Origin of the sequence: uncultured Parasphingorhabdus sp., from assembly GCF_963975555.1 — a bacterium.
Lineage (GTDB): Bacteria > Pseudomonadota > Alphaproteobacteria > Sphingomonadales > Sphingomonadaceae > Parasphingorhabdus.
Window position 1 is genome coordinate 457,867 of record NZ_CAXBHH010000002.1, and the last position, 88,445, is coordinate 546,311.

An 88,445-nucleotide genomic window follows, 5' to 3' on the forward strand; every position below is an offset into this window, starting at 1 on the left:
CATTGGATGGCAGGATATTATGGCGCTTGACGATCGCATGCGCCAGCCTGGTCACCGCATCCATCTGCTCTTCCGGGAACGGCACATAGCCCCATTCATGACCGGGATTGACGATTTCAATGCCGATACTGGCGCTGTTTACATCGGTGATACCGCGCCAGAAACCCCGCCCTGCGTGCCATGCCCGCTTTTCTTCATCGACCATCTGGACGATCTGCCCGTCCTCGGTCACGACATAATGGGCAGAGACTTTGGCCTCGGGATTGGCTAGCCTGCTGATCGCCGATGCAGCGTCCTTCATACCGGTATAATGCATGACGAGGATGCTGACCGGCAACTGCCGGTCGTCAAAATTGGGAGACGGCGTCCATATCAGTTCCATGAAAGACCTCCCCTTGTGACCTCAAGCGGTGACGATAGCACCCAAAAGCAATTCTGTCGCCGATGGTGGCGAAATCCTCAGATCCCCGCCATTTTTCATGGCAAGCTCGCGTGTCATCCAGGCAGCGGCGGTGCGGGCGCTGAGATCAATCGGGTCGATCGTGCCGTCGAGCGCGGTCCGGATACCGCTATCCAGCGCGATTTTAATCCCTTCTGCCCGCACGACAACTTCGATTCCCAGTTCGCCCTGTTCCGCGCCGACGTCGAGAGTACCGCCTCTGACCAGCGATTCCTTGGCAATGAGCGCCAGGTTGAGAAGAATCTTGATCGCCTTTTTCGGCAATGCCTCGCCTTGCAGCGCCCAACCGAGCGTGATCTTGCCCGAATCACCGATCAGCGATTCGATCAGGCCCCGCGCCTCTGCCGGGTCGACATTGTCGCCAAAGCCGCCGGCAGCACCAAATGCGAGCCGGAAATATTTCAATTTGTCCGCTGACACTCTGGCACTGTCCGCCAGCAGATCCATACAGCGGTCCCGCATGACCGGATCGGTTTCGTCTTCCAGCAACTCGAGCCCGTTGTTGATCGCTCCCACGGGACTTAACAGGTCATGACATATTTTCGAACAAAGCAGAGATGCCAGATCAACTTCACTATTCGACATATAAACGCGCCCTTAACTATGATTTCATTCCGCGGCTGTTTGGCCGTTTGCACCCGAGCAATCAAGCATGATCGCGTCAAAACGGCCATAAATTTCGCCATTATCCGCCGTGCGCCATGCTGCCGCATCGCGCCCGTTCAAAATCAGCCATAGCCGACCGTCCGGCGCGGCGCTTTCGGCATCTGTCCTGGAAGGTTCGACGGTTCCCGCGGGATGCGAATGATAATAGCCCAGAATCGGGTCACCACCGTCCCTGCTGGCTCGTTCCGCAGCAATCAAAGTTGCCGGATCAATTTCGAAATGGCGGACCGGATCGGCTGCGACATTGCGCGCGATACGATAGCTATTCACCCTGCCATCGCGCCCCAGAAGAATTCCGCAGATTTCTTGCGGTGCATTGTCAAGGACCAACTGTTGGATTTCTGCCAATATGGCGCTTGATATAAAGACCTGCATGGCCCACATCTACGCGATGAACGAGGGGCAATCCACAATATCCGGAACATTACCGGATTCTCCAAAAAAACAGCGTCTCGATGCGGCTTTGACAGAGGTCGTAGAGGGGCTTTCGCGCGAGCGGGTAAAATCGCTGATCTCGAGCGGACATCTTCTGCTTGACGGCGCGACCTTCACCGATCCTTCGGCCAAGAAAATCGGCAACAAGCCATTCGAGCTCACCATCCCCGAACCGATTGCCGGCCCGGCCCTGGCGCAGGACATTCCGCTCGATGTGATCTTCGAAGACACGCATCTGATCGTCATCAACAAACCGGCAGGACTGGTCGTCCATCCGGCAGCCGGCCATCCCGACGGGACTTTGGTCAACGCCCTTCTGCACCATTGTCGGGGGCAATTGGCGGGCATTGGCGGTGTCACCAGACCCGGGATTGTCCACCGGATCGACAAGGATACGTCGGGATTGATGGTAGCCGCCAAGACCGATGCCGCGCACAAGGGCCTGAGCGCCCTGTTCGCCGAACATGACATCGAACGGCGCTATATGGCGATCGTCAACGGCAGACCCAATCCGGCGTCGGCGACGGTCGAGGGCGCCATCGGCCGCAGCAATGTCAATCGCAAGAAAATGGCGGTTGTCGGCGATGACCGGGGCAAGTCGGCGATGACCCATTATACGGTCAAGGAAATGCTCGACGGAGCCGCTTTGGTGGAATGCACGCTGGAAACAGGCCGCACCCATCAGGTCCGGGTCCATATGACCCATATCGGCCACAGCCTGATCGGGGACCCGCTTTACGGCACTCGTCGAAAATCAATGCTTTCCCGTCGGAAAGATATTCAATTTGGACGCCAGGCCCTCCATGCTGCTAGTCTTGGATTTGTTCACCCCATAACGGAGGAGAAATTGATGTTTTCTATCGATTTTCCCGAAGATATGCAGGAACTATTCATGAAGTTGCGGATATAGGTAATACACCTTATATCACCATCTGACCAAAGGGTGCTTGATGAGGCCCGGCGGCACAACAGAAGAAGGAACGAAAATGGCTAATGGTAGCAATGTTCCGGCAAAAATCCCTGCCTTAGGGGGGGACGCGAGCCTGAACCGGTATCTCTCGGAAGTTCGGAAATTTCCGTTATTGACCCCAGAACAAGAATATATGCTGGCGAAACGCTATTCTGAACATAAGGATCAGGAAGCAGCAGCCCAGCTGGTTACGTCGCATCTGCGACTCGTCGCCAAGATCGCGATGGGCTTTCGCGGCTATGGCCTGCCTGTTTCGGATCTGATCTCCGAAGGCAATGTCGGCCTGATGCAAGGCGTGAAGAAATTTGAACCGGAACGCGGTTTCCGCCTCGCGACCTACGCGATGTGGTGGATTCGCGCATCTATCCAGGAATATGTACTGCGCAGCTGGAGCCTCGTTAAAATGGGGACGACCGCCGCACAGAAGAAGCTTTTCTTCAACCTGCGCCGGATGAAGAATAATCTCGACGCCTTCGAAGATGGCGATCTGTCACCCGAAGACGTGCAGAAAATCTCTACCGACCTCGGCGTTGCCGAGCATGAAGTGGTCAATATGAACCGCCGCATGTCGATGGGCGGAGACGCATCCCTGAACGTCTCGCTGTCTTCGGACGATGGCGATGGTGGCCAGTGGCAGGACATTTTGGAAGACGACGGCCCGTTGCACGATGAATCCATCGCTGCGGCTCAGGAAGCCGATGTCCGGCATGACATGCTGACAGAAGCAATGGGTTCGCTAAACGAGCGTGAGCAGCATATTCTCGCTGAACGCCGCCTGTCGGAAGATCCCAAGACGCTTGAGGACCTGAGCAAGGTCTATGAAGTCAGCCGCGAGCGCATAAGACAGATCGAAGTCCGCGCGTTCGAGAAACTGCAAAAAGCGATGCTTCGCATTGCCGGAGAAAAGCAGCTTCTTACAACGAGTTGATTTTCAAAGTTCATCGCAGAACGAAATAGTGAAGCGCCCCGAAACAGGATTTGTTTTCGGGGCGTTTTCCATTTAGATTGCCAAAATGCGGGCAATCAAATTTCTCTTCAAATTTTTCATCTATTTCATCCTGATCACGGTCGCGTGGGTCGGGCTTTATGCGATCGTGCCACCGCCGATCACCGCCACGATGATCATGGACGAAAATAGCGTCACCAAGGACTGGACGAGCTTCAGCGACATTTCCCCGAACATGGTGCGCGCGGTGATAGCTGCCGAGGATGGGAAATTTTGCAGCCATGACGGATTTGATACCGAAGCCATTCAACAGGCGATCAAACGCAATGCCCAGGGCGGTCGAATTCGCGGTGGCTCGACGATTTCCCAGCAAGTCGCGAAAAATGCGTTCCTCTGGCAGGGTGGCGGTTTTTTCCGCAAGGGGCTGGAAGCCTATTTCACCTTCCTGATCGAGACGATCTGGAGCAAACAGCGGATCATGGAAGTCTATCTCAATATCGCCGAGACCGGCATCGGAACCTATGGCGTGCAGGCCGGTGCGCAGCGCTATTTCAACAAGGATGCGAAAGACCTGACCAAGATCGAGGCGGCACGCATCGCGGCGGCCCTGCCCTTGCCCAAGAAGCGCGCAGTCAACGGTGCCAGCGGCTTTACCCGGCGCTATGGCAATACCATCGCCGCCCGGATCAATGTCGTCCGGAACGAGAAGCTGGACAGCTGTATCTACAAATGATTTTGCAGCCGCGTGTATGAGAATAGGGCAATGTCGCTCAGCAACGCCACTCCGCTCAAAAAGCAATGGCCGCATCGCAAGTGCGACACGGCCATAGCTCTATGAATAGAATGGTTCGAGCGTAACGGCGAAACGGCCTAAGCGGCGTCTTCCTTCTTCGCCTTGCTACTCTTGGCGATCACCTTCACCGGCTCTTTGGTGCCAGCGACGACATCCTTGTCGATCACGATTTCGTCCACGCCTTCAAAGTCAGGCAGGTCGAACATGGTATCGAGCAGAATATTCTCGACGATGGAACGCAGCCCGCGTGCACCGGTTTTCCGTTCGATCGCCTTGTTGGCGACCGCAACCAGCGCGTCATCTGTGAAGGTCAAACCGACATCTTCCAGTTCGAACAATTTGCGATATTGTTTCACCAGCGCGTTTTTCGGTTCCTGAAGAATCGTTACCAGAGCATCGACGTCGAGATCTTCGAGCGTCGCGATTACCGGCAAGCGGCCGACAAATTCAGGGATCAAGCCGAATTTCAACAAATCCTCGGGCTCGCCCTGGGCCAGAAGTTCACCAACCCGGCGTTCTTCCGGAGCCGCCACATGGGCGCCAAAACCGATTGACTTGCCTTCCAGACGGTCACCGATGATCTTTTCCAGACCAGCAAATGCACCGCCGCAGATGAACAGGATATTCGTGGTATCGACCTGCAGGAATTCCTGCTGAGGATGCTTGCGACCGCCCTGTGGTGGAACGCTGGCAGTCGTGCCTTCCATAAGCTTCAACAAAGCCTGCTGGACGCCTTCACCGGAAACATCGCGGGTGATCGACGGATTTTCCGCTTTGCGGCTGATCTTGTCGATTTCATCGATATAGACGATGCCGCGCTGGGCTTTCTCGACATTATAGTCGGACGCCTGGAGCAGCTTGAGAATGATATTCTCGACATCTTCACCGACATAGCCGGCTTCGGTCAGGGTTGTCGCATCGGCCATGGTGAAAGGCACATCAAATGTCTTCGCCAGCGTCTGCGCCAACAGAGTCTTGCCGCAACCGGTCGGACCGACCAGCAGTATGTTCGATTTTGCCAGTTCGATATCGCCGGATTTCGCAGCGTGATTAAGTCGTTTGTAGTGATTGTGAACTGCAACCGAAAGCACGCGTTTCGCGCGTTTCTGGCCGATGACATAGTCGTTCAGTACATCGCAGATTTCCTGCGGTGTCGGAACTTCGCCATCCTTGCGGCCGGTGACGGTGCCCTTGGTTTCCTCCCGGATGATGTCATTGCACAGCTCGACACATTCATCGCAGATGAAGACCGTAGGTCCCGCAATCAGCTTGCGGACTTCATGCTGGGATTTGCCGCAGAAGGAGCAATATAAAGTGCTCTTCGAATCAGATCCCGTCAATTTCGTCATAAAAAGTCCTCTAAAGCGGATAGTCTTGTAATCTAACCGTCAAATTCCAAAATGCCACCGCTTTTTTCACGGTTTTCCTAGCGCAAAGCCAAGTCTATCAAATAGTGCTTAAATTTCATTTAGGCGGTCGCTAACCGCTTATTTAGCATCTTCTGTAGGTACTGGACGCTTGTTGTAAACTTCGTCCACGATGCCGAATGCCTTGGCTTCGTCGGCTTCCAGGAAAGTATCGCGGTCCATCGCCTTTTCAATCTCTTCCACCGGTTTACCGGTATATTTGGCATAAAGATTGTTCATACTAGCACGGATACGCAGGATTTCCTTGGCCTGAATCTCGATATCGGACGCCATGCCCTGGGCGCCGCCGGATGGCTGATGCAACATGATCCGTGCGTTGGTTGTCGCCATCCGCATTCCCGGCTCACCGGCTGCAAGCAGGAAACTGCCCATCGAAGCCGCCTGCCCTACGCAAACCGTGCCGACCCGCGGACGGATATATTGCATGGTATCGTGGATCGCCATGCCAGCGGTGACTACGCCGCCCGGCGAGTTGATATAAAGATAGATATCCTTCTTTGGGTTTTCCGACTCCAGAAAGAGCAGCTGCGCCGTGATGATCGATGCCATCCCGTCCTCAACCGGACCGGTGACGAAAACGATGCGTTCACGCAGCAGCCGGGAAAAAATATCGAAACTGCGCTCGCCCCGGTTGGACTGTTCGACAACCATAGGGATTAGAGCGTCTGTAATCGGATCATGCATCTTGTAAATCGTCCTGTTTTTGGCTTCGGCACTACATCGGGATTATAGCGGAATTGTTCAAGGGGTTTAACGATGTTCGCTACTAATGATTGCAATCCGGAAAAAACACCCCCCCCGAGACGACGATCATTGCGCACCATGTACGCTATCCCTACATGTTCTCCAAGGCAACGCTGATCGTTCCGTGATCGGCGCTTCTCGAAATTAATTAGCGGAGTCCAGAATGATAACCAATAACAGCCCAATATTTCCCTCATTCAATGATGAGGACAATGACGACGAGAACAAGTCTGGCGGCCTGCCGGGCGCCATGATGACAAAATTTCTGGAAGCCCGTACCATCATGATTTTCGGCGGTATCGACCAGAAACTGGCTGAACGTGTAGCCACGCAGCTCCTGTATCTCGACCACGTCAATCACGACCCCATTCGTATTTTTCTGAATTCTCCAGGCGGCCATGTCGAATCGGGCGACACGATCCACGATCTTGTCCGCTATATCAGTTCACCAGTCGCCATGATCGGAACTGGCTGGGTAGCCAGCGCAGGCACCCACATCTTCCTCGGCGTCCCCAAGGAGCGGCGTTTCTGCCTGCCCAACACAAGATTTCTGATTCACCAACCATCCGGTGGCGCCGGTGGCAAGGCATCTGATATCGCGATTCAGGCGCAGGAAATCGTGAAGATGCGCGAACGACTGGCACTGATTATCGCGGAAGAAACCGGGCAGGATGTCGAGCGGGTCCGCAAGGATATCGACCGCGATTACTGGATGAGCACGGAAGAAGCCAAGAAATATGGCATTCTCGGTACGGTTATCAACAAGGCGAGCGAAGTCACGATCTGATGCCGGGTAAAGCCGCAACTCGCGGATTGAAACTGGCAAAGACCAGCGCATAAAAAAAGCCGGACAGGTTCGCCCTGCCCGGCTTTTTTTACATTCAAACCAAATCCATTATTTCTTGGCAGGTGCCTTTTTCGCAGCTGGCTTCTTAGCCGCTGGCTTTTTGGCAGGCGCCTTGTCGGCATCAGCTCTGGCCGGAGCCTTCTTTGCTGCGGCTTTCTTGGCCGGTGCTTTTTCTGCTTCTTCCTTGGCCGGAGCCTTTTCAGCGACAGGTTTCTTGTCAGCAGCAGGCTTTTTCGCAGCGGCTTTCTTGGCTGGCGCTTTTTTCTTGGCAGCTGGCTTGGTTTCAGCGTCGTCTTCTGCTTCGATCGCGGCTTCTAGTTCGTCGCGCGTGACCTTGCGGTCGGTTACTTCTGCCTTGTCAAACAGGAAGTCGACGACCTTGTCTTCGTACATTGGTGCGCGAAGCTGGGCTGCTGCCATCTGGTCCTGCTGGATATACTGGACGAACCGGTCACGGTCTTCCGGACGATATTGCTGGGCCGCCTGCTGGATCAGCATGCCCATTTCCTGCTGGCTGACTTCGACGCCATTGTTCTGGCCGATTTCCGACAGTAGCAATCCGAGACGGACGCGACGGACCGCGATTTCGCGATATTCGTCTTTCTCGTCTTCCATTTCCTTGCGGGCCGCTTCAGGATCTTCTTCCTGAGCCGCTTCCTGCTCGAGCTGTTGCCAGATCTGGCTGAACTCGGCTTCGACCATGCTCGGTGGCACTTCGAAATCATGGCTGGCGGCGAGCTGGTCGAGCAGCTTCCGCTTCATATGGGTACGGGTCAGGCCGTTGAGCTCCTGCTCGATCTGCCCCTTGAGCAGTTCGGTCAGCTGGTCAATGCCTTCGAGCCCCATGGACTTGGCCATTTCGTCGTCAGCCTTGGCGACCTTAGGCTTCTGCACTTCGCCGATGACAACATCGAACGTCGCGTCTTTGCCCTTCAGGTCTTCAACATTATAATCGGCCGGGAAGGTTACCTTGACGAGCACTTCGTCATTGGCCTTCTTGCCGATCAGCTGGTCTTCGAAGCCCGGGATCAAACGGCCGGAGCCCAGTTCGATCGCCATGCCTTCGCCCTTGCCGCCGTCAAACGGGACGCCGTCGACCTTGCCTTCAAAATCGATCAGACATTGATCGCCAACTTGGGCTTTGTAGGATTTCGCTGCGGTTTCGAACTGCTTCTGGCTCTCTGCAAATTTCTGCAGGGCTTCATCAACGGTTTTCTTGTCCGCTTCAACCTGGAGACGTTCGAGCTTCAGACCTTCGACATCCGGTGTCGGAACTTCAGGCAGAATTTCGAGATCGATTTTGACGTTCGCGTCCTTGCCGGGCTCATAGCCTTCTTCAAGATCGACGTTCGGCTGCATTGCCGGACGGAGCTTGTTGTCCGTCATCGTTTTCTCGATGCTTTCCTGGATCGAGCTGGTCAGCGCGTCCTGCATCAAGGCATCATTATGCATCTTGCGGACGAGATTCGCAGGAACCTTGCCTTTGCGGAAACCGGGCATATTCACCTGCGGCGCCATTTTCTGCACCTCGGCTACAACGCGCGATTCGATATCTTTCGCGGTAATCTTGATTTCATAGGCCCGTTTCAGACCTTCGTTCAGCGTTTCAACAATCTGCATGACTATCCTTTGGTGCCTTCATATTCGGTGTTATTCGAAAGACTTTGCAACTAACTTGGTGCGGGCGAAGGGACTCGAACCCCCACACCCTAAGATACCAGAACCTAAATCTGGCGCGTCTACCAATTCCGCCACGCCCGCCCAGTTACGTCGTCAAACTCTATCGAAGTACGATTGACCCGCGCGCCTAGCCCAAAGGCACGTTGAGGGCAAGTGTGGTTTACGAACGAATCAACCCAGTGCCTTCTTGAGAAGTTCATTCACCACCTGCGGATTGGCCTTGCCCTGCATTGCTTTCATCGTCTGGCCGACGAAGAAACCGAACAACTTGTCCTTGCCGTCGCGATATTGGGCGACCTTGTCTTCGTTGGCGGCCATCACGTCCGCGATAACTTTTTCGATCGCACCGGTATCGGATTCCTGCTTGAGGCCCTGTTCCTCGACGATTTTCGTGGCGCCCTCGCCGGTCTCGAGCATGATCTCGAACACCTGCTTGGCGATTTTGCCGGAAATCGTGTCGTCGGCAACCAGGCTGAGCAATTCAGCGGCCTGCGCGGGAGAGACGGGACTATTCTCGATATCGAGCCCCATGCGGTTGAGCGCACCGAATAGTTCCGATGTAACCCAATTAGCGGCGCTACTGGCAATTTCTTCCGGCTTGTCGGTAGTTTCGAGCAGTTCCTCGAACCACAAAGCCGTTTCATGCTCTGCCGTCAGGACCGCTGCATTATAGGCGCTCAGACCGAGCACACTCTTGTAGCGCGCGCGTTTCTCATCCGGCAATTCCGGCAGGCTTGCCTTGCAGTCGAAGATGAAATCATCTTCCAGTTCCAGCGGCAGCAGATCGGGATCGGGGAAATAGCGGTAATCATGCGCATCTTCTTTCGAGCGCATCGACCGGGTTTCGTTCTTGTCGGGATCAAACAGCCGAGTTTCCTGGACCACGGTGCCGCCGTCCTCGATCAGATCGACCTGACGCTGGGCTTCATATTCAATCACCGCCTGGATGAAGCGCATCGAGTTGACATTCTTGGTCTCGGTCCTTGTGCCGAGTTCGCCACCGGGCTTGCGCACGCTGACATTGACGTCGGCGCGCATCGAGCCCTGTTCCATATTGCCGTCGCATGACCCGACATAGCGCAGGATCGAGCGAAGCTTGCGGACATAGGCCGCGGCTTCCTTGGGCGATGTCATATCCGGCTTGGAAACGATTTCCATCAAGGCAACGCCGCAGCGGTTGAGATCGACATAGGACATGGTCGGATGCTGGTCGTGCATCAGCTTGCCTGCATCCTGTTCGATATGGATACGCTCGACACCGATCGCCTTGCCATGGGCATCGGGATCTTTTTCATCGAGCGAAATCTGGATCACGCCCTCACCCACGATCGGATGGTAAAGCTGGGAAATCTGGTATCCCTGCGGCAGATCGGCGTAGAAATAATTCTTGCGGTCGAAGCGCGAATATTTGTTGATCTGCGCATTGATCGCGAGACCGGTACGCACCGCCTGACGGACACATTCGCCATTCAGCGTCGGCAACATGCCGGGCATCGCCGCGTCGACCAGACTGACCTGCGTATTGGGTTCTGCGCCAAATTCGGTGGAAGCCCCGGAAAAGAGCTTCGATTTGGAGGTTATCTGGGCGTGGACCTCGAGGCCGATTACGACCTCCCATTCGCCGGTTCCGCCCTGGATACGATATGTTGATTCAGTCATTTCTACCACCACTGCTCCGGTTTCGCGACAAAGCCGGCGCGTTCTTCCAGCGCCAGACCCGCGTTAAACACGCTCTGTTCGTCCAATGCCTTGCCAATGATCTGCAGACCGAGGGGCAATCCCTTGCCATCGATCCCGGCGGGCACTGACATGGCGGGCAGACCGGCCAGCGAGCTGGGCACTGTGAACACGTCGTTCAGATACATCGCCAGCGGATCGTCGCTTTTCTCGCCCAGACCAAAGGCCGCGCTTGGTGCGGTCGGGGTCAGCAGCAGATCACAGCTGTTCCAGGCCTTGTCGAAATCCTGCGAGATCAGGGTCCGGACTTTCTGCGCCTGGGTATAATAAGCGTCATAATAGCCAGCGCTCAGCACGTAAGTCCCGATCATGATCCGGCGCTTCACTTCCGGGCCGAACCCGGCTTCGCGGGTCGCGGCATACATGTCCTGCAGCCCTGCCCCGTCCGGCAGATCGCGCAGACCGTAACGCACGCCATCATAGCGGGAGAGGTTGGACGATGCTTCGGCAGGAGCGATGATATAATAGGCGGGCAACGCATATTTGGTGTGCGGCAGCGAGACATCGACGATGGTCGCGCCGGCGTCCTTGAGCATTTCAATGCCCTTCTGCCAAAGTGCATCGATTTCGGCGGGCATGTTTTCAACGCGATATTCCTTGGGGATACCGATTTTCTTGCCCGCGAGATTGCTGCTGAGCGCCGCTTCCCAGTCGGGAACGGCCAGATCAAGCGAGGTCGAATCCTTGGCATCGAAGCCGGCCATCGATCCGAGCATGATCGCGCAATCACGGACATCATGGGCCATCGGGCCTGCCTGATCGAGCGAACTGGCAAAAGCTATCGTGCCCCAGCGCGAGCAGCGGCCGTAGGTCGGCTTGAAACCGGTAATTCCGGTGAAGGCCGCTGGCTGGCGAATCGATCCGCCGGTGTCGGTGCCGGTTGCTGCAGGCGCGATGCGTCCGGCAACCACGGTAGCGCTGCCGCCCGACGAGCCGCCGGGAGTCAGATCGCTATTGCCGCCGTCATTGCGCCGCCATGGCGAGATGACATTGCCGAATGCGCTGGTCTCGTTGGACGAGCCCATCGCGAACTGGTCCATGTTGAGCTTGCCGAGCATACCGGCGCCAGCCTTGAACAGATTGGCCGAAACGGTCGATTCATATTGCGGAACAAAACCTTCGAGAATGAGGCTGGCCGCAGTGGTCGCCACGCCTTCGGTGCAGAACAGGTCCTTCATGCCGATCGGCACACCGGCCATCTTGCCCAGTTCCTCGCCGGCCGCCTTGGCCTTGTCGGTTGCTTCTGCCGCCGCCAGTGCATGTTCCGGCGTTTCGACCAGAAATGCATTCAACGGCTTGGCTGCACTGACCCGCGCGATGAAAGTCTCTGCGACTTCCTTCGCGGTGAAATCGCCATCCGCAATGCCGCTGCGGATATCTGCGATACCCATTTCAAATATTGCGGTCATTATTCAATCACCTTGGGAACTGCAAAAAAGCCATGTTCGGCAATTGGCGCGTTGGCCAATATCTTGTCGCTGATCTTGCCGTCGGTGACGACATCCTCGCGCAGCCGCAACTTGTTCGGGATGACCGCCGTCATCGGCTCCACCTTCGAACAATCCACTTCGCCCAGTTGCTCGACCCAACCCAATATCTGGTTTAGCTCGGGCACGAAGGCATCCGCTTCGGCTTCGGTAATCGCGATCCTAGAGAGGCTGGCGATCTTTTTGACGGTTTCCTTATCGATTGACATGACTCATTCTTTTTCAGTTCATCTTTTTTCGGGTAATGCGGATATAAATTGTGTACCGAGCGCCGCTAGCACTGGCGCGAAGCCGCTTCAAGCGGATTGAAGCAGTCGCATATTGGTTGGAGTATCTTTTGGCCCGTAAATTTCTCTATTTTGTCGCAGGCATGGTCGTTCTCGTGCTCGCCGGCGCGTTTGTTTTTCAGGTCTATGGCGACGAGCTGATGGAAGTGGCCTTCGTGCCCGACACAGAATTCACGGCGCAGGAAGTGCTGGAAAATAATGTCTATGCCGATACCGGCATGTGGCTGGCGCGACCGGAACTGGTGAAGGGTAACCCTGCTCTCTGGTTGCCGGCAGGATATGAAGACACGGACGAACCCTTTCCGGAGGCGAAGAAAGCCGCCGTCTTTTTCATTCACCCCACCTCCTTTCTGAAGAAAGACCGCTGGAACGCGCCGCTGGATGACGTGGAATCGCAGGCGCGGGCTCGGATATTCCTGCGCGGACAGGCCAGCGCGTTCAACGCCATCGGCACTGTCTGGGCACCACGCTACCGGCAGGCGACTCTGGGCGCCTTTCTGACCGAGAAAAAGGAAGGCCAGCAGGCGCTGGATGCCGCCTATCAGGATGTGTTGGCCGCCTTTGACTATTTTGTCGCGGAGATCCCGAGTGATCAGCCGATCATATTGGCAGGCCACAGCCAGGGCAGCCTGCATCTGACCAATTTGCTCAAAGACCGGGTAGCGGGAACACCGCTCGCCAACCGGATTGTCGCCGCTTATGTTGTCGGCTGGCCGGTTTCTGCCGAGAATGACATCCCGGAAATGGGCCTCGATATTTGCGAAGCCCCCGACCAGACCCGCTGCATATTGAGCTGGCAAAGCTTTGCAGAACCCGCCGATTATGAGCGGATCATCAAGGTCTATGACACCACCATCGGTTTCAATGGCCATCCGCGCCAGGACACCGCTCTGCTCTGCACCAACCCGATCAACGGTGACATCAATAGCTCTGCGCCGGCGACAGCCAATCTCGGGACACTGGTTCCTAATGATGATCTCAGCGAAGCAAGCCTGACCATCGGGTCAGTACCGGCCAGATGTGATGACCGGGGCTTTCTGCTGATCGGTGATCCGCCGGAAATAGGCCCCTATGCCCTGCCCGGCAATAATTACCATGTCTACGATTATAGCCTGTTCTGGGCCAATGTTCGCGCCGATGCGCGCCGGAGGATAACAGCATTTCAGGCACGTTAATCTCCGATGATGTCGCGGCATTCAATGCGGCCCTGCCCGACTGCGGCAGGCTGCTCGGTCTCGATATCGGCACAAAGACCGTCGGCATGGCATTGTGCGATTCGCACTGGACCTTCGCAACGGCAGCGGAAACGATAGAGCGGCGCAAATTCTCCAAGGATCTTGAACGGATCAAGACGGTGATTGCCGAACAGAATATCGTCGGGCTTGTCGCTGGACTGCCGCTCAATCTTGATGGCAGCCAGAGCCAGCAAACCCAGGCAGCGCGATCTTTTGCGCAAAATCTCAAACCGCTAGGTCTGCCGATATTATTGTGGGACGAGCGATGGAGCACGCAGGCCGTCACCCGCGATCTTATTGCATCGGACGTCAGCCGGAAAAAACGGGCCAAGGTCGTCGACAAGATGGCCGCCGCCTATATTTTGCAAGGAGCCATCGACAGGCTTGCCGCGCTGTCATGATGACTCTATAGAACCCGCTTTAATGACATCGATAAAAACCGCATCGTCGCAATCCTTTCCAGCCGGATCGGATGCTTTCCCCCATCGTCATCTATTGGGCATCGCCGGGCTTCATCCCTGGGAGATATTATTTCTGCTCGAGGAGGCCAAACAATGGGTCGATCTCAACAAAAAATCCAGCAAGCATGCGAACAAGCTGGATGGCCTGACCGTCATCAATGCGTTTTTCGAAAATAGCACCAGAACCCTGCTTTCCTTTGAAATTGCCGGAAAACGGATGGGCGCGGATGTGGTCAATATGCACGCGGCGCAATCAAGCATCAAAAAGGGCGAAACGCTGATCGACACGGCGGTTACGCTCAATGCGATGAAGGCTGACGCAATCGTCATCCGCCACGGCAGTTCGGGCGCGGTGCAATTAATTGCCGACAAGGTCGACTGTCCGGTGCTCAACGCCGGTGACGGCAGCCACGAACATCCGACGCAGGCACTGCTCGACGCCCTCACTATCCAGCGGCGCAAGGGCGAGATCAGCGGGCTGACAGTTACCATTTGTGGCGACGTGATGCACAGCCGGGTGGCACGATCCAATATCTATTGTCTGACCACGCTTGGCGCAAAAGTAAGGGTTTGTGGGCCTCCTTCCCTGCTGCCCGCCGCGCTTGACCGGTTCAATGTCGAGGTATTCAGCAATTTTGACGAGGCTCTTAATGGCAGCGATGTCGTGATGATGCTCCGGCTGCAGAATGAACGCATGAATGGCGATTTCATCCCCAGCCCGCGCGAATATCATTATCTCTACGGGCTGACCCGGGAACGGCTGATGCTGGCCAACAAGGACGCGCTGGTGATGCACCCCGGACCGATGAACCGCGGCGTCGAGATTGACAGCGATGTTGCCGATGACCTGAGCCATTCCGCTATAACCGAACAAGTCGAAATGGGCGTTGCCGTGCGGATGGCCTGTCTGGACATACTCACCCGCAAATCCCGCGGCGTGGAGGGCTGGTCATGAACAAGATTTTTACCAACGCACGCCTGATGTTGCCGGGCGAAGAACAGCCTCAGCTAGGCCGATTGATCATCGACGGTGATCGCATCGCTTCAACCGATGACGGCACCGACAAGCAAACGGGCGAAGAAATAGACTGCAAGGGCCGATTATTGGCGCCGGGCATCGTCGATCTCGGTGTTTTCGCTATCGACAAGCCGGCTTTCCATTATGGCGGGATCACCCGGGCCGCCTTGATGCCCGATCAGTTTCCGGTTCTGGATCTGCCCGCGATCATCAAACATAATGCGGTTGAAGGCAAACCGGACCTGTGGTCGCACCCGATAGCCGCGGCGACCAAGGGACTGGCCGGAACACAGCTGGCCGAAATCGGCTTGATGAAACGGTCGGGCGCCAAAGCGGTTGCCACCGGCCGGCAATGGATCGCTGACAGCGGACTGATGCTCAAGCTGATGCAATATTGCCGGTCGCTGGATTTGCCGTTGATCGTGCACAGCGAGGATGCGGGGCTGACCGGTGGTGCGGTTGCTACCAATAGTGAAACCGCAACCCGGCTGGGACTATCCAGCGCCACCGCGGCGGCAGAGGCCATCTCCATCGCCCGGGATATCGCCTTGGTTCGCGAAACCGGAGCCCATGTCCATTTTCGACAAGTCACCACAGAAGACGGCTTGAACCTGATCCGCGCCGCCAAAGCCGAGAATCTTCCGGTAACCTGCGGCATCACGCCCGCACATCTGCTTTTGTCCGATATCGCGATCAATGATTTCCGGACATTTACCCGGCTATCGCCGCCGTTGAGGAGCGACGAGAATCGCCTCGCCTGTATCGCTGCAGTAAAGGACGGCACAATCGATGTCATCGCATCGGGTCACGATCCCCGCGGCGCCGCAGACAAAAGATTACCATATGCAGAAGCAGCACCGGGCATGGCGGGCGCAGAGACCCTGCTGGCACTTTCCTTGACGCTGGTGCGCGACGGGACAATTTCCATTGGCCGGCTGTTCGAGCTCCTGTCCACCAATCCGGCAAAAATTCTGGCGGTAGACGCGGGCATATTGCAGCCGGGATATCAGGCCGATTTCATCCTGATCGACGAAGACAGTCCTTGGCAGGTTGATACCAGGAAGATGGCAGCAGCAGCAGGCAATACGCCATTTGATGGCCTACCCGTTCAGGGCCGCGTAACCGCCATATATAAAGGCGGCAGAGCCTATTAGCTCCACCGCCTTCATGCGATTTTGATGATCGGTATAAACTAGCGTGAAGCTAGTTTTTTCGGTGCCTTGCTGGCCATACGGGTCGGGGCGGAGTGGCTGCCCGGTGCCTGACGCACGATGCAGTTGCTACCCTTGGCCTTGATACCGGCACACATGGCTTCCGCTGTTTGCGCATTACCAAAACCGACTGCCGCCAGGCGGTACAGGGTCTTGCCCTTCACATTGATCCGCGAACTTGCATATTCGAAAGATTTCAGCTCGCTGTTCCGGGCAGACATAATCCCCCAGGCGCGTTTGGCACCTTCAGCCGACGAGAAGGCGCCCAGCTGGACCATATGCGTTCCCGCTACCGAAGAGGCAGGCTTCGCGGCTGGCTGGTAGGCCACTTTTTGTACCGCAGGCTTGGCCACTGGCTTGGCCACTGCCGTGGTCACAGGAGCGATTGCCGTTGTTTTCGCTGCTGCCTGACTGGCCGGGACGGATACGGTCGCAACCTTGACGTTATTTTCCTTGGCCAGGAAATCCACATCATTGCCGGCCTTTGGAGCCGGGCCTACGGCCGCTAGCGGGCTGTTGCGGTCAAAGCTCGCCACTTCACGACCATAATCTTCATCGGAAGAGGCAGCAACACTGACCGGCACCTGCGTTGGCGAAAGCGCGAGTTGAACCGGTTGACCCGGATCGTTGGCGACCGGATTGACGTTCAGCACTGTCGCAACGCGTGTTTCATAGGCGCCGGGACGGGCCATTTGGGCCCACTGCATCACGCGTTCGTTGACCGAAGCCGGTGACACATCCTGAACAGCCATCAACTTGGCTTCTTTCCAGCGACCGTCCAGAGCATAAGCCAGACCCAGATTCTGGCGTGTGCGGCCAGTGACATTGGATTCGCGGATGGCTTGTTCCAGCACCTCGATCGCGGTCTTGCTGTCGCCGGTGAGCGCCAGAGCGAGCCCGTAGTCAGCGGCAGGAATATATTGACGATTGTTGACGACGAGCGCTTTTGCCTTGTCGACCTTGCCTTGACCCAATTGAGCAAGACTCAGGCTGAGGATAGTGCGCGCATCGTTTTTGCCCAATTCCATGGCATCCTGAAAGCTGCGTTCCGCGGAAGCCATCCGTCCGGCGGACAAATAGGCCTGAGCCAACAGCGCCCGCGTTTCAGGATCGCTGCCAACTCCGGCAACCGAGCGTTCGGCATAGACAATCGCCGCTTCGACATCGCCCTTCGCCAGCGCCTTTTCGGCCTTCTTGGCATATTTGGCACCATCCTTGACCGTTGCCGTACCCGACACGGATGCGACAGAGCCGCCACCAAAGGGACCACAACCGGTCAACACGGTGGCGAACACCATGGAGGAAGCAGCCATTTTCAAAATCACATCGCGTTTCATTTCTATGCCCTCGCAATAATAGTCAGTCTTATTAATTCAAAATTCGCTTCAAGCCCTGTTCAAGCAGCCCCACGCGACGGTATGCGCTCGGCCAATCCCTCCAACTCGGGGATAGACCTCAAATATTCGTCCACAGCTTTGGTTACCAATTGCTGCGCAGAGATGTTCTTTACCGCCGTCGCCAACCGCAGTTTCAAATGCCGGTCCGGGTCCATCCGGAGGGTGAACGCAGTCGTTGCCTTCCGCGTCCGGGATTTCGTGGCCGGACGAGGCTTTTTGATTTGGCGCTTCTGTTCTTTCGCCGTTTCCGACACCGTCGAACTTTCAACCAGTGGCTGAACTTCGCGGGTAATTGGCAGCGGCACCGGAGCAGCGACGGATTTTTCTTCGACCTTTGGCGCCTCGATTTTAATGGCGGGTTTCTTCGCCAGTTTGGCCGCAATTTCTTCCTGCTGATGCCTGACAACGGAGCCAGGATTTGGAATCGCGCCAGCCAGAGGATTATGGTGAATATGCTCTACCGGATGCGCGTCATGATCAGGGTCAACATCGTAACCCATGTCATTCCAGCCCAGATCTTCATGTGCATCACTATCGTGATCCAATGAATTGTCGGGAAAATGCGTAAAGCCCTGACGACGCATCGCCGGCTTCGCACCACCTTTTCGGGCCAATAGACTGGACGAAAGGGACGCCTGTGGTTTTGGTTCGCTCATTTTTTCAGCCCCTGCCATCAAGAACCAACGACCCGCCGGCCAAAATTGCCGCCCGGACGTTGAACGCCTTGATTGACATTCTGCGCCATTGCCGGCGCACTAAAGATTGTCCGGCGGAAGTTTTTCTCGAGCCGGTCAGAAATATAAGTCCAGAGATGCACGATTTCCTGAGCCGACCGCCCTTTTGGATCAACTTCCATGACGGTGCGGCCATCAATCATCGACCCGGCAAAATCCGTGCGATGATGGACGGTAATCGGGGCTACCGTGCCATGCTGGGAGAGGGCAACCGCCGCTTCGGAGGTAATCTTCGCTTTCGGCGTAGCGCCATTCACGACGAACAGCAGTGGTTTGCCGGCGCGTTCACAAAGGTCGACGGTCGCGCCAACAGCGCGGAGATCATGCGGGCTGGGTCGGGTCGGTATGACGATAAGTTCCGCGACGGATATAACGCTCTGGATCGCCATGGTGATCGCCGGCGGCGTATCGATGACGGCCAGTTTGAAACCCTGCTGACGCAAGATCGCTAGATCGGAAGCAAGCCGGGATACGGTGGTTTGCGCGAATGCCGGCAAATCCGCTTCCCGTTCGTTCCACCAGTCAGCAAGCGAACCCTGCGGATCGATGTCGATCAATACAACGGGGCCAGCCCCGGCCAGTTGTGCCTGTACAGCCAGATGGCCCGACAATGTAGTTTTGCCGGAACCGCCTTTTTGCGAAGCCATCGCTAGAACTCGCACGCTCTTCCCCTTATTCATCACAGGCAGAATTTGCCCGAAAATTTCTATTCGGGTGCTTTTGTGACAGAGCAGGGCTAAAATAGGGTTAACAAGTTCACGACGATTTTGAGTTTGTAAAAAAAAATTTACCTCTTTCCGTCAAGAAATGGATGAACGACGCCTCCAGTTTCTGCTAGACTTCAAGAGTTCCAGCGGTTTAGCACAGCGGAAACGGCAAGCATCACATCGTAATTGTTATTTGATCACCAAGGAATAAACCATGAAAACGGCCAACCGTCCCATCACTCATTTGCTTGGCATCATGCTCATTGCGGCTGCTGCTCCAGCCTTGGCGGATGTAAAAGCTGGCGTCGATGCATGGGGACGCGGTGATTTTGCAACGGCGATCAACGAGTGGCGCGGCCCTGCCGACAAAGGCGATGCCGATGCGCAGTTCAATCTCGGGCAAGCCTATAAACTGGGTCGCGGTGTGCCGCAGGATTTGCGGCAAGCGGAGCAATGGTACAAGAAAGCCGCAGACCAGGGCCATCTGCAAGCCAATGACAATTATGGCCTGATATTATTCCAGAACAACCGCCGGGAAGAAGCCCTGCCCTACTTGCAAGCATCCTCCGACCGGGGCGAACCGCGGGCTCAATATGTATTGGGCACCGGTCATTTTAACGGCGACTTTGTCGAAAAAGACTGGGTCAAGGCCTATGCGCTCATGACCCGGGCATCGGCGCAGGAACTGCCGCAGGCAACCTCCAACCTCGCCCAGATGGATCGCTTCATTCCGGTCGAGGACCGGCGCCGCGCGATCGAACTGGCTGGTCAGATGGAGCAAGACGAGAAGCGCGTGAGAACAGCGCAAATCGGCGGCTTTCGCCCGGTCCAGTCGACCGGAGCGGTGCAGACAGCACAATTACCGCCTTCGCAGCCCGCTCTGCCCGATCCGGTTCCGGCGCCCGGTCCGATCACTCCCGGCGTAACTTATGCTCCCAGTCCGAAACCTGCACCAGCAACGCCTGTCGCGACCTCCGCTCCGGTACGCACGGCTGCGGCTGGCGACTGGCGGGTACAACTCGGCGCGTTCAGCGACGAGAATAAAGCCAAAACCCTATGGACCAAGCTGGAAGGCAGCGTTTCCGCTCTCGCGGGAATGCAGCCTTATCTGGTCAGAGCCGGTGGAATCACCCGTTTGCAAGCTGGGCCATTTGCGACCCAGGCGCAGGCCGATTCAGTATGCGGCAGCGTGAAAGCCTCCGGCAATGATTGCATCACCAAACGGAACTAGGGCCAAACGGAACTAGGTTGGGGCTATCAGACTGCGATTATTGGCTGACCCACTGGTCCGCCGCTATGCCCTGAATATATAATAGCGCCGTCAGATCATTATATCTGATCGCTACATCCGCCGCTTGAGCGGCCTTTGGCTTCGCGTGATAGGCGACCCCTAGGCCGGCTCTTTGCAGCATCGGAATATCATTCGCGCCGTCACCCACCGCGATGGTTTGTTCCAATGGCAGGCCTGCCGCATCCGATGCCGTCTGAAGCACTTCAACTTTCCGGGTCGAATCGACGATCGGTCCGTCCAGCCCTCCGGTCAGCACACCGGCAGCTTCTCCCAGAACATTGGCGTGAAATGACTTGAAGCCAATGGCTTGCGCGACAGGTTTGGCAAATTTTGTAAAACCTCCCGATACGAGAATCGTTTCTGCTCCGCGCTGTGCCATCGTTCTGACCAGCATCTCGGCGCCCGGCATGATTTTTACCCGTTCATCCAGACATTGCTGGATCGCCGAAGTGTTCAATCCCTTCAGAAGCGCCACCCTGCCCCGTAGAGCTTCTTCGAAATCCAGTTCGCCCTGCATCGCCCGTTCGGTGATTTCCGCAATCTGTGCCTTGATACCGGCATAATCTGCCAGTTCATCGATACATTCGACCGTGATCATCGTGCTGTCCATGTCAGAGATCAGCAGCTTTTTGAGACGGTTTGCTTCGGGTTGCACCGCGATATCAACGCCATTGCCAATCATTTCCAGACGCGCGCGCGCTGCGACCGGGTCGCCATCGAAGAAAATATCGAGTACGCGCCCATCGATCAACTCCGACTGACGAATGATGGTGGCATCGGCTCTGCCCAGACTGATGTTTGCAGACTGAATATCTCTCTCATTCAGAGATTCTTTTGCTATGAGCGTGGCGATGAACATGATTTCTCCGAAACTGGACAAGAATGTCGCGCTGATCGTCGGACCGACGGCCAGCGGTAAATCCGCCTTGGCATTGGAGCTTGCCAAAAAGCAAGCCTCGGTGATCATCAATGCGGACAGCGCCCAGGTCTATCGCGACCTCAGGATCCTCAGTGCGCGCCCGAGCGAGGAAGAAATGGGCGGAATCGAGCATCAACTGTTCGGCTATATCGACGGCGACGAGGCCTGTTCAGCCGCGCGTTGGGCTCATGACGCCAAGACGGCAATCGCGGCAGCCCACGAACGCGATATCCTGCCGATACTGGTTGGTGGCACCGGCCTATATGTCCGGATACTCCTCGACGGCATTGCGCCAATTCCTGAAATCGCTCCGGAAATCCGGCAGGAAATCAGGGAAATGGAACTATTGGAAGCATATCACGCCCTGCAGATGCTCGATCCCGTTTCGGCGGACAGATTGAACCCGAGTGATATCACCCGCATCCAGCGGGCGCTGGAAGTGATCCGGTCGACCGGCAAGCCGCTGGACCATTGGCAAAAGCACAAGACGGGCGGCATTGGCGAGAATATCAAATTGCATTCGCTGGTTCTGCTACCGCCGCGCGAATGGCTCTATCAGCGCTGTGACTTGCGATTGCACCAGATGATGGCGGAAGGCGCCGCGGACGAAGTAGAAAATCTTCTGCAACGCGACTTGCCGCCAAATCTGCCGGTTATGCGGGCGATCGGGGTGGCTGACATCGCGGCCTGGATCGCTGGTGACATCAGCCGGGAAGCCGCGGTAGAGCAGGCACAGACGGCGACCCGGCAATATGCGAAGCGCCAATATACGTGGTTCCGCAACCAAAGCCCGTCCGAATGGCCAAGGCTTGAAGAACCATTAAATAACGATTTTGATGAGATAATTGAAACTATATTACGTGATTAACCCTTGACATAACATATTCAGATATGTAGCGACCCCCGAATTAACTAAGCCTTGCCTATTGTGTTGCGGTGCATCATGGCGGGGCAACAGCGCAAACAGACAGCTAATGGAGCATGATGTGGCCGAAAAAAGCGGCGCCGATATATTGGTCGAAACCCTGTTGGATCTGGGCGTGGATACCGTTTTCGGCTATCCGGGCGGCGCGGTGCTTCCCATTTATGACGCGCTCTACGAGCATCCGAAAATGAAGCATATTCTGGTGCGTCACGAGCAAGCCGCGACCCATGCGGCAGAAGGCTATGCCCGTTCGACCGGCAAACCCGGCGTCGTGCTAGTTACGTCCGGCCCGGGTGCGACCAATGCCGTTACCGGTATTACCGATGCTCTGATGGACAGCATTCCGATGGTCGTCATCACCGGTCAGGTCGCAACCAATCTGATCGGCACGGACGCCTTTCAGGAGGCCGATACGGTCGGTATCACGCGCCATTGCACCAAACATAATTATCTGGTGAAAAAGCCTTCCGATCTGGCGCAAGTCGTTCAGGAAGCCTTCCATATCGCCACCCAGGGCCGCCCCGGCCCAGTGGTCATCGATATTCCCAAGAATGTCCAGGTTGCAGCGGCAGAATATAGCAGCAATGCAACCCGGGCCAATACCCGCTATCAGCCCCAGACCGAGGGTGATTTCAAGGCGATCAATAGCTTCGCCGAAATGATCATGAACGCCAAAGCGCCGATCCTCTATACCGGTGGCGGCATCATCAACAGCGGTCCGAAGGCCAGTGAAACCCTGCGCGAACTGGCCGAATTGCTCGGATGCCCGGTAACCTCGACGCTTATGGGACTGGGCGCATTCCCGGCTTCGTCAGACAAATGGCTTGGCATGCTCGGCATGCATGGCACGTTTGAAGCCAATATGGCGATGAACAAGGCCGACCTTGTGATCTGCCTTGGCGCCCGTTTCGACGACCGGATTACCGGACGGCTTGACGCTTTCTCGCCCAACAGCAAGAAAATCCATGTCGATATCGACCGTTCGTCGATCAACAAGACCGTTCGGGTCGATTTGCCGGTTGTCGGCGATGTCGGCCGGGTGATGGAACAATTGATCGCGGTGCTCAAGGGCCGCCGCTTTACGACACCGGACCATGGTGAATGGTGGTCGCGGATCACCGGCTGGCGGGCAACCAATTGTCTCGATTATCCCGAGAGCAAGACGGAAATCATGCCGCAGGAAGCCATTCGCAAATTGTGGGAAGCCACTCACAAGCGCTCGCCGATCATCACAACCGAAGTCGGCCAGCACCAGATGTGGGCCGCGCAGCATTTCGATTTTGAAAGCCCTAACAAATGGCTGACCAGCGGTGGACTTGGCACCATGGGCTATGGCCTGCCTGCCGCGATTGGCGCGCAGCTCGGCAACCCCGATGCTCTGGTCATCGATATTGCCGGTGAAGCGTCGATCCAGATGAATATCCAGGAGCTCGGCACCGCCACACAATATCGGTTGCCGGTGAAGATTTTCATCCTCAACAATGAATATATGGGCATGGTCCGCCAATGGCAGGAACTGACCTATGAAAGCCGTTATTCAAATAGTTATAGCGATAGTCTACCAGATTTTGTGAAGCTCGCTGAAAGCTATGACTGGACCGGCATCCGGATTGAGGATCCCGCTGATCTTGAAGCTGGGATACAGAAAATGCTCGAAACCGACGGTCCCGTAATGGTTGATTGCCGCGTCGCTCAGCTGGCTAACTGTTTCCCGATGATCCCGTCCGGTGCAGCCCATACAGAGATGCTTCTGACCGAAGCCGACGTAAAGGGCACGATGGACGACCAAGCAAAGGCTCTTGTCTGATGCATATTTACGAAGAAGCCGTTGAACGTCACGTTCTTGCCGTTCTGGTCGATAATGAAGCCGGTATATTGGCGCGTATCGCGGGCATGTTCACCGCGCGCGGCTATAATATCGACAGCCTGACTGTCGCCGATATCAGCGAAGATCATGCCGTGAGCCGGATCACTATCGCCACTAATGGCCCGCCGCATGTGATCGAGCAGATCATTGCCCAGCTGGACAGGCTTGTTCCGGTGCACAGCGTGCGCGACCTGACCGAATCCGGACCGCATGTGCAGCGCGAGCTGGCGCTGGTAAAAGTCGCCGGCAAGGGCGAGCATCGTATAGAAGCCATGCGGCTGGCGGATATTTACCGCGCCCGGGTCGTCGACGCGACGACCGAAAGCTTTGTCTTCGAGATTACCGGAGCGCCGGAAAAAATCGAGACATTTGTCGGCTTGATGCGCGAAGTCGGCCTGGTCGAAGTTGGCCGGACCGGCGTCGTTGCCATTGGCCGGGGGCCAGATCCTGCATGAGCGAGATATTGCTCCTGCTGGCTGCGATACTGGGACTTGCGACGTTGTTTGTTCATTCCATTCTCGGAGAGAAATATCTTATCGGCCCGCTGGTAAATTCCGGCGAAGGAGTCATGCGGAAGGATCTTTCCCAACAGGTCGTCCGCTTTGCATGGCATTTGACCAGCCTTTTGGGATTGATCGCCATTTATATACTGGCAAAAGGCGCCTATGATTTTGCAGCCGCGGATATCGCTCTGCTGGCGGTCACGGGATCAGTATTTTTAGTCGCCGGCATTTACGATGCCATTGTTACCAAGGGCAAACATATCGGCTGGCCTATGCTAGCCGGAGTGGGCGCCCTTACTCTATTCGCCATCATCTGAAATTTAAGGAAGAAAAATGAAAGTCTATTATGACGCCGACGCTGACCTCGGCCTGATCACCGGTAAGAAAATCGCGATTGTCGGTTACGGCAGCCAGGGCCATGCCCATGCCCAGAACCTCCGCGACAGCGGCGTCAAGGAAGTCGCCATTGCGCTACGCGCCGGTTCAGCCACCGCGAAAAAGGCCGAAGGCGCCGGTTTCCAGGTCATGACCAACGCCGAAGCTGCGAAATGGGCGGATATCGTCATGGTCCTCGCGCCGGACGAGCATCAGGCTGCCATTTATGCCGATGACCTGCACGCGAACATGAAAGAGGGCGCTGCCCTTGCTTTCGCTCACGGTCTCAACGTCCATTTCGGCCTGATCGAGCCACGCGAAGATCTCGATGTAATCATGATCGCTCCAAAAGGCCCCGGCCATACGGTGCGTAGCGAATATCAGCGCGGCGGCGGCGTTCCCTGCCTGATCGCGATTGACCGCGACGCATCCGGCAATGCCCATGACGTGGCTCTTGCTTATGCATCCGGCGTCGGCGGCGGACGTTCGGGTATCATCGAAACCAATTTCCGCGAGGAATGCGAAACCGATCTGTTCGGTGAACAAGCCGTACTTTGCGGTGGTATCACCCATCTGATCCAGGCAGGTTTCGAAACCCTGACCGAAGCAGGCTATGCTCCGGAAATGGCCTATTTCGAATGTCTGCACGAAACCAAGCTTATCGTCGACCTGCTCTATGAAGGCGGGATTGCGAATATGCGCTATTCCATCTCCAATACTGCAGAATATGGCGATATCACCAGCGGCCCGCGGGTTATCACTTCGGAAACCAAAGCGGAGATGAAGCGGATTCTGGAAGATATCCAGTCAGGCCGTTTCGTGAAAAACTTCGTGCTCGACAACCGCGCCGGTCAACCGGAACTGAAGGCCGCTCGCAAGCAGGCTGCAGCGCATCCGATCGAGGAAACCGGTGCTCAGCTCCGCGCCATGATGCCATGGATCGGCGCCAACAAGCTGGTTGATAAAGAAAAGAACTAAAAGGCAGCGAGACCGGGTGACCGAATTTCAGGTCGCCCGGTCGCGAGCCGCAGCGAAGTTCAACAATTCCTCGGCCACATCACGATCGCAGGCTTTTACCAGTTCCCTGACCACATTGGTCAGGCTGCCACTTTGATCAACAGTTTTCGACGCCATGCTCCATCCGGGAAACTGTCTCCGGACGATCACACCGCTCTTCAACCGGAAAATTGCATGATGCCGTTTATCCAGGGATATTCGGGCAAATGTCTCCTCAACCCGGTCTTCATTCCCTTCGAGATACTGCAAAAAACGCTTGTGATCCTGAATCAATATACCGGTGATGCCATTGCGATTGTTGTTCCTAGTCGCCGCTGCCAGCATCGCATCCAGATCTTCCCTGGATAGCGGACGCTTGGGCGTGCTCATATAAACGAGTCGATACATTCCACAGCCCTCCCGTAGCCTCGAATTGGTATCGATAGTATATCTACCGTAAAGAATTACAACATATAGAGAAATATGGTTTCCCGCGGCGTTATGCCCGCGCCGTTTTTATCCAGTCCAGCGCTGTTATCGGTCGAACAATGCGATCCGCGGGAATGCGATCCGACCATCATCAGAAGCCCGCCCAAGGCGTGCCCGAGCCAATCAGAAAGTCGCGCCGGCTCAAAAAAATCGTCCTGCACGGTTGCTTTATCTGCCAGTCTGAATAGATAGAGCAGCATGACACGGTCAAAAGCTCTTCTGCTACTACGACTTATACGCCCTTAGGCGTACCAATGCTGCTGCCGGATTGGCGCAGCGTCCCGCCTAAGGGACGATTTTCCAGAAAATATAAGTAAACCCCGGATTTTGTGCCTTGCGCACATCTTTCAGCAGCATAAGAGTGAAGTCATGCATAAGAACCCGTCACAAAAATATCGCCCTTTTCCGCAGATAGACCTGCCCAACCGGCAATGGCCATCGCGCACCATAGACAAGGCACCACGCTGGCTGTCCACCGACCTGCGCGACGGCAACCAGGCTCTGATCGACCCGATGGATGCGCAGAAGAAACAGCGCTTTTTCGATCTGCTGGTCAAGATCGGGATCAAGGAGATTGAAGTCGGCTTCCCGTCCGCCGGTGCCACCGATTTCGATTTCATCAGCGGTCTCGTCAAATCCGGCAAGATTCCGGATGATGTCATGGTGCAGGTACTGACGCAGTCGCGCCGTGACCTGATTGAAACCAGCTTTGCCAGCCTCGAGGGTGCGCGGGCAGCTATTGTCCATCTTTACAATGCAGTATCCCCAGCCTGGCGCGATGTCGTGTTCCGGCTCGACAAGCAGGGCGTCAAGGATATCGCCCGCGAAGGCGCAACCATATTGCGTGAGCAAGCCGAGAAATATCCCGATACCGACTGGCATTTCGAATATTCGCCGGAGACTTTCTCGACAGCCGAACTGGATTTCAGCCTGGAAGTCGTGGAAGCGGTGATGGAAATCATCGAGCCAACCGCTGAGAAGCCTCTGATCCTCAACCTGCCCGCTACGATCGAAGCGGCGACCCCCAATATATACGCCGATCAGGTCGAGTGGATGTGCAACAATATCAGCAAGCGCGATCATGTCGTGATCAGCCTGCACACCCATAATGACCGTGGCTCGGGCATTGCCGCATCCGAACTGGGCCTGATGGCCGGTGCGGACCGGGTCGAAGGCTGCCTGTTCGGTAATGGCGAGCGCACCGGCAACGTTGATCTGGTGACATTGGGTCTGAATCTCTACACCCAAGGCGTTGATCCGGAATTGGATTTCTCCAATATGGATGAAATCGTCAAGACCGTGGAATATTGCAATCAGTTACCGGTTCCGGCGCGCCATCCTTATGCCGGCGAACTGGTCTTTACCGCTTTCTCCGGATCGCATCAGGATGCAATCAAGAAAGGCTTTACCGCCCAGGAACAGCGGAATGACGAACTGTGGAACGTGCCCTATCTGCCAATTGATCCCCGCGATCTTGGCCGTGACTATGAAGCCGTTATCCGGGTCAACAGCCAGTCCGGTAAAGGCGGGATTGCCTGGATATTGGAACAGGACCACGGACTCAAACTTCCCAAGCGGCTGCAGGCCAATTTCAGCCAGACGGTGCAGGAACTGGCCGATCAGACGAGCCGCGAATTGTCGTCGGATGATATCTGGGACGCATTCCGGAAACGCTATCACATTGACGGCAGCGGCAAATATAACCTGATCGACTATGACGAGCGGGCAACCGGTGGCGAGCGCATTTTTGTCGGCAAGGTCAGAGGGCCCGATGGCGAAATTTCGGTGAGCGGTCGCGGAAATGGTCTTATTTCCAGCGTAGTTGACGCCGTTTCCTCAGCTCTTGGTGTAAATCTCGAGATCGTTGACTATAGCGAACATGCGCTGGGTTCCGGCAAGGATGCGCAGGCAGCAGCCTATATTCAGTGCAAAACGGAGGACGGCAAAGAATTCTACGGGGTCGGTATCAACAGCGATGTTGCCACCGCGTCCGTCGAGGCATTGCTCAGCGCGGTGAACCGTATTTAAGCAGTCGGTTAAGAAAACAGTAGAATATGCCGCCGCATCGGGTAATGCGGTGGCATAATTTTTCAAATCGGGGTTTTCATGACTTTACCAGCTATTTTTGACAATCTTCGCCTGCCGCTCATCGGCTCACCCTTGTTCATCGTGTCGGGGCCGGAACTGGTCATCGCCCAGTGCAAGGCCGGTATCGTCGGCAGCTTCCCTGCCCTCAATGCCCGTCCGCAGTCGATGCTCGACGAATGGCTCCATCAGATTACCGAAGAACTGGCGGCGTGGAACCGGGATAATCCGGACAAGCCTGCGGCTCCTTTCGCCGTCAACCAGATCGTCCACAAGTCCAACGACCGGCTCGATCAGGACATGGCGACCTGCGCAAAATGGAAAGTACCGATCGTCATCACCTCGCTCGGAGCGATCGAAGATCTGAACACGGCCGTAAAAGGCTGGGGTGGCATCACCCTGCACGACATCATCAACAACCGCTTCGCCCATAAAGCGATCGAAAAGGGCGCGACCGGACTTATTCCGGTAGCGGCCGGCGCTGGCGGCCATGCCGGCACGCTGTCCCCGTTCGCCTTGATGCAGGAAATCCGCGAGTGGTTTGACGGCCCCGTCGCTCTGTCCGGTTCTATCGGCAACGGCGCATCGATACTGGCAGCGCAAGCGATGGGCGCGGATCTTGGCTATGCCGGTTCGGCTTTCATTGCGACCAAGGAAGCCAATGCCGATCAGGGCTATAAGGAAGGCATTGTCGAAGGCAAAGCATCCGACATCGTCTATTCCGACCTGTTCACCGGCGTGAAGGGCAATTATCTGCGCAAGTCGATCGAGCAGGCGGGTCTGGATCCCGACAACCTGCCTCAGGGCGACTATAAGACCATGGACTTCGGATCCGGTGGCAATACCGAGAAAAAGGCGTGGAAAGACATCTGGGGCTGCGGCCAGGGCATTGGCCTGATCAACGACGTGATGAGCGTCCAAGACATGGTCGACCAGTTCACCGCCGAATATCGCGCTGCCCGCGAAAGCCTGAAAGAGCGGTTTAACTACTGAACGCCGTCTGGCACCAAATGCGGTGACAATGGCTTCGGTCTGAAAGGATATCATTCCTGATGCAACAGCCATTGATCACCAACAGATTCGTCGAACGCTTCAATCTATCGACCCCGATTGCCCTGGCCCCGATGGCCTTGGCGACCGGAGGTAACCTGGCTGCCGCATGCGCGCGTGCCGGAGCGCTCAGCCTGGTCGGCGGTGGCTATGGCGATCTTGTCTGGACAAGGCGCGAATATCGCGATGCGATCAGCCTGCTTGACGGCAACCCGCAGGATCTCTCGCGACTGGGTTGCGGCTTTATCTCGTGGAAACTCGCGGAAGATCGAAGCGCCTTTGACTGGTTGCTGGACCAGCAGCATAAACCGGCAGCCGTCATGCTGTCATTTGGTGATCCGACGCCCTTTGCCAATATATTATCCGATCATAAAATCCCCGTCATTTGCCAAATCCAGACAATGGCGCAACTGCCGCAAGCGGTGGACGCCGGCGCAAATGTGATTGTCGCGCAAGGCACCGAGGCGGGCGGTCACGGCGTGAACGAACTCGACGGCCGCAGCACGTTCACCTTCGTCCCCGAAATCGCTGACTGGCTCGCGAAACATTCTCCACAGACAATATTGCTCGCCGCCGGCGGGATTGCCGATGGTCGCGGCCTCGCTGCAGCGATGATGCTAGGTGCTGACGGAGCGCTGATCGGATCAAGATTATGGGCAACCACGCAATCTCTGGCCGCAACAAGCGCAAAGAATGTGGCTCTTCAGGCCGGAGGAGATGACACCGCCAGAACCAGTATTTTCGACATTTTGAGAGGTAAAAACTGGCCGGAGCAATTCGACTTTCGGGCGATCAGAAATATATTGCACAGGAAATGGGAAGGCCGGATCGACGAACTGCGCTCCGACCCTGCGGCAGCAATCGAAGATTATACCAGCGGTGTCCGTCAGGAAGATTACGACAGAGCCCATATAACCGTTGGTCAGGATGTCGGCCTGATCAACGACATATCATCGGCGGAAGAGGTGCTTGACGATATCAACCAGCAGGCAGCACGCTTGTTGAACGGTGGAAACACCGAAAAATAGCCACGAGGATACTGGCCTGACGTCGACAGCGCGTTGCCTATCGAGATCCGGTTTCTGCAGCGGGTAACGATGCCGCAATGCTGAATATCGGATTGTCCGCACCGATGGCAAAACGCCCGCCAACCAGACCGACAAAGAGCAGCAATATCAGCAGCCAGATCAGGAATATGCCGCTGGTGATTCGCCAGTTTCTCGGTGGCAGTCCCTGCACCAGAAACGTCACAATCCCGGCCACGTTGATGCAGACAAGGTTGGTTGCCAGCAAGAACAGCGCCCTGAAACCGAGTATTTCCTGCCCGCTGCCAAAGAATAATCCGGCTGCGGCAATCGGCGGGACCAGCGCCACCGCTATCATGACGCCGACAAGCGAGAGCGAGGCTCCCTGACTGAATGCCAAGACCCCCGCGGCACCGCAGGCCAGAGCCAAAGCGATATCGGCGGGGTGAACAATCGTGCGGTTCCGCAGTTCCGGCACCAGCGGATCGACGTCGATGACCATGCCGAGCAGGAAGGTGAAGGCCAGAGCCGAAAATATCCCGACGACAAGCGTGCTCAACGCTCGCCGGCCAAGCGAACGATCCCCGAGAGTGGCTGCCATTGCCAGCGCCATGGTTGGACCGAGGAGCGGCGCGATGATCATCGCGCCGATGACCACGGCGGTCTGGCCACTGCGCATCCCCAAAGCCGCGATCAGCGCCGACAGGATCACCGTCAGCAGATAATTGGGGCGCAGTTCGAGACTGGCCTCGATATCGTCATAAAGCTCGTTGGTGCTGATCCGGTCGCGGGTGAAGAATATTTCCAGCTTGCTCGGCGGTTTGCTCTCGCCGGACGGGGACGGCGCTATTTCCTCCAGTTCCGGAATTTCGGGCAAGACCGCCTCGACCTGGAGGACAAGAACCGAAAATCCTGCAATATTTTTGAAATTCCGGTCAAGCTCGGCGATCAACGACTCGATCGACCGGCTGGCCACCACGCAGGAAAATTTTTCGAGGCCGTCGGGCACGGGTTCCTGCCAGAATCGGCTACAATGTCTGGCAATAATCTCTTTGGTCCGCGGCACTTCTGCGTCGGGTACGAGTATTTCAACCAGCCTTGCAGACATATCCGGTTCCTTCCGCTTACGAGACGAATTTCACGCCCGACCAGGTCAGTCCGGCCATCCGCAATTCACCATCGTTTCAGCGCCGAAATCCTACATTTCCCCGCGTTCGCGCCGTATCGCAAACCATTTTTCGACATTGGCATTATGCTCTTTCAGCGTGTCGGCAAAGATATGCCCGCCCTTGCCGTCCGCGACAAAATAGAGCGCGCTGGTCTTCGCCGGATTCAGAACCGCCTCGATCGACGCGCGCCCCGGGTTTGCAATGGGACCTTTCGGCAAGCCCACCATCGCATAAGTATTATAGTCATTAACCTGGGCGATTTCCGATTGCCTGATGCGCCGGCCCAGCGGTTTCCCCTTGGTGATCGGATAAATAATCGTCGGATCGGCCTGCAGCATCATATTTTTCAGGACACGGTTGCCATAAACACCCGCTACCGTTCGCCGTTCCCGGGCTAGCGCCGTCTCTTTCTCCACGATTGCGGCAAGGATGACCGCTTCTTCCGGAGTTTTTACGACGCTGGCTTTTGTCCGCTTCGGCCAGAGTTCGGCAAGCGTTTCCTTCATCGCATCTTGCATCCGCTGCAATACCGCAGAGCGTTGCTCACCCCGTTCAAAGCTGTAGCTGTCGGGCAGGATAGAGCCTTCTGCGGGAACCGGAATATCACCCTTGAGCAATTTTTCGGCCATCAATTTTTCGTAGACTATGATCGACGGCGTTCCTTCGGGAACCGTGATCAGCCGTTGCACCGATTTGCCGCCTTGCAGAATATCCAGCACCAGCGCGTTGCTCGCGCCCGCCGGGATTTCGAATTCTCCGGCCTTGATCGGCTCCGATCCACCAAGAATCTTTGCCCGGTTCAGGAATGTATCGGCGGACTTGATGACGCCTTCCGATTCCATGACTTTTGCGGCCATGGCCAGACTGGAACCCGACTGGATGACAATCGTGCGCTGCTCTTCCAGCGGACCGCTACTGTTCCAGCCATAGAGAAAATTGCCCGCCAGCAGGACTGCAATGATCGCCGCTGCCGCCAGTATCAGGCAACCGAGACGACGCATCTTACTAGATGGCCTTCATGATGATGCTGGCATTGGTTCCGCCAAAACCGAAGCTGTTGCTGAGCACAGCCTTCACTTTGCGCTTCTTGGCAAAATGCGGCACCAGATCCACGCCTTCACAACCTTCATCCGGATCGTCCAGATTCAGCGTGGGTGGCACAATCTGGTCGCGCAGAGCAAGAATGCTGAAGATACCTTCAACCGCACCGGCGCCGCCGAGAAGATGGCCAATCGCCGATTTGGTCGAGCTCATCGACATTGTTTTGAGGTCATCACCGAACAGGCGCTTGATCGCCGCCAGCTCGATCGTGTCGGCCATCGTCGATGTGCCATGTGCGTTGACATAGTCGATGTCAGCCGTGGTCAGGCCCGAGCGTTTAATCGCCATTTCCATCGAGCGGAAAGCTCCGGTGCCACCAGGATGCGGTGCGGTCACATGATATGCGTCGCCGGACATGCCATAGCCGACAACTTCGCAATAGATTTTCGCGCCACGGGCCTTGGCATGTTCATATTCTTCCAGAACGACGACACCTGCGCCCTCGCCCATCACGAAACCGTCGCGGTCCTTGTCATACGGACGCGATGCTGCCGTCGGGTCGTCATTGCGTTTGGTGGATAGCGCCTTTGCCTGGGCAAAGCCGGCGATACCAATCGGACAGATGGTCGCTTCCGCGCCACCGGCCAACATCACGTCGGCATCATCAAGTGCAATCATGCGAGCCGCGTCGCCAATGCTATGCGCGCCGGTCGAGCAAGCGGTCACAACCGCATGATTGGGTCCCATCAGGCCATATTTGATCGAAACCTGGCCAGAAATGAGATTGATAAGGCGTCCGTGGACAAAATGCGGGCTGACCCGGCTTGGTCCGCGTTCGTATAAAACGATCGATTCTTTTTCAATTCCCGGCAATCCGCCGATTCCGGAGCCGATCGAACAACCGGCGCGCAGCCGTTCTTCTTCGGGCATATCGGTAAGGCCGGCATCTTCGAGCGCCTGGCCGGCGGCATCGATACCGTAGATGATGAACGGGTCAACCTGACGCTGAACCTTGTGGTCGACGCGCAGGTTGGGATCGAAGCCATATTCATGGTCCGCGGGTTTTACTTCGCAGGCGATATGACATTTCTGGTCCGATGCATCGAAGCGGGTGATTTTTCCCGCGCCTGACTTGGAAGCCAATATATTGGCCCAGGTCGTTTCAACATCTCCGCCCAGCGGCGTTACCAGGCCCATTCCCGTTACAACTACACGGCGCATATCATGCCTCTCCTTGCGGGCTTTCCCTGCCCTAAATCAAAAACGGCCACCGGTTCAGGATATTCCTCCCGGGCCGGTGAGCCGCTTTGCTGTTTTTCAGCGATCATTGGCCCCGAGGCGCGCCAGTTTTCGTGGCAGCGCCTCAAAATCAATTAGCCTTTGTTTTTGTCGATAAAATCGATGGCGTCTTTGACGGTACCGATTTTTTCAGCCGCATCGTCTGGAATTTCGACGCTGAATTCTTCTTCAAAAGCCATGACCAGTTCAACAATGTCGAGGCTGTCAGCGCCCAGATCATCGATGAACGCCGCTTCTTCGGTTACTTTGTCAGCTTCAACACCCAGATGCTCAACAACAATCTTTTTAACCCGGTCTGCAGTCTCACTCATGAGAGTTCCTTCTTAGTTTTATTAATTTCGCGTTTGTCCTACTGGCATGCTGCGCCGCTTGCAAGAGGGCAACAGCAGCTTTGTGACACGAGTGAATTTATTGGCGCAATTCCCCGTTCCGAAAATCATCCTCGATGATCCGAAGCGCGCCCCGCCACTCAAAATAATTATAGACCCATTCGCGCATTTCCAAATGTTCTGGATAGCCTGCGGCGGTCAGATCCTTATCCATCTTTCCGGACTGAAAGACCTCTTCCAGCATTCGCCGTCCGGTCTCACTGACATTATCCACATAATATTGATCCAGAAACGGCTTGAAATCACCGAGATTCTGAATTCTGTCGATCAACCCTTCTTCGAGCGCGCCTCCGTCCATCACCGAAAGCCGGAAAGCGTTCCGCGCTTGAATGTCGGACCACCCGTGCTCGGCCTGACAGGCCTCAGCGAGAATCCGCTCGCTTTCAAAGGCGTCTGTCTCTTTGCCCGCACGAACCATTGCATAATGGCCCCGCGCCCGATCAGCCGGGATTTGGCTGCTTATGCAGTCCAATCCTTCAATCGTCAGCAGACCCTGAGTCGGCATCGCGGCTTGCGGGTTTGCAGCCGTCACCAAAAGCAGAATGGCGGATAACATCCCGATCTGGCCCTAGCCGAGCATAGCCATGCCGCCATTCACATGGATGGTCTGACCGGTGACATAAGAGGCTTCCTGACTGGCCAAATAGACCACCGCAGCGCTGATATCGTCGCCTTTACCCATTTTTCCTGCGGGAATCTTGCGGTTGATCTCGTCTTTCTGGGCATCGGTCAGCGCATCGGTCATTGGTGATTCAATGAATCCCGGCGCGACACAGTTGACCGTGATATTGCGGGAGGCCAGTTCCTGGGCCAAGGCCTTGGACATGCCGACGAGACCGGCTTTGGACGCAACATAATTGGCCTGTCCTGGATTGCCAGTCGCGCCGACGACCGAGCTGATCGAGATAATCCGGCCATGGCGCGCCTTCATCATCGGGCGAGCAGCGGCGCGGATCAGGCGAAAGGCCGACTCCAGATTGACGCGGATCACGTCGGAAAAATCTTCGTCCGACATGCGCATCACGAGTCCGTCGCGGGTGATTCCCGCATTGTTGACCAATATGTCGAGCTTGCCGAGCTTTGCCACCGTGTCCGGTACCAACGCATCGACTTCTTCCGCTTTCGAAAGATCGCAAGGCATGACGATATGGCCTTCACCGGCCATTTGCGGGATCATCTCCATCAGCACGTGCATGCGCGTTCCGGAAAGCGCGACTGTCGCGCCTTGTTCAGCCAAGGATTTGGCGATCGCAGAACCGATCCCTCCCGATGCTCCGGTCACCAGCGCGGTCATTCCGCTTAAATCAAACATTCCCAATTCCTTCAAAATTCCGGCCGTTCGAGACCGGACGATATTGCTGTTACAGACTTTTCAGAAACGCCTCGATATCATCCATTGATATAAGGCTGACGGTTTGCGCGTCGGGAGTAATGCGTCCGACCATCCCGGTCAGGACCTTGCCGCCAAATTCGACAAATTGCTCGACGCCGGCTTCTGCCATATTGCCAACCGATTCGCGCCAGCGCACGGTCCCGGTTACTTGCTGGACCAGCAGATCACGGATTTCGTCGACGTCGGAAACCGCGGCTGCAGTGACATTGGCAAAAACCGGAACTATCGGCGAGAATATGCTCGCTTCTGCGAGCGCCTCTTCCATCGCTTCGGCCGCAGGCTGCATCAGCGAACAGTGGAAAGGTGCCGACACCGGCAGCAATATGCCGCGCTTGATGCCATGGTCCTTTGCCGCCGCAATCGCCCGCTCGATCGCGCCAATCTGTCCCGAAATCACAACCTGGGTCGGGTCATTGTCGTTGGCAACCGTGCAAATTTCACCTTGTGAAGATGCGTTTGCCAATGCTGACGCCTTTTTGATATCGGCGCCGAGCAAGGCCGCCATGCCGCCCTCACCTACCGGCACAGCCTTCTGCATCGACTGGCCGCGCAATTTCAGCAGACCCGCTGTCGTCGTCAGGTCAAGAGATCCGGCAGCGCAAAGCGCGGTATATTCGCCAAGACTGTGACCGGCGACATAAGAGCATAGATCGCCGAGCGATTTGCCGCCGTCTTTCTCCATGACCCGCAACGTTGCGATGGCATTGGCCATAATCGCCGGCTGCGCATTTTCCGTCAACGTCAGCTCGTCCAAAGGCCCGTCACACATCAGCTTGAACAGACTTTGTTCCAGCGCATGATCGACTTCCTCGAACACTTCCCGGGCGGTACTACTCGCCTCGGCAAGCGCTTTGCCCATTCCTACGGCCTGGCTACCCTGACCCGGAAAAATAAATGCACGCATATCGACCCCTTGGTTCTCAAATATATTTGGAGGAATTAAGCATGATTGGCTGGTCATGCAAGCACCGCGCATGTCTGAAGCGCATCGGACGAAACCATTTGCGCAATTTTAATCGCCTGATTAAGCCGTCTCTATGACCGATGAACTATTTGAAGAAAAGCTGGAAGCTTATTGCAAAGCCACATTTGGTGCAGAGGGTGAATTCAGCGAATTGCGGCGACTTTCCGGCGGTGCGAGCATGGAAAGCTGGGCATTTGCATATGGTGGCGAAGAATTCGTCCTGCGTCGCCTGCCCACCGGCCTTTCCGCTGATGACGACGGATTACGCGGCGTACCGCTTTCCGCCCAGGCCGATATCATCGAACTGGCCTGTTCTGCCGGCGTGACGGCCCCGCAGGTTCGCGGCAGGCTAAAACCGGAGCACGGACTGGGAGAAGGCTTCATCATGGCCAAGGCGGAAGGAGAAACCCTGCCGCACAAAATATTGGGTAATCCCGAGTTTGCCGAAGCCGAAGCAAGTCTGACAGAACAATGCGCCAGAGAACTGGCAGCCATACACAAGGTTCCGCTGGCTTCCCTGCCCGCCTCACTGGAATATTTCTCGCCCGCCGAACTGATCCGCGTCCAGAAGGATAAATATGACGAGATTGGGGGCCAGATACCGATCTACGAATATGTTTTCCACTGGCTGGAACAAAATGCGCCGGACGCATCCGACAAATATCTGGTGCACGGTGATTTCCGGATGGGCAATTTGATGATCGCCCAAGAGGGTCTTTCTGCGGTGCTCGACTGGGAACTGGCCCGGATCGGCGATCCGGTGCAGGACCTTGCCTATCTTTGCACACCAAGCTGGCGATTCGGACATTATGAGAAGGCCGCGGGCGGATTCGACAGCGCGACATCCTTCTTGCGCGCCTATGCCGCCGCCAGCGGCGCAGAAGTGGACCCGGACCGTTTCCGTTTCTGGCTGATCTATTCCACGCTCTGGTGGGGCATCGCCTGCATGGTGATGGGCCAAATCTGGCGCAGTCATGGCGACCGCTCGCTTGAGCGCACGGTGATCGGCCGGCGCGTGTCCGAGGTAGAGATCGATCTTGCCTTGTTGTTCGAAGAAATTTTACCGGACAATATTTGCACCCCGCTCGACTGGTCAACGCCCGATCCGGAACCGGCTTCTGGTGAAACCGGCTATGACGAGCTTCTGACGGCTCTGGGCGAATGGAACATGGAGCAGGTCCAGCCCGGACTGCAGGGGCATGACAAATTCCAGTCCCGCGTCGCCGGCAATGCCCTCGGCATCGCGCAGCGGCAGACGGAATGGGGTCCCGGCTTCAGGGACGCCGCTAACGCGAGACTCGCCGCTATCGGTTATGATCATCGACAGCTTTGCAGCGGACTTTCAGAAGGTGAAATCGAAATTACCGGTTCGGGGGTCTGGGACCATCTGCGCCTGTCCGCCCTTGAACGACTGTCTATCGACCAACCCAAATATGCCGGCCTGAAGGTCGCGCTTAACAAATGGAGACCATCATGACCGCTTTCGAAATCCCGCAGGAAATTGAAGACTATCTCGGCGTGCTGGATGCTTTCATCGAGGCCGAAATCAAGCCGCTTGAACAGCGCGATGACAATATTCGCTTCTTCGACCACCGGCGCGAAGATGCGCGGACCAATTGGGAAAATCAGGGCCTGCCGACCGAGGACTGGGAAGCATTGCTGGTCGAGATGCGTAAGATCGCCGATGCGGCGGGCCATTATCGCTATGCCTTGCCGGAGGAATTTGGCGGCCAGAACGGCACTAATCTTGGCATGGCACGGATCCGGGAGCATCTGGCGCATAAAGGACTCGGCCTGCACAATGACTTGCAGAACGAGAATAGTATCGTCGGCAATCTCGTACAGCCGCTGATGCTCCGCGACTTTGGTACCGAGCAGCAAAAACGCGATTATATCCCGGAAATGCTGGCCGGCAAAATGGGCTGGTGCTTTGGTCTGACCGAAGAAGATCACGGCTCGGACGCGACATGGATGGACACGACCGCTGTCCGGGAAACCCGCGACGGAGTCGACGGCTGGCTGATCAACGGCAACAAGATGTGGACCACCGGCCTGCACAAGGCGTCCCACGTGATGACCTTCGCCCGGCACAGCGGCAAAGACGGTGACGCCAGAGGTATCGGCTGCTTCATCGTGCCCGTTGATGCCGAGGGCTTCAAGGTCGGCGAATATATGTGGACATTCAACATGCCCACCGATCATCCGAAATGCTCCTACACCAATGTCTGGATTCCCGCCGACGCGGTGCTCGGCGATCTCGATATGGGTCTCGCCTGCGCCCAGCATTTTGTCCACGAGAACAGGATTCGCCAGGCAGCCTCTTCGCTGGGTGCCGCCCAATATTGCATCGATGAATCGGTAAAATATGCCGGAGAACGCAAACCGTTCGGCAAGCCTTTGTCGGTCAATCAGGGCATCCAGTTCCCGCTGGTCGAATTGCATACCGAGGCAGCGATGCTGCGCCAGTTGATCTACGCGACAGCGGCGAAGATGGACACCATGCCAAAGACCGACGTCGCCAAATATCTCTCGGCCCAGGTCAGCATGTGCAACTATCGCGCAAACCGCCTGTGCTGCGACGCCGCCGACCGCGCGATGCAGGTCCACGGCGGCATGGGCTATTCCCGCCACAAACCGTTCGAGCATATCTACCGGCATCACCGCCGCTACCGGATCACCGAAGGCGCGGAAGAAATCCAGATGCGCAAGATCGGTGGTGACATGTTCGGCTTCCTGAACAGGAAGAAATAGCAATTCTGGGTTGCATCGCTACGCTGATCGTTCAATATTCAAGCGAAGAATATCGAAAAAACAGGTAGTTCGGACGATGCAGGAACAGTTGATTGATCGTATTTATGAATGTTCCGTGGTGCCGGAGCTCTGGCCTGATGTTCTGGATGAACTGGCGCAGATAACCGATTCGATCGGCGGCATGCTGTTTTCCGCCCGCAAAGCGGTAAACTGGACGGCTTCGGAAAGTGTGTTCGATGCGTTTGACACCTATGTCAAAGACGGCTGGTTCGAAAAATGTCCCCGGCGGACTTGCATGATAGGCAAATCCCAACCGACATTTTTTGTCGAGCAGGATTTCTGGAACGAGGAAGAACTGGCCAATAATCCCTTTTACCGGGATTTCTTTCACCCGCGCGGTCTCGGCTGGTCGGCGGGAACGCTTCTGCAAATGCCGACCGGAGACAATATTGTCTTCAGCATTGAACGTCAGCTCGACCAGGGACCGATCGAGCGCAATCACGTCGACCGGCTGAACGAACTGCGTCCGCATCTGTTGCGCAGCGCCTTTGTATCGACCAGACTCGGCCTGCAACGTGCGCAAGGCGCTAGCGAAACCCTTTCAAAATTCGGCCTGCCCGCTCTGGTTCTCGACGCCGAGGGCAAATTTGTCGAAGCCAATGACCGGGCCCAATCCGTTGCCGACTATGTGAAATTCAACGAACCGGGTCGCCGCGTGGCTTTTTCGGATCGGCATTCGGACGCCTTTTTAGCCAGCGCCTTGAAAACATTGAACGTCGTTGCCTCGACCGACAGCCTTTCCTTCCCTATCCGCAATCAGGATGGCAATGCGGTTTTCGTCGGCCATGTCATGCCCATTACGCTGGCGGCCCACGATATTTTTGCCAATAGCTACGCGCTCCTATTCTTCACACCGCTTGACCAGACGCGGGCGCCGTCGACCGATCTGATGCGAAGCTTGTTCGATATGACCGTGGCTGAAACCCGCATCGCCAAAGGTCTGGTTAAGGGCCGGACATTGGCGGAAATTGCGGAAGACGGCGGCGTGTCGATCACGACCGTACGATCGCAACTGAGCAGCATCCTCGAAAAGACCGGCTGTGGCCGTCAGGCCGAACTGGTCGGACTGCTTGCCAATATCGCACTCGGTCAAAGCGACGAGAAACCGGACAGCTAGGCGACCCGCGCAAGCGTGAACCGACGCGACCAACGCGGCTGCGGCTTTCTAAAGACCATGAATATTCCCGGCTATCATTCATTTGAATGATGAACCGTCTTTTATCCCCACGCATAAACAATCTCACGGCTCCTCGACGGGGGAGCCAAGTATTTCCGCTTGAAAAGCGGTTTATCTGCACAGGGAGCTAGAATATCATGACCAAGTCACAATTTATCTCGACATCAGCCATCGCCTTTGCCGCCATGATCGCTTTCGGCGCGTCGGCGCAGGCGGCAAAGCAAGCAGCGGTTGAGCTGACACATTGCGATGCAAGCTATGGCACGATTGCGGTGGTCGAGGGCGATACACAGGGCTGGAGCAAATTCGAACTGGGCAGCCCGCGCGAACTGGTGACAGCCATTGCGCAGCAATCCGGCTGTTTCGAGGTCCATAGCGCAGCAAGCGCGACGCCTGCAGACTTCCTCGTCAATGTCATCGCCGGTGACAAGGAAGAGGTCGATCAGGGCGTTCAGGCGGCAAAAGGCCTTGCGACAGATGCCTTCGTCCGCTCCGGCGCAGCTGGACAGATGCTGGGCAGTGTACCGGGAGCAGGCGCGCTTATGGGCATGTTTGGCGGATTGGGCGGCAAGAAAAAAGTCGTTGCCGCAGGCATTCGCGTTGTCAGCCCCGCCAACGGCCAGACGCTGGTTGCCGGAACCGGCGAGGTCAAAAAATCGACCCTGTCGTTTGCCAGCGGCACCCCTTGGGTGGCTGGCGCCAACACGGCGGGCTATGCGGACTCCAAAGATGGCAAAATGCTGACCGAGGCGTTCATCATCGCCTATAATAGCGTCGTGTCCCAGGCCGGCGCGCTATCGGCCGTCCAGACGGCGGCTCCTGTGGCCGAGCCAAGCGCTATATATACCGTTGCGATCGATACGAACCTGTACGCCAGCGCGAACAAAAGCGCCGACAAGGTCCGCGCATTACGCGCCGATACCGAATTGACACCGACCGGCAGCAAAGCCGGCCTGTTTGTCGAGGTCAGCGACAATTACGGTACGAAAGGATGGGTTTCGGTGGAAGACTTGCGATAATAGCGACCCGATCGCAAGACTAGCATCGTCTGGAAGGGCGCTTTCCGAACGGAGAGCGCCCTTTTTAATCTATATAATCAACCCTATCGTCGATTCTGGTAAAAGGCGGCATTTCCCGCTATGACGACCGGATGATTTCGTGCCAGTGACACCCCTTGCAATCCCCAATCAATTCCGCCATAGGCGCCGCTTCCGCGTGAACCGGCCTGTCCGACTCATCTGGGAAAAAGAAGAAAGCCGGAGGGGCGTTCGCATGGTGCGGCGTCAGCGATCGGCGGTAAATGAAGGAATGATTGCATGCCAATGTATGAGCATGTCTTCCTTGCGCGACAGGATCTGAGCCAGTCTCAGGTTGATGCTCTTGCGCAGGAAGCCACCAAAATTGTTGAATCCAACGAAGGCAAGGTCGTTTTGACCGAAACCTGGGGCCTGCGTACGCTCGCCTACAAGATCCAGAAGAACCGCAAGGCACATTATGTCATGCTGCGTCTCGACGCTCCCGGCAGCGTTGTCCTGGAACTCGAACGCCAGACCCGGATCAACGAAGATGTTATCCGTTTCCTGACCATCCGCGTCGACGAGCATGAAGAAGGCCCGTCCGTGATGATGCGTAAACCCGACCGCGATCGCAAGCCGCGTCGCGATTTCGACAACAATTAAGCCAGAGAAGGAGTTAAAACATGGGACGTCCATTTTTCCGTCGCCGCAAAAGCTGCCCCTTTTCCGGCAAAAACGCACAACCAATCGACTATAAAGACGTGAAGACGCTGCAGGGATTCATTTCCGAACGCGGCAAGATCGTACCAAGTCGTATCACCGCAGTTTCAGCCAAGAAGCAGCGCGAGCTTTCCAAAGCTATCAAACGCGCTCGCCACATTGGCCTCCTGCCTTACCTCGTGAAATAGGAGCGAAACAATGGATATTATTTTGCTTGAACGCGTAGAGAAACTCGGCAGCATTGGCGACATCGTCACCGTCAAAAACGGCTATGCCCGCAATTTTCTGCTGCCTAACAAGAAGGCCCTTCGCGCCAATGCGGCGAACAAAAAGGTCTTCGAAGCCAATCGCCAGCAGATCGAAGCCGACAATGAAACGAAGCGCAAGGAAGCCGAAGCGGCATCCGGTAGCATCGATGGCAAGCAGATCGTATTGATCCGTGCATCGTCCGCCAGCGGACAGCTATACGGCTCTGTGTCGGTTCGCGACATTATCGAAGCGCTGAATGCTGACGGCAAGGGCACCGTGGTAGAAAAGAGCATGGTCATTCTGGAAAAACCGATCAAGACCCTCGGTGTTTTCGATGTCCGCGTTCGCCTCCACCCGGAAGTCAATGTCAACATTCAGGCCAATGTCGCCCGTTCTAACGACGAAGCTGACATGCAAAAAGACGGCGTCGACGTGATCGCTCAAATGTTTGAAGATGATCAGGCCGAGCTGGCTGCTGCAGCGCTTTCACCCGAAAGCGAAGACGAGGGTGAAGAAGCCGTCGAAGCATCTGCCGAAGCTGAAGCGGCTCCCGAAGCCACGGAAGCTGAAGAACAGGACGATACCGCAACCAAGGAATAGTCCTTTCCAAACCAGTTATGGGAAGCCCGGGTCAGGAACGTCGCAAGACGGTTCACCAGACCCGGGCTTTTTCTTTGGCAGTTGCGTTGGCCTCGGGACTGGCAAATCAGCCTAAGCGTTACACCCGCCTAACAGGCATAGCTATGCCGCAGGACAGCCGAGCTGCCTGCAGACGATACAATCTAATCTGATACGACGACGAATGCGCTGAGCAGCGTTTCCGCTCAATAGCCCATCAGGCTCATGACTTCCTCGCGGCTGCGCGCATCTTCCAGGAAGCAACCCAGCAAACGACTGGTGGTCATCGATACACCTGGTGTGCGTACGCCGCGCGCGGTCATGCAGCTGTGACTGGCTTCGATCACGACCGCGACACCATCGGGTTTGAGATTTTCCCAGATACATTCGGCGACTTCCGCCGTCAGCCTTTCCTGCACTTGCAGGCGGCGCGCAAATCCATGAAGCACGCGAGCGAGCTTGGAGATGCCGACAACCTTGTCGGTCGGCATATAGGCGATACTCGCCTTGCCGATAATCGGCGCCATATGATGTTCGCAATGGGAGTGGAATGGTATGTCTTTTAGCAGCACGAGCTCGTCATAGCCGCCAACCTCTTCAAAGGTCCGCGCCAGGTGCATGGCGGGGTTTTCCGCATAGCCTTCGCAATATTCCTTCCAGGCCCGCGCCACGCGCTTTGGCGTGTCGATCAGCCCTTCACGCTCGGGATCTTCACCCGACCAGCGGAGCAGCGTCCGGACCGCTTCCTGCACCTCCTCCGGTACCGGCATTTTCTGAGCTTCGCGCTCTGCAAGAGCGTCTTCGATAGAAAGGGAATGGTTGGCCAAATCAGGTCCTTCGGTTCATCAGATGCAATGCCGACGAACTACGCCAGCAGCGACCCATGCGCAAGTGCACCTTGGGCCATGGTCTGACAAAAAAGGATGGTGGTGCGCCCAGAGAGATTCGAACTCCCGACCCCTTGATTCGTAGTCAAGTACTCTATCCAGCTGAGCTATGGGCGCTAACCAGACGGTGCAGATAGGGGGTGAATTCCCTGCTGGCAACCCATAATTTGCGTTGCCGGCCCTACAATCAAAACAATCTTGCCTCGTTCGCACTCGCCGCCGGATACGGAGGCCTGAATGAGGCAAAATTGTCGTGCCGCCTGCACTCCGCATCCCCGTGCGGAGTGCGTGATTCTATTTGTTCCGCAGCGCCGCCTGTGCCGCTGCCAGACGTGCAATCGGCACGCGATATGGCGATGCGCTGACATAATCGAGACCGGTTTTCTCGCAGAAGGCGATCGAAGCCGGATCACCGCCATGTTCGCCGCAGATGCCGAGTTTGATATTCGGACGGGCTGCCCTGCCCCGTTCAGCGGCGATTTCAATAAGTTGTCCGACGCCTTCGATATCGAGACTGACAAACGGATCGCGCGGAAAGATGCCCTTGTCGACATATTGGGTCAGGAAACGCCCAGCATCGTCGCGGGAGACGCCCAAAGTGGTCTGCGTCAGGTCGTTGGTGCCAAAGCTGAAAAATTCACCATGCTCGGCAATCGCGCCGGCCATCAAGGCAGCGCGCGGCAGTTCGATCATCGTGCCGACAAGATATTCGATCTCGCGGCCCTTTTCAGCGAAGACTTCCTTCGCCATGCGGTTGACCACATCCTTCATCAATTCCAGCTCGCGCGCGGTGGCGACGAGCGGGATCATGACTTCAGGAATGGGCGCTTCGCCGCTAGCTTCTGCGACTTCACAAGCGGCTTCGAAGATCGCCCGTGCCTGCATTTCGTAGATTTCGGGATAAGTGACGCCAAGACGGCAGCCACGGTGGCCCAGCATGGGGTTGAATTCATGCAGTTCATTGGCCCGCTGTTTCAGCGTTTCGACGCCGACATTGGCGGCTTTCGCGACTTCTTCAAACTCCGACTGGTGATGCGGCAGGAATTCGTGGAGCGGCGGATCAAGCAGGCGGATGGTTACCGGCAGGCCGACCATGACTTCGAAAATCTGGCGAAAATCATTGCGTTGTTCCGGCAGCAGTTTTGCCAGAGCAACCCGGCGACCCTCTTCGTCCGGCGCCAGGATCATCTGGCGAACCGAGGTAATACGGTTAGCGTCGAAGAACATATGCTCGGTCCGGCACAGGCCGATGCCCTCGGCACCGAAATCGCGCGCGACCTGGCAATCGAGCGGGGTTTCCGCATTGGTGCGGACGCCAAGGCGGCGGACCTTATCGGCCCAGACCATCAAGACGCCAAAATCACCGACCAGCTCGGGCTGGATCGTATCGACTCGGCCGGCCATGACCTGACCGTTGCTGCCGTCGATGGTCAGCATATCGCCTTCTTTAAGCTCGCGGTCGCCGACTTTCATGACCTTGGTTTCATTGTTGATCGAAACCGTGCCAGCGCCGGAAACACAAGGCCTTCCCATGCCTCTGGCAACAACAGCCGCATGTGACGTCATGCCGCCACGCGCCGTCAAGATACCCTTGGCGGCATGCATGCCGTGAATATCTTCGGGCGAGGTTTCGACCCGGACGAGGATGACGTCATCACCCATTTCGGTGCGCCGTTCGGCGGTGTCGCTGTCAAAAACGATGAAGCCGCTGGCAGCACCGGGAGACGCCGGCAGGCCGGTCGTCAGCACATCGCGCTCGGCTTCGGGATCGAGCGTCGGGTGAAGCAACTGGTCGAGCGCCATCGGATCGACGCGCAAGACCGCCTCTTCCTCGGTGATCAGGCCATCATGCGCCATATCCACGGCGATTTTCAGTGCCGCCTTGGCGGTACGCTTGCCCGAGCGGGTCTGCAGCATCCACAGTTTTCCGCGCTCTACGGTAAATTCGATATCCTGCATGTCGCGATAATGGCGTTCGAGCAGATCGAAGACGGTCGTCAGTTCTTTATAAGTCTCCGGCATCGCCTCTTCCATCGACAGCGGCTTGGCATTGGCCTGTTCGCGCGCGGCTTTGGAGAGATATTGCGGGGTGCGGATGCCGGCGACGACATCCTCGCCCTGTGCGTTGATCAGCCATTCGCCATAATAAGCGCTGTCGCCGGTCGACGGGTTACGGGTGAAGGCAACGCCGGTGGCGCTGGTCTCGCCCATATTGCCGAAGACCATCGCCTGGACGTTGACCGCGGTGCCCCATTCGGAGGGAATGTCGTTGAGACGGCGGTAGACTTTTGCCCGGTCCGCCTGCCAGCTGCCGAATACGGCGCTGACCGCGCCCCAGAGCTGATCATTGACGTCCTGCGGGAAAGGCTTGCCCCATTGTTTCTCGACCAGCGCTTTATATTCGCTGACCAGAGCCTTCCAATGTTTAGACTCCATCTCGGTATCGGTGAAAAAGCCATTGTCTTCTTTGGCAATTTCAAGAGCCTCTTCAAAGGATCCGTGGTCGAGTTCCAGAACCACATCGGAATACATCTGGATGAAACGACGGTAGCTGTCCCAGGCAAAACGCTCGTCACCGGAGGTCTTGGCCAGACCTTCTACGGTTTCGTCATTGAGGCCGAGGTTGAGGACCGTATCCATCATGCCGGGCATCGAGGCACGGGCGCCGGAACGCACCGAGACCAGCAGCGGATCGGCAGCGTTACCGAATTTCTTGCCGGTGACGGATTCGATATGGGTCACGCCCTGCGCGACTTCTACGCGGACGCTGTCCGGATATTGACCGCCCTCGGCATAATAACGCGTACACATTTCGGTGGAGATCGTGAAACCCGGGGGCACTGGCAGACCGATATTGGCCATTTCCGCTAGATTGGCACCCTTGCCGCCAAGCAGGTTGCGAGCTTCTGTGGAATCACCGGGTGCGCCATCTGCGTCCATGCCGCCACCGAAACGATATACATATTGGGTCATTCTTGCTTTCAACTCCATATGTTAGCCCCACCTCTTCGGAGGAAGGGTCGGGGTGATGCCGTGCCGTAAAATCCGGAAAGTGCCATCGAGCCCCTTTCCGCATATTTCACCCCTGGATCCCCTCGCTTGAAAGAGAGGGTTTTGTTGGTCAGGTTCCTTATCGAAAAAACCCGCCGTCAAACTTTACAAACTTTACACTGTTATGAATCAAATATCGTCTAGCCCTCGATCTTCGAAAAATCAGCAACCTGGTGGACGGCGTTACGAAAGCGCGCGAGCAGGGCAAGCCGGGCTTCGCGCTTCGTTTCGTCATCGTCGTTCACGGTCACATCCTCGAAAAACTGGTCAATCGGTCCGCGCAGTGCCGCCAGCGCGGTCATCGCTGTTTCAAACTGTTCTGCCTCGATCGCAGCGGTCACTTCCGGCTGCGCCGCATCGAGCGCATCGATCAGCGCCTTTTCCGCTTTTTCGGGCGTGTAGGAAAGGGATTCTGCATTTTGCTCGTCAGACGAACGATCACCGGCTTCCTTCTTCAAAATATTCGAAGCCCGTTTGTAACCGGCGAGCAGGTTCACGCCATCCGTAGTTTCCACAAATGCCTGCAGGGCCTTCACCCGGGCGAGCAAGCGCACCAGATCATCTTCACCGCCCAGCGCGAACACCGCGTCGATCAGGTCATGACGGACGCCAGCTTCGCGTTGCTGGACTTTCAGGCGGTCGATTACGAGCAAAACTGACTCAGTTGACGGGTCTCCTACAAAATCTTCTCGGATATCCAGACTGCGCATTGCCTCATGGATCATGCCAAAGGATGTATGAAACACCGTACGAAGACTCAACCGGATGTCGTTCTTCAAAATTAGTCGCAGAATACTGATTGCAGCTCGACGCAAGGCAAAAGGATCTTTCGATCCGGTAGGTGCGAGGCCATGGTATAGAAAGCCTGAGATCGTATCCAGCTTATCCGCCAGACTCACCCAAACCGTCACCGGATCGGTAGGCACATCGTCGCCCTGCCCGACCGGCTTGTAATGATCTCTGATTGCGTGTGAGACTTCTACCGGAAGTCCTTCTTTCTCTGCATAATAGCCGCCCATCAAGCCTTGCAGCTCGGGGAACTCGCCGACCATTTCGGTGACGAGATCAGCTTTGCAGAGACGTGCAGCCAGTTGAGTCTGTTCTGGGTTGGCACGGAGTAACCCAGTCCCTTCTAAAGACGCCAACCACTCAGCCAACTTGACTACACGCTCTACCTTGTCGGCAACCGTTCCCAATTTCTCGTGGAACACAATGTTGCTCAATTTCTTCGCATGATCCTCCAACTTGGTCTTCTGGTCAAGTTCCCAGAAGAATTTGGCGTCGGAGAGCCGCGCGGCGAGGACTTTTTCATTCCCCGCTGTAATTGCCTTGCCGCCATCGCTGGCGTCGATATTCGCCGTGCAGACAAAATTCGGGGCCAAGGCACCGTTTTTGTCGCGGCAGATGAAATATTTCTGGTTCACCCGGGCGGTCAACTGGATCACCTCTTCGGGGACATCGAGAAACGCGGGATCGAACGACCCGAGCAACGGCACCGGCCATTCGGTCAGGCCGGCATTCTCGATCACCAGGCCTTCGTCATCGACCAGATCCAGTCCGGCATTGGCTGCCGCCTTGGCAGCACCATCGCGGATGATGTTCTGGCGCTCTTCATGATCGACCAGAACATGGCAGGCGCGGAGCTTTTCAACATAGTCACCGGCGTTTCCGATGGTGATCATGCCCTTATGATGAAACCTGTGTCCGACAGTATCATAGCCTGACGTCATGCCGTCAATTTCGCACGCGACCAGATCATCGCCCAATATCGCGACGATACCGCTCAGCGGCCGTACCCAGCGCAGACTTTCGGTTGACGCACTGGCGTCACCCCAGCGCATCGCCTTCGGCCACGGAAAGGCTTTGATGATCGCGGGAATGGCTTCTGCCAGAACATCCTTGGTATCGCGGCCCGGCTTGTTGATCACTGCAAAATAGGTCGGGCGTCCCTTGACGTCACGCACTTCGAGCTGGTCGCGGGTGACGTCATTCTTGCGGCAGAAACCGTCTACAGCCTGATCGGGCGCCGCTTCGGGCGGGCCCTTGGCTTCCTCGCTGACCGCTTCGGTCTGCGCGGGCAGGTCCTTGGCGATGAGGGCAAGTCGTCTTGGCGTCGAATAGACCCTGATCACGCCGGCTTTAAGGCCTGCTGCGGACATCTGTTCGGTGAACAGGCGTTCGAGGTCGACGCGCGCCTTCGCCTGCATGCGGGCGGGAATTTCTTCGGAAAGCAGTTCGAGGAGGAAATCAGCCATTACGCGGCCCACCCGTTCTTTTCCATATGCGCTTCACAGCTGCCCTTTGCGAGATCGCGGACGCGGCCCATGTAGCTGGCGCGTTCCTGGACGCTGATCACGCCGCGCGCCTGCAGCAGGTTGAACACGTGGCTCGCCTTGATTGCCTGCTCATAGGCCGGAACCGGGAGCTTTGCTTCGAGGCAATTTTCGCATTCGCCGACCGCCTTGTTGAACAGGTCGAACAGGGTCTCGGTATTGGCGACTTCGAAATTCCATTCCGACATCTGCTTCTCATTATCCAGGAAGATATCGCCGTAACTCACTCCGTTACCATTGAAATCCAGATCATAGACGCTGTCGACATTCTGGATATACATGGCCAGCCGTTCTAGCCCGTAGGTCAGTTCGCCGGCGACGGGCTTGCAATCAAAGCCGCCCATTTGCTGGAAATAGGTGAATTGCGTGACTTCCATACCATCGCACCAGACTTCCCAGCCGAGTCCCCAGGCACCGAGTGTCGGGCTTTCCCAGTCATCCTCGACAAAGCGGATGTCGTGCAGCATCGGATCGATGCCGATCGCGACGAGGCTGTCGAGATAGAGCTGCTGGATGTCCGGCGGCGATGGTTTTAGCACCACCTGATATTGGTAATAATGCTGCAGCCGGTTCGGATTTTCGCCATAGCGGCCATCGGTCGGACGGCGGCAGGCCTGCACAAAAGCGGCATTCCACGGATCAGGCCCTAAAGCGCGCAGGGTTGTTGCGGGATGGAAGGTCCCCGCGCCCATTTCCATGTCATAGGGCTGCAATATCACGCATCCCTTGTCGCTCCAGTAATTGTGGAGCTTCAGGATGATCTGCTGGAAGCTGAGAGGCCTCGTATCGGACAATTTCAGGGCTTTCTTCGCGAGTGCAATATTTACGCGCTGCTTTGGCGAAGGAGGGCACTAGGGTCAAGGGAGGAATGGCCGGACTGCTACCTTATTCGTCATGCGAAACTTGTTTCAGCACCCCGCGAGATGTTTTCCAGCGGCCCGGGGTCCTGAAACAAGTTCAGGATGACGAGTTCATTCCGCCGCCACCAATTCTTCTGCTGCCTCAACCGTAACCGACACCGCATTCAATACAGCATTACCCGACAACGGGTCAAAACGCTCGGTATCGGTCAAATCGTTGATCGAAACCCCCGGCTTCTCACGGGCCACCGAAAGACCGACGCCTTTGCGTCCGTGACCGAAGCCATGCGGGATAGACACCACACCCGGCATGACGTCATCGTTCACTTCGACCGGGATATCGACGCTGTTCACCCGGCTGGTGACCGTCGCCATGCCGCCATCGGACAGGCCGCGCGCTGCTGCGTCATCGGGATGGATCATCAGGGTGCAGCGGTCCGGCCCCTTGAGCAGACGTTTGCTATTGTGCAGCCAGCTGTTGTTCTGACGCACGTGACGACGGCCGATCAGGCGCAGGGCATCCGGCTGCTCATTATCGAGCGAAGCGGCAAAACGCTGCAACTCGGCGAGAAAATCCGAATGGGCGCAAAGGATCATCTTGTCCTCGGTGCGCAACCGTTCGGCCATGCACGGGCGCAACGGCCCGAGATCAATGCCATTGGGTGCTGCTTCCACTTCCGCCAGCGTCAGTCCGGCGGGCGAGCTTTGCAACATGCCGTCGAGCACATCGCGCGGCTCGCGGATATTGGGGACATCCTGCCCGTCCTGCACCAATATTTCCCGGGCCAGTTCCGCGATAATCTCCCAGTCGGTCTTCTCGCCGTCCTGCAGTTCGAAGATCGCCGGCGAGTAGCTGGCATAGTTGCGGATCGCCAGCGGGCCGAAGAAAAACGGATAATGATCCTTCTCCAAAGGTCCGCAGGGTGGCAATATATAGTCGGCGTGGCGGCTGGTCGCGGTGACATACATGTCGAACGAGACCATCAGGTCGAGTCTCTCCAGCGCGCGGTCCAGTTTAGCGCCGTCGGGAGCGGACAGCACCGGATTGCCGGTTACCACGAACAGCGAACGAATCCGCTCGTCATCCTCGCGGAGCATCTCGTCGGCAAAGGTCACCATCGGCAATTCGCTCATCACCGACGCCATGGTGCCGCGCACCGTCTCCGCCGTGCGCACCGATCCCCTGCCCACCAGATTGATCGTGTCGAGCGCCGGTTCCGGCACCATCGTACCGCCGACCCGGTCGAGATTGCCGGATGCGATGTTGATCACCTGGATCAGCCACTGGTTGAGCGTGCCGAATTCGCAGACCGAGACACCCATCCGGCCATAGATGGCGGCGGGCTGGTCTGCGGCCAGTTGAGCGGCCATTTCCTGCATGTCAGCAACGGAAATTCCGCAATGGTTCGACAACTGGTCCATATCAAAGCCGGCAACGGCGGGTTCGATGGCGCTCCAGCTGTCATCAAGGATATCCTCGACTCGGGAAATATCGACCAGCCCTGCGTCAAACACGCTTTTCAATATCCCGATCAATAAAGCAGTGTCGGTCCCCGGCTTCACAAAATGATGCGCGTCCGCCAGCTTGGCGGTTTCGGTCCGGCGCGGATCGACAACGACCAGCTTGCCATCGCGGGCCTGCATTTCCTTCACGCGTTTTTTAAAGTCGGGCACGGTCCAGATGCTGCCGTTGGACGCCGCCGGATTGCCGCCGATGATCAGCAGATACTGGCTGCGGTCGATATCGGGCACCGCAGCAAGGCTGACATGACCATACATATGATATTGCACGACATGATGCGGGATTTGATCCAGCGTCGAGGCGGAATAGATATTCTTTAGCCCGATCGCCTTGCGCAGGGTACTGATCTGGGTCGCAATGCCATAATCATGAGCGGCGGGATTGCCCATATACATGGCCGGCTTGGCGCCCTGTCCCTTGAGCGTGGCCAGTTTCGAGGCAATTTCGGAAAATGCCTGTTCCCAGCCAATTTCCTGCCACTGGCCGTCGACTTTTTTCACCGGCTTGTGCAGGCGGTCCGGATCATCCTGCAAATCGGCGATGGCGGTCGCCTTCGGGCAGATATGGCCTCGGCTCAGCACATGATCGGGATTGCCCTTGATCGAGATTATCTCGCGCCCCTCGACCTCGACCAAGACGCCGCAATTGGCTTCGCAGATATGACAGGTGCGGGCGTGGATCATGCTCATCGGGAACCTCCTTGATTTAACCATGTGATTAACAGATTTGCATCGCCGTAGCCAGTGGCGGCTTATCATCGGGCAAATTTTACTGGGCATTTGCCGTCAATTGTTCAATGAAGCCCGTCCTGTCTTCTGTTGGAGTATATTTTCATGGCGCGTCGCTGGCTTTTAAACGGCTTACTCCTTCCCCTATATCTGTCGCTGACCGCTTGCCCCGCGACACCTGACGATACAGCGAGTGCGGGCAGCGATGCGGCTCCGGAAACGGTGACGGCACCTGCGGTCCTGCCGGACGATGCCGACCCTGCATTGTGGGTGATCAAGGATGAAGACACGACCATCTATCTGTTCGGCACCGTCCATATATTGAAACCCGGCATGACCTGGTTTGACGAGGCGGTGAAAGACGGTTTTGACGCGTCGGACGAACTGGTGGTCGAAATGATCAAACCCGATGCGGCGGTAATGGCGAAAATCGTCGCTGATCTGGCAATTGACAAGACCGGCGTATCGCTGCGTGACAAATTGGCTGCGGAAGACCGGGCCGATTATGAAGCGGCATTGACCAATCTGGGCATGCCGGTTGCCGCATTCGACCCACTCGACCCATGGTTTGCCAGCGTCAATCTTTCGCTCATTCCGCTGATGCGCAACGGATATGATGCCAATCAGGGTGTCGAAGATGAATTACTGGCCCATGCAAAGGCGCGGAAGATTACGATCACCGGCCTCGAAACCCCGGAACAGCAATTGGGCTTTTTCGACAATTTGCCGGAAGACGTCCAGATCCGCTTCCTCAACTTCACTGTCGATACTATCGATGAAGCCGCAGACGGCATGGAACAGATGGTTGCCGAATGGGCCAACGCCAATATCGACGCGCTGGGTGAATTGATGAACGCCGGGCTGGAGGACAAGATTCTATACGAAGCGCTGCTGGTGAACCGTAATGCCATCTGGGCCGAATGGGTCGATCAACGGATGGCCCAGCCCGGAACGGTGTTTCTCGCGGTTGGTGCCGGACATCTTGCCGGAGAAAGCAGCCTGCAGGCATTGCTCGCCAAAAAAGGGATCGTTGCAGAGCGCATTGAATATTGATTATTTCACCTCCGGCTTTTCTTTTGCCGGCAAGCACACCAAATAGGTAATATGCGTATCATCACATCCATCCTGACACTGATCGCGTCGTTGATGCTCACAGCATGCAACAACACACCCGATCCGGTAGCCCTGAACACTGTGAAAACCGGAACCCCGGCATTGTGGAAGGTCAGCGGCACCAAGCCCGAACAAAAGGGCGTGGCCTATATGTTCGGTACTATCCACATACTGCCGGACGACGTGCAATGGCGCACGCCTGCGCTGGAGACTGCGATTGCAGATTCCGACACTCTGGTCATTGAAGTGCTGGGACTGGAAGATACCCGCAATGCAGCCAAAATATTCTCCCGGCTCGCGGTTTCCCCCGGTCAGGAGAAGCTGGACGCACGGATCAAGCCGTCGCTGCGTGACGATCTCGACCGGATCATCGACTCTGCCAATATTCCCGAACGCGCGCTCAACCGGATGGAAACCTGGGCCGCTGCCCTGTCACTCGCTTCCGCGCAGACCAAGAGTCTGGGGCTAAATTCCAGCGGCGGGGTCGAGAAGAAACTCAGCGCCCAGTTTGAAAAAGCGGGCAAGCCGATTGAGGCACTGGAAACGATAGAATTGCAACTGGGCTATTTCGACAAGCTTCCCGAAGAGCAGCAGCGCCAGATGCTGACCAGCGTGGTCGAGGATTCGAGTGATGCCCAGCAAGCCTTTGAAAAACTGTTCAACGCCTGGATGACCGGCAATGTCGAAGAAATCGTCACTCTCTCCGATGCGGGCATATTGACCGATCCGAAGACGCGCGAATATCTCTTGGTTGCGCGCAATCTGAATTGGGCAGAACAACTGGACAAGCGTCTGCAAAAACCCGGCACATCGATGATCGCGGTTGGTGCCGCACATCTCGTCGGGCCGGACGCGGTTCAGGCCACGCTCGCAAAACGCGGGTATAAGATCGAAAAAATTCAATAACCGGGGCATCACATGACATTTATATTTGATCGCGAAACTGCGCTGGTCGCGCAGGGTGACGGCCAATTCACAATTGAGGCCAGCGATGTATATCGCAATCCCACCGGCATGGCCTTCGGTGGCTGGGTTGCCGCCATTGCCGCCCGGGCGGTCGAAATTCATCCCGAGTGCCGCGGCCCGCTGGTTTCCCAGCAGATAATATATATGACCGGTGTCGGCCCGGGTGAGGTCAAGCTGTCGGTCAAATTGCTCCGTGCCGGATCTTCGACCCAGTTCTGGCGGGTGGAACTGTCTCAAAACGGATCGCTGACCAACGCAGCGGATATCGTTACGAGCACCCGCCGTCCGACGGATATCGATTATCAGGTGGAGATGCCGAAAGCCAAGTCACCGGAGGATTCCGTCTCGTTGCCGTCCGTCAATCCGATGGCGCCGGCATGGGTCACCCATTATGACCAGCGCATCGCCAAAGGCAGGCCCTTTGCCATCAATGATTCTCCCGAAGCAATCGTCTGGATCAAGGAAGCCGACGGTCGACCGGTCGACCGGGTTGGCCTGTTCTCGATCCTCGACACGCCGATGCCACGGACATTTTTCGTCACCGAACAATTCCGCCCCGGCTCGACCGTATCCATGGCGACTTATATATATGCGAGCGAGGAAGATCTGGCGGCGGCTGGTAGCGATTACATGATGCTGCGCGTAACCGGCGCAACCGTCAGGAACAGCGCGACCGACGGGCGGGTCGAACTTTGGTCCAGAAGCGGAATTTTGCTCGCAACAAGCTCGCAGATCGGATTTTTCCGATAAGCCTGCCCTGCCGCGCAAACCCCTTGCCTTTGCGACGTTCCGACCTTATAGCGCCCTCTTTCCGACCATGAGCACCCTGGAGGCGTGGCGGAAATTTTTAACAAAACCTAATTTTGGAGCAACATTATGAGTGACCAGCTGACTATTTCAGCCGAGCCACGCGAACGGGCTGGCAAGGGAGCCTCCCGTGCATTGCGTCGCGAAGGCCGTATCCCCGCCGTTATTTATGGCGATAAAAAAGAAGCCATCGCAATCCACGTTGAAGAGCGTGCATTGAACAAACTTCTCGGTACCGGCCATTTCATGAACTCGCTGGTTCAGGTAGAAGTCGACGGGAAGAAAACCCGCACTCTGCCAAAGGATGTTGCTTTCGACCCGGTCACCGACCGTCCGCTCCATGTTGACTTCTTCCGCCTTGCAAAAGGCGCGAAGGTTCAGGTCAATATTCCTGTTGTCTTCATCAACGAAGAAGATTCACCTGGTCTGAAACGTGGCGGCGTCATGAACGTTGTCCGTCACGAGCTCGACTTGATGTGCGATGCGGATCATATCCCTGACCAGATCGAAATCGATGTAACCGGCCTCGAAATTGGTGATTCTATCCACATTTCGCACGTTACCCTGCCAACCGGTGCGGAAAGCTCGATCACAGATCGTGACTTCACCATTGCTGGTGTGACCGCACCATCTGCTCTGAAATCCTCTGACGACGAAGCCGAAGAGGGCGAAGACAGCACCGAAGCAGCTGAAGGCGATGCAGCCGAAGGCGAAGAAGGCGGTTCCGAAGACTAGACCTTCGCTTACAAAACAATGTAACGGGAAACCGTCCATGCCGATCAAACAGGGCATGGGCGGTTTTTTGCCTTTGGAACAGCTCGGAACGAGCGGAGAGCGCGTAAATAAATGCAACTATGGGTCGGTCTTGGCAATCCGGGCGCGCAATATGCGATGCACCGGCACAATGTCGGCTTCATGGTGATTGACGCGCTTGAAGAAGTGCATGGTTTTCCCGCCCCCAAACAAAAGTTCAAGGGCTGGACCATGGAAGCGAGACTGGACGGCGAAAAGCTGGTCCTGCTCAAGCCCGCGACCTTCATGAATGAAAGCGGCAACAGCGTTCGCGCGGCGATGGATTTTTACAAATTGCAGCCCGAGGATGTTACCGTCTTCTATGACGAACTCGACCTCGAACCATTCAAGATCAAGGTCAAACGCGGCGGCGGTGCGGCTGGCCATAATGGCATAAGATCAATGATCGCCCATATCGGCCCGGAATTCCGCCGCGTACGCATCGGCATCGGCCATCCCGGCACCAAGTCACGGGTCACCGGCCATGTACTGGGCAATTACGCCAAGTCGGAAATCGACGATCTGGCGGACATGCTCGGCGTGATTGCATCCGAAGCGGACTGGCTGGCCAAGGGCGACGACCCGCGGTTCATGAGCGAAGTCGCGATGCGGATGCAGGAGGAATAGCAATCATGCAACATCTGGAAGCATCTCAAGAATCCGCGATCCGGCTTATATCACGCGGGCTGACGGGGCCGGTGGTGAACTTAAATATGCTGCGTTTCCGGGATGTGGCTGATTATTCGGCGTCACCCGAACTGGCCCCAGATAGCCCGATCAGCGGCTCGGAGGCGTATCGGCTTTACGAACAGGCAACCCTGCCCATTGTCCAGCGTCACGGTGGAGATGTTATTTTTTCCGGGTCCGGAGGGCATTATTTCATTGGTCCAGAGGCTGAAATCTGGGACCATGTGTTGCTGGTAAGACAATCCAGCGTAGAAAGTTTTTTCGCAATGGCGCAGGATCCAGAAAATATGAAAACGATCGGCCACCGAATGGCGGCAATTTGTGATAGCCGATTGCTGGTTATCGATCCTTCCCAGAAACAGGAACAATAATATGGGTTTTAAATGCGGTATCGTTGGCCTTCCCAACGTTGGAAAATCAACGCTTTTCAATGCACTGACCGAGACACAGGCCGCGCAGGCAGCAAACTATCCGTTTTGCACGATCGAACCGAATGTCGGTCAGGTCGCCGTTCCCGATCCGCGGCTCGACCAGATCGCAAAAATCGCAGGCAGCGCCAAGATCATTGAAACCCAACTGGCCTTTGTCGACATTGCCGGTCTAGTTAAAGGCGCGTCGCAGGGCGAAGGTCTCGGCAACCAGTTTCTCGGCAATATCCGCGAAGTCGATGCCATCGTCCATGTGCTGCGTTGCTTTGAAGATGACGATATCCAGCATGTCGCCAACAAGATCGACCCAATTTCCGATGCCGAAGTGGTAGAGACCGAGCTGCTGCTTTCCGATCTGGAAAGCCTGGAAAAACGCGTTCCCGCCTTTCAGAAAAAAGCCGCGAGCGGCGACAAGGAAGCCAAGATTGCTGCCAGCGTCCTCGGCCAGGCGCTTGAATTGCTGCGCGAAGGCAAGCCCGCGCGTCTGACCGAGCCCGAAGGCGAGGAAGAGCAACGGATTTTTGACCAGTCGCAACTGCTGACCGCCAAGCCGGTACTTTATGTTTGCAATGTCGCTGAGGAAGATGCCCAGAATGGCAATGCGATGAGCGCTGCCGTTTATGAAAAGGCCAAGGCGGAGGGCGCCGAAGCGGTGATCGTTTCTGCTGCCATCGAATCCGAACTGGTCAGCATGGAGCCGGAAGAACGGGTTGAATATCTCGCCGATCTCGGACTGGAAGAATCCGGCCTCGCACGAGTCATTCGCGCTGGCTATCAGCTGCTCAAATTGCAGACCTTCTTCACCGTCGGCCCGAAAGAAGCACGCGCCTGGACCGTCCACAAGGGAGCGAAAGCGCCCGAAGCGGCTGGCGAAATCCACAGCGACTTTGAACGCGGGTTCATTCGCGCCGAAACCATTGCCTTTGACGACTATGTCGCTCTCGGCGGCGAAAGCGCGGCGCGCGAAGCTGGAAAACTCCGCCAGGAGGGCAAGGAATATGTCGCGCAAGATGGCGACATCATGAATTTCAAATTCAATGTCTGAATTGTCACAATAGCCCGCTAGGACCTGAACCTATGGGAGCAGAGCGCATGATTCGATCGATTTTTTCACTGATATTGGCTAGTTTTCTGCTGGCTGGCGTGCCTGTGTATGCCGCAGTCACACCGGCGCAAGACGATATAGAGTCCGAAAAAGCCGAGATACGCGATCCGGTCACGATATTGATCTCGATCGACGGCTTCCGGCCCGATTATCTCGAACGCGGGATCACGCCCAATCTCGGCGCTCTCGCGGCTTCCGGCATATATGGTCCGATGCGCCCGTCCTTCCCGAGCAAGACCTTCCCCAACCACTGGACCCTGGTGACCGGTAAGACTCCCGATCATCACGGCATTGTCGGCAACACGATGGAAGACGCCGCGCGACCAGGCGAGGTCTTCAAAATGGCGACGCAGGATCCCTTCTGGTGGAATCAGGCCGAGCCAATCTGGATCACCGCCGAAAAACAGGGCATCCGCTCGGCGACCATGTTCTGGCCCGGATCAGAAGTGGATTTCAACGGCCTGCGCCCCGCCGACTGGTGGCCGTTCAACCAGAAACTGTCCAATGATCGCCGGATCAATGCCGTAGTCGACTGGATGCGGCGGCCCGCCAATATCAGGCCGCATCTGGTCACGCTCTATTTTGACACCGTCGATACAGCCGGCCATTATTTCGGACCCGCACCGGGCGAAAAACTGCACGCCGCGATCACCGCTGTCGACAGCGAAATCGGCCGGTTGAAACAGCAGCTGGACAGCATGGGGCAGCCAGCTAATTTCGTCATCGTATCGGATCACGGTATGACCGAAACGTCGCCCGAACGGGTCATTCTGCTCGAGCGGATCATGGCGCGCGACCAATATCATCTGGTCGAAGACGGAAATTATGTCGGAATCGAGCCACTCGAAGACAATGAAGACGCGGTGCGCGCTGCATTTCTCCGCCCCCACGAACATATGGAATGCTGGGACCGGGAAAATATTCCGGCGCATTTTGCTTATGGCAAAAATCCGCGCGTGCCTTCGATCTTTTGTCTGGTCGAAAGTGGCTGGGTCGGATTGCAGGACGTCCCGGAATGGATGACCGGCATCGGTGGCGGCCATGGCTATGATCATCGGGACGCCGACATGATGGCCTTTTTCCTGGCGAACGGTCCGGCTATTGAAGCCGATGGTCAGCTACCGCTATTCGACAATATCGACATTTACTCTCTGGTCGCCAGACTGGCCGGTATTGCGCCGCAAGCATCCGATGGCGATCTCGCGCCATTTGAACCCTCACTGCGCCCCCGAAAGTAAACCTCCGCCATGCTCTATTACGAAGATATCGAGATCGGCGTCGTCCAGTCCTTTGGAGAATATCCGGTCACCCGCGAAGAAGTCATCGAATTCGCTACAATATATGATCCGCAACCGTTTCACCTCGACGATGATGCCGCAGCGAAAACCCATTTTGGCAAATTGTCCGCCAGCGGCTGGCACACCGGCTCGATGGCGATGCGGATGATCGTGGACAATTTCAAGAAACACGAACAGGCAGGACTGGGTTCGCCCGGCATTGATAATCTGCGCTGGATCAAGCCGGTTTTTCCCGGTGATATATTGCGCTGCGAAAGCGAGATAATCAGCAAGCGCCGCTCGGAGAGCCGACCGGAAATGGGCATTACAATCGGCCGCCTGACCGTTTTCAATCAGATTGATGAGCCGGTCATGACGATGGAAAGTACCGGATTGATTGCCGTGCGCGGGGACTAGCGTCCCGGCGCTACTCCGTCACTTCCGTCCGAACAGCTTCTCGACATCTTCCAGCGCGAGTTTGACCCATGTCGGGCGACCGTGGTTGCACTGGCCGCTATGCGGCGTCACTTCCATTTCCCGCAACAGCGCATTCATTTCCGCAACATTGAGCACCCGCCCTGCCCTGACCGAGCCGTGGCATGCCATGGTCGAAGCGACATGGTCGATCCGTTCCTTCAGGCTCAACGCCTGGTCAAAAGCGCCAAGTTCGTCGGCCAGATCCGTGACCAGTGACTTCACATCGCCAGAGCCGAGCATCGCCGGTGTCGCGCGCACCAGCATCGCGGTCGGGCCGAATCGTTCCATTTCCAGTCCGAAATCGGACAATTCCGCCGCGCGCGCTTCCAGTCTATCGCAGGCATTTTCATCCAGTTCGACAACTTCGGCCATCAGCAGTGCCTGCGAAGCCACAGTGCCGCCGTCGACTGCCTTGCGCATCCGCTCCAGCACAAGCCGCTCGTGCGCCGCGTGCTGGTCGACGATCACCAAACCGTCTTCGGCCTCGGCGACAATATAGGTTTTTGCCACCTGCCCACGGGCGATACCCAAGGGATGGCGCGTTGCGTCTGGTACCGGCCCGGAAGCTTCCTCTGCCTTGCCCATGAGCGGAGCGATATCCTCGCGCGGATCAAAGCCGGAAAAGGCGCTGGCACCTTCGTGCATCTGCGCCGAAGGATAAGGCTGTTGCGCAATATTGGATCTGCCCTGCGCGCTAAATATACTCGTCTGCGGGTCCGGAGCAGCCGGTTCCCTTTGCCAATTCGACAGCGCCGATTCGGCCGGTCGCTGGACCGCGCGAAACCCGCCCTCGTCGAGCGCCTTGCGCAAGCCGCTGACGATCATCCCGCGAATCATTGCCGGTTCGCGAAAGCGCACTTCGGTCTTCGCCGGATGGACATTCACATCGACCAGTTCCGGCGGCATTTCGATGAACAGGGCCACGACCGGATGACGGTCCCGGGCGAGCATTTCGGCATAGGCGCCACGCACCGCTCCGACCAGCAGCCGGTCCTTGACCGGGCGTCCGTTGACGAACAGAAACTGGTGATCGGCGACACCCCGATTATAAGTCGGCAAACCTGCCACGCCGGTCAGGTGAATTTCTTCCCGTTGCAGATCGACGCCGACGCTATTGGCGCGCAGATCGCGGCTGGTCAGCGCGGCCACCCGTTCGGGGCCGGTCTCGCCACCCTGAACCGCAATTGCCTTGCGTCCCTGATGCTCAAGCGTGAACCCGATATCGGGCCGCGCCATTGCCAGTCGCCGGACAATATCGGTGCAAGCGGCATATTCGCTGCGCGCCGTGCGGAGGAATTTGCGGCGTGCCGGTACCTTGCCGAACAGCTGCTCGACCCTGACCTTGGTTCCAGGCGGAATCGCGGTCGGCCCTTCGTGCACAAGCTCGCCATGATCGATAACGCGGGACCAGCCATCTTCGCCGGCCATGCGGCTTTCAATCGTCATCCGTGCCACGCTGGCGATCGATGGCAGCGCCTCGCCGCGAAATCCCATGGTGGTCACCAGTTCAATCGCTTCGTCCGGCAATTTCGATGTTGCATGGCGTTCCAGCGCCAGGGCGATGTCGTCCCGGCTCATTCCGCAACCATTGTCCGAGACCTGGACCAGGTCCAACCCGCCCTCGTCGAGCCGGATATTGATCTGGCTTGCCCCGGCGTCAATCGCATTTTCGACGAGCTCTTTCAGTGCGCTGGCGGGGCGCTCGACAACCTCTCCGGCAGCGATCCGATTTATCAGGCTATTTGGAAGTCTTCTTATTGACATAATCGCGTTCCTAGCCCAAGCGACCTTACCAAGCGACCCCTGATTTTCTGGACGAATATCATGGTTAATTTCATGACCCGTCCAGCTTAACCAGAGCGTTGACCATGTGGTGCAGCTTCGCCTGCGAAGATAAGAAATTACGGACAAAAATATGTTTGAAAATCTGTTCAAGTTCCGCTCGCAAGATCTGGCGATCGATCTCGGCACCGCTAATACGGTGGTTTATGCGCGCGGTCAGGGTATCGTTCTCAACGAACCATCGGTTGTCGCAATCGAAACCATCAACGGTGTGAAAAAAGTCAAAGCGGTCGGCAATGACGCGAAGATGATGATGGGCAAAACCCCGGACAGCATCGAAGCAATCCGCCCCTTGCGCGATGGTGTTATCGCCGACATTGATGTCGCCGAGCAGATGATCAAGCATTTCATCCAGAAAGTGAACGGCAAGAGCAAGTTGTTCAGCTATCCCGAAATCGTGATCTGCGTTCCCAGCGGCTCGACCTCGGTCGAACGCCGCGCCATTCGTGATGCGGCTTCCAACGCCGGCGCCCGTCAGGTGTTCCTGATCGAAGAACCAATGGCAGCAGCCATCGGCGCCGACATGCCCGTCACCGAGCCAATCGGATCGATGGTGGTGGACGTGGGCGGCGGCACGACCGAAGTTGCCGTGCTCTCGCTGCGCGGTCTGGCCTATACGACATCCGTCCGCACCGGAGGCGACAAGATGGACGAAGCGATCGTTTCCTATGTCCGTCGTCATCACAATCTGCTGATCGGTGAAACAACCGCTGAGCGGATCAAGAAAGACTTTGGCGTCGCTCAGGCTCCTGCCGACGGCGTCGGTCACACGATCCACATCAAGGGTCGCGATCTGGTAAATGGTGTGCCGAAAGAAATTTCGATCAACCAGGGCCAGATTGCAGAAGCGCTTAGCGAACCTATCGGAACGATTATCGAAGGTGTTCGCATCGCGCTGGAAAATACGGCACCGGAACTGGCCGCCGATATTGTCGATCAGGGCATTGTCCTGACCGGCGGCGGCGCTTTGATCTCTGGTCTCGACGCGGCCCTTAGCGATGAAACAGGCTTGCCGGTAACGGTTGCCGAGGATCCGCTCGCTTGCGTCGCAATCGGCACCGGTCGGGCAATGGAAGACCCGATGTTCCGGGGCGTCCTCACCACAGCCTGAGACCCGGCCAATGATGAAACAACGATTGGAAATGAAAGGATAGATCAATATGGCGCCGCCAAATAATCGGCGTCCAGGATTTTCCAAGCGGGCGCAATATAGTATTTTCGCTAGCTATTTACTGGGCATATTGGGAGCGTTCATGGGGCTGCTCCTCTTGCTCGTATCTTTCATCGATCCTCTCGGCTTTTCAGCCCTTCGCACGATCGGCGCGGAAACAATGGCTCCTGTAAGCCGTTTTCTTTCCAGCGTCGGCGGCGCGACCGGCAGTGCCGGCGGCGAGATTTCCGCCTATTTCAACGCAGCATCGAAAAATGCCGCGATGGACCGGGAGCTCGAGCAGAATCGCATAGAAATCCTGGAGGCCCGTGCTCTAAAACAAGAGAATGAACGACTCAAACGGCTGTTGAAGCTCAACGAGGACGTCCCTGATTCGATAGCGATGGCGCGCCTGATAAGCTCGACCTCCTCGAGCTCGCGCCGTATTGCGACGCTCGGCGTTGGCAGCAACGATGGACTGGAGCCGGGCCAGCCTGTCCGGTCGCCGGAAGGCCTGGTCGGCCGGATATTGGAAACCGGACCGACCACGGCCCGGGTCCTGTTGGTGTCGGACGGAAAAAATGTCACGCCGGTCCAGCGGGCCAGCGACAGCCTTCCCGCTTTTGCCACCGGTCGCGGCGACGGCACGGTCGATATTCAACCGATCAACATCGGCACCAATCCCTTCAAGGGTGGTGATCTGATGATCACATCCGGCAGCGGCGGTCTCTATATACCTGGCATCCCCGTGGCGGTTGTCATCCGCAAAACCGAAACCGGTGCCATTGGCCGGGTCTTGGCCAATCCCGCCAAGGTCAGCCACGCGATTGTCCAGCCTATTTTCCAGGCCGAGACGATGCGCCAGATCGAAAAAGATTCTGCGGCTGATGCGGAAGAGGAAACCGGCGAATAGTGGCCAAGTCCCGTCACTCCAACATTGGCAGGCAACCATCCCAGTTGCGGATCAGGCTTGTGCCACCGGTAACCGTTATTCTGGGTTCGATGATCACGGCTTTGCCGATCATCACCGATTATCCGATTCTGCCGCCGATGGGGCTGCTTATATTATTGGCCTGGCGTCTGATCCGACCGGGATATTGGACGGTCTGGGCCGGCTTCCCGCTAGGTCTGATCGATGACATATTCAGCGGCCAGCCCTTTGGCAGCGCAGCGTTCCTCTGGTCGGTCGTTTTCGTGCTGCTGGAAACTCTCGACAGGAAAATGGTGAGCCGCGACTATTGGCAAGATTGGCTTATTGCCTCCCTCGCCACTATTTTTGTGCTAGTGGGCGGTATGTTGATCGTTGATTTGCAATCCAATATCCTCCGGGTCGATTTGCTCGCGCCGCAGATTATTTTGTCGACCCTTCTCTATCCGTTTCTGACCCGGTTCATCGGCGGCATCGACAATTGGCGGGTCGCTTCATGAAGCCGGTCAAAACCATCAGCAGCGCGATGCAGACGCTCAGCTTTTCCCGAAGGGCGACGGTGATCGGCGGATTGCAGGTAGGCGTCGGCGTGCTCCTCGCTGCCCGGATGGCCTATATTTCGGTGGCCGAGAACGAACGATACAAGCTTCTGTCGGAAAGCAACCGGGTCAATCTGACACTCGTGCCGCCCCGGCGTGGCTGGCTGGTAGACCGCAACGGAAAACCCATTGCCAACAACAAGACCGATTTCCGCGTCGATATCATTCCCGACCGGCTGCGCGACCGGAAAAAAACCGTCGCAACCCTCGCTGACCTGCTTGCGCTCGATTCCGAAGAACTGGAACGGATTAACCGCGAGCTCGAGCAGGCCAGCAGCTTTCAACCGGTTCAGGTTGCGACCGGACTGGACTGGGAACAATATGCCGCCGTCAGCGTCAGACTGCCCGATCTTCCCGGAGTTTCACCGCGTCAGGGCTTCTCGCGCAACTATCCCAGCGGTCCGGCTATCGGGCATCTGGTCGGCTATGTCGGCATAGCATCGGCAGAGGATTATAAGGAAAATCCGGATCCGATATTGATCACGCCGGGCTACAAGATCGGCAAAGACGGACTGGAGAAAATTTTCGAGGACCGGCTGCAGGGCAAGCCCGGCGCAAAACGGGTTGAGGTAACGGCCCGCGGCAAGATCGTCCGGGAACTCAACACACGTCCGGATGTTCCGGGCAAGGCCCTCCAGTTGACGCTCGATATCGATCTGCAGGAATATGCCGCTCGCCGGCTCGGTCCCGAATCAGGGTCGGTGGTCGTCATCGATTGCCTGACCGGCGATGTTCTGACGATGACGTCGATGCCATCCTTTGATCCGAACAGCTTCTCCGACGGCATTGGTGTCACCGAATATGGCATGCTTCGCGAAGACGATCATGTTCCGCTGCTCGACAAATCGCTCAAAAGCCTGTTTCCGCCAGGATCAACCGTAAAGCCGATGGTCGCCCTCTCCTTTCTCGAGGCCGGCCTCGACCCCGATGAAAGCGTCAATTGCAATGGCGGCCTGCAGGTCGGCAACCGGCGTTTCCGCTGCTGGAAGCGTGGTGGCCACGGACAGGTCAATATGGCCAAGGGCATCTACCAGAGCTGCGATGTCTATTTTTACTATTTTGCCCAGAAGATCGGCATTAATCCCATAGCGTTGATGGCCAATCGTCTGGGTCTGGGACAGAAATATCCGTTGCCGGTGCTCAGCCAGTTTTATGGCACGGTTCCCGACCCGGCGTGGCTGCGCAAGAAATATAAACGGGAATGGCAGGCCTATGATACGGTCAACACCACGATCGGCCAAGGCTATATGCTGGTCAACCCGACCCAGTTGGCGGTCATGGCGGCGAGGATCGCGACCGGGAAAAATATCGTTCCGCGGCTGATCGTCGACGAGAAAAAGCCGCTGATCGAAACCCTGAACCTGGATCCGGAGCATCTGGTCTATGTCCATCAGGCGATGAGCGATGTGGTCAACGGACCCGGCACCGCCGGTCGCGCGCGCCTGCCGATTGAAAATGTGAAGCTGGCCGGGAAGACCGGGACGGCCCAGGTGGTCAATCTGGATTTCGGTCGCGGGGGCAAGGATGTTGCCTGGAAATATCGCGACCACGGCCTGTTCGTCTGCTTCGCACCCTTTGACAATCCCCGCTACGCTGCTGCTGTGGTGATAGAACATGGTGGCGGGTCGGGTTCGGCCTATCCGGTCGCCCGTGACGTTCTGACCTTCCTCTATGATCGCCAGAAGGCGATGGATGTTCTCACCGGTCTCGAAAAATCCTGGGGCGGCACGATCCAGCAGCGGATGGACATTAAAATGAACGCCTATCGCGCCAAGAAAAGTCTTGAAAAGGCGATGGCCGAAAAGCCGGCTCCGGCTAAACCCGAGTCATCCGAAACCGGTGCCGGAGAATAGAAATTGAGTGATTTCATTCCAGCGCCGATTGCGCAGCTCCCGTGGAAAACAATCCTGCTGCTGTTCGTCATGGCCTCATTTGGATTTATCGTCCTCTATTCGGCAGCAGGCGGCAGCCTGAGCCCCTGGGCCGGCATGCACATGGGCCGGTTCGTGATCTTCCTGGCAATGGCGGTTGTGATGTCGCGGTTCAAGGAAAGCTTCTGGAAAACCATGGCCTTTCCTACCTATATCATCATCGTCCTCATGCTGCTCGGCGTGGAACTGATCGGTGCCGTCGGCGGGGGTAGCCAGAGATGGCTTGATCTTGGATTCATCCGGCTCCAGCCATCGGAGATGATGAAGGTCGCGATCATATTGGCGGTGGCCCGATTCTATGATCTTCTGCCACCGAGCCAGATACGGACATGGGGGGCTATCTGGCCGCTTCTTGCCTTGCTGGCGGTGCCCGCTGGGCTTATTCTTATCCAGCCCGATCTCGGCACGACGATAACCGTCGTAGCCGGTGCGCTGACCGTCGCGTTTCTGGCCGGACTGCCGCTGCGACTGTTCATCGGCGGCGCAGCGGCGATCGCGGTTATGGCACCGATAGCGTATTTCTTTGCGCTGGAAGAATATCAGCAGAGGCGCGTCACCACATTTTTGAATCCGGAGAATGATCCGCTCGGGTCCGGCTACCATATCAGCCAGTCGAAGATTGCGATCGGTTCGGGCGGCCTGTTCGGCAAAGGCTTTATGAACGGCACCCAGAGCCATCTCGATTATTTGCCCGAAGGTCACACCGATTTCGTCTTTGCAACCATGGCAGAGGAATGGGGCCTGTTTGGAGGCATTCTCGTCCTGTTCTGCTTCTTCCTGCTGTTCCGCTGGGGTCTGGGCGTCGCGATGAAAGCGCAAACCCGCTTCTCCCAGCTGACCGCGGCGGGGCTGACGGTGACAATTTTCTTCTATGTTGCAATCAACCTGATGATGGTGATGGGACTGGCTCCGGTCGTCGGCATCCCCCTGCCTTTCCTCAGCCATGGCGGCTCGTCGATGATGACAATCATGATCTGCGTCGGAATATTGATGTCGATCGACCGCCATCCCGGTCGCCAAGGCGGTGCATTTGGATAATTTCTGCAACCAAGCTGTTGCGTTCACAAAATCCGGCCCTATATACGCCCTCTAATGGACGCTTAGCTCAGTTGGTAGAGCAGCTGACTCTTAATCAGCGGGTCGTTGGTTCGAAACCAACAGCGTCCACCATTTTTTCCGAAAAAGAAACCATCAGGCGGATGGTTTCCGGAAAAAATCCCGAGCGCAAGCGAGGGTATTCCCCATCCACAATCACAAATCGAACAGTCGGCGATGCAGCGCATTGCAACCGCGCACAGGAATTGGCAGGCCCTTGTGCGACGCATAGTTGACCTTTCCGGATCAAACGCCTCTAACCGACCGCCTAGCGCAGCTGGCTGTCCTTGCTCCCGCGCCGGTTGATGCCGACACTTGCGCGGTCCGCATCGCGAGCCGACTGGCACACCACACAGGTTCGCGTACCCGGCAAGGCGCGGCGGCGCGCTTCGGGGATTTCCTCACCGCATTCTGCGCAATATTTCGCGGCTTCCCCGGACGGCATATCTGCCCGCGCGCGCTTCACCGCGTCGGCAATGGTATCGTCAATCTGATCCTGTACTGCGCCGTCGCGCGCCCAACCGCCTGCCATAAGAACTTCCATATTTTTCGAATTTGCTATGTCCTAAAGGTAAGGAGCAAAGACAAGATTGCAAGCTGACGGCTCTGCGGCAAGCGCCCATAGAAAAAGGCGGGCCTCTTTTCGAGGTCCCGCCTGATTTTTTCTAGAACAAAGTGCGAAAAAAAAAATGGGGAGCGAAACTCTGCCCCCCGATCGTCTTTTTTTAGTTTACGGCGTCTTTCAAGCCCTTGCCGGCTTTGAACTTTGCTTGTGTCGATGCAGGAATCTGCATTGGTTCACCGGTACGCGGGTTGCGGCCGGTTGAAGCTTTACGCTTAGAAGTCGAGAATGTACCGAAGCCAACGAGACGAACTTCGCCGCCGCTGGACAATGCGCTGGTAATGGATTCAAATACGGCATCTACCGCTTTACCGGCATCACTCTTGCTGAGGCCACTGTGGTCCGCAACGTTACTGATAAGATCCTGTTTATTCATTCTGGGTATCCCCCCTTCTCTGATGGCAATTCGTTTGAATCGCAACTTTGTCTGGCAGCAGTAATGCGAAATTATCTGAGTGAGTCAAAGTAAAACCGCTGTTTTCTGCGCCAAAGCCCCATTTTTTGCGACAAACCATGGTAAATCACCCGATAGGCCACAGGGCTTTGGTCATTTTGAATAGTTTCCTGTCAAATTTCACCATCGCTTCCCGATCGCGACTCGATGGCGAAATCGTTCAATGCCGCGCCGCTGAAGCCACATCATCGGATATCGGTGCGGTAGCATGGCTGGCGAGTTCGTCTGCATCACTCCACTCTATCGGTTCCACCGTCTCTGCCAGCGCTACGGCGAGCACTTCATCGACATGTTTCAACGGAATGATTTTCAGCTGCGACGTGATATTTTCCGGTATTTCAACCAGATCCTTTTCATTGTCCGCCGGGATCAGCACAGTGGTGATCCCGCCACGCAATGCCGCCAGCAGCTTTTCCTTCAATCCGCCAATCGGCAATATCCGACCGCGCAGGGTTACCTCGCCGGTCATTGCAACATCGCGGCGCACCGGAATTCCGGTCAGGGTCGAAACGATCGCGGTCACGATACCGACACCGGCGGACGGACCGTCCTTTGGCACGGCGCCTTCGGGCAGATGGATATGGATATCCTTGCGGCTGAAGACGCTGGGCTTGATTCCATAAGATGGCGCGCGCGCCTTCACAAAGGAGAGCGCTGTCTGGATCGACTCGTTCATCACGTCCCCCAGCGTACCGGTGGTCTTGATCTGGCCTTTGCCGGACACGGTGACGGATTCGATCGTCAGCAGTTCGCCGCCGACTTCGGTCCAGGCGAGGCCGGTTACGGCGCCGACCTGGTTTTCTTCTTCACCGATGCCATGGCGATATTTTTGCACACCGGCATATTCGGCGAGATTGTCGGGCGTGATTTCAACGCTCTTATATTCACCTTCCAGAATGCGGCGCAGCGCCTTGCGGGCCAGCTTGGCGATTTCGCGCTCAAGGGTCCGGACACCGGCTTCCCTTGTATAATAGCGGATCAGGTCGCGCAGCGCATCTTCGCGCAGCGAAAACTCGCCTTCTTTCAGACCATGGGCCTCGATCTGCTTTTCGAGCAGATGGCGTTTGGCAATCTCGACCTTCTCGTCTTCCGTATAACCTTCGAGACGGATGATCTCCATCCGGTCGAGCAACGGCTGGGGCAGATTAAGCGAGTTGGCGGTGGTCACAAACATGACGTCCGACAGATCGATATCGACTTCCAGATAATGGTCCTGGAACTTGTCATTCTGTTCCGGATCGAGCACTTCGAGCAAGGCCGAGGCCGGATCACCACGGAAATCCTGTCCCAGCTTGTCGATTTCATCGAGCAGGAACAGCGGATTGGACGTACCGGCTTTCTTCAGATTGGAGACAATCTTGCCGGGAAGCGAACCGATATAGGTTCTGCGATGACCGCGGATTTCTGCTTCATCGCGTACACCGCCGAGAGACTGACGGACGAATTCGCGTCCGGTGGCCCGGGCGATCGAACGGCCGAGCGATGTCTTGCCGACACCGGGAGGACCGACGAGGCACAGGATCGGGCCTTTTAGCTTGTTGGTACGGGTCTGCACCGCGAGATATTCAAGAATCCGTTCCTTGACTTTCTCGAGCGCAAAATGGTCATCGTCCAGAACCTTCTCGGCCTGTTTCAAATCTTTCTTGAGCCGCGACTTCTTCCCCCAGGGCAGTCCCAGCAGCACATCAAGATAGTTGCGCGTCACGGTTGCTTCGGCCGACATCGGCTGCATGCCCTTGAGCTTTTTCAGCTCGGCGCCTGCCTTGGATTTTGCTTCCTTGGAAAGCTTCAGCTCCTTGATTTTCTTGCCCAGTTCGGCAAGCTCGTCACCTTCACCGTCTTCGCCGTCGCCCAGTTCTTTCTGGATCGCTTTCATCTGCTCGTTGAGATAATATTCGCGCTGGGTCTTCTCCATCTGCCGTTTCACACGGCCACGGATTTTCTTCTCGACCTGCAACACGCCGAGCTCGCCTTCCATGAAGGCAAAGACCATTTCGAGACGCTTGGTCGGGTCGCTCTCCATCAGCAGGCTCTGCTTGTCGGAAACCTTCACATTGATATTGGCGGCTACGGCATCAGCGAGGCGGGCAGCATCGTCAATCTCGCCCAGTTGCACAACGGTTTCCGCAGGCATTTTCTTGTTGAGCTTGGAATAATTTTCAAACTGGTCGACGACCGAGCGCATCAATGCGGAGGCCTGGGCCCCCTCGGCAGCCTGCTCTTCGAGCAACTCAACGGAAGCCAGTACATAGCCATCCGACTTTTCTTCGAGCGACAGATGTTTGGCGCGTTGCTTGCCTTCGACCAGCACGCGAACGGTGCCGTCGGGCAGTTTCAGCAATTGCAATACAGTCGCCACCACACCGAGGTCATAAAGTTGATCGCGAACCGGATCATCTTCAGCCGGATCGAGTTGGGCGACGAGGAAAATTTCCTTGTCCGAATCCATCGCCTTTTCCAGTGCGACCACCGATTTATCGCGACCGACAAACAGCGGCACGATCATATTCGGGAACACCACTATGTCGCGCAATGGCAACAAAGGCAGGGCCTTGGATTCAGGGGTTGGGCTGGCTTCGATCTCGGACATTTTTACTCCACATACTACGCTGCGACAGCGCTTCTATCCACTATATGGTGGCTATAAGAGACACTTCAAGCTGAATGCGTCAGATAGGGAAGCAGAGCTAAAACGGCAGTTTAAAACCTGGGGGTAACTGCATACCGCTGGTCATCTTGCCCATTTCCTCGCTGCTCACGGCATCGGCGCGGTTGCGGGCGTCGTTAAACGCAGCGGCGACCAGATCTTCCAGCATCTGCTTTTCTTCGGCCTTCATCAGGCTTTCATCAATCGTTACCGCCAGCACGCGGCCTTTTGCAGTTGCCTTGACCTTGACCAGTCCACCACCGGCCTGTCCTTCGACTTCAAGACTATCCAGTTTTTTCTGGGCCTCTTCCATCTGGGTCTGGACCTGTTGCGCGGCTTCCTGCGCGGCTTTCATCATTTCTTCCATCGATTTCATGGCTATGCGCTCCTTGATTCTTGTGGGCGAGGACCTTCATCCTCCAGCAACTGGGCGTCCGGAAAGGCTTCAAACGCAGCCTTCACCAGCGGGGCGTCGAGAATCGCCTGCCGTTCTGCATCCCGGGCCTGTTGTTCCTGCTCGACAAGGCTCGGCTGCGCCTCTCCCTGCCCTTCGGTGAATTTCCAGTCCTGTCCGGTTTCCTGACGCAGCGCGTCGGTGATTTTCCGGATATCCGCGTCGCCAATCGCACGGACCGGCTGATAGACGACATTGGGTGGATCGAGCGATATCAGCCGCATGTCAGCGATCAATATGCTCTCCAGAACGGCGGATACCCGCCCGACCGTTTTGACGACGTCGGAAAACTGGTTCGGAAGCGGGGTGGTTTGCGGTTCTTGGGGGGCCGCAGGCGCTGGAGCCGGATTTATCTGCGCGACTGGCTCGACCATCGGCGGAGGCGGGGCGGCCTGCTGGGCTTGTGGAGCGCTAGCGGTCGTCGCGCCCCCCTGCTCCAGCATTTTTGCGAGTTTTCCTGGATCGGGCATATCCGCGGCACAAAGCACCCGAAGCAAAGCCATCTCGCAGGTTTCGCGTGGCAGATGCGCTTGCTGGACTTCCTGATAGCCCTTGAGCAGCAACTGCCACAGCCGGTGCAGGACAGGATAGGAAAGCTGCTGGGCCCAATCGGAAAATTGCTGCCTGGCATCTTCCGACAATGTCGGGTCGCTGGCTCTACCGACCTTGAACAAGGTCACCTGATGCGAAAGCGACAGCAGGCCGTTCATCAGCGACAAGGGCTCCACGCCGATTTTATATTGATCGGCAATCGCATCGAGCAGCGCCGCAGAATCGCCCTCGAGCAATTTTGCAAATAAACGCCGGACAGCGCCGCGATCGGACAGGCCGAGCATATCCCTGATCTGCACAGCCTTGACCTGACCGTCCCCATCCATATCGGCATGGGCAATAGCCTGATCGAGAATCGAAAGACCGTCGCGGACCGATCCTTCGGCCGCCTGCGCGATCAGATCGAGCGCTTCCTGCTCGGCGGTCACGCCTTCTTTTTCGACGATCATTCCGAAATGTGCCGACAATTGCTCGGCACTAATCCGTTTCAGGTCAAAGCGCTGGCAACGGGACAGGACGGTGATCGGAACCTTGTTGACCTCGGTGGTCGCGAAAATGAATTTCACATGTGGCGGTGGTTCTTCGAGAGTTTTCAACAATGCGTTGAAGGCGTTTTTCGACAACATGTGGACTTCGTCGATAATGTAGATTTTATAGCGCGCCGAAACCGAGGAATAGCGCACCGCTTCGATAATCTCGCGGACATCGTCGACGCCGGTATGGCTGGCGGCATCCATCTCGATGACATCGATAAAGCTGCCTTCGGCAATGCTGCGGCACGGTTCGCACTGACCGCAGGGATCGATCGTCGGGCCGCCCTGCCCGTCTTCACCGATGCAGTTGAGCGCTTTTGCTATCAATCTCGCCGTCGACGTTTTGCCGACACCGCGCACTCCGGTCATCAGGAACGCATGGGCGAGCCGGTCGCGCTTGATCGCGTTGCCCAGCGTCTGGACCATCGCGTCCTGACCGATCAGTTCCGAGAATTTCGACGGGCGGTATTTGCGCGCCAGCACCCGATAGGGCTGCGCCGCACCGGGAGCAGGCTGTTCTGGTGCATCCACACCGCCAGCAGCGAAAATATCTTGTGAATCGGACATGTGTCGAAGAGTTTAGGCGAGAGGCCTCGGCTTGTCGAAGGCTATTCGCCGTCAATGGCGAGTCTGATCCAAAATTTGGGACAGAAACCGCTGAACTATTGATTGTTGGGAGCATTGAAACTTTCAACCGCAGCAAAAAGCATGGCGGTGTTTGAAAGTAGGAGCCGAGCGACCCGCAGAAAAATCGTTGCGGCTGCTTCCTTCCGGACCTGACCGGGTTGGCGAAGACTGCGTCCACCCGACTCCCGCTGCGCATATGGTGGGAGTTGGGGAAAAATGCAAGCCGTTAGACGATCTGCATATCATGGCTTTCAACCGGCATATGGACGGTCAGTCCGTCAAGGTCGGCGGTCAGCGTAATCTGGCACGCCAACCGGCTGGTGCGACGCGCTCCGGCTGCAAGATCAAGCATATCCTCTTCCATCTCGGTCGCCTCAGGCAATTTGTCAAAATCGGCCGCATCGACGATCACGTGACAGGTCGAACAGGCCATCTGCCCTTCGCACGTTCCTTCGAGCGGCTGGTCATGGATTTGCGCGACGGTAAGCAGATTGTCGCCCTCCGATGCTTCGGCGGAAACGGTTTCGCCGTTTGTTTTGACGAAATGGACCGTGATTTTCTTCATGATAGCTGTTCCCCCGCCGCTTCGTTGATCAGGTGCGCCGCCCGTTCCACCTCTTCGATAGTGTTGTAGCGGCCAAATCCCAGACGGATAGAGGATTTAATCTGTGCCGGTTCCAGTCCCAGAGCCGCCAGAACATGGCTGGGCCGTCCCGAACCGCTGGCACATGCCGACCCGGCGGAGAATGCGACACCGCGAACGTCCGACATCAGGCGCCCGACATCAAGCCCGTCTCGCCGGATATTGAGATTACCCGGATAACGATGGTTGAGTGATCCGTTCACCGTCCAGGCGCCGAACAGACCGTGTGCTGTTTCGGCCAGATTCGCAACATGATGCATATCTTCCTCCCGGCGTTTGGCACAAATTGTCGCAGCAGCGCCCAATCCTGCACTTAAAGCGGGAGAAAGCGTCCCGGATCGAATCCCCTGTTCCTGACCGCCGCCATGGATCAAGGGAGGTATATCAATACCATTCCGCACCCACAATGCGCCAATGCCCTTGGGGCCGTAAATCTTGTGTCCGGAAAGCGCGATCAGATCGGCCTGTTGCGGAATGTCGATCCGGCCAAATCCTTGCACCGCGTCGCAAAGCATCAGCGCGCCTGCCCTATGAGCCCGCTCTGTGATCTGCTCGACCGGCTGGATCACTCCGATTTCGTTGTTAACCAGCATCGCCCCGACAAGCGCAGTTTTCGGGCCGAAACATGCTTCCAAATCTTCCATTTTGACCAAGCCTTGCGGGTCGACGGGGAGCAGCTTCGTGTCAAAACCCTGCGTGCCATACCAAAGCGCCGTATCGCGCACTGCGGCGTGTTCGGTGTCAATTATCGCGATCTGGTCACGGCCTTGCCGGTTGCGGGCAGCGCCCATCGCCAGATTGATCGCTTCGGTCGCGCTGCCGGTGAAAATCACGCGCCCTCCCGGAGGGAGCAAAGCGGCAACCTGATCACGAGCGACTTCGACAGCAGCCGCAGCCTGCCGCCCCATCACATGTGAACTGTGCGGATTGCCGAAATTGTTTTTCAACCAGGGGAGCATCGCCTCGAGAGCCTCTGGCGCGAGCGGCGTGGTCGCCTGGTTATCAAGATAGATGACGCTCATTGCTCCTGCTCAGCTTCGCCGCGATTCCGCGAAAATCGATTTCCATTTCTCGATGAAAGCGTAAATATGGGTCCGGCTTGTATCGCGGCCGATGCTGACCCGGATCACTTCCCGGGCCACTTGCGGGTCGGTGCCCATCGCCTCGAGCACATGGCTGGTCTTGAGCGTTCCCGATGAACAGGCGCTCCCGGCGGAGACCGAAAATCCGGCCATATCAAATTTGATCAGCTGCGTGTTCGCGGCCACGCCCGGCATATGATAGCTGGCGATGGTGGCGATCCGAGGCGAATTCTCGGCAATCACCGAGCCGCCTTCTTTCCGGATCGCGTCGTCAAGATGCTGGCGCAGTTCCGACGCACGCCCGGCCCAGTTGGCGGGTGCTTCCAATGCCGCGGTCATGCCCATGATATAGGGCAGGTTCTGCGTGCCGGACCGATAGCCCTGCTCCTGCCCGCCGTCGGCTTCGAGCAATCTGAGATCCTTGACCAAGAGCGCACCGACGCCGGGCGGCCCACCGAACTTATGCCCGGCGACGATGATCAGGTCGGCATCCGGCAATGGCATTTTGCCAATGGATTGCGAGCAATCGGCCAGAAGATAACTGCCCCGGTCACGCACAACTTTCGCCAGCGCATCGAGATCCTGGATCACGCCCGTTTCATTATTGACCGACTGTATCGCTACCAGGGCTGGCCCGTCCGCCCCCTTCAGCAGATGATTCAGATTTGTCGGAACCACTGCGCCACCCATATCTACCGGAATGGATTTCGCATCCCGCGCAAATCTCAACACCACGTCATGTTCGACCGGCGAGACATATTGCAGCGCAGGCTTGGACTTGGTCAGCGCAATCTGGACCGCTTCGCTCGCGCCGCTGGTAAAAATAACGCCGCCATCCCAGTCGAGCGCAGTCTTGAACCGCCGCCGCGCATTTTCCAGCATCGCTTGCGCCGCGCGACCGTCGCCATGGGGCGAAGACGGATTGGCCCAATTCTCGAAACCCTCTGCGCACGCCTTTTTGGCCGCGTCCAGCATCGGCGCGGTAGCGGCATAATCAAGATAGATGCGTTTGGACTCGGTCACCATATTGGCAAAAACTCTCTGGCGTGCTGGATTGAGTTGCGGATTTGTTCACTCTCCCTATATAGACGCTGCATCCAGCGCAAAAGCTATTCTGACTTCTCGCGCTCTGGAGACGACAATCTAGATCGAAGAATTGAAAATCCATGCCTGACGTAATTTTTACCGGACCCGAAGGCCGCCTCGAAGGCCGCTTCAGCCCAGGACCCCGTGACCGCGCACCGGTTGCGATGATATTGCATCCCCATCCGCAAGCGGGCGGGACCATGAATGACCGGATCACGCAGGCGATGTACAAGACATTCGTCAAGCGCGGCTTTGCGACTTTGCGGTTCAATTTCCGCGGCGTCGGTCGTTCGCAGGGCACATTCGACAATGGCATTGGCGAATTGTCGGATGCCGCATCGGCTCTGGACTGGATACAAAGTTTTCATCCCGAAGCGCAGACCACCTGGATCGCCGGCTATAGCTTCGGCGCCTGGATCGGTATGCAGCTGTTGATGCGCCGTCCGGAAATCCGCGGTTTCATTTCAGTATCGCCGCCGGCCAATATGTATGATTTCAACTTTCTGGCTCCATGCCCGTCATCGGGTATCATCGTTCAGGGCGTGAATGATGAAGTCGTCACCCCCGGTGCCGTCCAGAAACTGGTCGACAAGCTGCGGACCCAGAAACATATCACGATTCACCATGACGAGATTCCCCGCGCCAATCATTTCTACGAAAATGAAATGGAATTACTGATGGGATCGATCGACAATTATCTCGACATGCGGCTCGCGCCGGATTCGCCGATCAAATAGGATCAGTCGGCCGGCTGCGCCGTTAATGGCTGGTTGCTGTCAGGGACAGGAATCAGCCCAATCCAGACATTTGCAAACATTACAGCAGCGGCGACGAGCATCAGCCAGCCCTGCTTTTTGTTATCGCCCTTGCGCAAGACAAAGACGCCCCCGGCCAGCAGCGCTGTTCCGGCCAGCATCAATACGGATAATATCAGGTTCGACATGCCCGGATAGTTACGGATGCATCGCCATACTGACAATCATTAGTTTCGACGATTCCCCGCAACCTATGCCCGATCAGTCAACACGACAGTTCCCCGGACAGGCCGCTGTTCGTGGACAGGATTGCTTTCGCTTGCGATTTTGACTAGAACATAAAAAGAACAAGGTGATCAAGAAGCGGAACTGGCCACGTGAATTCCGAACCTCCTCTGCTCATAATTGCCTCCCTAGGGGGAGATTTTGATCTCGCGCATTTTCGCTGGCCCGAGGCAGCAGGCGGGAAGATAACGGTCAATGACGCCAAGTTCAGCGAACTCGACATGGTCGAGGTCATTATGGACGGGATGCCGTTCCTGCTATCCCATTATACAGCGGCTGAAACCGGTCAGCGGTTTGCGGCGCAAACATTTGATCCGCTATTTACGGACCTCCCGACCCCTGATGAATCGTTCATAGGGGTGGCACCGAGGGACATTTTGACCAGTGCCCGGCATTTGCCCGAAGTAAACCAGCGCATACTCTTGTTGGGCAAATGGATCGGAGAAGCGGTGGAAGCCACTGCTGCGGCATGGACGCCGTCGCGCAGGATTACGAACTTTCGCTATTTCGAAGAAACCGTAGGAGAATATCTGGCCGGGGGGCCGTTTCCCACATTATTTCAAACTTCATTTTCGGAAGTCCGGGACGGTTATTACATCACCAGAGGTTTGCACTATTTCGCGGGTCAGGAGATTCGCCTGACCGCACCGCCTGATTATAGTGTTGCAGATGTGGCAAATCGCCTCGTCCGCATCATCGACGATTTCGCGTCCCACGGAAAGATTGATGCGCCAGCCCGGGCGAAGGGGATGATTGAGGGCGAAACGCTGATCTTCTCACCCAGCGACGATCTGGCACATGTCGATATCACTATCGAAAACTGCACCGTCAACGTCGACCAGTTAAAAATATGATCAAGAGTTAAGCAGCGGTAGGCGCCGCTTCCCGGACGTTCTGATCAACATGATCAGCGAATTGTTCAAAATTATTGATGAACAATTTGACCAGCTTTTGAGCGGTTTCGTCATAGGCGCTCGGATCGGACCAGGTTGAACGGGGGTCGAGAATTCCACTGTCCACGCCGGATACCGATACCGGAACTTCGAAACCGAAATTCTCGTCGATCCGGAATTCGCCATCGTTCAGGCTGCCGTCCAGAGCTGCGTTCAGCAACGCACGGGTTGCCTTGATCGGCATCCGGTTGCCTTCGCCATATTTGCCACCGGTCCACCCCGTGTTGACCAGCCAGCAACGCACGCCGCCTTTGGCGATCCGCTCTTTCAGCAGATTGCCGTAGACCGACGGGTGGCGCGGCATGAATGGCGCACCGAAACAGGTCGAGAATGTGGCTTCCGGCTCGGTCACACCGATTTCGGTGCCGGCGACCTTGGCGGTATAGCCCGACAGGAAATGATACATGGCCTGCTCCGGTGTCAGCCGGGAGATCGGAGGCAATACGCCGAACGCGTCTGCGGTCAGCATGATGATATTCTTGGGCACGGGCCCCATATTTTCTTCCGAAGCGTTCGGAATAAAATCGATCGGATAGGCGCCGCGGGTATTTTCCGCTTTGCTATTGTCGTCGAGGTCCAGCTCCCGGGTATCAGGGTCCATTACGACATTTTCAAGCACTGTGCCGAACCGGCGCGTCGTGGCAAAAATTTCCGGTTCCGCTTCTTCGGACAGCCGGATCATCTTGGCGTAACAGCCGCCTTCGAAATTGAACACGGCGGTATCGGACCAGCCATGTTCGTCATCGCCGATCAGCACGCGGCTGGCATCAGCGGAAAGCGTGGTCTTACCGGTCCCCGACAGGCCGAAGAAAATCGCTGTATCGCCTTCTGGCCCGATATTGGCAGAGCAGTGCATTGGCATGACCGAGTCGAGCGGCAACAGATAATTGAGCAGGCCGAACACGGACTTCTTCATTTCGCCGGCATAGGCTGTGCCACCGATCAAGATCAATTTCTCGGTCAGGTTCACCGCAATCACGGTGCCGCTGCGCGTACCATGGCGTTCCGGGTCAGCCTGGAAGCTGGGCAAATCGATGATTGTATATTCGGGATCAAATGCTGCGAGTTCATCGGCATTGGGACGAACGAGCATCGTACGGATGAACAGATTATGCCAGGCCAGTTCGTTGATGATGCGGACATTGACCCGGTGCTCCGGTTGCGAGCCACCAAAAAGATCCTGAACGAACAAAGTGTCCTTCTCGCCCAGCGCGGCGACGAAATCTTCCTTCAGTGCGGCGAAATGTTCGGGTGTCATGCCGACGTTAGTTTTTCCCCACCAGACACTGTCTTCGGTTTCGGCATCACGAACAATGAATTTGTCATTGGCGGAGCGTCCGGTGTGTTTACCGGTCTCAACGACCAGCGGGCCGTCTTTCGCCAAATGCCCTTCACCGCGCGATACGGCGGCCTCGACCAATGCAGGAGCGCCAAGATTCCACAGCTGCTTGCCCGAGTTCGGGAATCCTTGTTCATTTAACGTAACAGACGAAACTTTAGGCATTGGTAATCCCCTATGGCTTGAAACAGGATGAGTTCACAACGATCTGATAAATTTGAACCGGCGCTTACTTGACCAAATCGAGTCGGTCAAATTTCTTGCCGCCGACCATCGGCAAATTGCACAATCGGCGTTCAGGTCGGGACTCCTTTTCCCGACACAGCTAACAACGACTTGTCTTGAAACATACTATCCCATCCACTAGGTCGGAGACGGAGCGCGCGGCAAAGGAACGCAAATTTATGGCAGCCAACATTGCTCTTGTGGACGACGACCGCAATATCCTGACCTCCGTGTCGATCGCGATGCAGGCTGAAGGTTTTATCACGCGTGTTTACTCGGACAGCGAAGTGGCCCTGCACGCGATTCTGGAGAATCCCCCGGACCTTGCGGTCTTCGATATAAAAATGCCGAAAATGGACGGACTGGAATTGCTCCGTCGAGTGCGTGAAAAATCAAACGTGCCGGTCATCTTCCTGACCTCGAAAGACGAGGAGCTGGACGAGGCGCTCGGCCTTGCGATGGGCGCGGACGACTATATCAAAAAACCGTTTTCGCAGCGTCTGCTTATCGCGCGGGTGAAATCCATCTTGCGCCGGACAGAATTTATCAAGTCATTGGACGAAGGTCAGGATGACGAATCCGCAGAGCCGCTCGTCCGCGGTAATCTGGAGATGGATCCGGCCCGCCATCTGGTGAGATGGAAAGGAGTAAATGTAACCCTGACTGTCACGGAATTCATGATTCTCGAAACATTGGCGCATCGACCGGGTGTCGTGAAAAGCCGCAACCTTTTGATGGATGCCGCCTATCAGGATGACGTCTACGTCGACGACCGCACGATCGACAGTCATATCAAGCGATTGCGGAGAAAATTTCGCGAAGTTGATTCTGAATTTGACGCAATAGATACGTTATATGGAGCCGGATATCGCTACACGGAATGATCGCGGAAAAGATAGTGAAAGCGGCCTTTCCCTTCGTTGGTCGGCCCGGCTTTCTCTCACAACCCGCATATTGGTCGTCAATGTTTTGGCGATTGCGCTGTTGGCTGGCGGTCTGTTCTATCTGAACAATTACCGGGACAGGCTGACCGACGAACGCCTCACCCAGGCCCGGATGCAATTGACAATCATATCCGACGCCCTGTCTTCGGGAGAGGGACAGAATCAAGACGCGCTCATCCGTCAATTTTCGGATCATTTGAACGCACGGCTTCGAATCTACGCCCCCGATGGCACGAAAACCGTCGACAGCTTCGCTCTGGCAAAGCCGACCTATGAATTTGTAGATCCGGATGCCGAACCTCTGCGCAAAGATGTGGCCCGGACATTGGACCGGATCATTGAAAGCTTTGTTTTCAGCAAAGAAATCCCGAATTTTAGCGAACCGTCCCGCGATGTCGCGAGTGCATGGCCGGAGCTTCTGGCTGCCCGGGATAGCCAAGATGCGGTCAGCTCGGTCAGTTTGGCACCGGACCGCACTCCGGTGATTGCGGCCGGAAAGCCCTTGCCGGATGGCACCGGCTCCATATTGTTGACCGCCAATGCGCGCGACATCACACGGATAGTGCGAGCGGAGCGTTCCAGCGTGCTGCTGGTCATACTGGTTGCAGCTACGGTCTCGATACTGCTCTCGCTTTTTCTGGCGCGGACCATCGTCAGGCCGATCAGAAAACTGGCCCGTGCAGCGGTGCGGGTGCGGATGGGCCGCTCGGACGAAATCGCGATCCCGAGAATGCCCGGTCGCCGTGACGAAATCGGCCAATTGAGCCGTGCGCTTTCCGATATGAGCGCTGCCTTGCGCCATCGCATCGATGCCACAGAAGCGTTTGCCGCTGACGTCAGCCATGAAATCAAGAACCCCCTCGCCTCGCTTCGTTCGGCGCTCGAGGGCTTGGAACGGGTGGATGACCCGGATTTGCAAAAGCAACTGCTTGATGTGGCCCATGACGATGTTCGGCGCATCGATCGGCTGATCAATGATATCTCTGACGCTTCAAGGGTCGATGCCGAACTGGCCAGAGCCAAGTTTGAACCGATTGATATCGGCAAGATGCTGGAGCAGTTACTGGCCGCTCGCGAACAACGCACTTCCAATCTTGGCGTCCATATTGCCTTCGCGCGACCGGCAAAGGATGTGGCAAAAGTGATGGGCGATGGCGGCCGTCTTGAACGTGTGTTCAGCAATCTGCTCGACAATGCCGTTTCCTTTTCGCCCGATGGCGGGCTGGTCGAGATATTGGCGACACCCGATGGCGACGAAATCATCATCCATGTCGCCGATCAGGGTCCGGGCGTGCAACCGGATCAAAGAGAGGAAGTTTTCCAGCGCTTTCACTCCGACCGACCCGATGGGGAAGCTTTCGGCAAGCACAGCGGACTGGGCCTCGCGATCGCAAAGACCATTATCGAAGGTCATCAGGGAAAGATCCATATTCTTGACCGGGCGGGCGGAGAATCGGGAGCATGTTTCGAGATTCGCCTGCCGAAGGCTCCGTAATGTCAAACAACAGCGACGAAAGCGATCAGCTCAAAATGCATGCGACTGCCGTCGCCATTTCCGGCGCGGGATTGATGATTTGCGGAAAATCGGGATCAGGAAAGTCCGATCTGGCATTGCGGCTTATTGACCGCGGCGCGACCTTGATCAGCGACGATTATGTGGACATCAGCCGCGCAAACGGGAAGCTGTTCCTGAGCCCGCCAGCCAGTCTTGCCGGCAAGCTGGAGGTCCGTTCGCTGGGGATATTCGAACAAGAGCATCTGTCCCGAATTCCGTTAAAACTGATCGTAAAATTGAGCGAGAGTCCAGACCGCTTCCCGATGGACAAACAGACCATGATTTTGCTGGGAATAACTATGCCATTCTGTACACTGGACGCCATGGAAAATAGTGCGACAATCAAGGCAGAATTGGCTTTGCAACGAATATTACAAGGTGCGACTGGCATATGACTGGTGAAGGCGTCAAACGTGTCCTGTTGGTCACCGGTCTTTCGGGAGCGGGGAAATCCACGACGCTAAAAACCATGGAAGATATTGGTTGGGAAACGGTCGACAATTTCCCCTTTCGACTGGTCGAAGGCTTGCTGGAAACACCTCCGTCCAGTTCCCGGGGTGACAGCGACCCGCCATTGGCGCTCGGCTTCGACAGCCGGACACGCGGGTTCGAACCGGACAAACTGATCGAAAGCGTGAAACGTCTTCAAAAAAAGCCGGGCTATCTGATCTCGACATTATTCCTCGATTGTGCCGGCGGTGAACTGGAGCGGCGCTATGGAGAAACCCGGCGACGCCATCCGCTGGCTCTGGATCGACCGGCCAAAGAAGGCATAGCGCTGGAACGGACCTTGCTCGCACCCTTTCGCCGCTGGGCCGATCATCTGATCGACACCACTGATTTGACGACCAACGACCTGCAGCGCGAAATCCGGCAACGGTTCCTGCTCGACAAGAACAGTGCGACAACGATTACGCTCACCAGCTTTGGTTTTTCCCGGGGGCTCCCGAACAATATAGACCTGTTGTTCGACGTCCGCTTTCTGGCGAATCCGTTCTGGGATCCGGAACTGAAGAAAATGACCGGTCTCGATCCGGAAGTGGCGGACTATATCAGCAAAGACCCGGCCTATCCCGAGGCGATCGAGAGAATATTCGGCATGCTCGAATTTCTTCTGCCGCGCTATCAGGACACTGGCAAAGCCTACGTCAACGTGGGTATTGGCTGCACTGGCGGACGTCACAGATCGGTACATGTTACAGAGCGGCTGAGCAAAGACTTGCGTGCTGCGGGCTTTTCGCCCAATGTCGTGCATCGCAACTTGGCGTCACAGCCAATGGAAGCGCTCGAATCCATGCAGAGTTTGAACGGGAACAAGGAAATTTAATCAACATGATTGGGTTGGTTCTCGTAACACACGGGCATCTGGCAACGGAATTTGTCATCGCGATGGAACATGTCGTCGGCGCGCAAAAGGCGATCGCGGCGATCGGCATTGGTGCGCGTGATGATATGGAAGAACGTCGTCAGGAAATTGCGGATAGCATAGCGAGAGTGGATTCCGGTGATGGCGTCATCATTCTGACCGACCTGTTCGGTGGTACGCCGTCGAACCTTGCCATTTCCCTGATGGAAAAAGGCAAGGTCGAAGTCATTGCCGGTGTCAATCTGCCGATGCTCATTCGCCTCGACGGTGTCCGTAAATCGATGGAAATTACTGCCGCAATCGCCGCAGCCAAGGAAGCCGGACAGAAATATATCAGCGTTGCTTCGGAAATATTGGGAAGCGATGCGTGAGCGAATTTCGCAAAATCGTCGAGATCACGAATAGCCGGGGGCTGCACGCAAGAGCGAGTGCGAAATTTGTCACCTATGTCAGCAAATTACCGGACGATCTGGAGGTAAAAGTAGCGAAGGATGGTACCGAAGTCACCGGCATGTCGATCATGGGCCTGATGATGCTCGGTGCGGCCAAGGGCGACAGCATCGAAATCATTGTTTCCGGGGCACAGGCGGAAAGCGCGCTCGAAAAACTGACTGGTCTGGTCGTCGACGGCTTTGGTGAAGACTGAAGTCATGCGCCACCAGATTACCGGCTTTTCCAATCCGACAATCAAGCGGCTCAGGAGCCTGCGCGAGAAGAAGCACCGCAAACGGGAAGGGCTGTTCCTTGCAGAAGGGCTCCGGATATTGGCGGAGGCGCTGGACAGCGGCAGAACCCCGAAAATACTGGTGGTTGTCGAAGGCACCGAATTACACCCCCTCGCCCAAAAAATCGAGGAAGCAACCGTGGCCGCGGGTGGCGACGTCATCGAAACCAGCGAAGCCATCATCGCCAAGCTCTCCGGAAAATCCAATCCCCAGTCGATCATCGGCATTTATTCTGATCATCCAGTCGAACTGGACGAGCTGGACAGAACAGCGGCAAATATCTGGCTAGTGGCGCAAGCGCTGCGTGATCCCGGCAATCTCGGCACCATCTTGCGGACCGGTGATGCGGTTGGTGCCGGCGGATTGATCCTGATCGACGACTGCGTCGATCCCTTCTCGGTCGAGGCGGTGCGCGCCAGTATGGGGGCAATTTTCACCCAGCAGATTGCGCAAGCACGCTGGCCGGAATTTCTGTCCTGGCTGCGCAGTGGTACGGGTGAGCTGGTCGGAACCAGCCTCAACACCGAAAATGATTATCAGTCGGTTCATTACAAGCAACCGACCTTCCTGCTCATCGGCAACGAAGCGCAGGGGCTGCCGGAAGAATATGAAGCGGCTTGCGACACGCTCGTCAAAATGCCGATGATGGGCAAGGCCGACAGCCTCAACGCCGCCGTCGCTGCCTCGGTCATGGCCTACGAGGTGCTGAATCAAGGCCGAAAGAGATAAATAGCCTTCCCCTCATTGCTATGTTACATTTCAAGGCGGAGGGGAAAAAATATGAAAAATATAATATTGCTTTCATCGCTCGCCGCATTGACGCTTTCGGCCTGTGACGAACCTGCCGCAGCACCGGTCGCCGAGGAAAAACTGGGTGATTATAGCGCCATCGGCACCGAACCGGGCTGGCGGGTCGACATCAAGGACGACAATATCGCCTTGACCACCCAGAGCGGCAATGACTTTACGCTTCCGGTCCAACGCATGAAAAAAACCGACAGTGGCTGGGAAGTCAAAGGCTTTTCCGACAGTCACAATATCAATATCTATATCACCAGCGGCGAAACATGCAGCGATGGCATGAGCGATCGCAGCTATGCCGACACGGTGAAGATTGAAGCCAGCGAGAATGGCACATTGAACGGATGTGGCGGTGACGTTACCGAAGGAGCGGATGGACCGCCCTAAGGCCTATTCCGCGGATTTTTCGCCGATCTCCCGGTCATCTTCGATCAGTTTTTCGGTCACTGCATCGCTATAGCGCGGCAGCGCTTCGATTTCGGGCACGGGTTCGAGATCCTTCTTGCCGGTCTCGATCTGCAGTTCGGCGAACTTGCGCCCGGTCGCCATGATGTTGCGCTCGAAGCTGCCGACAAATTTATTATAATTTCCGACCGCGCTGCCAAGTCCGGAACCCATGCGTTTGAGATGTTCTCCAGCGACCGCAAGCCGGTCATACATTTCCTTGCCCAATTGCCCGATCTGCTTGGCTTCGGCGGCCATTTTTTCCTGACGCCAGACGCCGGCAACCGTCCGCGCGATCGCGACCAGATTGGTCGGTGTCGCGAGCAGCACTTTTTTCTCAAAGGCGTGGTCCCATAAAGTCGGTTCATGTTCCAGCGCAGCGGCGAGAAAATGCTCTCCCGGTACGAACATGATGACATAATCGGGCGCGTCTTCAAACTGGTCCCAATAGGCCTTTTTGGAAAGCCCATCGATATGCGCCTTCATGCTGTTGCAGTGCCGCGCCATGGCAAAGCTGCGCGCCCCTTCATCCTCGGCCTCGAACGCATCCTGATAGTCGTTGAGCGACACCTTGGCATCGATCACCAGCTTACGTCCGCCAGGCACGTTGATCACCGCATCGGGACGCAGGCGACCTTCGTCGGTATCAATGCTCTGTTCGGTAACAAAATCGGTATGTTCGGACAGACCGCAGCTTTCGAGAACATTCTTGAGCTGCTGCTCCCCCCAGCGCCCACGCGATTTCGGTGCGTTACGGAGACTATTGACCAGACGCGCGGCTTCCTGCTGCACTCTGTCCTGCCCCTGCCTGACCTGTTCAATCGTCGCGGTAATGCCGGCATAGGATTCGGTGCGCTCTTTTTCGATCTTGGTGATCGAGGCTTCATAGGTCGCCAGACGTTCATGGACCGGCTGCAGCAATTTGGCGATTTTCTCGCCGCCCTTTTCATTGGCCTGGTCAAAGCGCTGGTCGGCCCGTTCGAGAAACTGCCGCTGGGCCGTCTCCAGCATTTTGGCACCGATCTCGGAAAATTGCGCCGACAGAGCTTCTTTCGCTTCCATCAGCTGCTGCATCTGCTTGTCATGATTGCGGGCATCGGCCTGTAGCGCCGCCAGATCGGTCTTCGCCGCATCGCGCTCGTCGCGGACCCCGTCCAGCGTGATCCGCAGTGCATCGGTCGCCTGAGCGGCCTCTTTGGCCGCTAGAACCGCATCTCTGGTAGCCTGCGCTGCGTCCTTGGCCGGCTTGCCGCCGATAAACCAGCCCAGCGCCAATCCGCCCAGAAGAGCGATGACGATGGTGAAAATGACGATAATAGGGTCCAAAGCATCTCTCTTTTCAATAAGAACGAAAAGAGAACTTAGGCCGTGTTGCAATCTAACTCAAGCGATGAATCAGCAATATCTCAGGCAGCGATTCCATGCTCTTTACGCAATTTAGCCAGCTTCTTCAGCACCATCTGGCGTTTCAAACGCGACAGATGGTCGATGAACAATATGCCTTCGAGATGATCCATCTCGTGCTGCAGACAGGTGGCGAGAAGCCCCTCGATCTGCTCTTCATGTTGCTTGCCGTTTTCGTCCTGCCAGCGTGCGGTGATGGCGGCAGGCCGCTCGACATCCGCATATTGGTCAGGCACCGAAAGGCATCCCTCGCTGTAGATGTTCACATCTTCGGATGGATCGAGAATTTCGGGATTGATGAAGACGAGCGGATCACGGATTACTTCCTGCTCGTGATGGCAATGTTCGCCATGTTCATGTTCGTGGTCATGCTCGACTGGCTCCTGAAGGTCGATAACCAATATCCGTTTGGGCACGCCAACCTGAATCGCGGCCAGACCAATGCCCGGCGCGTCATACATGGTTTCGAACATGTCCTTGACCAACGTTTTCAATTCGTCATCAAACGCGGTCACGGGTTCGGACACAGTTTTCAGGCGCGGATCAGGCACCTCTAGGATCGGTAATATAGCCATCGTGCAAATTTAGGGATTTTCGGTGGATTCGTCAAGCAGCGCAGAAGTGTGTTTATCGTTCGACCTGAATATCCGGCCAAATTCAAAAGCGTGTGCGGCCCGCTATGACAATCATATTGTGCAACAGAGTGGCCGGCGATCGCGACTCAAATAATTAAGGCGTGGGGTTCATTTGGTTGAAAC

General features: G+C 56.5%; 87 protein-coding genes, 3 tRNA genes and 1 other RNA gene (1 of these 91 running past the window's edge). 49 read left to right on the forward strand and 42 right to left on the reverse strand.

Annotated elements, in window-relative coordinates; translation table 11 throughout:
- The 3 genes in view from AAC060_RS07575 to AAC060_RS07585 are tightly spaced (at most 24 nt apart) and all read right to left on the reverse strand, a layout consistent with a single transcriptional unit that may run on beyond the window.
- Positions 1 to 382, reverse strand: partial view of an N-acetylmuramoyl-L-alanine amidase gene (locus tag AAC060_RS07575; protein ID WP_339824496.1) — the 5' portion only. 311 nt of this gene lie to the left of the window's left edge; 382 of the gene's 693 nt are visible here — the first part of the coding sequence; it begins with the start codon at positions 380 to 382; its stop codon lies beyond the left edge, outside the window.
- A 21-nt stretch (positions 383 to 403) separates the two neighbouring features.
- Complete coding sequence (locus tag AAC060_RS07580; protein WP_339824498.1) at positions 404 to 1,045, reverse strand: histidine phosphotransferase family protein; 642 nt, start codon at positions 1,043 to 1,045, stop codon at positions 404 to 406.
- Positions 1,046 to 1,069: 24 nt separating this feature from the next.
- A complete protein-coding gene (locus AAC060_RS07585) occupies positions 1,070 to 1,474 on the reverse strand; it encodes a M67 family metallopeptidase (protein WP_339824501.1) in 405 nt (134 codons plus the stop codon).
- Positions 1,475 to 1,517: 43 nt separating this feature from the next.
- Between AAC060_RS07585 and AAC060_RS07590 the strand changes: the two genes are divergently transcribed.
- From AAC060_RS07590 to mtgA, 3 genes are all read left to right on the forward strand, one after another.
- Positions 1,518 to 2,471, forward strand: coding sequence for an RluA family pseudouridine synthase (locus tag AAC060_RS07590; protein WP_339824741.1), 954 nt, complete (start codon positions 1,518 to 1,520; stop codon positions 2,469 to 2,471).
- Positions 2,472 to 2,547: 76 nt separating this feature from the next.
- Positions 2,548 to 3,459, forward strand: coding sequence for an RNA polymerase sigma factor RpoH (rpoH, locus tag AAC060_RS07595; protein ID WP_339824503.1), 912 nt, complete (start codon positions 2,548 to 2,550; stop codon positions 3,457 to 3,459).
- Between the two features lie 85 nt (positions 3,460 to 3,544).
- Positions 3,545 to 4,210: a monofunctional biosynthetic peptidoglycan transglycosylase gene (gene mtgA / locus AAC060_RS07600; protein WP_339824505.1), complete on the forward strand. Its 666-nt coding sequence runs from the start codon at positions 3,545 to 3,547 to the stop codon at positions 4,208 to 4,210.
- Between the two features lie 137 nt (positions 4,211 to 4,347).
- On the opposite strand, the gene clpX is transcribed toward mtgA, so the two are convergent.
- Positions 4,348 to 5,619 carry an ATP-dependent Clp protease ATP-binding subunit ClpX gene (gene clpX / locus AAC060_RS07605; RefSeq protein WP_335647292.1) on the reverse strand — a complete coding sequence of 424 codons (1,272 nt, stop codon included), beginning with the start codon at positions 5,617 to 5,619 and terminating at the stop codon, positions 4,348 to 4,350.
- Between the two features lie 138 nt (positions 5,620 to 5,757).
- Entirely contained in the window at positions 5,758 to 6,381 is a 624-nt protein-coding gene (locus AAC060_RS07610; protein ID WP_339824513.1) for an ATP-dependent Clp protease proteolytic subunit, read from the reverse strand.
- Positions 6,382 to 6,604: 223 nt separating this feature from the next.
- Here AAC060_RS07610 and AAC060_RS07615 point away from each other — a divergent pair, with 223 nt between their 5' ends.
- Positions 6,605 to 7,228, forward strand: coding sequence for an ATP-dependent Clp protease proteolytic subunit (locus AAC060_RS07615; RefSeq protein ID WP_339824515.1), 624 nt, complete (start codon positions 6,605 to 6,607; stop codon positions 7,226 to 7,228).
- A 108-nt stretch (positions 7,229 to 7,336) separates the two neighbouring features.
- On the opposite strand, the gene tig is transcribed toward AAC060_RS07615, so the two are convergent.
- The 5 genes from tig to gatC all read right to left on the reverse strand — a co-directional run bounded on the left by tig (position 7,337) and on the right by gatC (position 12,401).
- On the reverse strand, positions 7,337 to 8,908 hold the full coding sequence (gene tig / locus AAC060_RS07620) for a trigger factor (RefSeq protein WP_339824518.1): 1,572 nt from the start codon (positions 8,906 to 8,908) through the stop codon (positions 7,337 to 7,339).
- Between the two features lie 56 nt (positions 8,909 to 8,964).
- Positions 8,965 to 9,049: transfer RNA gene (locus tag AAC060_RS07625), tRNA-Leu, on the reverse strand.
- 90 nt (positions 9,050 to 9,139) lie between these two features.
- Positions 9,140 to 10,627 (reverse strand): Asp-tRNA(Asn)/Glu-tRNA(Gln) amidotransferase subunit GatB, encoded by a 1,488-nt coding sequence (gene gatB, locus AAC060_RS07630; protein WP_339824521.1) that lies wholly within the window; start codon positions 10,625 to 10,627, stop codon positions 9,140 to 9,142.
- A 2-nt stretch (positions 10,628 to 10,629) separates the two neighbouring features.
- Entirely contained in the window at positions 10,630 to 12,114 is a 1,485-nt protein-coding gene (gene gatA / locus AAC060_RS07635) for an Asp-tRNA(Asn)/Glu-tRNA(Gln) amidotransferase subunit GatA (protein WP_339824523.1), read from the reverse strand.
- Positions 12,114 to 12,401, reverse strand: coding sequence for an Asp-tRNA(Asn)/Glu-tRNA(Gln) amidotransferase subunit GatC (gene gatC, locus AAC060_RS07640; protein WP_335653951.1), 288 nt, complete (start codon positions 12,399 to 12,401; stop codon positions 12,114 to 12,116). Before gatC ends, gatA begins: the two co-directional genes overlap by 1 nt.
- A 128-nt stretch (positions 12,402 to 12,529) precedes the next feature.
- Here gatC and AAC060_RS07645 point away from each other — a divergent pair, with 128 nt between their 5' ends.
- Genes AAC060_RS07645 through AAC060_RS07660 form a run of 4 tightly spaced genes read left to right on the forward strand, consistent with a single transcriptional unit; the run spans position 12,530 to position 16,347 of the window.
- Entirely contained in the window at positions 12,530 to 13,654 is a 1,125-nt protein-coding gene (locus tag AAC060_RS07645; RefSeq protein ID WP_339824528.1) for a DUF3089 domain-containing protein, read from the forward strand.
- Positions 13,654 to 14,115, forward strand: coding sequence for a Holliday junction resolvase RuvX (gene ruvX, locus AAC060_RS07650; RefSeq protein ID WP_339824744.1), 462 nt, complete (start codon positions 13,654 to 13,656; stop codon positions 14,113 to 14,115). The genes AAC060_RS07645 and ruvX overlap by 1 nt, the downstream gene beginning before the upstream one ends.
- Positions 14,116 to 14,137: 22 nt before the next feature.
- Positions 14,138 to 15,130 (forward strand): aspartate carbamoyltransferase catalytic subunit, encoded by a 993-nt coding sequence (locus AAC060_RS07655; protein ID WP_339824531.1) that lies wholly within the window; start codon positions 14,138 to 14,140, stop codon positions 15,128 to 15,130.
- Positions 15,127 to 16,347 carry a dihydroorotase gene (locus AAC060_RS07660; protein WP_339824533.1) on the forward strand — a complete coding sequence of 407 codons (1,221 nt, stop codon included), beginning with the start codon at positions 15,127 to 15,129 and terminating at the stop codon, positions 16,345 to 16,347. Before AAC060_RS07655 ends, AAC060_RS07660 begins: the two co-directional genes overlap by 4 nt.
- 38 nt (positions 16,348 to 16,385) lie before the next feature.
- On the opposite strand, the gene AAC060_RS07665 is transcribed toward AAC060_RS07660, so the two are convergent.
- Genes AAC060_RS07665 through AAC060_RS07675 form a run of 3 tightly spaced genes read right to left on the reverse strand, consistent with a single transcriptional unit; the run spans position 16,386 to position 19,197 of the window.
- Positions 16,386 to 17,741 carry an SPOR domain-containing protein gene (locus tag AAC060_RS07665; protein WP_339824536.1) on the reverse strand — a complete coding sequence of 452 codons (1,356 nt, stop codon included), beginning with the start codon at positions 17,739 to 17,741 and terminating at the stop codon, positions 16,386 to 16,388.
- A 59-nt stretch (positions 17,742 to 17,800) separates the two neighbouring features.
- Positions 17,801 to 18,457: a hypothetical protein gene (locus AAC060_RS07670; RefSeq protein WP_339824539.1), complete on the reverse strand. Its 657-nt coding sequence runs from the start codon at positions 18,455 to 18,457 to the stop codon at positions 17,801 to 17,803.
- A gap of 17 nt (positions 18,458 to 18,474) precedes the next feature.
- Positions 18,475 to 19,197: a ParA family protein gene (locus tag AAC060_RS07675; RefSeq protein ID WP_339824542.1), complete on the reverse strand. Its 723-nt coding sequence runs from the start codon at positions 19,195 to 19,197 to the stop codon at positions 18,475 to 18,477.
- Positions 19,198 to 19,456: 259 nt separating this feature from the next.
- On the opposite strand from AAC060_RS07675, the gene AAC060_RS07680 reads away from it, so the two are divergent.
- Positions 19,457 to 20,473, forward strand: a complete 1,017-nt coding sequence (locus AAC060_RS07680; RefSeq protein WP_339824545.1) for an SPOR domain-containing protein — start codon at positions 19,457 to 19,459, stop codon at positions 20,471 to 20,473.
- Positions 20,474 to 20,510: 37 nt separating this feature from the next.
- Here AAC060_RS07680 and serB read toward each other — a convergent pair whose 3' ends face one another.
- Positions 20,511 to 21,392: a phosphoserine phosphatase SerB gene (serB, locus tag AAC060_RS07685; RefSeq protein WP_339824547.1), complete on the reverse strand. Its 882-nt coding sequence runs from the start codon at positions 21,390 to 21,392 to the stop codon at positions 20,511 to 20,513.
- On the opposite strand from serB, the gene miaA reads away from it, so the two are divergent.
- The 5 genes from miaA to ilvC all read left to right on the forward strand — a co-directional run bounded on the left by miaA (position 21,385) and on the right by ilvC (position 26,100).
- On the forward strand, positions 21,385 to 22,320 hold the full coding sequence (gene miaA, locus AAC060_RS07690; RefSeq protein ID WP_339824549.1) for a tRNA (adenosine(37)-N6)-dimethylallyltransferase MiaA: 936 nt from the start codon (positions 21,385 to 21,387) through the stop codon (positions 22,318 to 22,320). The genes serB and miaA overlap by 8 nt on opposite strands.
- A gap of 118 nt (positions 22,321 to 22,438) precedes the next feature.
- Complete coding sequence (locus tag AAC060_RS07695; protein ID WP_339824551.1) at positions 22,439 to 24,184, forward strand: acetolactate synthase 3 large subunit; 1,746 nt, start codon at positions 22,439 to 22,441, stop codon at positions 24,182 to 24,184.
- A complete protein-coding gene (gene ilvN / locus AAC060_RS07700) occupies positions 24,184 to 24,699 on the forward strand; it encodes an acetolactate synthase small subunit (RefSeq protein WP_339824553.1) in 516 nt (171 codons plus the stop codon). The genes AAC060_RS07695 and ilvN overlap by 1 nt, the downstream gene beginning before the upstream one ends.
- Positions 24,696 to 25,064: a hypothetical protein gene (locus tag AAC060_RS07705; protein WP_339824555.1), complete on the forward strand. Its 369-nt coding sequence runs from the start codon at positions 24,696 to 24,698 to the stop codon at positions 25,062 to 25,064. The genes ilvN and AAC060_RS07705 overlap by 4 nt, the downstream gene beginning before the upstream one ends.
- Before the next feature lie 16 nt (positions 25,065 to 25,080).
- A complete protein-coding gene (gene ilvC, locus AAC060_RS07710; RefSeq protein WP_339824557.1) occupies positions 25,081 to 26,100 on the forward strand; it encodes a ketol-acid reductoisomerase in 1,020 nt (339 codons plus the stop codon).
- A 27-nt stretch (positions 26,101 to 26,127) separates the two neighbouring features.
- Here ilvC and AAC060_RS07715 read toward each other — a convergent pair whose 3' ends face one another.
- The gene (locus AAC060_RS07715; RefSeq protein ID WP_339824560.1) at positions 26,128 to 26,526 is read right to left on the reverse strand and encodes a BLUF domain-containing protein; all 399 of its coding nucleotides are present in this window, start codon (positions 26,524 to 26,526) and stop codon (positions 26,128 to 26,130) included.
- A 450-nt stretch (positions 26,527 to 26,976) separates the two neighbouring features.
- On the opposite strand from AAC060_RS07715, the gene leuA reads away from it, so the two are divergent.
- The 3 genes from leuA (at position 26,977) to AAC060_RS07730 (ending at position 30,770) form a co-directional block, all read left to right on the forward strand.
- Positions 26,977 to 28,635, forward strand: a complete 1,659-nt coding sequence (leuA, locus tag AAC060_RS07720; RefSeq protein ID WP_339824562.1) for a 2-isopropylmalate synthase — start codon at positions 26,977 to 26,979, stop codon at positions 28,633 to 28,635.
- A gap of 78 nt (positions 28,636 to 28,713) precedes the next feature.
- Positions 28,714 to 29,685 (forward strand): nitronate monooxygenase family protein, encoded by a 972-nt coding sequence (locus AAC060_RS07725; protein ID WP_339824564.1) that lies wholly within the window; start codon positions 28,714 to 28,716, stop codon positions 29,683 to 29,685.
- Positions 29,686 to 29,744: 59 nt separating this feature from the next.
- The gene (locus tag AAC060_RS07730; protein WP_339824567.1) at positions 29,745 to 30,770 is read left to right on the forward strand and encodes a nitronate monooxygenase; all 1,026 of its coding nucleotides are present in this window, start codon (positions 29,745 to 29,747) and stop codon (positions 30,768 to 30,770) included.
- Positions 30,771 to 30,807: 37 nt separating this feature from the next.
- Here the strand turns inward: AAC060_RS07730 and AAC060_RS07735 are convergent, their stop codons facing one another.
- The 7 genes from AAC060_RS07735 to fabD all read right to left on the reverse strand — a co-directional run bounded on the left by AAC060_RS07735 (position 30,808) and on the right by fabD (position 36,962).
- Positions 30,808 to 31,875 carry a TIGR00341 family protein gene (locus tag AAC060_RS07735; protein WP_339824569.1) on the reverse strand — a complete coding sequence of 356 codons (1,068 nt, stop codon included), beginning with the start codon at positions 31,873 to 31,875 and terminating at the stop codon, positions 30,808 to 30,810.
- A 90-nt stretch (positions 31,876 to 31,965) separates the two neighbouring features.
- Positions 31,966 to 32,937 (reverse strand): endolytic transglycosylase MltG, encoded by a 972-nt coding sequence (gene mltG / locus AAC060_RS07740; RefSeq protein ID WP_339824572.1) that lies wholly within the window; start codon positions 32,935 to 32,937, stop codon positions 31,966 to 31,968.
- Between the two features lie 4 nt (positions 32,938 to 32,941).
- A complete protein-coding gene (gene fabF, locus AAC060_RS07745) occupies positions 32,942 to 34,198 on the reverse strand; it encodes a beta-ketoacyl-ACP synthase II (RefSeq protein ID WP_339824575.1) in 1,257 nt (418 codons plus the stop codon).
- A 152-nt stretch (positions 34,199 to 34,350) separates the two neighbouring features.
- A complete protein-coding gene (locus AAC060_RS07750) occupies positions 34,351 to 34,587 on the reverse strand; it encodes an acyl carrier protein (RefSeq protein ID WP_089132491.1) in 237 nt (78 codons plus the stop codon).
- Between the two features lie 97 nt (positions 34,588 to 34,684).
- Positions 34,685 to 35,221, reverse strand: a complete 537-nt coding sequence (locus AAC060_RS07755; RefSeq protein WP_339824578.1) for a hypothetical protein — start codon at positions 35,219 to 35,221, stop codon at positions 34,685 to 34,687.
- A 12-nt stretch (positions 35,222 to 35,233) separates the two neighbouring features.
- Positions 35,234 to 35,977 (reverse strand): 3-oxoacyl-[acyl-carrier-protein] reductase, encoded by a 744-nt coding sequence (gene fabG, locus AAC060_RS07760; RefSeq protein ID WP_339824581.1) that lies wholly within the window; start codon positions 35,975 to 35,977, stop codon positions 35,234 to 35,236.
- A gap of 49 nt (positions 35,978 to 36,026) precedes the next feature.
- Positions 36,027 to 36,962 carry an ACP S-malonyltransferase gene (gene fabD / locus AAC060_RS07765; protein WP_339824584.1) on the reverse strand — a complete coding sequence of 312 codons (936 nt, stop codon included), beginning with the start codon at positions 36,960 to 36,962 and terminating at the stop codon, positions 36,027 to 36,029.
- 133 nt (positions 36,963 to 37,095) lie between these two features.
- On the opposite strand from fabD, the gene AAC060_RS07770 reads away from it, so the two are divergent.
- From AAC060_RS07770 to rplI, 7 genes are all read left to right on the forward strand, one after another.
- Positions 37,096 to 38,499 carry a phosphotransferase family protein gene (locus tag AAC060_RS07770; RefSeq protein ID WP_339824589.1) on the forward strand — a complete coding sequence of 468 codons (1,404 nt, stop codon included), beginning with the start codon at positions 37,096 to 37,098 and terminating at the stop codon, positions 38,497 to 38,499.
- A complete protein-coding gene (locus AAC060_RS07775; RefSeq protein ID WP_339824591.1) occupies positions 38,496 to 39,773 on the forward strand; it encodes an acyl-CoA dehydrogenase family protein in 1,278 nt (425 codons plus the stop codon). The genes AAC060_RS07770 and AAC060_RS07775 overlap by 4 nt, the downstream gene beginning before the upstream one ends.
- Before the next feature lie 88 nt (positions 39,774 to 39,861).
- Positions 39,862 to 40,950 (forward strand): helix-turn-helix transcriptional regulator, encoded by a 1,089-nt coding sequence (locus AAC060_RS07780; protein WP_339824592.1) that lies wholly within the window; start codon positions 39,862 to 39,864, stop codon positions 40,948 to 40,950.
- Positions 40,951 to 41,147: 197 nt separating this feature from the next.
- Positions 41,148 to 42,029, forward strand: coding sequence for an SH3 domain-containing protein (locus AAC060_RS07785; protein ID WP_339824593.1), 882 nt, complete (start codon positions 41,148 to 41,150; stop codon positions 42,027 to 42,029).
- Between the two features lie 297 nt (positions 42,030 to 42,326).
- Entirely contained in the window at positions 42,327 to 42,689 is a 363-nt protein-coding gene (gene rpsF, locus AAC060_RS07790; protein WP_339690437.1) for a 30S ribosomal protein S6, read from the forward strand.
- A gap of 20 nt (positions 42,690 to 42,709) precedes the next feature.
- Positions 42,710 to 42,934 carry a 30S ribosomal protein S18 gene (rpsR, locus tag AAC060_RS07795; RefSeq protein ID WP_176279215.1) on the forward strand — a complete coding sequence of 75 codons (225 nt, stop codon included), beginning with the start codon at positions 42,710 to 42,712 and terminating at the stop codon, positions 42,932 to 42,934.
- Between the two features lie 10 nt (positions 42,935 to 42,944).
- Positions 42,945 to 43,595: a 50S ribosomal protein L9 gene (gene rplI / locus AAC060_RS07800; RefSeq protein ID WP_339824595.1), complete on the forward strand. Its 651-nt coding sequence runs from the start codon at positions 42,945 to 42,947 to the stop codon at positions 43,593 to 43,595.
- Positions 43,596 to 43,819: 224 nt separating this feature from the next.
- Here the strand turns inward: rplI and folE are convergent, their stop codons facing one another.
- From folE to AAC060_RS07830, 6 genes are all read right to left on the reverse strand, one after another.
- On the reverse strand, positions 43,820 to 44,383 hold the full coding sequence (folE, locus tag AAC060_RS07805; protein WP_339824747.1) for a GTP cyclohydrolase I FolE: 564 nt from the start codon (positions 44,381 to 44,383) through the stop codon (positions 43,820 to 43,822).
- A gap of 157 nt (positions 44,384 to 44,540) precedes the next feature.
- A tRNA-Arg gene (locus AAC060_RS07810) sits at positions 44,541 to 44,617 on the reverse strand.
- Positions 44,618 to 44,794: 177 nt separating this feature from the next.
- Positions 44,795 to 47,473, reverse strand: coding sequence for a pyruvate, phosphate dikinase (gene ppdK, locus AAC060_RS07815; protein WP_339824597.1), 2,679 nt, complete (start codon positions 47,471 to 47,473; stop codon positions 44,795 to 44,797).
- Positions 47,474 to 47,691: 218 nt separating this feature from the next.
- Positions 47,692 to 49,806, reverse strand: a complete 2,115-nt coding sequence (glyS, locus tag AAC060_RS07820) for a glycine--tRNA ligase subunit beta (RefSeq protein WP_339824599.1) — start codon at positions 49,804 to 49,806, stop codon at positions 47,692 to 47,694.
- Positions 49,806 to 50,678 (reverse strand): glycine--tRNA ligase subunit alpha, encoded by an 873-nt coding sequence (locus AAC060_RS07825; protein WP_339824601.1) that lies wholly within the window; start codon positions 50,676 to 50,678, stop codon positions 49,806 to 49,808. The genes glyS and AAC060_RS07825 overlap by 1 nt, the downstream gene beginning before the upstream one ends.
- Positions 50,679 to 50,855: 177 nt before the next feature.
- Complete coding sequence (locus AAC060_RS07830) at positions 50,856 to 52,955, reverse strand: molybdopterin oxidoreductase family protein (RefSeq protein ID WP_339824603.1); 2,100 nt, start codon at positions 52,953 to 52,955, stop codon at positions 50,856 to 50,858.
- A 144-nt stretch (positions 52,956 to 53,099) separates the two neighbouring features.
- On the opposite strand from AAC060_RS07830, the gene AAC060_RS07835 reads away from it, so the two are divergent.
- The 9 genes from AAC060_RS07835 (at position 53,100) to AAC060_RS07875 (ending at position 60,586) form a co-directional block, all read left to right on the forward strand.
- The gene (locus AAC060_RS07835) at positions 53,100 to 54,047 is read left to right on the forward strand and encodes a TraB/GumN family protein (RefSeq protein WP_339824605.1); all 948 of its coding nucleotides are present in this window, start codon (positions 53,100 to 53,102) and stop codon (positions 54,045 to 54,047) included.
- Positions 54,048 to 54,098: 51 nt separating this feature from the next.
- Complete coding sequence (locus AAC060_RS07840) at positions 54,099 to 55,013, forward strand: TraB/GumN family protein (protein ID WP_339824607.1); 915 nt, start codon at positions 54,099 to 54,101, stop codon at positions 55,011 to 55,013.
- A gap of 12 nt (positions 55,014 to 55,025) precedes the next feature.
- On the forward strand, positions 55,026 to 55,823 hold the full coding sequence (locus AAC060_RS07845) for a thioesterase family protein (RefSeq protein WP_339824609.1): 798 nt from the start codon (positions 55,026 to 55,028) through the stop codon (positions 55,821 to 55,823).
- Positions 55,824 to 55,949: 126 nt separating this feature from the next.
- Entirely contained in the window at positions 55,950 to 56,615 is a 666-nt protein-coding gene (locus AAC060_RS07850; RefSeq protein ID WP_339824612.1) for a 50S ribosomal protein L25/general stress protein Ctc, read from the forward strand.
- A 111-nt stretch (positions 56,616 to 56,726) separates the two neighbouring features.
- A complete protein-coding gene (gene pth, locus AAC060_RS07855; protein ID WP_339824614.1) occupies positions 56,727 to 57,299 on the forward strand; it encodes an aminoacyl-tRNA hydrolase in 573 nt (190 codons plus the stop codon).
- 5 nt (positions 57,300 to 57,304) lie between these two features.
- Positions 57,305 to 57,730, forward strand: a complete 426-nt coding sequence (locus tag AAC060_RS07860; protein WP_339824616.1) for a DUF1330 domain-containing protein — start codon at positions 57,305 to 57,307, stop codon at positions 57,728 to 57,730.
- 1 nt (position 57,731) lies between these two features.
- Complete coding sequence (gene ychF, locus AAC060_RS07865) at positions 57,732 to 58,832, forward strand: redox-regulated ATPase YchF (protein ID WP_339824619.1); 1,101 nt, start codon at positions 57,732 to 57,734, stop codon at positions 58,830 to 58,832.
- 47 nt (positions 58,833 to 58,879) lie between these two features.
- A complete protein-coding gene (locus AAC060_RS07870) occupies positions 58,880 to 60,130 on the forward strand; it encodes an ectonucleotide pyrophosphatase/phosphodiesterase (RefSeq protein ID WP_339824622.1) in 1,251 nt (416 codons plus the stop codon).
- Positions 60,131 to 60,139: 9 nt separating this feature from the next.
- Positions 60,140 to 60,586, forward strand: coding sequence for a MaoC family dehydratase (locus tag AAC060_RS07875; protein ID WP_339824625.1), 447 nt, complete (start codon positions 60,140 to 60,142; stop codon positions 60,584 to 60,586).
- Between the two features lie 18 nt (positions 60,587 to 60,604).
- On the opposite strand, the gene mutL is transcribed toward AAC060_RS07875, so the two are convergent.
- A complete protein-coding gene (gene mutL / locus AAC060_RS07880) occupies positions 60,605 to 62,410 on the reverse strand; it encodes a DNA mismatch repair endonuclease MutL (protein ID WP_339824628.1) in 1,806 nt (601 codons plus the stop codon).
- 151 nt (positions 62,411 to 62,561) lie between these two features.
- Between mutL and AAC060_RS07885 the strand changes: the two genes are divergently transcribed.
- The 6 genes from AAC060_RS07885 to AAC060_RS07910 all read left to right on the forward strand — a co-directional run bounded on the left by AAC060_RS07885 (position 62,562) and on the right by AAC060_RS07910 (position 68,266).
- Positions 62,562 to 63,599: a rod shape-determining protein gene (locus AAC060_RS07885; RefSeq protein ID WP_339690397.1), complete on the forward strand. Its 1,038-nt coding sequence runs from the start codon at positions 62,562 to 62,564 to the stop codon at positions 63,597 to 63,599.
- Positions 63,600 to 63,648: 49 nt separating this feature from the next.
- Entirely contained in the window at positions 63,649 to 64,551 is a 903-nt protein-coding gene (mreC, locus tag AAC060_RS07890) for a rod shape-determining protein MreC (RefSeq protein ID WP_339824632.1), read from the forward strand.
- Complete coding sequence (gene mreD, locus AAC060_RS07895) at positions 64,551 to 65,066, forward strand: rod shape-determining protein MreD (RefSeq protein ID WP_339824635.1); 516 nt, start codon at positions 64,551 to 64,553, stop codon at positions 65,064 to 65,066. The genes mreC and mreD overlap by 1 nt, the downstream gene beginning before the upstream one ends.
- Positions 65,063 to 67,018, forward strand: coding sequence for a penicillin-binding protein 2 (gene mrdA, locus AAC060_RS07900; protein WP_339824637.1), 1,956 nt, complete (start codon positions 65,063 to 65,065; stop codon positions 67,016 to 67,018). Before mreD ends, mrdA begins: the two co-directional genes overlap by 4 nt.
- A 3-nt stretch (positions 67,019 to 67,021) precedes the next feature.
- Positions 67,022 to 68,134, forward strand: a complete 1,113-nt coding sequence (gene rodA, locus AAC060_RS07905) for a rod shape-determining protein RodA (RefSeq protein WP_339824639.1) — start codon at positions 67,022 to 67,024, stop codon at positions 68,132 to 68,134.
- A 56-nt stretch (positions 68,135 to 68,190) separates the two neighbouring features.
- Positions 68,191 to 68,266: transfer RNA gene (locus AAC060_RS07910), tRNA-Lys, on the forward strand.
- Between the two features lie 193 nt (positions 68,267 to 68,459).
- Here AAC060_RS07910 and AAC060_RS07915 read toward each other — a convergent pair.
- From AAC060_RS07915 to AAC060_RS07955, 9 genes are all read right to left on the reverse strand, one after another.
- Complete coding sequence (locus AAC060_RS07915; RefSeq protein WP_339690387.1) at positions 68,460 to 68,723, reverse strand: DksA/TraR family C4-type zinc finger protein; 264 nt, start codon at positions 68,721 to 68,723, stop codon at positions 68,460 to 68,462.
- A gap of 193 nt (positions 68,724 to 68,916) precedes the next feature.
- Positions 68,917 to 69,189 (reverse strand): HU family DNA-binding protein, encoded by a 273-nt coding sequence (locus tag AAC060_RS07920; RefSeq protein WP_176279529.1) that lies wholly within the window; start codon positions 69,187 to 69,189, stop codon positions 68,917 to 68,919.
- A gap of 238 nt (positions 69,190 to 69,427) precedes the next feature.
- On the reverse strand, positions 69,428 to 71,857 hold the full coding sequence (gene lon / locus AAC060_RS07925) for an endopeptidase La (protein ID WP_339824643.1): 2,430 nt from the start codon (positions 71,855 to 71,857) through the stop codon (positions 69,428 to 69,430).
- 97 nt (positions 71,858 to 71,954) lie between these two features.
- Complete coding sequence (locus AAC060_RS07930; RefSeq protein WP_339690382.1) at positions 71,955 to 72,290, reverse strand: YbaB/EbfC family nucleoid-associated protein; 336 nt, start codon at positions 72,288 to 72,290, stop codon at positions 71,955 to 71,957.
- A gap of 2 nt (positions 72,291 to 72,292) precedes the next feature.
- The gene (locus tag AAC060_RS07935; protein ID WP_339824646.1) at positions 72,293 to 74,020 is read right to left on the reverse strand and encodes a DNA polymerase III subunit gamma/tau; all 1,728 of its coding nucleotides are present in this window, start codon (positions 74,018 to 74,020) and stop codon (positions 72,293 to 72,295) included.
- Between the two features lie 154 nt (positions 74,021 to 74,174).
- Positions 74,175 to 74,269: signal recognition particle sRNA small type (gene ffs / locus AAC060_RS07940), an RNA gene on the reverse strand.
- A gap of 37 nt (positions 74,270 to 74,306) precedes the next feature.
- A complete protein-coding gene (locus AAC060_RS07945; RefSeq protein WP_339824649.1) occupies positions 74,307 to 74,645 on the reverse strand; it encodes a 2Fe-2S iron-sulfur cluster-binding protein in 339 nt (112 codons plus the stop codon).
- On the reverse strand, positions 74,642 to 75,745 hold the full coding sequence (locus AAC060_RS07950; protein WP_339824651.1) for a cysteine desulfurase family protein: 1,104 nt from the start codon (positions 75,743 to 75,745) through the stop codon (positions 74,642 to 74,644). Before AAC060_RS07950 ends, AAC060_RS07945 begins: the two co-directional genes overlap by 4 nt.
- A 9-nt stretch (positions 75,746 to 75,754) precedes the next feature.
- A complete protein-coding gene (locus tag AAC060_RS07955; protein WP_339824654.1) occupies positions 75,755 to 76,831 on the reverse strand; it encodes an aminotransferase class V-fold PLP-dependent enzyme in 1,077 nt (358 codons plus the stop codon).
- Between the two features lie 140 nt (positions 76,832 to 76,971).
- Between AAC060_RS07955 and AAC060_RS07960 the strand changes: the two genes are divergently transcribed.
- Positions 76,972 to 77,628, forward strand: coding sequence for an alpha/beta hydrolase (locus AAC060_RS07960; RefSeq protein WP_339824657.1), 657 nt, complete (start codon positions 76,972 to 76,974; stop codon positions 77,626 to 77,628).
- Positions 77,629 to 77,630: 2 nt separating this feature from the next.
- Here AAC060_RS07960 and AAC060_RS07965 read toward each other — a convergent pair whose 3' ends face one another.
- The gene (locus tag AAC060_RS07965) at positions 77,631 to 77,834 is read right to left on the reverse strand and encodes a hypothetical protein (RefSeq protein WP_339824660.1); all 204 of its coding nucleotides are present in this window, start codon (positions 77,832 to 77,834) and stop codon (positions 77,631 to 77,633) included.
- Between the two features lie 189 nt (positions 77,835 to 78,023).
- Here AAC060_RS07965 and AAC060_RS07970 point away from each other — a divergent pair, with 189 nt between their 5' ends.
- The gene (locus tag AAC060_RS07970) at positions 78,024 to 78,785 is read left to right on the forward strand and encodes a hypothetical protein (RefSeq protein WP_339824663.1); all 762 of its coding nucleotides are present in this window, start codon (positions 78,024 to 78,026) and stop codon (positions 78,783 to 78,785) included.
- 7 nt (positions 78,786 to 78,792) lie between these two features.
- On the opposite strand, the gene AAC060_RS07975 is transcribed toward AAC060_RS07970, so the two are convergent.
- Positions 78,793 to 80,388, reverse strand: a complete 1,596-nt coding sequence (locus tag AAC060_RS07975; RefSeq protein WP_339824667.1) for a phosphoenolpyruvate carboxykinase — start codon at positions 80,386 to 80,388, stop codon at positions 78,793 to 78,795.
- Between the two features lie 239 nt (positions 80,389 to 80,627).
- On the opposite strand from AAC060_RS07975, the gene AAC060_RS07980 reads away from it, so the two are divergent.
- Genes AAC060_RS07980 through AAC060_RS08015 form a run of 8 tightly spaced genes read left to right on the forward strand, consistent with a single transcriptional unit; the run spans position 80,628 to position 86,226 of the window.
- A complete protein-coding gene (locus tag AAC060_RS07980) occupies positions 80,628 to 81,332 on the forward strand; it encodes a response regulator transcription factor (protein WP_339824669.1) in 705 nt (234 codons plus the stop codon).
- Positions 81,304 to 82,887: an ATP-binding protein gene (locus AAC060_RS07985; RefSeq protein ID WP_339824672.1), complete on the forward strand. Its 1,584-nt coding sequence runs from the start codon at positions 81,304 to 81,306 to the stop codon at positions 82,885 to 82,887. The genes AAC060_RS07980 and AAC060_RS07985 overlap by 29 nt, the downstream gene beginning before the upstream one ends.
- Entirely contained in the window at positions 82,887 to 83,342 is a 456-nt protein-coding gene (locus tag AAC060_RS07990) for an HPr kinase/phosphatase C-terminal domain-containing protein (RefSeq protein ID WP_339824675.1), read from the forward strand. Before AAC060_RS07985 ends, AAC060_RS07990 begins: the two co-directional genes overlap by 1 nt.
- Positions 83,339 to 84,274, forward strand: a complete 936-nt coding sequence (rapZ, locus tag AAC060_RS07995) for an RNase adapter RapZ (RefSeq protein ID WP_339824678.1) — start codon at positions 83,339 to 83,341, stop codon at positions 84,272 to 84,274. The genes AAC060_RS07990 and rapZ overlap by 4 nt, the downstream gene beginning before the upstream one ends.
- A 5-nt stretch (positions 84,275 to 84,279) precedes the next feature.
- On the forward strand, positions 84,280 to 84,684 hold the full coding sequence (locus AAC060_RS08000; protein WP_339824680.1) for a PTS sugar transporter subunit IIA: 405 nt from the start codon (positions 84,280 to 84,282) through the stop codon (positions 84,682 to 84,684).
- The gene (locus tag AAC060_RS08005) at positions 84,681 to 84,959 is read left to right on the forward strand and encodes an HPr family phosphocarrier protein (RefSeq protein ID WP_339824682.1); all 279 of its coding nucleotides are present in this window, start codon (positions 84,681 to 84,683) and stop codon (positions 84,957 to 84,959) included. The genes AAC060_RS08000 and AAC060_RS08005 overlap by 4 nt, the downstream gene beginning before the upstream one ends.
- Positions 84,960 to 84,963: 4 nt before the next feature.
- Positions 84,964 to 85,767, forward strand: coding sequence for an RNA methyltransferase (locus AAC060_RS08010; RefSeq protein ID WP_339824684.1), 804 nt, complete (start codon positions 84,964 to 84,966; stop codon positions 85,765 to 85,767).
- 51 nt (positions 85,768 to 85,818) lie between these two features.
- On the forward strand, positions 85,819 to 86,226 hold the full coding sequence (locus AAC060_RS08015; protein WP_339824687.1) for a hypothetical protein: 408 nt from the start codon (positions 85,819 to 85,821) through the stop codon (positions 86,224 to 86,226).
- 3 nt (positions 86,227 to 86,229) lie between these two features.
- On the opposite strand, the gene rmuC is transcribed toward AAC060_RS08015, so the two are convergent.
- Complete coding sequence (gene rmuC / locus AAC060_RS08020) at positions 86,230 to 87,609, reverse strand: DNA recombination protein RmuC (protein ID WP_339824690.1); 1,380 nt, start codon at positions 87,607 to 87,609, stop codon at positions 86,230 to 86,232.
- An 80-nt stretch (positions 87,610 to 87,689) separates the two neighbouring features.
- Positions 87,690 to 88,262 carry a peptide deformylase gene (gene def, locus AAC060_RS08025; protein ID WP_339824693.1) on the reverse strand — a complete coding sequence of 191 codons (573 nt, stop codon included), beginning with the start codon at positions 88,260 to 88,262 and terminating at the stop codon, positions 87,690 to 87,692.
- Positions 88,263 to 88,445: the final 183 nt, after the last annotated feature.

Bases quoted from the DNA above. Each gene is read 5' to 3' on its own strand.
- fabF (WP_339824575.1), bottom strand. From the start codon at position 34,198: ATGCGCCGTGTAGTTGTAACGGGAATGGGCCTGGTAACGCCGCTGGGC.
- AAC060_RS07915 (WP_339690387.1), bottom strand. From the start codon at position 68,723: ATGGCAGGCGGTTGGGCGCGCGACGGCGCAGTACAGGATCAGATTGAC.
- AAC060_RS07725 (WP_339824564.1), top strand. From the start codon at position 28,714: ATGACTTTACCAGCTATTTTTGACAATCTTCGCCTGCCGCTCATCGGC.
- AAC060_RS07840 (WP_339824607.1), top strand. From the start codon at position 54,099: ATGCGTATCATCACATCCATCCTGACACTGATCGCGTCGTTGATGCTC.
- rplI (WP_339824595.1), top strand. From the start codon at position 42,945: ATGGATATTATTTTGCTTGAACGCGTAGAGAAACTCGGCAGCATTGGC.
- fabG (WP_339824581.1), bottom strand. From the start codon at position 35,977: ATGTTTGATTTAAGCGGAATGACCGCGCTGGTGACCGGAGCATCGGGA.
- AAC060_RS08000 (WP_339824680.1), top strand. From the start codon at position 84,280: ATGATTGGGTTGGTTCTCGTAACACACGGGCATCTGGCAACGGAATTT.
- AAC060_RS07660 (WP_339824533.1), top strand. From the start codon at position 15,127: ATGAACAAGATTTTTACCAACGCACGCCTGATGTTGCCGGGCGAAGAA.
- ychF (WP_339824619.1), top strand. From the start codon at position 57,732: ATGGGTTTTAAATGCGGTATCGTTGGCCTTCCCAACGTTGGAAAATCA.
- AAC060_RS07680 (WP_339824545.1), top strand. From the start codon at position 19,457: ATGAAAACGGCCAACCGTCCCATCACTCATTTGCTTGGCATCATGCTC.
- AAC060_RS07960 (WP_339824657.1), top strand. From the start codon at position 76,972: ATGCCTGACGTAATTTTTACCGGACCCGAAGGCCGCCTCGAAGGCCGC.
- AAC060_RS07770 (WP_339824589.1), top strand. From the start codon at position 37,096: ATGACCGATGAACTATTTGAAGAAAAGCTGGAAGCTTATTGCAAAGCC.
- serB (WP_339824547.1), bottom strand. From the start codon at position 21,392: ATGTTCATCGCCACGCTCATAGCAAAAGAATCTCTGAATGAGAGAGAT.
- AAC060_RS07590 (WP_339824741.1), top strand. From the start codon at position 1,518: ATGAACGAGGGGCAATCCACAATATCCGGAACATTACCGGATTCTCCA.
- AAC060_RS08015 (WP_339824687.1), top strand. From the start codon at position 85,819: ATGAAAAATATAATATTGCTTTCATCGCTCGCCGCATTGACGCTTTCG.
- rapZ (WP_339824678.1), top strand. From the start codon at position 83,339: ATGACTGGTGAAGGCGTCAAACGTGTCCTGTTGGTCACCGGTCTTTCG.
- leuA (WP_339824562.1), top strand. From the start codon at position 26,977: ATGCATAAGAACCCGTCACAAAAATATCGCCCTTTTCCGCAGATAGAC.
- rpoH (WP_339824503.1), top strand. From the start codon at position 2,548: ATGGCTAATGGTAGCAATGTTCCGGCAAAAATCCCTGCCTTAGGGGGG.
- AAC060_RS07930 (WP_339690382.1), bottom strand. From the start codon at position 72,290: ATGAAATCGATGGAAGAAATGATGAAAGCCGCGCAGGAAGCCGCGCAA.
- AAC060_RS07755 (WP_339824578.1), bottom strand. From the start codon at position 35,221: ATGTTATCCGCCATTCTGCTTTTGGTGACGGCTGCAAACCCGCAAGCC.
- rpsR (WP_176279215.1), top strand. From the start codon at position 42,710: ATGGGACGTCCATTTTTCCGTCGCCGCAAAAGCTGCCCCTTTTCCGGC.
- AAC060_RS07990 (WP_339824675.1), top strand. From the start codon at position 82,887: ATGTCAAACAACAGCGACGAAAGCGATCAGCTCAAAATGCATGCGACT.
- AAC060_RS07920 (WP_176279529.1), bottom strand. From the start codon at position 69,189: ATGAATAAACAGGATCTTATCAGTAACGTTGCGGACCACAGTGGCCTC.
- AAC060_RS07965 (WP_339824660.1), bottom strand. From the start codon at position 77,834: ATGTCGAACCTGATATTATCCGTATTGATGCTGGCCGGAACAGCGCTG.
- AAC060_RS07775 (WP_339824591.1), top strand. From the start codon at position 38,496: ATGACCGCTTTCGAAATCCCGCAGGAAATTGAAGACTATCTCGGCGTG.
- AAC060_RS07830 (WP_339824603.1), bottom strand. From the start codon at position 52,955: ATGAGCATGATCCACGCCCGCACCTGTCATATCTGCGAAGCCAATTGC.
- AAC060_RS07945 (WP_339824649.1), bottom strand. From the start codon at position 74,645: ATGAAGAAAATCACGGTCCATTTCGTCAAAACAAACGGCGAAACCGTT.
- AAC060_RS07730 (WP_339824567.1), top strand. From the start codon at position 29,745: ATGCAACAGCCATTGATCACCAACAGATTCGTCGAACGCTTCAATCTA.
- def (WP_339824693.1), bottom strand. From the start codon at position 88,262: ATGGCTATATTACCGATCCTAGAGGTGCCTGATCCGCGCCTGAAAACT.
- AAC060_RS07985 (WP_339824672.1), top strand. From the start codon at position 81,304: ATGGAGCCGGATATCGCTACACGGAATGATCGCGGAAAAGATAGTGAA.
- gatA (WP_339824523.1), bottom strand. From the start codon at position 12,114: ATGACCGCAATATTTGAAATGGGTATCGCAGATATCCGCAGCGGCATT.
- AAC060_RS07610 (WP_339824513.1), bottom strand. From the start codon at position 6,381: ATGCATGATCCGATTACAGACGCTCTAATCCCTATGGTTGTCGAACAG.
- tig (WP_339824518.1), bottom strand. From the start codon at position 8,908: ATGCAGATTGTTGAAACGCTGAACGAAGGTCTGAAACGGGCCTATGAA.
- AAC060_RS07875 (WP_339824625.1), top strand. From the start codon at position 60,140: ATGCTCTATTACGAAGATATCGAGATCGGCGTCGTCCAGTCCTTTGGA.
- ppdK (WP_339824597.1), bottom strand. From the start codon at position 47,473: ATGACCCAATATGTATATCGTTTCGGTGGCGGCATGGACGCAGATGGC.
- mutL (WP_339824628.1), bottom strand. From the start codon at position 62,410: ATGTCAATAAGAAGACTTCCAAATAGCCTGATAAATCGGATCGCTGCC.
- AAC060_RS07705 (WP_339824555.1), top strand. From the start codon at position 24,696: ATGAGCGAGATATTGCTCCTGCTGGCTGCGATACTGGGACTTGCGACG.
- AAC060_RS07735 (WP_339824569.1), bottom strand. From the start codon at position 31,875: ATGTCTGCAAGGCTGGTTGAAATACTCGTACCCGACGCAGAAGTGCCG.
- pth (WP_339824614.1), top strand. From the start codon at position 56,727: ATGCAACTATGGGTCGGTCTTGGCAATCCGGGCGCGCAATATGCGATG.
- AAC060_RS07750 (WP_089132491.1), bottom strand. From the start codon at position 34,587: ATGAGTGAGACTGCAGACCGGGTTAAAAAGATTGTTGTTGAGCATCTG.
- mrdA (WP_339824637.1), top strand. From the start codon at position 65,063: ATGAAGCCGGTCAAAACCATCAGCAGCGCGATGCAGACGCTCAGCTTT.
- AAC060_RS07655 (WP_339824531.1), top strand. From the start codon at position 14,138: ATGACATCGATAAAAACCGCATCGTCGCAATCCTTTCCAGCCGGATCG.
- lon (WP_339824643.1), bottom strand. From the start codon at position 71,857: ATGTCCGAGATCGAAGCCAGCCCAACCCCTGAATCCAAGGCCCTGCCT.
- rpsF (WP_339690437.1), top strand. From the start codon at position 42,327: ATGCCAATGTATGAGCATGTCTTCCTTGCGCGACAGGATCTGAGCCAG.
- glyS (WP_339824599.1), bottom strand. From the start codon at position 49,806: ATGGCTGATTTCCTCCTCGAACTGCTTTCCGAAGAAATTCCCGCCCGC.
- mreC (WP_339824632.1), top strand. From the start codon at position 63,649: ATGGCGCCGCCAAATAATCGGCGTCCAGGATTTTCCAAGCGGGCGCAA.
- AAC060_RS07850 (WP_339824612.1), top strand. From the start codon at position 55,950: ATGAGTGACCAGCTGACTATTTCAGCCGAGCCACGCGAACGGGCTGGC.
- folE (WP_339824747.1), bottom strand. From the start codon at position 44,383: ATGCCGGTACCGGAGGAGGTGCAGGAAGCGGTCCGGACGCTGCTCCGC.
- miaA (WP_339824549.1), top strand. From the start codon at position 21,385: ATGAACATGATTTCTCCGAAACTGGACAAGAATGTCGCGCTGATCGTC.
- mltG (WP_339824572.1), bottom strand. From the start codon at position 32,937: ATGCGTCGTCTCGGTTGCCTGATACTGGCGGCAGCGGCGATCATTGCA.
- AAC060_RS07885 (WP_339690397.1), top strand. From the start codon at position 62,562: ATGTTTGAAAATCTGTTCAAGTTCCGCTCGCAAGATCTGGCGATCGAT.
- ilvC (WP_339824557.1), top strand. From the start codon at position 25,081: ATGAAAGTCTATTATGACGCCGACGCTGACCTCGGCCTGATCACCGGT.
- AAC060_RS07980 (WP_339824669.1), top strand. From the start codon at position 80,628: ATGGCAGCCAACATTGCTCTTGTGGACGACGACCGCAATATCCTGACC.
- AAC060_RS07580 (WP_339824498.1), bottom strand. From the start codon at position 1,045: ATGTCGAATAGTGAAGTTGATCTGGCATCTCTGCTTTGTTCGAAAATA.
- AAC060_RS07845 (WP_339824609.1), top strand. From the start codon at position 55,026: ATGACATTTATATTTGATCGCGAAACTGCGCTGGTCGCGCAGGGTGAC.
- clpX (WP_335647292.1), bottom strand. From the start codon at position 5,619: ATGACGAAATTGACGGGATCTGATTCGAAGAGCACTTTATATTGCTCC.
- AAC060_RS07860 (WP_339824616.1), top strand. From the start codon at position 57,305: ATGCAACATCTGGAAGCATCTCAAGAATCCGCGATCCGGCTTATATCA.
- AAC060_RS07935 (WP_339824646.1), bottom strand. From the start codon at position 74,020: ATGTCCGATTCACAAGATATTTTCGCTGCTGGCGGTGTGGATGCACCA.
- AAC060_RS07955 (WP_339824654.1), bottom strand. From the start codon at position 76,831: ATGGTGACCGAGTCCAAACGCATCTATCTTGATTATGCCGCTACCGCG.
- AAC060_RS07870 (WP_339824622.1), top strand. From the start codon at position 58,880: ATGATTCGATCGATTTTTTCACTGATATTGGCTAGTTTTCTGCTGGCT.
- AAC060_RS07715 (WP_339824560.1), bottom strand. From the start codon at position 26,526: ATGTATCGACTCGTTTATATGAGCACGCCCAAGCGTCCGCTATCCAGG.
- AAC060_RS07835 (WP_339824605.1), top strand. From the start codon at position 53,100: ATGGCGCGTCGCTGGCTTTTAAACGGCTTACTCCTTCCCCTATATCTG.
- AAC060_RS07670 (WP_339824539.1), bottom strand. From the start codon at position 18,457: ATGAGCGAACCAAAACCACAGGCGTCCCTTTCGTCCAGTCTATTGGCC.
- gatB (WP_339824521.1), bottom strand. From the start codon at position 10,627: ATGACTGAATCAACATATCGTATCCAGGGCGGAACCGGCGAATGGGAG.
- AAC060_RS07785 (WP_339824593.1), top strand. From the start codon at position 41,148: ATGACCAAGTCACAATTTATCTCGACATCAGCCATCGCCTTTGCCGCC.
- AAC060_RS08010 (WP_339824684.1), top strand. From the start codon at position 84,964: ATGCGCCACCAGATTACCGGCTTTTCCAATCCGACAATCAAGCGGCTC.
- mtgA (WP_339824505.1), top strand. From the start codon at position 3,545: ATGCGGGCAATCAAATTTCTCTTCAAATTTTTCATCTATTTCATCCTG.
- AAC060_RS07950 (WP_339824651.1), bottom strand. From the start codon at position 75,745: ATGAGCGTCATCTATCTTGATAACCAGGCGACCACGCCGCTCGCGCCA.
- gatC (WP_335653951.1), bottom strand. From the start codon at position 12,401: ATGTCAATCGATAAGGAAACCGTCAAAAAGATCGCCAGCCTCTCTAGG.
- AAC060_RS07665 (WP_339824536.1), bottom strand. From the start codon at position 17,741: ATGAAACGCGATGTGATTTTGAAAATGGCTGCTTCCTCCATGGTGTTC.
- fabD (WP_339824584.1), bottom strand. From the start codon at position 36,962: ATGCGTGCATTTATTTTTCCGGGTCAGGGTAGCCAGGCCGTAGGAATG.
- ilvN (WP_339824553.1), top strand. From the start codon at position 24,184: ATGCATATTTACGAAGAAGCCGTTGAACGTCACGTTCTTGCCGTTCTG.
- AAC060_RS07615 (WP_339824515.1), top strand. From the start codon at position 6,605: ATGATAACCAATAACAGCCCAATATTTCCCTCATTCAATGATGAGGAC.
- AAC060_RS07975 (WP_339824667.1), bottom strand. From the start codon at position 80,388: ATGCCTAAAGTTTCGTCTGTTACGTTAAATGAACAAGGATTCCCGAAC.